This window comes from Pseudomonas syringae pv. tomato str. DC3000 (assembly GCF_000007805.1).
Lineage (GTDB): Bacteria > Pseudomonadota > Gammaproteobacteria > Pseudomonadales > Pseudomonadaceae > Aquipseudomonas > Aquipseudomonas avellanae.
This window is the reverse complement of record NC_004578.1, coordinates 1821986-1936564: the sequence shown is the minus strand read 5'-3', so window position 1 is coordinate 1936564 and position 114579 is coordinate 1821986. Positions and strand designations below refer to the sequence as shown.

Here is a 114579-nt window from a genome sequence, read left to right as displayed (position 1 = left end):
GTAATCAGTGGTGTCCATGAACGTGTAGGTGTCACCGCTGATGAAAGACAGGGTGGCTTCCTTGCGATCCAGGATCACGTCGTCCAGCTTGTCGTCAGCACTGTAAACGATCTCGGTCTTGTAACCGGTCAGCAGGTTTTTCAGCTTGGTCTTCATGATCGCGCTGTTACGACCGGATTTGGTGAATTCAGCTTTCTGAACCAGCCAAGGATCGTTTTCGAGACGGATCACAGTACCGGGTTTCAGCTCTTTACCAGTTTTCATTGCATATATCCGAATTTGGATGGAATTAACCAAAGGCTCTGTACGAGAAACAGCCTGCGCAGGCATTTTTCGTACAGAGCCTTGTATCAAGGCCGCGTATCATAGCGAATTTCCATAAAACTGCACCAGCGCCGTGGCAAGATCAGTCTGTGCGGCTTGTTGCTGGCACCAGCGTTCGGCGTGTTTTTCGATTTGCGCCCAGTGTTCGGTGAGTGCCTGCCAGCTTTCGCTCAGGTCGCTGCCGGCGTTCCAGCTTTGCCAGAACTGATTCACTGCCTGCCCCGCCTCAGGCGCAAGGCGCGCCAGATAGAGCGCCAGAAAGGCATCAAGCTTGGGCAGATGGGCGTCTTCTTCCTGCTGATAGATGTGCCAAAGCATCGGCCGCCCTGCCCACTGGGCACGCACGAACGAGTCCTCGCCGCGCACCACGTTGAAATCGCAGCTCCAGAGCAGTTGATCGTAGCGCTCCTGTCGGATGAACGGTAAGACCTGGACCGTCAACGCGCCGCTTGCCTGCACCGTTCCGGCGTGCAATTGCCCCTCACTACCGAGCCAGCGCTGCACATCCGCCAGAATGCGCCCTTCCGGCACCAGCAGGTGGGTCGGGCGGCTGTCGCTGGCCAGCGCGTCGAGCCAGCTGTCCAGTCGCGGGGTCTCATAGGCAAACACCGAGATCAGGCGTGCGCCGGCCAACGGCTCGACGTTCAGTTCCTGCAGAAACGCTTGCTGTAACGCCTTGTCCTGCTGAAACGCCTGACGTTGCCCGATCAGGTTTCTTTCGCGCAACAGGCCACCGGTGGTGTCCGCAAAACCGGGGAAGAAAAAAAACTTTTTCAAGCCGTTCATTTGCGGCGAAGGCAAACCGTGGCAACCCGAGACCCAGTCTTCGGCGCTGAGGTACTCAAGGTTCAGCCACAGCGGCCTGGGCGAGCGCTGCAGCATTGATTCGGTGTAAGACGTCGGCAGTCGGCAGGCGAAGGCTTCGATAACCACGTCGGGCACGGTGCTGCTGACCCAGTCTGCGGGCCAACGGCAGACGCTGACGCCCTCACGCAATTGCTGCGAGGCGCAAGGATCGGCGTCTGGACACAGGCGAACAAAGGCCGCCAGGTCATCGATCCACAAGCGCACCTGCACGTCATGTTCGGCAACCAGTTGGCGTGCCAGACGCCAGGTCACACCCGCATCACCGTAGTTGTCGACTACGCTGCAAAAAATGTCCCAAGAGGGTTTCATCCTGGCTCCCTGAGTCTGGATGGAGAAAAACCCTGATTGTCGTTCAAAACGTTGCTCAGTCACCAGTTCGGTCAGCCACCCGGCCATCAGCCTGACAACATGATGAGCACATTGGAGAAAACGCGCAGCGCAGTTTTCATGCCCGGCCGTCAGGCATGGCACAATCGTATCTGTTGCCCTGCAAGGAGTTCAGCCATGTCATCGCCCACCCGCCGTCGCGACCTGTACGTGTCGTTGAAGTTGATCGTCTGCATCGCACTCGGCATCTGGCTGGGTGCCCTGGCGGTGTTTCTCACCGGCCTGCTGTATTACAAAAGCCTGCCACCTGCGCAAACTCAGGCGCTGGACAACGCCGCCGCCCAACTCAGTACCCCGCCCGGACAAAAAGCCGGCGACACGGCGGCGGCCGAGCCCGAGACTGAAATGTTTCGCAAGTACCAGCAAAGCCTGCGCGAAAGCGAGGCCCGCCAGGCTCGTGAACAGACCCAGGAGCAACAACAGCGCACCTTCAACCGTGCAAAATGTGATTTCTGGATGCAGCAGGATCGCACCGCACCCAGCGAGAAAAGCCGTGCCAGCATCAATCAGTACTGTGGATAGACCATGAACAAGCGGGACGTATTGCAACTGATCATCGACAAGCTGGAAATCGATCTGGACATTGCACAGCGGGCTGCCCAAACCGCTTACGAGACGGCCACCCACGAAGAGAACATCGCCGAAAACAAGTACGACACGCTTGGGCTGGAAGCTTCTTATCTCGCCGCAGGCCAGGCACGGCGCGTCGAGGAAATACGTCAGTCATTGACGCTGTATCAGAACTGGTCGCTCAAACCATTCGATGAATCATGCGGCATTCAGACCGGTGATCTTGTCGTGGTTCAAGCGCAGGACGGTCAGACCCGGTATCTGTTTCTGGGGCCTGACGCTGCGGGCCTCAAGGTCAGTGCGGGCGATCGGCTGATTACCGTGATCACCGCCCGGGCACCGCTGGGGCAAAGCCTGCTGGGCAGGTTCGAGGACGATGCCGTACAGATTGTCATCAATGGCAGCGGACAATCCTACGAAATCACACAAGCGTTGTGACACAACCATCATCTACAGGGTTGATCGCGCCAAGTTTTTATGGGTAAGGTGAGCCGTCGCCATAACCACCGCAACCGGGGCAACACTCAAGCAAGCAAGGACTAAAACCCAAGGAGATTTTTCATGACGAACGTCATCGCATTCCCTGACGCCCATGAACGTGATCGCCTGAAGTCCAGTCAAGATCCGGCGTTGAGATACCTGAACAAGAAAGAGCGACAGCTGATCGACCAGTTACGGTCGACCAGCCATGCGGGAAGGCAGTACGTTTACGACTATGCAAGCATCATGCATCTGTCCAGGCCGTTGTACCCCGAGCCGGTCGATTGACTGCGCTCGCAGAGCCTCCCTGACTGTGGGCTGCGCCGGTGAAACGGCGCAGCTTTCAAGGCGTGCTGCCTGGGGTCAGCGCGTCAGCGAGAAGATCAGCGCCGAAATAGCCACCAGACCTGCGGCAATGACAAAGTAGTTGGACCATGCACCTGCATATTTGCGCATGGAAGGCACCTTGTAGATCGCATACATCGGCATCAGAAACAGCAACACCGAAATCACTGGCCCGCCCAGGTTCTCGATCATCCCCAGAATACTTGGGTCGAGCGTTGCCACTATCCAGCACACCACCAGCATGAACGCGGCGGTCATACGGTCCAGTACCTTGGGCGCCGGACGACGTCCCGATTTCAGAACCAGCCCTTTCAAGCCCTCGCTGGCGCCGATGTAGTGGCCGAGAAACGATTTGGAAATCGCCACAAACGCAATCAGCGGCGCGACGAATGCAATGGTCGGGTTGTTGAAGTGGTTGGCCAGGTAAGACAGGATCGAGATGTTCTGCGCCTTGGCTTCAGCCAGTTCAGCGGGCGAAAGGGTCAGCACGCAGCTGAACACGAAGAACAGCACCATCACCACCATCAAAACGTGGGCGCGTGCCAGAATCTGCGAACTGCGCACCTCGGCATTCTCGCCGTACTGGCGTTTCTGATCGACCGCAAAAGCCGAGATGATCGGCGCATGGTTGAAAGAAAACACCATCACCGGAATCGCCAGCCAAAGGGTCGACAAAAACGCCGAGGGCTCAGGCAAGGTGGTTGCGGTGCTCAAGATACCGCCGGTCCAGTGTGGAATCAGAAACATGGCCAGAAACAGCAGCGCGACGATAAACGGATAAACCATCACGCTCATGGCCTTGACGATGAACCGCTCGCCACAGCGAACCAGCGCCAGCAGGCCCATGATCAGCAAGAACGCCAGCACGGCACGCGGCGGCGGCGCTATGTGCAATTGGTGTTCAAGAAAGCTGCCCACGGTATTGGTGAGGGCCACGCTGTAAATCAACAGGATCGGGAAGATCGCGAAGAAGTACAGCAAGGTGATCATTGCCCCGGCGCTTTTGCCGAAATGCTGTTCGACCACTTCCGTGATGTCGGCACCCTCACGCCCGGACAGTACGAAGCGGGTCAGGCCACGGTGTGCATAAAACGTCATCGGGAATGCCAGCAGCGCGAGAGCCAGCAGTGGCCAGAAACCGCCGATGCCTGCGTTGATGGGCAAGAACAGCGTACCTGCGCCAATGGCGGTACCGAACAATCCGAGCATCCAGGTGGTGTCATTACGGTTCCAAGAGGCGATGCTCTCGGGAGCTACATCCAGGCGTTCTACGACGCCGTTAGCCTGATCATTCATCCGGTCGACTCTCCGTGGCCGGTTTATCAAAAAGGGCAGCGCGTCGAAAAAGCCGGCAGTTCAGCGCTCCCCTCGAAAACAGCGGGCGAGATTCTCCGGGATTGACGGCAGAAGTCAAAGCTTTGTAGGACAAGAATTGCCAAGCGATGAGCGACCAATGCCACGCACGCCTCGGGGGCGAAGGGCTGGCGGGCAATTGACCATTTGTCCTGCGCGCCGCTTTTTTGCAGACCGCGCGCTCATTGGCAGCCCATGGCGACATCACATTCAGGCACAGTTCTGCGTTTTGATCGAAAGGAAACGGGCGATACCATCGCCCCGCGCGCATCCCGGCGGCGTCCGCCAGGCTTGGCACTGGCGGCATCTGGTGGGCCTGCTTCAGGCAATTTTGCAGAAATCATTCAAGAGCTGAACGTGATGTTGAGTATCAACGCAGGACCGTTTGCCCTCGCACTAACCCATTTGCTGCTGCTGATCGCACTGGTCACGGCCACCTTGATTGAGGCCAGGTTTGTGCGGCGTGTCCACGCAAAAAAGACAGCGGTATTCAGCCTGTTCATCCTCGGCGTCGTGGCAGCACGCATCGCCTTTGTGCTGACCTATTTCACGCAATACAGCGATGCACCCTGGAAGGCCCTGGACATACGTGATGGCGGCTTTCTGGTCTGGCCGGGCATTGCCGCTGCCATTCTGGGCGGCTTGCTGATCGGCTGGCGTCATCCTGAACAACGTCGTGCACTGGCGTTCAGCATGACAGCGGGGTTGGCGATCTGGCTGCTGGGTGGCTGGCTATTGAGCAGCTACCAACAAGGTGCTCCCCTCCCGCAAACCACGCTGCGCACCCTGCATGGCGAACCGGTCAGCGTCGCCGAATACCGAGGCAAGCCGGTGGTCATCAACCTCTGGGCGACCTGGTGCCCTCCCTGTCGTCGGGAAATGCCCGTGCTGCGAGACATGCAACTGGAGCGCGAAGACATCGTATTTGTGTTCGTCAACCAGGCCGAAAGCGCGCAGGCCGTGAGCGATTATCTGTCCAGACAGCAACTGGTGCTGAGCAACAGCTTTCTGGATCCAGAGGGAGAGTTCGCCCGCGAGGTCGGCTCGGCAGCCCTGCCCACCACGCTTTTTTATTCATCGGACGGACGCCTGACAGGCAGTCATATGGGCGAAATGTCCAGAGCCAGTCTCACTCATTATCTGGACAGCCAGACAGGCGCCCGATCAGCTGTTTCCGGTACAAGTTCTCATCGCGACTGAAAGCCTGCTGCATCGATTCATCTATCCATGTATAAATGCGCTGACACATTGGTCATCTCTGGAGGCTCAGCGCATGCGTTACGCGCTCGATCATAAGGCCCAAACCCACCAGCGCATCGTCAAGGAAGCGTCCATGCGCTTTCGTCGCGACGGCATTGGTGCTACGGGCTTGCAACCATTGATGAAAGCACTCGGCTTGACCCATGGCGGTTTCTACGCGCATTTCAAATCCAAGGATGATCTTGTCGAACAGGCATTGAGTCACGCTCTCGACAATGTAAAAGGAATCACAAGCGAAGTTTTCGCCAGACAGGACTCGCTCAGTGAATTCATCGATCTCTATCTCTCGACTACCAGCCGCGATGCGCAGGACGGCGGATGTCCGCTGCCTACCATGTGCCTGGAACTTGGACAGCGCGACCAACCCAGCGAGACGACGGATAAAATCGTCCTTCACTTGCTGGAACTGTTTGAGAACTCCCTCGCGGGGACCGGTCTTGAGCCCAGAAGCGTACCGATCCTGTCGGCACTGGTAGGCGGGCTGGTACTTGCCCGCAGTGCTGCGGACGACAAGTTGTCGGAGCGTATCCTGAATACGACCCGCGACTACCTCAAGCAGGAGATAAAAAAGAGCACTAACTGATGCATCGAAATACCGAAACGTTCTCGGTGCGGTTTTTTACCCACCGCAACGTTCATAAAAAACAGGCCGATCAATGATCGGCCTGTTTTTTTCAGCAATGACAGCAGTCAGTCAACCGCGAGCTTATCGCGATTCTTTTCCAGAATAGCCTTGCCAATCCCTTTTACTTCAATCAGTTCTTCGATAGACGTAAAGTCGCCAGCAGTTTCTCTGTAAGCCACAATCGCGTCGGCTTTATTCTTGCCAATGCCGGACAGTTCCTTCTGAAGCGTTAACGCATCAGCGGTGTTGAGATTGACTCTGTCGTCACGTTGCTCATGAACCGCAGCGGTCGCTACGTTTTCGGTGGGCGGGGGGGCCGCCGGTGTGGCGCTGACGGCAACCGAGGCACTGGTGAGCAAGGCAAAGATCAAAGCACTGAACAGAGGGGTTCTCATAGATAAGGCTCCATAGCAATTCAAGGCAGCATTCCAAATGCTGTGCCTGAAACTTAGACCACTGCTTATCCATAGAAAAGAAGTTGAGCGTTGCGACCTGTTGCCATATCAATCAGCGTGTGTCCGTTATTGATCAGCCTGAACAATAACGGACTAAAATCAAGGCTCGCCGCTGCGTTCCTGATACATCCAGTCAACGATTTCACCCTCTGGTGTATAACCGCTGACTGTTTCTCGCAGCAACTGGCGCACGCTGTTGTAATCGTCTCGCTCCACGGCATCCAGCAGTTTTACCAGCCGGCCTTTCAATACATCCCACGCCAGACAGTCTTCGCTGGCGCTCATGATCATTGGGTGTTCGGTCGCGACCACGTTGTCGCCGATCAGCAGCTCTTCATACAGCTTTTCACCGGGACGCAGCCCGGTGAACTCAATGGAGATATCGCCATGCGGGTTTTTCTCGGAGCGGATGGCCAGGCCGGAAAGGTGGATCATTTTCTCCGCCAGTTCGACAATCTTGACTGGCTCGCCCATGTCCAGAACGAACACATCCCCGCCATGCCCCATCGAGCCCGCCTGAATAACCAGTTGAGCGGCCTCGGGGATGGTCATGAAGTACCGGGTGATCTTGGGATGAGTCACCGTCAGCGGCCCGCCCGACTGAATCTGCTTGTGAAACAGCGGAATCACAGAGCCCGATGAGCCAAGCACGTTGCCGAAACGAACCATCGTGAAACGGGTCTTGTTGACCTGATAGACGTTGGCCTTGTCGCCGAAGATCACCGGCGCGGTCTCGCGGCTCAGTGCCTGCAGGATCAACTCGGCAAGGCGCTTGGTGCTGCCCATGACGTTGGTTGGACGGACCGCCTTGTCGGTGGAAATCAGGACAAAGTTGGAAACCCCCGCCTGCAACGCCGCCTGCGCGGTATTGAGCGTACCGACGACGTTATTGATCACACCTTCGGCAATGTTGTGCTCAACCATCGGTACGTGCTTGTAGGCGGCCGCATGGTAGACCGTGTCGACCTTCCAGGTTTTCATGATCGACAGCAGCTTGGGGTGATTGCGCACCGAACCGAGTATGGGCAGCAACTTGACCGAAAGAGACTCACGGGCAGAACGCTGTTCAAGCTCGGACAGAATGCTGTAAAGATTGAATTCGCTGTGGTCGAGCAACAGCAACTGGACAGGCTGCAGAAGCAGTATCTGCCGGCACAACTCGGAACCGATCGAGCCGCCCGCGCCAGTCACCAGCACCGTCTTGCCCTTGATGCAATGCTCCAGCAGGTTTTCCCGGGCAGGCACTGCGTCTCGTCCCAGAAGGTCGGCGATATCGACTTCCTGAAGGTCGTCAACCTTGACCCGGCCAGCCGCCAGGTCCATGAAACCGGGGACGCTTCGCACGTGCAACGGAAAGCCTTCCAGAAACCCCAGAATCTCCCGGCGACGCCCGCGCGATGACGAAGGGATGGCCAGGAGTATTTCCTGAGCCCCGGTGGAATCGATCATGCGCTGGATATTTCGAGGCTTGTAGACTTGCAGCCCGGAAATCACCCGGTTGGAGATCGACTCGTCATCATCAATGAATGCCACAGGGTGCATCAGACGCCCCATACGCAATGCAGCCACCAACTGGTTGCCGGCCGCGCCTGCGCCGTAGATGGCGACTTTTTGCAGGCCGTTATCGCTTTTGGCAAACGGTACGTGTTGCGCCGCCGCAAACCAGTCACCGAGGAAGTACTGCCGCATGGCCAGGCGCAGACCGCCGATCATTACCAGGCTCAGCCACCAATAGTTGAAGATGACCGAGCGTGGCACCAGTTGCTGGTGATTGCTGTATACGTACACCATACAACCGAGAATCAACGACGACATCGTGACGGCTTTGATGATCGCAATCAGTGCGTCGTTGCCAAAATAGCGCATGACCGCACGGTACATGCCAAAACGGATGAACAACGGAATGGCCGCCAGCGGCGCACTGATGAAAAGCCAAGTGTGCTTTTCCAGCGGATTGATCAGTTCGTCAATGCCCAGCCGCACGACAAACGACATCCACAGCGCAAGCCAGACCAGAAGAACGTCGGCAGCCACCTGGATTATTCGCTTTTTGCGGCGTGGTAGGGCCAGCAAACTAGCTCGCAACCTGCTCATCAATTTATTTAATGCTCCGTTATGCGACCGGTTGACACATCACCTGAAACCGGTGCCTGTGAAACAGCTACGTTCCTGAGACAACCAGAAACCCGCTTCGTTACCTGCTTTCTGCCTCGCCGGCACGGAACCTCAGCGCCAGTAAAATCAACGGCACGTAGGCAATTGCCGTCCATGCCAGCCCGTCGCCGCCCCCCAGAGCCACCCACATCGCAACGGGCAGCAGCCACAGCAGATTGATCAACCCGACCGCCAGCGTGACAGGTCGATGGCTACCGTAGTGGCGTGACGCAAACTGATAAGCATGGCTGCGATGGGCCTCGTAGAGCTTTTCTCCGCGCAACAGACGACGGATAAGCGTTACCGTGGCGTCGACAATGAACACGCCCAGCACAATCAACCAGCACCACAATAACCGAGGCGAGGCCCAGGAACCCTGAATGGAAAGCACGCCGAGGACCATACCGAGAAATCCACTGCCTGCATCGCCCATGAATATCTTCGCCGGAGGGAAGTTCCAGCAAAGAAAACCTGCCACGGCGGCGGCCAGCAGCAGTGGCTGCCACACCAGCTCGGCGTAGCCGCCCAGGGCATAAATACCCGCCATGCCCAGACAGACTGTCACCGCTTCGATGCCGGCGATCCCGTCGATGCCATCCATGAAGTTGTAGAGATTCAACATCCATACCAGATAAAACGCCGCCAGGATCTGAACGACAGGGCCAGGACTCAGTGTCCAGCCCATGACATTGAGCGGAGCGAGTCCGCCCAGCCAGAACAGCGCCCAGGCAGCCGCGGCAAAATGCCCCAAAAGGCGCCATCGTGCAGCGATATGCCCGTGATCGTCCATAAACCCGATAATAGCGACCAGGCCTCCCGATCCTACTAACGCAGCCAGCATCGACAGCGACAACTGATTCGTGCAGGCCAAAAACACGATAGCCATGCCAAAAGCAATGACAATGGATACGCCGCCGCCGCGAGGCGTCGGTACGGAATGCGAGCTGCGGGCATTGGGTATATCAATCAGACTTCTGGCCAGTGCGTACCTGCGCAGCAACGCTGTCAGAATCAGAGATACAAGCATGATGACAATTACTGACAGCCACTCAATCATGCTTGTCGTGTTCCAGATAATACCGGGCGGTGTCTTGCATGGCGTGTTCAATACTCACAGGTGGATGCCAATCGAGCATCGTACAGGTTTTACTGATATCGACCTGCAAAGAGCTGCATAGCCGTTGTGAAAAGGCTTTCTTGCCAAGCAATGCTGCCGCGCCTTTCAACAGTACAGCTGGCACAGGCAACAACCGGGCCGGTTTGCCAAGCGCCCTGCCCATCTCACGCAAAAGCCGGGTGGTGGATAGGTCGTCACCGTCACTGACAAGGAAGGTCTGACCTGCCGCCGCAGGGTGATCGACGCACACCACCACCAGGTCCGCCAGATTGCCCACTGCCACCAGACTGCGGCGATTATCGATAGCCCCCAGCGGCAACGGCAGCCCCTTGTCGAGCCAGCGCATCATGCTCCTGAAGTTGGCCTTGACCCCTGGGCCGTAGACCAGAACGGGACGAATGATCACCACCTGCATGCCGGAGCGGGCAGCCAGCGCTCGCAGCCCCTCTTCAGCCTTTTGCTTGGAAACACCGTAGGGGTCCAGCGGATTGCACGGATCATCAGCCCTGAAAGGGGCACCCGGCGGCGTAGACTCGCCGCTGGCCTTGATGGAGCTGATAAAGATGAAGCGCTTCACCCCCGCCGCAGCGGCCTGTTCGGCGAGGTTCAGGGTCGCAGTCACGTTGGCGCTGAAATACGCGTGATCAGGCTCGGTGGCGGTTTCGTTGAGGACATGAACCCGCGCAGCACAATGAATAACCACCTGCGCGCCAGCTACAAAGCTTTCCCACCGGTTGTCCGGCGCCAGCGATTGCATGGCCACAGCGCTGATGCGTGGTGAAGCGCAAGTGTACGCACCCCGCACTGCAACCCTGACAGCACAGCGGGTACGCTCGATCAACCGGCGAACCACGGCACTGCCCACGAAACCTGTCGCACCTGTTATCGCAACCAATGCAACATCACCGTTCATGCACGAACGCCCTTCCAAATCGGCCAAATATTCCTCATGTGAAGCTTTTTGACAACCAAAATATCTTCACTTCATTTTATAACTTTCATGCTTGTGCAAACCTGTTTCAGATAAGCATGCGTTTTATAGTTGTGAGCGCAGGACTGTTCCGGAAACTCGTCCATATATTCTGTCAGGGAACGATCAACTCGGCCTGAATTTTTTCAAGCGTGTATTTACGCTCCAGAATGTTTCTCAGCGCCTTTTTAGCCGTTGTTTCGCCGTGCACAAGGCGAATCTGCGCCGGCCACTTATTCATACCCGTGACGAATTCGACAAGTTCGGCCTGATCAGCGTGGGCCGAATAGCCTTTGGCGGTGTGAATTGCAGCGCGAATATCGAAACGCTCGCGATCCAGCTCGACGTATCCGCCCGACGGGCCATGCGCCTGAATGGCAGCCCCAGGCGTTCCTTTCCCTTGATAGCCGACAAACACCACGTTATGCCGAGGATCGCCCAGCATGGCTTTCAGGTAATTGACGATCCTGCCGCCGGCACACATGCCGTTACCGGCGATGACAATGGCCGGCCGCGCAGTGCTGGCCAGATAGTTGACTGTGCGCAGGTGCTCTTCGTGGGTGTTGATGGTAATGAGCTGGTCAAAGCCGAGCGGCTTGCGTCCGGCGTCCAGCCTCAGGCGGGCACCTTCGTCCCAGTAGTCTTCAAATGACTGGTAGGCCCGGGTGAAGCGACTTGCCAGCGGCGAGTCGAGGATGATCGGCAGCCGCGACCAGTCCGCAGGCGGCACGTCATCCTCATTCAGGCGCGCACTGCTGTGGGCAGCATCACCGGATGGCATCTTGCGCCGCAGGATGTCCTCCAGTTCGTAGAGCAGCTCCTGAGTGCGACCGATGCTGAACGCCGGAATCAGCACCGTGCCGTTGTCTTCCAGCGCCCGGTCTATGATGCGCTCGAGTTCCTGCTGACGAATGCTGCGATCTTCATGAAGACGATCACCGTAGGTACTTTCCAGCACCAGTATGTCGGCGTGCTCGGGTGGCTTTGGCGCAGGCAGAAACGGTGTGTGGCTCGCGCCAAGATCACCGGAAAAAACCACACGCATCGAACACCCTTCCAGTGGGTAGTGCAGATCGCATTCTATATAAGCCGAACCCAGAATATGCCCCGCGCGTTGCAGGCGAACCCTGCAGTGCAGCGACTCGCGGTCGACCAGACTGAACCAGTTATCGAATGGCAGCGCGATGATCCGTTTGTTGATCAGCGCAAGGTGGCGCTCGGCCTGCTCGGGATCATGTGCAAACTGGATCTTCAGGCTGTCTTCCATCACCAGTGGCAGCAGATGAGCGCTCGGCTCGCTGCACAGTATCGGCCCTTCATAGCCTGACGCCAGTAACTCGGGAATACGCCCGACATGGTCGTTGTGCACATGAGTGATCAGAAGCGCTCTGATGGCCTCGGGGTCAAACCCGAACGGCGAGACCTCGCCTGACGCGCCGCGCTCCTGCACTGAGCCGCAGTCGATCAGCAGGCTGCTCGACGCATCCATACGCAGTTGATGGCACGAACCCGTCACCGTGTCGACAGCACCGTGATGAATGATTTCCGGATAAGACATGCAGTCACCTTTGCTTGCCAGCCTGACTGAATGTTTGCGACATCCGGCATCAGGTCTGAACCATAAGTTTCGGCGCATTCTGCACTTGAACAGCTTATTTTCAAGACTTGACACAAGACTGTTACAGCAGCAGAAATCGGCGCTGAAACCTAATATAACCGGCTCCCCCTATGGAATGGGCACCTCGATTTAAAAAGCGAAGTTTCCTACGCGGCGCAGTAACTATCCTTCATATAATCGAAGAATAAGCCGACAGAATTATAAGTAGGTTTTTTCAGCAAAAAAGAGAGATACAGATAAGATGCACACCAGCCTCGAGACGCTGGATGCAATTTCATGGTACGGAAGGGATAGAAAAGTGCACGACGTCACGTCACCAGACAGGCATCCGACGACGCCCGAGCAGTACTGCTCAGACGGAGCGAGCAGAAGGCGTGCGTTTTTTACGAAGGCTGACTATCAGCGTCAGCATCGGGCCGATGAGCATACCCAAAAGCAGCGCGAGGATAACAGGCAATGCCAAAGGAAGCTGAGGCGCTGACCAACCGAAGAACGTCACGGCGACAGACTGCCGGTTTTCAAGCATGAACACGACTGTTACCGCAGCTACGAGCAGTACAGCGACGATCAGAATGACTCGTTTGAAAATACGCATCTGGTAATCCTGTGGTAAATGGCTTTAAAAGCCCTCTTCTTCATCCTCGTTGACCCGATCCCGCAGCTCCTTGCCCGGCTTGAAATGCGGCACAAACTTGCCATCGAGGCTGACCGATTGCCCGGTCTTCGGGTTACGTCCAACTCGCGGTGCACGGTAATGCAGCGAGAAGCTGCCAAAACCCCGAATTTCGATTCGGTCACCGGTTGCCAGGCACTGGGACATTTGTTCAAGCATGGTCTTGATGGCCAGCTCGACATCTTTGGATGAGAGCAGCCCTTGATGGGTGACAATTCGTTCGATCAACTCCGACTTCGTCATATTTTTCCCTTCTTTTTCAAGCAGCTAGATCAGCGCTTGGAAGGTTTTAGCATGACCGGATGAATTTGAACAGCCCATGTATTGACTTATGTTCAACGCTGTCAACCCTGCATGAACAGATTACAGCCACGCTACACGTGAGAGGCGTTTAAAGAGAGGGAAATAAACGAGGGCCTGGTAAGGCCTGGAGGCTATAGCGGGCGCTTGTGACCGAGGTCAGGCGATCAAAGGGGGTCGGGCTCAGGCCTGCATGACATAAATGCCAGGCATGAAAAAGGGCGACCGAAGTCGCCCTTTTTTATGGTCAAGCAGAACTTAGTTCTGTTTTTCCATTTGCGCGCGCAGCAGGTCACCAATAGTGGTAGGACCAGTGCTTTCAGCGACTTCAGGCTTGCTACGCAGGCTCTGGATCGCTTCTTTCTCGTCTTCAACGTCTTTCGACTTGATGGACAAGCTGATTACGCGGCTCTTGCGGTCAACGCTGATGATCTTGGCTTCGATCTCTTCGCCTTCTTTCAGAACGTTACGCGCGTCTTCAACGCGGTCACGGCTGATTTCGGAGGCTTTGAGGGTCGCTTCGATGTCGTCGGCCAGGGTGATGATGGCGCCTTTGGCGTCAACTTCTTTAACGATACCGCGAACGATAGCGCCCTTGTCATTGACAGTGACGTACTCGGAGAACGGATCGCTTTCCAGCTGCTTGATACCCAGCGAGATGCGCTCGCGCTCAGGATCAACCGACAGGATCACGGTGTCGAGCTCGTCGCCCTTCTTGAAGCGACGTACGGCTTCTTCGCCCACTTCGTTCCAGGAGATGTCGGACAGGTGAACCAGGCCGTCGATGCCGCCGTCCAGACCAATGAAGATACCGAAATCGGTGATCGACTTGATGGTGCCGGAGATTTTATCGCCCTTGTTGAACTGGCCAGAGAAATCTTCCCACGGGTTGGATTTGCACTGTTTGATGCCGAGGGAGATACGACGACGCTCTTCGTCGATGTCCAGAACCATGACTTCCACTTCGTCGCCAACCTGAACGACTTTCGAAGGGTGGATGTTCTTGTTGGTCCAGTCCATTTCGGAAACGTGTACCAGGCCTTCCACGCCTTCTTCCAGCTCTGCGAAGCAGCCGTAGTCGGTCAGATTGGTAACACGCGCGGTAACGCGGGTGCTTTCCGGGTAGCGAGCCTTGATAGCAACCCATGGGTCTTCACCCAGTTGCTTCAGACCCAGGGAAACACGATTGCGCTCGCGATCGTACTTCAGAACCTTCACATCGATCTCGTCGCCAACGTTGACGATTTCCGATGGATGCTTGATACGCTTCCAGGCCATGTCGGTGATGTGCAGCAGGCCATCGACGCCACCCAGATCGACGAATGCGCCGTAATCGGTGAGGTTCTTGACGATACCTTTGACTTGCTGACCTTCCTGCAGGGACTCGAGCAGAGCTTCGCGCTCGGCACTGTTCTCGGCTTCCAGGACACTGCGACGGGAAACGACAACGTTGTTGCGCTTCTGGTCCAGCTTGATGACCTTGAACTCGAGCTCTTTGCCTTCCAGGTGAGTCGTGTCACGCACAGGGCGGACGTCAACCAGAGAACCAGGCAGGAACGCACGGATGCCGTTAACGTCGACAGTGAAGCCGCCTTTAACCTTACCGTTGATAACGCCCTTGACCACTTCTTCAGCTGCGAAAGCCGCTTCCAGAACGATCCAGCACTCGGCACGCTTGGCTTTTTCGCGGGACAGCTTGGTTTCGCCAAAGCCATCTTCGACCGCGTCCAGCGCAACGTGAACTTCATCACCGATCTTGATGGTCAGCTCGCCAGCGTCGTTGTGGAACTGCTCCAGCGGGATGAGGCCTTCAGATTTCAGACCGGCGTGAACCGTAACCCAACCTGCCTGGTAGTCGATATCAACGATGATAGCGGTGATGATCGAACCGGCCTGAAGGTTGAGGGTCTTTAGGCTTTCTTCAAAAAGTTCTGCAAAGCTTTCGCTCATTTTAATTCCTGTTGATCAAGGGCGAAGGATACGCCCATCTGCCACGCTCCAGACAACGTGGGTTTCGTTCAAGTAAAAGAAAGCCTGCAGGACTATGACTGGTCTCCCACACGCTTCTTCGTCACCCGGCGATATCGCGAAGCGCGATTTCACTCAGAATGCGTTCCAGCACCTGTTCGATGGACAATTCAGTGGAATCCAGCTGTATGGCGTCGTGCGCCGGCTTTAGCGGTGCTACCGCTCGCTGGGTGTCACGCTCGTCGCGTGCACATATCTCATCTAGCAGACTCGACAGACTAACATCATCGCCCTTGGCCTTCAACTGCAAGTAACGTCGGCGTGCACGTTCCTCGGCACTCGCGGTAAGGAATACCTTCAGCGGGGCGTCGGGAAACACGACCGTGCCCATGTCGCGACCGTCTGCGACAAGCCCCGGCTCTTCCTGAAAGGCGCGCTGGCGCATCAGCAAGGCATCGCGCACAGCGGGCAAAGACGCCACCTGAGATGCGCCACTGCCGATCTGCTCGTTGCGAATGGCCTGGGTAACGTCCTCACCTTCAAGAATGATGCGCTGCCCCTGCCCCGCCGCTGTCGTTTCGAACTGAACATCCAGATGAGCGGCAAGCAATTTGAGCGCTTCTTCGTTGGTCAGGTCGACGCCATGATTGCGCGCAGCGAAGGCCAGCAGGCGGTATAGCGCGCCGGAATCAAGCAGGCACCAGCCAAGTTTCTTGGCCAGCAGCCCGGCTACAGTGCCTTTTCCTGAACCGCTAGGTCCGTCGATGGTGATAACGGGTGCTTTGATTTTCACTTTATGTCCTCTTGCGCTACACGCATGCCGACTTGAGCGCACAGCGCCAGAAAATGGGGAAACAATGTGGCGGCGTCCGCACAATCATGAATACGGATGGGCGCCGAAGCCCGCAACGATGCAACACGAAACGCCATGACAATACGCTGATCGCCGCGCGCATCAATCTCGCCGCCGCCCGGCGTACCGCCCTCAATGATGATGCCATCCGGCACAGGTTCGGCCTCGATACCGAGCACCGTCAAACCGTCAGCCATAAGCCTGACGCATTCCGACTCGCCTGCCTGCAACGTCTCTGCGCCGCGCAGAATGGTACGCCCTTCTGCGCAGGCTGCGGCGATAAGCAGCGTCGGAAAGGTGCCGATCGCCAGCGTCACCAGCGCCTCCGGGATATCCGCGCCTTTCAGCCGAGCCGAACGCACGTGCAGGTCCGCCAGCCGCTCATCTGCCAGTTCGCGAACATTTTGCAGCACAACATCGCCGCCCATCAGACGCAGAATGTCGATCGCTCCTTCACACATCGAGCCGACACGAACGTCCTCGAGCAGCAGATCACACCCTTCACTGATCGACGTCGCGACCATGAACAGGACAGCGGACGTGACATCGGTCGGCCCTTTGATACGATGGCTGACGCCCTCTGCAGAGCGCACCCGCACGTCATCCGGCGCCTCATGATGATCGGCAGAGGTCATATCGACGCGAGCACGGCTGGCAAGAATTCTGCCGAAGTGCTCTCTGGCCGTGCGCGCGCGAGTGAATACCTCCAGCAACTGCGCGCCATCGCCAGCATCCACAGCATCGCGCAGGGCATCAAGGTCACTGCGAAAACTGTCCAGCGTGCGCAGGACCGACTCACGGTTGGCCATGAAGATGTCGTGCCACATGGTCGGATCGCTGCCCGCAATACGCGTGAAGTCACGAAAGCCGCCAGCGGCATAGCGGAATATTTCCAGGTTTTCGTTACGTTTGGCCAATGAGTCGACCAGACCGAATGCCAGCAAGTGCGGCAGATGACTGGTCGCCGCCAGCACGTCGTCGTGACGCTCGACCTGCATGTGCTCGACATCAGCACCCAGCGCAGACCACAACCGATGCACAACGGCGACGGCGTCGGGGTCGGTTTCAGGCAGCGGGGTCAGAATGACCTTGTGACGCCGGAACAACGCAGCGTTGGAAGCTTCGACGCCGCTCTGCTCGGACCCGGCGATCGGATGCCCAGGCACAAAGCGTGACGGCATATGGCCGAACGCCTGATGGGCCGCCCTGACCACATTGCCTTTGGCGCTGCCAACGTCAGTGAGAATGGCGCCCCCCAGATCCAGCGGTGCGAGCAGCGCAAGGAGCTTTTCCATCGCCAGAATAGGCACCGCCAGCTGAATCACGTCGGCGCCCCGGCAGGCCAGGGCAAGATCGGCCTCGCAACGATCGACAACCCCGAGCTCGACCGCAAGCTTTCGCGACCGCGGATCAAGATCGACGCCGACCACTTCACGGCACAGGCCGCTTTCGCGCACGCCCTTGGCAAACGAGCCGCCAATCAGCCCGAGCCCCACGACCACCAGCCGCCCGATCAACGGCCGGGCCGGTTGCTCTGAAATCACATCAACCACGCGAACATACCTGGCAGCCCGACAAGGCAACAAACAAACGGATCATGCGCAACGCCCTCAAAGAACCGCTTTCGGGTAGGAACCCAGCACCTTCAAGGCAACGGCTTCACTGCTGATTTTTTCCAGTACGGCTTTGACCAGCGGGTCCTGGTGATGGCCGACGAAGTCGATGAAAAACACGTAGGTCCACTTGCCACTGCGCGACGGACGGGTTTCGATACGTGTCAGGTCCAGACCATTCTCATGGAAAGGCACCAGCAATTCGTGCAGCGCACCCGGCTTGTTGCTCATCGAAACAATGATCGAGGTCTTGTCGTCACCGGTTGGCGGGACTTCCTGATTGCCGATGATAAGGAAGCGCGTAGAGTTGTCCGGGCGGTCTTCGATCTTTTCCGCCAGGCGGGTCAGACCATAAAGACCTGCCGCCATATCGCCAGCAATGGCCGCCGAGTTCCATTCGCCCTTGACCCGCTTGGCGGCTTCGGCGTTGCTGGCCACGGCAACACGCTCGACGTTCGGATAATGGGCGTCCAGCCATTTGCGGCACTGGGCCAGCGATTGCGCGTGGGAATAGATACGCGAAATGCTTTGCGTCTTGGTGCTCTCACCGACCAGCAAATGATGGTGAATGCGCAACTCGACTTCGCCACAGATGACCATGTCGTGCTCAAGAAAGCTGTCCAGCGTGTGGTTGACCGCGCCTTCGGTGGAGTTTTCCACCGGGACCACGCCAAAGTTCACCGCACCCGCAACCACTTCACGGAACACTTCATCGATGGCAGCCATCGGCAGACTGATAACCGCATGGCCGAAGTGCTTCATGGCGGCGGCCTGGGTGAACGTACCCTCAGGCCCGAGATAGGCGACCTTGAGCGGCTGCTCGAGGGCCAGGCAAGACGACATGATTTCGCGAAACAGCCGCGCCATCTCTTCATTGCTCAAGGGGCCGCGATTGCGATCCATGACCCGCCGAAGCACCGCCGCTTCGCGTTCCGGGCGATAGAACACAGGCACTTCGCCTTCTGCCAGCGAAGACATCTTCACCCTGGCCACTTCCTGAGCACAGCGAGCGCGCTCACTGATCAGCTCCAGGACCTTCTCGTCGAGGCTGTCGATACGGACGCGAAGCGCCTTGAGTTCTTGCTCGGACATCAGCCGTGCTCCTTCTCGAAATCTTTCATGTAGGCGACCAGCGCGTTGACCGCGTTGATATCGACTGCGTTATAGATGGAAGCGCGCATGCCGCCCACCGAACGGTGGCCTTTCAGATTGAGCAGGCCATTGGCATCGGCACCGGCCAGAAACGGCTTGTCGAGACGGTCGTCAGCCAAACGGAACGGCACATTCATCCACGAGCGATCCGGCGTGTTGATCGGGTTGCTGTACAGCCCGCTGGCATCGATGAAGTCATACAACGTACGCTGCTTGATGTCGTTGAGCTTGCCGATCGCCTCGACGCCGCCCTGCTCCTTGAGCCACTCGAAGACCAGCCCGGACAGATACCAGGCCAGGGTTGGCGGCGTGTTGTACATCGAGCCATTGTCGGCAGCGACTTTGTAGTCGAGCATGGTCGGGCACAGCGTACGCGCGCGACCGAGCAGGTCTTCGCGAATGATCACCACCACCACGCCGCTCGGGCCGATGTTCTTCTGGGCACCGGCGTAGATCATGCCGAAACGCGAAATGTCCACCGGGCGCGAGAGGATGTCAGAAGACATGTCGGCGACCAGTGGCACGTCGCCAGTTTCCGGAATCCAGTTGAATTCCAGACCACCAATGGTTTCGTTAGGCGCGTAATGAACGTAGGCAGCGTCCCTGGACAGCGTCCATTCGTTCTGGCCGGGGATGGCGAAGTAATCGTAGGCCTTGGCGCTGGCGGCGACATTGATCGTGCCGTAGCGCGACGCCTCATCAATAGCCTTCTGCGACCAGATGCCGGTGTCGATGTAATCGGCCTTGCCGTTTTCAGGCAGCAGGTTCAGCGCGATCTGCGCAAACTGCTGGCTGGCGCCGCCTTGCAGGAACAGCACTTTGTAATTGGAGGGAATGGACAACAGGTCGCGAAGATCCTGCTCAGCCTTGTTGGCGATGGAGACGAACTCATCACTGCGGTGGCTCATCTCCATGACCGACAGGCCTTTGCCGTGCCAGTCGAGGAGTTCCGCCTGGGCACGCAGCAGAACAGCTTCAGGAAGCGCAGCAGGACCTGCGCAGAAGTTAAAGGCTCGCTTGCTCATATCCACTCTCGTCAAATACGTTGGGTCTGTACGCGCGTGTTACCGGGTGCTGCATCACGAGCGGGCAGCTCGCGACGGGAAATACTGATCCGGCTGCGGGGCGGCCGAATGTCGCAAGGGCTGGACTTGCCTGGATGCACATGCACCTCCAGACGAGCCAGCCCTTACCTGATTTACGTTGCCGCTCAGTTCTGCGGTTCGTCGTCGTCCGGGGCCGCGTCCGCCTGCAGGTCTTCACCTGCCTCGTCTGCGTCGGCGCCGTCCACATCAACGATCACGCCATCAACAACCTCGTCACCCTCAAGCTCTTCGCCTTCGACTTCCGAGGGCTCCTGAACGCGTTCCAGGCCGACCAGTTTTTCGTCGCTGGCCAGCTTGATCAGGGTCACGCCCTGGGTGTTACGACCCAGGCTGGAGACTTCGCCGACGCGGGTACGAACCAGTGTGCCCTGGTCGGAAATCAGCATGATTTCCTCACCATCCAGCACCTGAACCGCGCCGACCAGACGGCCGTTACGCTCGTTGCTGACCATGGCGATAACGCCCTGACCGCCACGCTTGTACTCAGGGAACTCGGAAATGGCGGTACGCTTGCCGAAACCACGCTCGGAAGCGGTGAGGATCTGGCTGCCTTCTTCCGGGATCAGCATTGAAATCAGCTTCTGCCCTTCTGGCAGACGCATGCCACGCACACCGCGAGCCGTACGGCCCATGGCGCGAACGTCGGATTCCTTGAAGCGGGTGACCTTGCCGCCGTCGGAGAACAGCATGATTTCCTGCTCGCCATCGGTGATGGCTGCGGAAATCAGGATGTCACCTTCGTCGAGTTCCAGCGCGATCAGGCCGACGCTACGCTGACGACTGAAGGCCACCAGCGGAGTCTTCTTGACCGTGCCGTTGGCCGTGGACATGAAGATGAACGGCGCCTTCTTCTTGTCGGCAGCCTTGATGCGCGCCTTGCGCTCTTCTTCGGTCTCGCTGCTGTTTTCCGCGTCGTCCAGCTCGCCTTCGAGGGCTTCGCCTTCTTCGTCGGCACGCTTGCGCATGGCTTCGAGATCGACCGGCAGCATGGTGGTGATGTATTCACCTTCGCTCAGCGGCAGCAGGTTGACCAGCGGACGACCACGGGCAGCGCGGGACGCTTCCGGGATCTCGTAGGTCTTGAGCCAGTACACCTTGCCCTTGCTGGAGAACATCAACAGCGTGGTGTGGCTGTTGGCGACCAGCAGGTGAGCGATGTAGTCCTCATCCTTGATGCCGGTGGCCGACTTGCCCTTGCCGCCGCGACGCTGAGCCTGGTAGACAGCCAATGGCTGGGTCTTGGCATAGCCGCCGTGGGAGATGGTGACCACGCGCTCTTCTTCGGTGATCAGGTCACCGAGGGTGAGGTCCAGGCGTGCATCGAGAATCTCGGTGCGACGCGCATCGCCGTATTCGGCGCGGATCAGTTCGAGCTCTTCGCGGATCACTTCCATCAGGCGCGTGGCGCTGTTGAGGATGCGGATCAGCTCGCCGATCTGAGCCAGGATTTCCTGGTACTCACCCAGCAGTTTTTCGTGTTCCAGACCGGTCAGGCGGTGCAGACGCAGTTCCAGAATGGCCTGAGCCTGTTCTGGCGACAGGAAATACTTGCCTTCACGCAGGCCGTATTGCGGGTCGAGGTTCTCGGGGCGGCACGAATCGGCACCGGCGCGCTCGACCATCTCGACCACTGCGCTCGATTCCCAAGGCGTCTTGATCAGCGCCTCCTTGGCTTCGGCAGGTGTCGGGGACGCCTTGATCAGGGCAATGACCGGATCGATGTTGGACAGCGCAACCGCCTGACCTTCAAGGATGTGGCCACGCTCGCGCGCCTTGCGCAGTTCGAACACGGTACGGCGGGTGACCACTTCGCGGCGGTGACGCACGAAGGCTTCCAGCAGGTCCTTGAGGTTCAGGATGCGCGGACGACCGTCGATCAGGGCAACGATGTTGATACCGAAAACGCTTTGCAGCTGGGTCTGGGCATACAGGTTGTTGAGCACAACCTCAGGCACTTCGCCACGACGCAGCTCGATGACCACGCGCATACCGTCCTTGTCGGACTCGTCGCGCAGTTCGGTGATGCCTTCGAGTTTCTTTTCCTTGACCAGCTCGGCGATCTTTTCGATCAGACGCGCCTTGTTCAACTGGTAAGGCAGCTCGGTGATGACGATCTGCTGGCGACCGCCGACCTTGTCGATGTCTTCGACGATGGAGCGGGCACGCATGTAAATGCGCCCGCGGCCGGTGCGGTAGGCTTCGATGATGCCGGCGCGGCCGTTGATGATCGCCGCCGTCGGGAAGTCCGGGCCGGGGATGTACTGCATCAGTTCGTCGATCGTCAACTCGGGGTTGTCGATCAGCGCCAGGCAACCGTCGATGACTTCACCGAGGTTGTGCGGCGGAATGTTGGTCGCCATGCCCACGGCGATACCGCTCGAGCCGTTGACCAGCAGGTTGGGAATACGGGTCGGCATGACCGCAGGGATCATTTCGGTGCCGTCGTAGTTCGGCACCCAGTCGACGGTCTCTTTGTGCAGGTCGGCCAGCAGCTCGTGAGCCAGCTTGGTCATGCGCACTTCGGTGTATCGCATGGCCGCCGCGTTGTCGCCGTCGACCGAACCGAAGTTGCCCTGGCCGTCTACCAGCAGGTAGCGCAGCGAGAATGGCTGAGCCATACGAACGATGGTGTCGTACACGGCGGTGTCGCCGTGTGGGTGATACTTACCGATCACGTCACCAACCACACGGGCGGATTTCTTGTACGGCTTGTTCCAGTCGTTACCCAGCTCGCTCATTGCGAACAACACGCGCCGGTGCACGGGCTTCAAGCCGTCGCGCGCATCGGGCAGTGCCCGACCGACGATTACGCTCATTGCGTAGTCGAGGTAGGACTGCTTCAGCTCGTCTTCGATATTGACCGGGAGGATTTCTTTGGCCAGTTCGCCCATGAGAAGCCTGATTCCTTTTTCTGGTGAAACCTCGCAAACCCATTCGGGGTATACGAAGCTCGCCGCTGCCAGCATTTGCAGGGCAGCGACTTACGACAAATCAACGAGTTATGCCATGAAACTGCGCAGTGTGGGTGACGCCAGTGAGTGTCCCCGATAACCGCCGGATATTACCACAACCGCCGGGGCGCTCACATCCTTTGCAGGCGCTGAAAACGAGCCACCTGCGCACAACCGCCTGAGAGACGCTTACAGGCCCGCGCAGCCGCTTTGGCCAAGCGGCTGCGCGTGCACAGCGTAGGTCAATGAAGGTGTTTGCGGCTCATCAACTGCGCCATGCGGGCGGTGTCGGGACGCTCGACGATGCCTTTTTCAGTCACGATGGCGTCGATCAGGTCTGCCGGCGTCACATCGAACACCGGATTGAAGGCCTCTACATCGGCGCCCACCCGCTGACCGCCGACTTCAAGCAGTTCGCGGCCGTCGCGTTCTTCAATGATGATGTCGTCGCCGCTGGCCATCTCCATGTCGATGGTCGAACTCGGCGCCACCACCATGAAGCGCACGCCGTGGTGCATGGCGGCAACGGCCAGCTGATAGGTGCCGATCTTGTTCGCCACGTCGCCGTTGGCGGTGATGCGGTCGGCACCGACGATGACCCAGGTGATGCCCTTGGTGCGCATCAGGTGGGCGGCGGCCGAGTCTGCGTTGAGGGTCACCGGGATGCCTTCATTGGCCAGCTCCCAGGCGGTGAGCCGCGAGCCTTGCAGCCAGGGCCGGGTTTCATCGGCATACACCCGCTCGATCATGCCTTCCAGGTGCGCAGCGCGAATCACGCCCAGCGCAGTCCCGAAGCCGCCAGTGGCCAGCGCCCCGGTATTGCAGTGAGTGAGCACGGTTTGCAGGTTGCCCTGATGCTTGCGGATCAGGTCGGCACCCAATTGCGCCATGGTCAGGTTGGCTTCGCGGTCGCTCAAGTGGATCGCCACGGCTTCTGCCTCCAGCGCCGCCAGAGGGTTGTCACCATTTTTCACGCGCATCAGACGGTCGCGTATCCGGTTCAGCGCCCAGAACAGGTTGACTGCAGTGGGGCGCGAATCGGCCAGCAGTTGCATGTCTTCTTCCAGCGCCGGGTACCAGTCGCCACCTTCGGCAATACGGGCGCGAGCGCCCAGCACTGCACCATAGGCGGCACTGATGCCAATGGCTGGCGCGCCACGCACGACCATCGTGCGAATCGCCTCGGCGACCCCCGCCGCCGTGGTGTAGCGGTGCCAGACCTCCTCGAACGGCAGTACCCGCTGATCCAGCAGGTACAGAGCGTCGTCCCGCCAATCGATGGCCTTTACTTTCTCTGCAGCCAACAGTCGATCGCGCATCGCCAACTCCATCTTGAACATCCGAAACCCAGCATCAAAAGCCGCTGATTATAGCGAGCCGCCTGCGAAGACGCTCGGGTATACTTCGCCATCAACGTAATAAGCGATGGAACCTTCTCATGCCGAACGCTACAGCACCGCTCGACCTTTTGCTCCTGCCCGCCTGGCTGGTGCCGGTCGAGCCCGCAGGCGTTGTGCTCAAGGACCACGGTATCGGCATTCGCGACGGCTGTATCGTCTACATCGGCCCGCGCGCCGAGGCGTTGCGGCAAAACGCCTCGCAGGTGCAGGAACTGCCCGGCATGCTGCTCAGCCCCGGCCTGATCAACGCCCACGGCCATGCGGCAATGACGCTGTTTCGTGGTCTGGCCGATGACCTGCCGCTGATGAGCTGGCTGCAGGACCACATCTGGCCCGCCGAAAGCCGATGGGTCGATGAAGACTTCGTGCGCGACGGCACCGATCTGGCCATCGCCGAGCAGCTCAAAGGCGGCATCACCTGTTTCTCGGACATGTATTTCTACCCCAAGGTTGCCGCCGAGCGCGTTCACCTCAGCGGCATGCGCGCGCAAATCACTGTGCCGGTGCTGGATTTTCCGATTCCGGGCGCTCATAACACCGATGAAGCGCTGCACAACGGCATCGAACTGTTCAACGACCTGGCCCATCACCCGCGCATCAAGATCGCCTTTGGCCCCCACGCGCCCTACACCGTAGGCGACGAGAACCTGGAAAAGGTCCGGGTCATCGCCGACGAACTGGACGCCATGATCCAGATGCACGTCCACGAGACCGCCTTTGAAGTCGAACAAGCCGTCGAACAGCATCAGGAACGCCCACTTGCCCGCTTGAATCGTCTGGGCATGCTCGGCCCGCGCTTTCAGGCCGTACACATGACCCAGATCAGCGACGCCGACCTGGCCTTGCTGGTGGAAAGCAACACCAGCATCATTCATTGCCCCGAATCCAATCTCAAGCTGGCCAGCGGCTTCTGCCCGGTTGAACGACTGTGGCAGGCGGGTGTGAACGTTGCAGTGGGCACCGATGGCGCGGCCAGCAACAACGACCTCGACCTGCTCGGCGAAACCCGCACCGCCGCCCTGCTCGCCAAGGCTGTCGCCGGTTCGGCCACGGCGCTGGATGCTCATCGGGCATTGCGCATGGCCACCCTGAACGGCGCTCGTGCACTGGGCATCCAGGCGGAAGCCGGCTCGTTGGAACTCGGCAAGGCCGCAGACATGGTCGCCTTCGACCTGTCCAGGCTGGCCCAGCAACCGATCTACGATCCGGTATCTCAGCTTATATATGCCACTGGCCGCGATTGCGTGAGTCACGTCTGGGTGGCCGGCAAACAGTTGCTCGACAACGGTCGCCTGACCCGAATGGACGAACACGCACTGCGCGATACCGCCATCGCCTGGGGTCAGCGTATTTCCGGTAAAGCCGAATAATTCGGTGCGGACCGAACACATGCCAGTCTGGCTTATCTATAAGCCAGACTGATGAAAACGAATTTTGAGTTCAAGAGGGACACCCATGAGCAACGTTGACCGCGCAGAAATCGCCAAATTCGAGGCCCTGGCCCATCGCTGGTGGGACCGCGAAAGCGAATTCAAGCCGCTGCATGACATCAACCCGCTGCGCGTCAACTGGATTGACGAGCGCGCCAACCTGGCAGGCAAGAAGGTGCTGGACGTCGGCTGTGGCGGCGGCATCCTCAGCGAAGCAATGGCCCTGCGCGGTGCAACCGTCACCGGTATCGACATGGGCGAGGCACCGTTGGCCGTCGCGCAACTGCACCAGTTGGAGTCAGGCGTCAGCGTCGAATACCGGCAGATTACCGCCGAAGACCTGGCCGAAGAAATGCCCGAGCAGTTCGACGTGGTGACGTGCCTGGAAATGCTCGAGCACGTGCCCGACCCCTCTTCGGTGATTCGCGCCTGCCACCGCATGGTCAAGCCCGGCGGCCAGGTATTTTTCTCGACCATCAACCGCAACCCGAAGGCTTATCTGTTTGCCGTGGTGGGGGCGGAATACATTCTCAACCTGCTGCCACGCGGCACCCACGACTTCAAGAAATTCATCCGCCCGTCCGAACTGGGTGCCTGGAGCCGCGATGCAGGCCTGCAGGTCAAGGACATCATCGGCCTGACCTACAACCCGCTGACCAAGCATTACAAGCTGGCCTCCGACGTTGACGTCAACTACATGATCCAGACCCTGCGGGAGGCATAAGCCATGCGCTTGAGAGCGGTTTTATTCGACATGGATGGCACTTTGCTCGACACCGCGCCGGACTTCATCGCCATTGCTCAGGCAATGCTGGCTGACCGCAGCCTGCCTGCCGTCGCCGACAAACTGATCCGCGACGAGATTTCCGGTGGCGCCAGGGCGATGGTCTCCGCGACCTTTGGCCTGTCGCCGGAAGCGCCGCAATTCGAGGCCCTGCGCCTGGAGTTTCTGGAGCGCTATCAACGTGACTGCGCTGCGCACAGCAAGCTGTTCGACGGCATGGGCGAGTTGCTGGCCGACATTGAAAAGGCCGGATTGATCTGGGGCGTGGTGACCAACAAACCGGTACGCTTCGCCCAGCCGATCATGGAGCAACTCGGCCTGGCCGAACGTTCTGCCGTGCTGATCTGCCCGGACCACGTTACGCACAGCAAGCCGCACCCCGAGCCGATGATTCTGGCCTGCAAGATGCTCGACCTGGACCCGGCCAGCGTTCTGTTTGTGGGTGATGACCTGCGTGACATTGAGTCCGGACGGGATGCAGGCACTAAAACCGCCGCCGTGCGCTACGGCTACATCCACCCCGACGACAACCCGGACCACTGGGGTGCAGACGTGGTAGTCGATCACCCGCTCGAGCTGCGCAAGGTGCTGGATAACGCACTGTGCAGTTGCTGAGTCATACCCCTACACGCGAGGCGCTTCATGTTTGATTACTCCGCGCACCCGGAACTGCTCAAGGGCCGGGTCATTCTGGTCACCGGCGCGGCTCGCGGCATCGGTGCTGCCGCCGCCAGAGCCTATGCTGCGCATGGCGCGAGTGTCGTGCTGCTGGGCCGAACCGAGGCCAGCCTTGCCGAGGTCAGTGACCAGATAAAGAGCGCAGGTCAGCCGCAACCGCTGATCATTGCACTAAATCTGGAAAACGCCACGGCGCAGCAGTACCGCGAGCTGGCAGCACGGGTCGAGCATGAGTTCGGCCGTCTTGACGGCTTGCTGCACAACGCATCGATCATCGGTCCGCGCACGCCACTGGAGCAATTGCCTGACGAAGACTTCATGCAAGTCATGCACGTCAACGTCAACGCCACTTTCATGCTCACCCGCGCATTGCTGCCACTGCTCAAGCGCTCGGAAGACGCTTCAATAGCCTTCACTTCCAGCAGCGTCGGCCGCAAGGGACGCGCGAACTGGGGCGCGTATGGCGTCTCCAAATTCGCCACCGAAGGGCTGATGCAGACCCTCGCAGATGAGCTTGAGGGCGTTACGGCCGTGCGCGCCAACAGCATCAACCCAGGCGCGACACGTACCGGCATGCGAGCGCAGGCCTACCCCGATGAAAACCCGCTGAACAACCCTGCCCCCGAAGACATCATGCCGGTCTACCTGTACCTGATGGGCCCCGACAGCACAGGTATCAACGGTCAGGCGCTGAATGCCCAGTAAGTGAAAACAGGCAGAATCGAACACAGGAAGACAAGAAAAACGAAGCGCACTTTCGTGACAGAAAACTGTCATAAAAGCTGTTTTCAAGGCATTTTCAGGTCAATGATTTGCCACAAATGGCTCACTGTCAGAGAGCTGGCGTCAGCTAAACCACTGATTTTAATAAGTCCAGCCAAAAGTGAACCGAATGGCGTGAGGTCCCCTCTAACCGAGCCAAGCCTACATTATGTGCTGAGGAGCGAAGAGATGAATTTTCCTACCCAGACCCATGCAATCGATTTCGATACGGCTGAACTGCAACGCCTCGGTTTTCGAAACCGACCCGATGCTGTGCTCCCGCCCCCGTCACTGCCCGAGCTGGTCTACCAGCTTGGGCGACAACTGCAGACCAGCCTGGAAGCCGAGCGGATATTGACCCTGTTTTTTCAGGGTGTGCAACGCTTCCTGCCATTGAGCGGCCTGGTCTACCGACACATCGAAAGCGACCTGCACCTGCGCCTGGGCGAAATGTCATCCGACAGCGCCAGCTTTCACCTGCGCCACGAGGGCAAGTGCATCGGCGAACTGGAGTTTCAAGGCGCCAAGCCTTTCGATACCCGGCAGCTGAGCGACCTCGAATCCCTGCTGGTCTGCCTGGTCTACCCGCTGCTCAATGCACTGCTGTACCGCATTGCCACGCAGACCGCACTGCGCGACCCGTTGACCAGTACCGGCAACCGCATCGCGATGGATCAGGGCCTGGCTCGTGAAATAGAAATTTCGAGCCGCCACAAGCAACCGCTGTCACTGCTGATGCTGGATATCGATCATTTCAAGAAAGTGAACGATGAATACGGCCATCACACTGGCGATGACGTGCTGAAAACCGTGGCACAAAGCCTGAAAGCGCAGTTGCGCAATATTGATCGGGTGTTCCGTTATGGCGGCGAAGAGTTCGTGGTGATTCTTTCCAACACCGGCGCCACGGCGGCCGAACTGATCGGCGAGCGCCTGCGTCAGGCGGTGCGCAACCTAGAGTTTCGCGAGCTTGACCCGGCACTGACCATGACGGTCAGCCTGGGCTGCTCGACACTGCTGCCGACGGAAACCGCCGACAGCCTGCTGCGCCGGGCAGACAACGCTCTGTACGTCGCCAAGCGCGAAGGCCGCAACCGTCTCGCCATGGCCAGCTAGCACCCCACTCCCCGCCCTCTCGCCCTGCTCCTACATTTCCAGTGCGGCAACCCGCCCACGTGGAGACTTTACCTTGTCCAGCTGAATGCAGCGTTCAAGGAACAGGTACATGTAGTCGTAGCTTTTGGTAACAGCCTGACGCAACTCGGCCTGCAATTGAAGACTCGGCTTGTTACCCACCAGTGTGCAAATGATCTCGAGCGCCTCCCAAGGGTGCGCGTCATCGTACTGTGCATGCATCTTGAGCCACTTCATGGACTTCTTGCGGGTCTCTTCCGCAAATGCCTCAGCGTACACGCCGGTGGAACAGACCACTGCCGACCACTCGCCGGTCGCCCCCTCAATGGCGTAGTTGGTGGCCGCCATCGCAACGGCCAGGGAGTCGGAAGAGCTGGTCTGCCAGCACCAGTGGCTCAGCGCGTGCAGTTCAGGGGCGACCCGCTGATCGTGGAGATCTTCAAGCGTCACGTCATGGGCCGCACACCAGTTCACCCAGTAGTCGGCATGATTGAGTTCGACACGAATATTGCGCATCAGCCAGCGCCGCGCCATGTCTTCGCCAGGGTGACGACCAAAGCGCGTCTTGGTGAGATTCTTGGCCATGTACACCGCAAATTGCTCGACGACTGGCCATCCGCCGATCAGGTACTGACGCATGATCTGCGGGCTCAGCTTCGCGTCACGCATCTGCTGGTACAACTCGTGCTCGACCACCCGCGCCTTTGCGGGACTGCAATCGTTGATCAACTGCTGCGCCCAGGCCGGGTAACTGCTGGCTTCCATGAGCGGACCGGTTCTCTCGAAAGTGTCGATCACTGTGTATCTCCTTATAAGGGGTTCAACTGATTAACGTAGCGTTCCTGGCGCGCCGAACATCAAGGGGTCAGGCCGTACGGGTTGAATGTACAGGCTCTCACACGTGAACAATTCAGGGCGCGCAATCAGATAGCCCTGTGCAAAATCCACGCCCATCTCCTGCAATGCAGACTCTACCTGCGGCGTTTCCACGTACTCTGCGATGGTGCGCTTGCCCATCACATGACCGATATTGTTGATGACTTCGACCATGGCCTTGTTGATCGGGTTGTCGAGCATGTCCTTTACAAAACTGCCATCAATTTTCAAAAAGTCCACGGGCAGATGCTTGAGGTAGGCAAACGAGGACATGCCTGAACAGAAGTCATCCAGGGAAAACTGACAGCCCAGCGCCTTCAATTCATTGATGAAACGGATGGCGCTGTCCAGGTCTGCAATGGCGCTGGTTTCAGTGATCTCGAAGCAGATCATTTCGGGCGCCACGGCAAAGGTCTTGAACTGCTGTTTCAGGTATTCGAGAAAAGTGTCATCTCCAATACTTGAACCGGACAAATTTATAGCACATAGCGCTTGCGGCACCTGATGCCGGTCATCGCTCTGGCATTGAGCGATGACTTTGAAGACATTCTGCACCACCCAACGGTCCAGCGTGGTCATCAGCCCATAGCGCTCGGCGGCCGGAATGAAGTTGTCCGGAACAACCATGCGCCCGGACTCGTCACGCAGGCGCAGGAGGATTTCAATGTGGCGAACCTCGTTGCCCTGATCCTTGATCGAAGCGATTTCCTGCGCATAAAGGCAGAAACGATTTTCATCCATTGCCATGTGCAAGCGCTGTATCCAGGCCATCTCGCCGAAACGCATCGACAGGGTCAGATCGTCGACGCTGTAGACCTGAACCCGGTTGCGGCCCTTCTCCTTGGCCATGTAGCAGGCCATGTCGGCAGCAGACAGCGACCCTTCCAGCGTGGCGGGCGTGTCGCCAAGGTGCACCAGACCAATGCTGACAGTGGTCATGAATGGCCGGCCTTTCCACATGAAATGCAGGCCCTGGACAATCTCGCGCAACGCCTCGGCAATGTCGTGCGCGGTGCTGGTGGTGCAGTCGACCAGCAACACGCCAAACTCGTCACCGCCCAGCCGGGCCAGCGTATCACTGTCGCGCAAGCCCTGCGGCAAGGCCTGACAGAGCTGGCGCAACAGCTCGTCACCTGCGGCATGGCCACCGGTGTCATTGACCAGCTTGAACTGGTCGAGGTCGAGAAACATCAGGCAGTGACTGCCGGTACTGCTGTCATCGAGCACCTGTTGCAAGCGTCGCTCGAACTCACTGCGATTGACCAGCCCGGTCAATGGATCATGAGCGGCCTGCCATGACAGATCAGCGATGTACTGCCGCTCCTGAGTCATGTCATGCAGCACCAGCACCGCGCCGCTGACCACCCCTTCGGTGTAGATAGGCGTACCGACCAGCGCCACCGAGACCGTGCTGCCATCCAGCCGCTGGATCAGCTTGCTGTCGGCGCTGCCGCCTTTGAGCTTGCCGGTGACAATCTGATCAATGAGCGTCGAACTGTCTTTCTGATCGTTTTCATCCAGCAGGTTGAACAATGCCGCCAGAGGCAGGCCGCTGGCCTGAGTGCTTTTCCAGTGCGTGAGGCCTTCGGCAGCGGGGTTCATGTACACGATAGCGCCCGCCACATCGATGGTGATCACCCCGTCGCCGATAGACTCAAGGGTAATCTGGGCGCGCTCTTTCTCCAGTTGCAAGGCGTCGGCAAACAAGCGCCGCTGGACGATCAGGCGGCGCACGCGCAACAGCGCGAGAAGAATCAGCACGACAGCGGTGAACAGATTGACCGCCATCAGCAGATTGAGGATAAACCTCGAACCTTCGCCCAGCGCATCGCTGAATGCCTTGGCCGCGGGCGTTACACCTTCGTTGATGACGTTGATCTGCACGCGCCACTGATCGACTTGCGCGGAGCCCACATCGCCGCGGCTGACCCGCTCGTGAATATGCAGTGCAAGCTCGTTGAGCTGCGTGAGGTAGCTGTCGCCCACTGCCCAATAATGAATGGCTTGTTTCATGAAGCTGAAGTTGTGGAAGTTCAGGTACATCCAGATGATGCCATTCACATCATCCGGGTGATTGCCGCCCTGAATGATCCCGGCACGGGCGTCTGACAGCGATGGAATAGGTTGGTCAAGCGCCTTGCGCAGGGCCTGGCCACCCTGTGGCACAGCGAAGGCGTTCTGGTACTTGAGGTAGTCACGTTCATCGTGGGTATTGGCGTACAGGCTCAGATAGTGGATAGCGTCTTTCTGACCCTTGGACCAGAGACTCTCACCCGCCACGTAGCTGCGCACCGCAGACATGGTGTAGAGGCTGACGCACCCCAACAACGCCTGAAACAGTGCGACGGCAATAAAAGGCCACACGATGCCCAGCAGACGGGGCTTGGAGAAGGTCCATGGTTGCTTCATGGGTTTCACGTCACCACATGCCTGAATAAACGTCTAGCGCAGAGACTAGGCTAAATTCGTCAATGATGGCAGGTGATTCTCCCGCAATTGAGCCAACCTGTGCGCTGATCGAGGCATTACCCATCAGATTTGTTGCAGATGTCCGTACAGCTTGGCGTAAAGACCTCCATCGGCAATCAGTTGCTGATGGTCGCCGTCTTCGACGATTCGCCCGCCGTCGAACACCAGCACCCGGTCCGCCTGCTTAACGGCTGACAGACGATGGGCGATGATCAGCGTTGTGCGGCTGCGCAGAAACCGCGCCAGGGCCTGGTGCAGGTTGAACTCGGTGGCGGCGTCCAGCGCCGAGGTCGCTTCGTCGAGGATGACCACTTTCGGATCGGACAACACCATGCGCGCGATGGCCAGGCGCTGGCGCTGCCCGCCAGACAGGCGCACACCGGAACGCCCCAGCACGCTGCCCAGGCCTTGCGGCAGGTCGCGAATGGCCGATTCCAGTTGCGCAACCTCCAGCGCCCTCCAGCAGGCTTCGTCGCTGCAGTCACGGCCCATGGTCAGGTTGGCGCGCACAGTGTCGTTGAACAGTGCCGGGTGCTGCAGGACCACGGCGACGTTCTCACGCACTGTGTCCAGACCGATATCCTGCTGACTGACGCCACCAAAGCGGATGACTCCGGTACGGGCCGTGTACAGGCCCAGCAGCAACTGCACCAGGGTGCTCTTGCCGCCACCACTGGCACCGACAATGGCGACCTTCTCGCCCGGTGCAATGCTCAGGTTCAGTTGGTCCAGCACCAGATCCTCGCCATAGCCGAAACTCAGACCGCGCACCTCGACACTGACCGTTTCGCGCCCCTTGAAAGGGTCCGCGCCGCCCGCGTAGTGCGGCTCGTCGGCACGCGCGAGCAGTTCGTTGATGCGCGTCAGAGCCCCGCCCGCCGCGTAATAGGCGTATTGCAGGTTCAGCAGTTGCTCAACCGGCGTCATCATGAACCACAGGTAACTGAAGACCGCGAGCATCTGCCCGATGGACAGGTCCGAGAACAGCACGGTGAGCATTGCCGCCGCGCGAAAGATGTCGATGCCGAACTGGAACAGCAGCCCGCTGGCCCGCCCGGAAGCGTCGCTTTTCCACTGTGAATTGATCGCGTAATCGCGAACTTCCTGCGCTTTTGCGCCCAGACGCCCGAGGAAAAAGCCCTGCCGGTTGCCTGCCCTGACCTCCTGAATCGCATCCAGGGTTTCGCTCAGCGCCTGAGTGAACCGCGAGGTACTGTCGTTTTCCAGTTTCTTGAGGTGTTTGACCCGCTTGCCCAGCTTCACCGTGAGCAGAATCACCAACGGGTTGAAGAGCATGATCAGCAGGGCCAGCTTCCAGTGCATCCACATCAGGATGCCCGCCGTGCCGGCCAGGGTCAGCGTAGACACCAGCAGGCGACTGAGGGTCTCGCCGACGAACTTGTCCAGCGTGTCCAGGTCGGTCACCAGATGCGTGGTGACTGTGCCGCTGCCCAGGCTTTCGTATTCGCGCAGGGAAATCCGCTTGAGGCGCTCGATCAGACGCAGCCGGATGCGATAGACAATATCCTTGGCCAGCCCGGCAAACAGCCGCGCCTGCAACACATTGAACACCAGCGCCCCGACCCGCAGCACCAGCGTCAGCAAGAGCATCAGGCCGATGTAACCCACAGCTTTTTGCAAGCTGTCAGGCAGCAGGTGGTTCATGACGTTGAGGGCAGCGTCGCCGCGCCCCAGCAATACTTCGTCGACCAGCAACGGCAACAGCAACGGGATCGGCACGCTGCACAGGGTCGCCAGAACTGCGACGCCATTGGCCAGCCACAGGGCTTTTTTATGGCGCAGCGCAAGACGACGGATCTCGGCCCAGCTCAGCGTATCGCGATGGCCGACTGACGATGGGTGAGCACCTTCGGGCAAATCATCACGCACTGGCGCCACGCTCCAGCCATCGGCCCAGCAGGGGAGCAAGACTGGCAAGTGGTTGATAACCATTGGTCAGCAGCGCCAGTTGCCCATTGCGCTCGGCGAGCAGGGTCGGAAACCCGGCAATGCCCAGATCCTGCGCCCAGGCGAAATCTGCCGCCGTTGCTGCCTGCCGCTCGGGGCTGTCAAATTCATCGGCAAACGCCTGACGTGACAGGCCAGTCTGTTCGGCCAGCTCAGCCAGCAACGACGGGCGCGTCACGTCGCGGCCTTCACTGTAAAAAGCCCGCTGGATCAGCCCAACCAGCGCCCAGGCGCGGTCCGGGTCGAGATGCCGGGCGGCAGTCACCGCCAGACAGGCCGGGGTCGTGTCATAGACAAAGCCTTCCGGCAGCGCGCCTTGAAGACGGAAAGTCTGGCCGGTGGCCTCTTCGACCGCCTGCCAGTGTTCAAGAATGTAACGGCGCTTGGCCGGTTCCAGCGCAGCACTTTCAGCGCGCAGACCGCCCATCACCAGATGCAACGGCACACCCGCCGCCCGAGCCTGTGCGACCAGCGCTTCGGCAACCGGAGCGAAGCCCCAGCACCACGAACACATGGGGTCCATGACATAGATCAGGCGGGAAGACATGGCTCAGGCCTCGGAGGGTAGGCGATAGTTGCGCCCGATAGGGTGGGGCTGATTGCGAGCCTTGGCCAGTTCGATCTGCTTTTGCCGGTCGATGGCGCTGCGGCGGGTTTTCTCGCTCAGCGAGTCCCAGCAATGCGGGCAACTGACGCCTGGCGCGTAATGCTCGCTGGCGCGGTCTTCGGCGCTGATCGGAGTGCGGCAGGCGTGGCACTGATCATAGTCACCTTCGGTCAGGTCATGGCGTACCGTGACCCGGTTGTCAAACACGAAACACTCGCCACGCCACTGACTTTCCTGCTCGGGCACTTCTTCCAGGTATTTGAGAATCCCGCCCTTGAGGTGATAAACCTCCTCGAACCCCTCGCCGAGCATATAGCTCGAGGCTTTTTCGCAGCGAATGCCACCGGTACAGAACATGGCGACCTTCTTGTGCACCGCCGGGTCGAAATGCGCCTTGATGTACTCCGGAAACTCACGGAAAGACGTCGTTTTCGGATCGATGGCGCCCTCGAACGTGCCAATCGACACTTCGTAATCGTTACGGGTATCGATCAGCAGCACTTCAGGGTCGGTGATCAGGTCGTTCCAGTCTTTGGGCTCGACATAAGTGCCCACGCTCTTGTTGGGGTCGACGCCCTCGACACCCAGGGTCACGATCTCTTTCTTGAGCTTGACCTTGGTGCGATAGAACGGCTGCTCGTCGCAGTAGGACTCTTTATGGTCGATGTCGATCAGGCGCGGATCGCTCTTGAGCCAGGCCATCAGGCCGTCGATGCCTTCGCGGCTGCCGGACACTGTGCCGTTGATGCCTTCGTCGGCAATCAACAGCGTGCCCTTGATGCCGTTATCGACCATGGCCTGCAGCAGTGGCTCACGAAAGGCTACGTAATCGCTGAGGGTCACGAATTTGTATAGCGCCGCTACGACGATCGGCTGATTGATCGACTCTTGAGTCATGTATCTCTCCAGTGGCGACCCTCGCAAAGGGCCTACCGGGCAAAAATGGCGGACAAAAAAAACGCACCGGCCAGGCGGCGCGGTGCGGATTCTAGCAAAAACCGGAGTGCAACAGGCAGGTCGGCAAATCAATTGCCCCGGCAAAGGGGCACGATCAGGACAACGCGTGAGTCAGTGACCGCCGGCGCAGGTCGGTGAAGCAGGCGCTGCACCGGTTTTGGCCCACTCGTCAGGCGTGTAGGTGTGCAGCGCCAGTGCATGAAACTCGCCCATCAGCGCACCCAGCGTGGCATAGACCTTCTGGTGGCGCTTGACCGAGTTCAGACCCTGAAACTGATCACTGACCAGCACCGCCTTGTAATGCGTCTGCTGGCCACGGCTGTGCATGTGGCTCTCGTCGAGCACTTGCAGGTGCTGCGGCTGCAGCAGCGCAAGCGCCGACTCGATTCGATTTTGCATGGTCATGGTGGGGCTCGCCTGTCAGGGCTTCTTGGCCGGAGCGGGAGCCGCTGCCTTGGCAGGTTCCAGTTCGGCGGTCATGTCAGCCAGCAGCTTGTTGACGACCGGCACTGCGCTTTCCAGCTTGCTCTGGGTCAGTTGCGCCGATTGCTGAGCCAGCTCAGGCATTTTGGTCATCACTTTCTTGCCCAGCGGGGACTGGTAGAACGCAACCAGATCCTTCAGCTCGCTTTCGGTGAAGTTGGCGGTGTACAGCTTGACCATTTCAGGCTTGAGCTTGTTCCAGCCAATTGCCTGGTCCAGCGCAGTGTTGGCTTTGGCCTGATAGGTTTCGAGCAGCGCTTTTTTCGATGCAGGTGCCTTGGTTTCAGCAAAACGCTGGGCGAACATCTGTTGAACCTGTGCGTAGACCGGAGCGCCCAGGCGGTCGGCGTTGGCAAGCTTCAGGAATGTTTCGGCGCTCGCGTTGTGACTGGCGGTGTCGGCGAAGACCTGGCCGCTGGCACAGACCAGGGCTACCGCGGTACAAATGGCACGAAGACGGGTCATCGAGTTTCCTTATCTAGCAAACGAGGCATTACCCCAGGGCCGACCATTCTGCGCTTATCTGGGCTTTTGGCTCAACCCCCGGTTCACCCAGCGGTTAAAAACCACTGCGCGGGAACCCTGTCGGCATATGGACACCTAACCCTGCAACGTACTTAAAGGAGTAAGACCAGTGAGCCGCACCGAAACCGACAGCATCGGCCCGATCGAAGTCCCTGAAGATGCCTATTGGGGCGCGCAGACCCAACGCTCACTGATCAACTTTGCGATTGGCGACCAGCGTATGCCGTTGGCCGTTCTGCATGCGTTGACCTTGATCAAGAAAGCCGCCGCACGCGTCAACGACCGCAACGGCGACCTGCCGGCCGATATCGCCCGGCTGATCGAACAGGCTGCCGACGAGGTGCTCGACGGTCAGCACGACGCGCAGTTTCCGCTGGTGGTCTGGCAGACCGGCAGTGGCACGCAGAGCAACATGAACGTCAACGAAGTGATCGCCGGCCGCGCCAACGAACTGGCCGGCCAGGGCCGTGGCGGCAAATCGCCGGTCCACCCCAACGATCACGTCAATCGCTCGCAAAGCTCCAACGACTGCTTTCCGACAGCCATGCACATTGCCACTGCGCAAGCGGTCAAGGAACAGCTGCTGCCGGCGATTGCCGAGCTGTCCAGCGGGCTGGCCGAACAGGCCGCGCGTCACATGAAGCTGGTCAAGACCGGGCGCACGCACATGATGGACGCCACGCCGATCACCTTTGGCCAGGAGCTTTCGGGGTTCGTCGCGCAACTGGATTACGCAGAAAAAGCCATTCGCGCCGCCCTGCCCGCCGTCTATGAACTGGCGCAAGGTGGCACCGCAGTCGGCACCGGGCTCAACGCGCCGAAAGGCTTCGCTGAAGCCATCGCGGCAGAACTGGCTGCACTGTCGGGCTTGCCGTTCGTCACCGCGCCGAACAAATTCGCCGCACTGGCGGGCCACGAGCCGCTGGCTGCGCTTTCCGGCGCATTGAAAACGCTGGCCGGCACCCTGATGAAGATCGCCAACGACCTGCGCTTGCTGGGTTCCGGCCCGCGTGCCGGGTTGGCGGAAGTCAGGTTGCCAGCCAACGAGCCCGGCAGCTCGATCATGCCCGGCAAGGTTAACCCGACTCAGTGCGAGGCCCTGTCGATGCTGGCCTGCCAGGTTATGGGCAACGATGTGACCATCGGTTTTGCCGCCAGCCAGGGCCATTTGCAACTGAACGTCTATAAGCCGGTGATCATTCACAACGTATTGCAGTCGATCCGACTGCTGGCCGACGGTTGCAGCAATTTCAATGAACACTGCGTCGCCGGCATGGAGCCAGACGCCGAAAAAATGGCTGAGCACCTTGAACGCGGCCTGATGCTGGTCACCGCGCTCAACCCGCACATCGGCTATGACAAGTCGGCGCACATTGCCAAAAAAGCCTACACCGAAGGCCTGACCCTGCGTGAAGCAGCGCTGGCGCTGGGTTACCTGACCGACGAGGAGTTCGACGCCTGGGTGCGCCCGGACAAGATGCTGGAGGCGGGCAGCAATGGTTGACGCCAAAAGCGGCGCGACACCCCTGGAAGGCAACGGCAAACGCATCCTGATGGTTTACGGTACGCCGAAAGCCATCAGTTTTTGCCACGCACTGGGCGACGCCTACGCGCAGACTGCACGGGGCGAGGGGCACGTGGTGCGGATCATCAGGCTGGGCGAGCTGGACTTCGACCCCATTCTGCACAACGGCTACGATCAGACCCAGACCCTGGAGCCTGACCTGCTCGAGGCGCAGCGCCAGATTCACTGGGCCGAGCATCTCGTGTTCGTCTATCCGGTCTGGTGGGGCGGCTTGCCGGCCCTGCTGACGGGTTTCTTCGACCGGGTGTTGACGCCCGGCTTTGCCTCCAAGGCCCACGGCCGCAAGCAGCACGCCAACGAATTGCTCAGGGGTCGGACGGCAGAACTGCTGGTGGCAATGGACACTCCGCCGCGCTACTTTCGCTGGATCTACGGCGCACCGGCTCACCGACAGATGGTGCGCACTATCTTGAGCTTTTGCGGCATCAAGACCACGCGCCTGACCGAGTTTGCCCCGATACACAGCGCCACCGAGCAACAGCGTCAGGAGTGGATTGTGCAAGCGCAGGCCTTGGGCAAGCGCTGACGGGCGCTTCGCTCAACGCGCCGGTCAGGAAACCTGCGCCAGCCTCGCCTTTCGTGCCCTGAGGCCGGCAACCAGCGAAGGGCCCAGCGCGGTCAGCGCAGACCCTAGCACCACCAGCAATGCGCCGCCGTAACCCAGCACATTTAACTCTTCAGCCTGCACATAGTCGGGCCAGAACCACGCGGCGCTTGCCACCGCAGCCAGCGTGACCAAAGGCGTGAGCGCAAGCGTCGCACTGACCCGCGACGCCTCCCAATGCGCCAGCGCCTCGGCAAAAGCGCCATAGGCCACCAGCGTGTTCAGGCAGCAAGCCAGCAGCAACCAACCTTGTAACGGGCTCAACAGCAACGCCTCGGCAGGATGCGCCCACGGCGTGAGCAACAGCGCACAGAACAGGTAGATCACCATCATGACCTGCAGCGAATTCCACACGGTCAGCAACTGTTTCTGACTCAAGCCATAGAAGGTCCAGATCGTCGAAGCCAGCAGAATGATCAGCACGCCGGTGGTGTAATCACCCAACGAGGTGAACAACTCCACCAGACGCTGATTGAAGAAGAAGCCGAAGCCGATCAGCAGCACCAGCAAACCGACGCCCTGCCCCAGACTGAAACGCTCCTTGAACAGGAAAATACTGCTGACCAGCAGGAAGATCGGGCCCACCTGCACCAGCAATTGCGTGGTGCCAGGGCTCAGCAGGCGCAAGCCGATCAGGTACAGCACGTAGTTGCCGACCAGCCCGAACACCGCCAGCAGCACCAGCACTTTGCCTTTGCGGCCCAGCACTTTGAAGCTGGGCAGGCGCTTGACCGACGCCAGCCAGATGAACAATAGCGCGCCGGAAACAGACAAACGAAACCAGGTCACGGTGACCGGGTCCATGACCTGCAGAACCTGTTTGAGCTTGATGGGCAGAATGCCCCAAAGCAGCGCGGTCAACAGTGACAGGCACAGGCCATAGACCCAGCGACCAGACGAGATGTGCATCGAAAATTCCGAAAAAGGTAAAACACGATCCCCATTCTAGGCGCTGACCTGAAAAGCAACAGCTACAGCTGGGCACGGTTAACGTCGCAAATTGTGTTCTTTACCGTTGATTGCCGTGATTGCGCTGATACGTGTCGTTGCCCATGGCTTGAATCTGGCCGTCGATCAGGGCATCGAAAGGCTTGAGCAGTGCCTCGAAAGCATTCGGCGCTTCCAGCGTCTGCAAGGTATGAACGATGGCTTCCAGCGTCGATAACGCCTCCGGGCCCGGCGCTTTGCGCAGCCGATAACGCGAAGCGGGCACGCTGCCGAGTGTCACCCTCGGCAGCGCGGCCAACAGCGGGTTGAGGTGCAGCAGCTTGCGCGCCTTGCGCCAGGTGCCATCCGGGACGACCAGCAGCATCGGCGTGGCATCAGGCGCGTAAGCCGTCAACGTCTCGGCCGCGTCGCCTGGAAACAGCAGCCGCGCCTGGTAGCCGGGCGGGTTCAGAAGCGTGTGCAGATCATCGAACACTTCACCCACGCACAGCTGCGCATTGACCAGCCCCAACGCTGCCAGTCGCGCAGTGTTCAAGGCATGACTGACTTCATCAGGATGCTGCAGGATCAACACCCGCGTGCGGCTTTCGATCTGCGGGATCAAGGCGCAGAGGCAATACCCAGTCGGGCGCAGGCATCGTTTACAGCGGGCGCGGGGCATCGATTCTCGCTCGGCCTGTCTTTAGGGGGTCAATCAAGCATGCTGCGTTGTGCCATGACCTGTGGTCCGGCATAACCGCCTGTCGAACAGCGGCGTAGTTTAAACAAAACGCCGCCGCTGCGCCGGGGCAAACCGTCGCCGCGACAGCGATTTGAGCTAGCCTTGAGGTTTGGGCTGGTCAATGAAGTACGCCTGCTGAATCTGACAAGATCAACATCAGGGGCTTTCATGAATCGCGAAGCAATCAAACAAAAGGTGTTTGACGCACTGGGCATCATTCTAGTGGACAAGAGCGTCATTGACGAAGGTGCCACGTTCAGCGAACTGTTTCTCGAAGACGACGACGTCGAAAACCTTTTCATCTCGCTGGAAGAAGCGTTCGACCTTACCTTCCCACGGCCCATCAAACAGCAGGCAATCGACAACGCCAGCGAATTCTCTCTGCACATGATCGTCGAACTGGTGGTCATGATGGGGAAGGAAACACAGTCGAGAGAGGAAAAAGACGAGAAACGCAAAAGAAAGCCCGGACTTCAGCATTGAAGAATGCCAGCCCCTTGATTCGGGGCGGTCCATTGCGCCCCGATGAGATTGCAGCGTTCGCTACCCTGCCAGCAGGGTCAGGCGAAAGGTTTACCGGCGTTGACGACGACGATTGTCATCGGCGCGAACCGGAATGGGTTGCAGCTTTGGTCGTTCGATCAGACCCAATGCAACGCCCAGATCATGGAGCCATTCTTGCAGTTTGGTATTCATGGAGCCCCCTTGAGGGAAAAACCCGGCAGTCAATCTGTACTCATCACTCACAAGGATCATAGAAGCAAATGAACCATTAGCCGAGTGTCACGGAAACATTTTTCCGATGCAGCCAATGTGACATTTGTGCAGGCTTGCTTCTAGTCTTTGCGACGGACGGCCTGTTACTGAACGTTGCATGGACACCGAAAAAATCAGTCGGGCTGCCGAATCAAACCCTCGCCATCTGTCATCGCCCGTTCAAGCAGGTCGGCGGGCAGGCTTTTGCTGGCACGCGCACCCAGCAACTTGAGCTGCTCGCTACGGCTGATCAGGTTGCCGCGCCCCTCGGTCAACTTGTTGCGCGCGGCCGAATACGCCTTGTCCAGTTGTTGCAGACGGTTGCCGACTTCATCCAGGTCCTGAATGAACAGCACGAACTTGTCATACAGCCAGCCTGCCCGCTCGGCAATCTCGCGCGCGTTCTGGCTCTGGCGCTCCTGCTTCCACAGGCTGTCGATCACGCGCAATGTGGCGAGCAGCGTCGTGGGGCTGACAATAACGATATTGCGATCGAAGGCTTCCTGAAACAGATTGGGCTCAGCCTGCAAGGCCGCTGAAAACGCCGCCTCGATCGGCACGAACAACAACACGAAATCCAGACTGTGCAAACCTTCGAGACGCTTGTAATCCTTGCCTGAAAGCCCTTTGACGTGATTGCGCAACGACAGTACATGCTGTTTGAGCGCAGCCTGACCGATGACATCGTCATCAGCCGATACGTACTGCTGATAGGCCGTCAGGCTGACCTTGGCGTCGACCACCACCTGTTTGTCGCCCGGCAGCATGATCAGGACGTCGGGCTGAAAGCGTTCACCATCCGGCCCCTTGAGGCTGACCTGGGTCTGATATTCGCGGCCTTTTTCCAACCCGGCATGTTCCAGCACGCGCTCCAGAATCAGCTCACCCCAGTTGCCCTGGGTTTTCTGTCCCTTGAGCGCGCGGGTCAGGTTGGTGGCTTCGTCACTCAGGCGCAGGTTGAGCTGCTGCAAACGCTCCAGCTCTTTGGCCAGCGAAAAACGTTCGCGGGCTTCGTTCTGATAACTTTCTTCGACGCGCTTTTCGAACGACTGGATGCGCTCCTTGAGCGGCGTGAGCAATTGCCCCAACTGCTGCTGACTGGTTTCCGCAAACCGCTGCTCGCGCTCGTCGAAGATCTTGCCAGCCAGTTCGGCGAACTGCGCGCGCAGTTCGTCCCGGGAACCCTGCAAGTCGTTCAGGCGCTGTTGATGGCTGTCCTGCTGTTCACGCAGCTCGGCATTCAGCGCTGCGCAGTGTGCGTCCAGGCGCCGCAACTCGGCTTCTCTGCTGGCCCGCTCATGGCTCCAGCCCTGCGCCGTTTCACGGGCGTTCTCGCTGTCCTGACGCAACAGCTCGACTTCGCGCCGCAGCGCGGCGAGGTCGGCCTGTTTGGCCGCGTTGGCCTGGCCAAGGTCGCTGACCTCGTCACGGCTGGCATCGAGCTGTGCATTGAGACCTTCCTGCGCCATTTGCGCCGTGCTCAGACGTTCGTCCAGCAGCGCGCTCTCGGCCTGACGCAGCGCCAGGCGACGCTGTAACTGCCAGAGCAATGCCAACAATGGCAGCGCTGCTGCAGCAAGACCCAGTAACAGGCTGTTCAGGTCCAGTGCCATAAAGACTCCATGCAGGCTGAATCATCGCCAGCGGCAGTGTGGGTAACGCGGATAATGCAGCACAAACACCGTGTGCAGCGAGGCGAGATCATCAGGCGGGGGCAAATCGGGGGAACGGATTGTACGCATTTTCAGCGCAACGCACAGCCCCTGATTCGGGGACAATTCACTCGGTACAATCCACAGAAGCTGTGGATAACTCAGTGGACAACCCACCTTTAACTTCCGCAAACGCAAGCAGGATGGGGCCTGCGCTCAAACTGACGATTTTTTCACCAGCTAAAAAAAACGATGTTTTTCATTGACTTAATAATTCACCATAATAAATCAAACCCTTAGCAACGCTTGTGACAGTGATGTGGCAGCTTGCAGCGCTAATGTGCACAACTCCTGGCACAGGCCTTTTTCAGCTATTTCATCCCTCATATAATCGTTGCTCAATTGCATCGTATTCTCAGTAAATACGTGGCTTTCACGTGCTTTTACGGCCCGCAAATCATCGCCACCGCAAGCGCTTTCATCCGCGCAATGCTGCCGAAAAACCCGTCTGGCGATAAACTGCGCTTTTTGCGGTCAAAGCACTGCTCAAAAATACCCTGTTGTCAGTCGTCGACGACTCAATGAATGGATCCATCAGGAAGATAATGCGGGAAATACTCAAGTTGTTTGTCTTGCTGATGGCCGTTTGCGTCATCGCCGTCGCGGCCAGCCTGGTGCTGCCGTCACCGGACGGCAGTGTTTTCGCGTGCGCCGTGCTGCTGTCGGCCATTGCCGTGACGCTGATCATCTGCAGCGACCTGAGCAGGGGCCGCATCAACCAGACCGGCGACATCATGCGCGCGATCGAACACCGCCACTCCCTGCGCCTGACCATCGCCGCCTACCTGCTGGGCTGCTCGATGGTGGCCTCTGCGACGGTGCTGATCTATCGGTTGATCGGGCACTGGTAAATTTATTCGATAGCCCCCTTGCACTGCTGGTGCGGCATCGGTAGTATTGCCGCCGTTAGTACCAAGCTGAAAATCAATTCCGGTCGACAAGTCACCCGACAGACACTCCTCCATGCGACGAGAATGTTGGCAACAAGGGATCGACCACCTCGATGGTTTCCAGACATGAACCTTTCGCACTGATGCACCATTTGGGGTGGCAGTGCAGACACGGCTCTCATGGTCTGCTTCAACCAGCCTGCAATTGATCAGGATCTTCACCCGGAGCGTAGAACCTTTGCTCCTGTTGTGTTGCCTGCCCTCCTAAGTACCTACCGGTCAGCCAGAGCGCCATACTATAAAGCGCGCTTCAACTGCCTGTCTTGTTCCAGTCAGGTTCTCCGCCCAGCCAGGCTTTTGTATCAAATGTCGGCCCGCGTTTACTGGAATCTTTATTTATGCACGGTATTGTTCCGTGTTGTTTCAGGAAACACCTTGAATATGAATACTCAAACTCAACATGCAATTCACACGCTTACCCATGCTTTTGCCCCGATGAACTGCCTGATCATGGCCGCTCGCAAAGGCTGCTTCAGCTTCACCATCGTCAACGAACATGGCATCGCTCGTCACAGCGAACGCCTGTACCCCGATCAGTACGCCAGCGCAGAACCGCTGCAGGCTGTGATCGAGCGTACCCGTCAGGCCCTCATTGCCTGACGACAGCCGTCCACCGCAAGCCCGAAAGCCCCGCCCTGCAAAGCGGGGCTTTTTTATGCCTGCAATAATAGCGACCCGAAAAACCAAAAGTGCGTCACTGTAACTTCGTAACAAATTGAAGTTCTTACCACATAATCAGGATTGTCCTACAAGAATAGCTCTAAATCGGGCTCCTCAGGCTATAGCGCGCCATCGAAAATGTTGGTAATTTCCGATCGGTGAACAACAAGGAGTTCTAATAATGAAAATAATGACAAAAGCACTTAACCGGACAACTCTTGGACTCGCCCTGGGTCTGGCTTCTTCTCAACTGCTCGCTGCCGGCTTCGCCCTCAACGAACAAAGCATCAGCGGCATGGGCACCGGCTTTGCAGGTCGCTCCTCCTCCGCCGACGATGCCAGCACCGTGTTCGGCAACCCTGCCGGCATGTCGCGTATCAAACGCGAACAAATCAGCGTAGGCGCCGCAGCCGTGATCGCCAAGACCGACATCGACAATGGTCGTGGCACGTTCGGCGGCAGCAACGACGGTGACATGGTTCCCGTGGTTGGTGTGCCAATGGGCTACTACGTCAAACCTATCGATGATCACTGGGCATTTGGTCTGGGCGTGTACGTTCCGTTCGGCCTGGTCACTGATTACGAGAAAGGCTTTGCCGGCCGTTACTGGGGTGACAAGAGCCACGTACAGATCGTGACCTTTCAGCCGACCGTCAGCTACGCATTCAATGACAAGGTTTCTATCGGTTTTGGCCCGACCATCAACCGTATCGACGGTGAATTGACATCGGCTGTCCCTAACCGAGCGTCCCTCGGCACCAACGATGGCAAGGTGAAGATCAAGGGCGATGACACTGCAATCGGCTTCAATGCCGGTATTCTGGTGCAGGCTACTGACACCACGCGCCTGGGTCTGACTTACCATTCCAAAGTCGATTACAAGCTCGAAGGCAAGACCAAGGTAGAAGGCTCTGGTTTTGGTCCTTTCGGCGGTCAGAAGTATGACGCCTCGCTGGATATCTCCACGCCTGAGTCGGTGGACTTCTCCATCACTCAGCAGCTTGATGAAAACTGGACCGTTTATGCAGGCAGCACCTGGACTCGCTGGAGCCGCCTGAAAGACATCACGGTCGAAAACAGCGGCGTGCCCACAGCATTGGCCTCAAGCATTGGCACCATTACGGAAGAACAGGACTGGCACGACACTTGGGCACACGCCATCGGTGCTTCGTACAAGGTCAATAAGGAGTGGACGCTGCGCACTGGTTTCTCTGTTGATCAGTCGCCGACCAACAACGTTAATCGATCCCCTCGCATCCCGACTGGCGATCGCAAGATCATCAGCTTCGGTGCTGGCTGGAGCCCGACCGACGACCTGACCATTGACGTGGCGTACTCGTACCTGCGTGAAGATGAAACCAAGATCCGCGACAGCAGCGCGACCAAAGGCTCGTACAGCGCCGATTACCGCAATACGGCGCATGGCCTTGGCACTTCAGTTACCTATCGTTTCTGATAAGTAGCGGTCATCAGGCTGAAAAAAACCCGCAACCGGTAACGGTTGCGGGCTTTTTATTGCGTGCTTGGTGCGCTCAATATTATGCACAAGTCCGGAACGGCCAGGCACGCTGTGCTTTGACTATCGTGCCGATGCTCTGCGTCGGTATGCAGTTCTGGACGCTCTGCGTCCTCTATGTGGCCCTGCGCGTCAGTGCCACCGCGCTAGAAAAGCGCTTTATTTCAACTATCGTGCGACGCTCCGCGTCGGCATGCAGTTCTGGACGCTCTGCGTCCTCTGTGGCGCTGCACGTTACACAAGGGGTCTGCGATGTCAGGGGTATTGATGTAAGACTCAAGGCACCTTTTCGCCCCTCGGCGAGTTACTTTGAAGGATCAAAGTAACCAAAATCCCGGCTCCGTTTCCGGCCCGACGTCGTCGGGTTCCTTCGCCCTGTCACTGATCCGGGGGCCGCCGCAACGGGCCATCCTTGGCCCGGTGCGGCTTGCTCGGCGTCCTGCCTCGCATCCCCCGGATCAGCGTCAGGACTCAGCCGTCACTTACGTCGCAATCTACGTCGTCAGTGCCACCGCGATAAAAAAGCGCTTTCGTTTATGGGCAGCGATTACGGGCAGGATATGACACCGTATTCATACACTCAACACCGACTAAGGCTTCGACGCTATCGCCTTCTCAATCGCTGCAATCAATTCAGGATCATCCGGTTTGGTCATGCTGGAGAAGTTGGCGACTACTTTGCCTTGACGGTCGACCACGTATTTGTAGAAGTTCCAGCGTGGCGCGCTGCTTTGTTCGGCCAGTACTTTGAACAGGTGGGTCGCATCGTCACCACGCACGGCTTGTGGCTCGGTCATGGTGAAGGTCACGCCGTAGTTGACGTAGCAGACTTTGGCGGTCTCCTCGCCGTCCTTGGCCTCTTGTTTGAAGTCGTTGGACGGCAGGCCAAGCACTTCGAGCCCCTGCCCTTTGTAGCGCTGGCTCAGTTCTTCAAGCCCTTTGAACTGCGGGGCAAAGCCGCAGAAGCTGGCGGTGTTGACCACCACCAGCGGCTTGCCGGCGAAGCGTTTGCAAAGGTCGATGTTTTCCTTGGCGCGCAGCTTGGGCAGTTCCCCTTGCAACAACGGCGGGCAGTCGGCGGCCATTACCGCGCCGCTCATCGAAAGCAGCAGAAGAGGGATCGAAACAAAGCGAATTTTCATCATGGCGTCCCTGAAGAGTATTGTTGTCTGCCGACACGCTACCCCAAGCAACGCCGTCTGCCTAGCAAGCGCCAAGGCCCAGTTGCAATGCGGCCAGCCCGACCTGTTGCCAGGCCCACCAGACCAGCCCCAGCAGCGCCACGCCGGCCAGCACGGCAGACAGCAATGGCCAGCGCCCGCTCATGCCAGACCGCCCTGCGCTTGCAGCCTGGCCACCGGACGTTCGCGCACTGGCCAGTTCAGCGCAGCCGCCAGCAGGCTCAGCAGCACTGATACCTGCCAGATCAGGTCGTAGCTGCCGGTACGGTCGTAGACCAGGCCACCCAGCCAGCCCCCCAGAAACGCGCCCAACTGATGAAACAGGAAAACGATACCGCCCAGCATCGACAAGTTGCGTACGCCGAATAGCGTCGCCACCGTGCCGTTGGTCAAAGGTACGGTGGACAGCCACAGCAAGCCCATCGCCACGCCGAACAGATAGGCCGTGGTCTGACTGAGCGGGACCGAGATAAACAATACAATAACCACCGCGCGCAGCAGATAGAGCGCTGTCAGCAATCTCGGCTTGGACATGCGCCCGCCCAGCCAGCCCGCGGTGTAAGTGCCGAAGATATTGAACAGCCCGATCAACGCCAGCACCGTGGTGCCGACCTTGGCGGGCAAGTGCTGGTCCACCAGGTAGGCGGGCAGATGCACACCAATGAACACCACCTGAAAGCCGCAGACAAAAAAGCCCAGCGCCAGCAGCCAGAACCCCGAATGCGAGCAGGCTTCACGCAGTGCCTCACCGAGGGTCAGTTCGACGCCTCTAGAAACACTCGGCGTGTCCTTGAGCATGCCCACCAGTGGCAGAATCAACGCAACCATCACGCCCAGCACCAACAAGGCGCCGGACCAGCCCAGCCAACTGATCAGCCCCAGGGTACCAGGCAGCATGGCGAACTGGCCGAACGAGCCCGCCGCGCTGGCGATACCCATGCCCATGCTGCGTTTCTCGGCAGGCAGCGCACGCCCTACTACACCGAGGATGACCGAGAACGAAGTGCCGGACAGGCCGATGCCGATCAATAACCCGGCGCTCAACGAAAGGCTCAGGGGCGAATCAGCCATGCTCATGCACAACAGCCCCACGGCATAAAGGATACCGCCGACAAAGACGACTTTTGCTGCACCAAAGCGGTCAGCCAGCGCGCCGGCAAACGGCTGCGCCAGGCCCCACATCAGGTTTTGCAACGCGATGGCAAACGCAAAGACCTCACGCCCCCAGCCGAAATCCGCGCTCATGGGCGCCAGGAAAAGCCCGAAACCGTGCCGTGTGCCCAGCGATAACGCCAGGATCAACGCACTGCCCAGCAGAATCCAGCCGCTGGTACGCCAGATCGATGTCATGGTGAGCTCCCTGCACGTTGTGTTACATGATTTTACATAGGAGCCGCGAAGCTACGCGCTGCCGGTAAAAGCTGTCAACAACGCATTGGCAAGGCTTTTAAAGCAATGCCAGGGTCAGTACTACTGCCAGCTCCAACAACTCGAGCAACGCCCCGGCCGTGTCGCCCGTACTGCCGCCCAGACGGCGCATCATCATGTGCCGCAACCAGTAGAAACACACCGCGCAGACCAGCAGCGCCGCTATTCCAGACCAACCGGCCAGCACCACACACGCGACCGTACTGACCAGCAACACCTTACGCCCGAGGCTGCGCGGCAGATGATCGGCCAGCGCCTGCCCCAGCCCGCCGGAACGCACGTAGGGCGTGCCGAGGAACAAGGCGAGCATTGCGCTGCGCCCGATCAGCGGTGCCAGCAGTAACCCGATGCTGTTGTGGCTTTCGATCAGCGCCACAATGGCGGCAAATTTGAGCAGCAGCACCACTACCAGCGTGACGACTGCAATAGGCCCGCTGCGTGGGTCTTTCATGATGTTCAGCGTGCGTTCGCGATCACCGAAGCCGCCCAGCCAGGCATCGGCACTGTCGGCCAGACCGTCCAGGTGCAAACCGCCGCTGAGCAGCACCCAGGCACTGAGCAGCAGCGCGGCATGCAGCAGCAGCGGCGCACCGCTGAGCAGTGCGTTAAAACCCAGCAGCAACGTGCCGAACACCACGCCCACCAGCGGATAGAACAACAGCGAGCGGCCCAGCTCTGCGGGGCGCGGCATGCCGGGCAGACGGATGGGCAGGCTGCCGAGAAATTGCAGGGCGATCCAGAACGGCAACATGTGTGTCAGACCTCCGTGAGCAGACCGCCAGCGGCGACCTGAATCGACAGCAGCGCGCCGTGACCGACCACCACCTGCAACAACTGCTCACGCGGCAAGCCGCGCGCCTGAGCCAGCAACAGGCGCATGACGCCACCGTGACTGACCACCAGAACGCGCTCACCGTCATACGCCTGATGCAAGCGCTGCACAGCATTGCGCACCCGCGCTGAAAAATCGATCACCGGCTCGCCATTGGGCGGCGTGAACGTATACGGGTCAGCCCAGAACAACCCCAGACCTTCAGCATCGGTGTCCATCAGTTGCGCAGGGCTGTGGCCTTCCCAGTCACCGAAATGCAGCTCCTGCAAACCCGGCTCCAGTTGCAAGGGCAACGACAGGCGTTGCGCCAGTTCTTCGGAAAACCGTGCGCAGCGCTGCAACGGCGAGCTGACAATCCGGTCCCAGGGGCCGCCGTCAATAACAGCCGAACGCATTTGCTGCCAGCCGAGATCAGTCAGCGCATCATCCAGGCTACCGCGCAGGCCGCCGCCCAGTTCGGTTTCACCGTGGCGCAGCAGGTCCAGACGCACGCTCATGCCGGGCGATCTGCCACGGCAGCCTCGGCAAACGTCGCCATGCCGTTGTGCAGCTCGCAGGCCAGACGCACCAGTGGCACGGCCAGTGCCGCACCGCTGCCCTCGCCCAGGCGCAGACCCAGGTCAAGCAGCGGTTCGGCCTGCAGGGTTTCCAGCAAGTGCCGATGCCCAGGCTCGGCACCGCGATGACCAAACAGCAGCCAGTCGCGGCAGGATGGGTTCAAGCGCACCGCCACCAGTGCGGCCACGCTGCAGATGAAGCCATCGACCATTGCCACGATGCCTTCCTGCGCGCAGGCCAGATAAGCGCCGGTCAATGCAGCGATCTCGAAGCCACCCAGGCAGAACAGGCTCTGCAACGGGTCGCCCGCATGTTCGGCATGCAACGCCAAGGCGCGCTCGATGACCCGGGTCTTGTGCACAATGCCTTCGGCGTTCAGCCCGGTGCCGGGGCCGACCAGCAACGGCGCGGCACATTCCAGCACCGAGCAGGCCACGGCGCTGGCCGCAGCGGTGTTACCAATGCCCATTTCACCGCCGATGAACAGCTCGGTGCCGACCGCCTTGGCGCGCAACACGCTGTCACGCCCGGCCTGCAAGGCAGCAAGGCCCTGCTCGACCGTCATGGCCGGCCCGTCGACAAAGTTGGCCGTGCCCGCGCCGATACGCAAATGGCGTACACCGGGCAAATCCATCGGCGACACCGTGCCCAGATCCACCACGTCCAGTTGCGCCGAAAGCTGCCGCGCCAGCACGCTGATGGCTGCGCCGCCATTGACGAAGTTATGCAGCATTTGCCCGGTGACTTCCTGTGGATATGCCGACACACCTTCCGCGACCACGCCATGGTCACCGGCAAAGATTGCGATCCACAGTTTGTCGGCAGCCGGACGCTCGCGCCCTTGCAGCCCGGAAAGCTGCACTGCCAAGCGCTCCAGTTGTGCCAGCGAACCGGCGGGCTTGGTCAGTTGTTGCTGACGCGCCAGTGCCGCTTCGCGCATCGGTACGTCAATGGCCTGTGCAGGTTTGAGCCACCAGGAATTACTCATAGCGCGGTTCCTTTCAATGTCAGGGGCAGACCAGCAACGGTTAGTACGACTCGCTGGCAACGCTCGGCCAGCGCCTGATGCAACAGGCCGGCTTCGTCGACGTAGCGGCGCGTCAGCTCACCGAGCGGCACAACGCCAAGCCCGGTTTCGTTGCTGACAAAAATGATTTCACCCGGCAGTTCCGCCAGGCAGTCGAGCAGCGCTTCACGCTCCTGAATCAGACGCTCAGGGTTGTCGAGCATCAGCAGGTTGGTCAGCCACAGGGTCAGGCAATCGACCAGCAGACAGCAGCCGGGCGCGGCGTTTTCGCGCAGCACCCGCGCCAGTTCGACAGGTTCTTCGACCAGCCCCCAATGATCGGGGCGACGGGCGCGATGGCTGGCAACACGCTGATTCATCTCGCCATCAAGGGGCTGGCTGGTGGCGATGTAGATCACACTCAGCACCGAGTCGGCCGCTAGTTTCTCCGCCAGGCGACTTTTGCCGGACCGCGCCCCCCCAAGTATCAGTTGCAGCATTCAGGTCGCCTCCAGGCCGCACAGCTCACGGAGCAAGGTGCCGTCCAGATGCTTTTCCACCAGGTCCGCCAGCCGCTCGATGTCGCGCTCGCGCAACGCGTGATAATCCACCGACTGGACGTTTTCCAGCCCCGCCCAGCGCAACAGCGCGCTGCAGGCGGCAGGCGACTCGAACAGGCCGTGCAGGTAAGTGCCGAGAATCTGTCCGTCGGCACTCTGCGCGCCGTCGCAACGGCCATCGTCCAGTTGAACGGCAGCCTGCTCCAGCGCCGCGCCCGTGGTCACGCCGGCATGAATTTCATAGCCGCTGACTTCTGCGTCTTCCAGCGTCAGGCGTCCGCGCACGTTGCGCAATTGCTTTTCGGTTTCCAGCACCGTGCTCATCGCCAGCAGGCCCAGACCGGCACTGGAACCCGCCGCGCCTTCCAGCCCCAGCGGGTCGTGCAGGTGCTCGCCGAGCATTTGCAGACCGCCGCAGATGCCCATCAGCTTGCCGCCGTAACGCAAATGCCGGTCGATGGCCGTTTCCCAGCCGTTGGCGCGCAGGTAATTCAGGTCGCTGCGCACGCTTTTCGAGCCGGGCAGAATGATCAGGTCGGCAGGCGGAATGGGTTGGCCCGGGCCGATGAATTGCAGGTTGACCTGCGGATGCAGGCGCAGCGGGTCAAAATCGGTGTGATTACTGATGCGCGGCAGCACCGGCACGACCACATTCAGGACCTGCTCGACCTTGTCGGTCTGGCGCTGATCAAGGCCGTCTTCGGCCTCCAGGTGCAGGTCCATCACGTAGGGCAGCACGCCGACCACCGGTTTGCCGGTGCGCGCTTCAAGCCAGTCCAGCCCCGGTTGCAGCAAGGCAATGTCGCCGCGAAAACGGTTGATGATGAAGCCTTTGACCCGCGCCTGTTCGCTGGGCGACAGCAGCTCCAGCGTGCCGACCAGATGAGCAAACACGCCGCCACGATTGATGTCGGCAATCAACAGCACCGGGCAGTCCACGGCCTCGGCAAAGCCCATGTTGGCGATGTCATTGGCACGCAGGTTGATTTCAGCAGGCGACCCCGCGCCTTCGACCATGATCACCGGGTAGCTTTCGCTCAACCGACGATGCGACTCCAGCACCGCCTGCATGGCGATCTCTTTATAGCCGTGGTAGGCCACCGCATTCATGGTGGTGACGGCGCGGCCATGAATAATGACCTGCGCGCCGGTGTCGCTGTTGGGCTTGAGCAGCACCGGGTTCATGTCGGTGTGCGGCGCCAGGAAGCACGCCTGCGCCTGTACCGCCTGCGCACGACCGATCTCGCCGCCATCCGCCGTCACCGCACTGTTGAGCGCCATGTTCTGCGGCTTGAAGGGCACGACCTTGACGCCCTGGCGGGTCAGCCAGCGGCACAGTGCCGTCACCAGCGTGCTCTTACCGGCATCGGAAGTGGTGCCTTGCACCATCAGCGTGGTCATGCAAACTCCTTGCGGTATTCAAGCAGAACGTTGTGCAGACGCTGCCAGTCGGCCTCGTCGCGGGGCAAGCCGAAACGCAGGCTGCCAGACTCGGGCGTGTCACCCATGAACAGACGCAACAGGACGCCGCGTTGCGCACAGAACTCGTAAAGCGACTGCGCCTCGGCAGTCACCAACCATTGAAACAGCGCGCAGCCGCCATCTGGCGTCAGACCGTAGTGATCAAGCAATGCCACCAGCCGGTCGCAGGCCCGATCACTGCGCTCGCGTTGCCGGGCCTGCCCAGGCAGATCGCTCAGGCAGGCCTGGCCGATGATCCGGGTCGGGCCGCTGACCGACCACGGGCCGATCTCCTGTGCGAGCATTTTCAGCAAGACCGGCTCAGCCAGCACAAAGCCAAGCCGAACCCCGGCCAGGCCGAAAAACTTGCCGAACGAACGCAGCACAATCAGCCCGATGCGCCAGGTCTCGGCCGCCAGGCTCAGGCCTGGCGTGTTGTCCATGAACGCTTCATCCACCACCAGCCAGCCACCGCGCTCGGCCAGTCGCGCATGCCATTCCAGCAGGCGCTCGGTGCTCAGGTGCAGGCCGGTCGGGTTGTTGGGGTTGACCACCACCAGTACGTCGAGGCTGTCGAGAAAATACTCGACCTCCTGCTCGCCGACCTCACGCACGACATAGCCGCTTTTGCGCCAGGCATGCGCGTGCTCGGCATAACACGGCGACAACACGCCGACCCGCCCGCCGCTGCGCACCCGTGGCAGCGCCTGAATCGCGGCTTGCGAACCAGACACCGGCAACAATTGAGGCACACCGTAATAGGCACAGGCCGCGGCTTCCAGACCGTCTTCGGTCTCGGGCAGCCGCGCCCAGGCACACGCCGGTATATCGGGAATCGGCCACGGCCAAGGCGCGATGCCGGTGGACAGGTCCAGCCAGTCGGCCTGATCGATACCGTAACGCTGCGCCGCTGCGCGCAGCCGCCCGCCGTGCTCAAGCATAAAATTCAGCCGCCACACAAATGACCAGCAGCCACAACCAGACGCCGTGTTGCACCAGTTGCCAGCCGCGATCGATCGAGTCCGCATCGGCAGGAGCGCCCTCGCCCAGTTGCGCACGCTCATGCAGTTCGCCGTGATAAATAGCTGCGCCACCCAGTTCGACGCCCAGCGCGCCTGCGCCAGCGGCCATCACCGGGCCTGCGTTGGGGCTGTCCCAGGTTGGCCCTTGAGTGCGCCAGCAGTGCAGCGCCAGTCGGGTTTTGCCCAACAAGGCGTAGGTCAGCGCCACCAGGCGTGCAGGAATATAGTTGAGCAGGTCGTCTATTCTCGCCGCGGCCCAGCCGAAACGCTCGAAACGCTCGTTGCGATAGCCCCACATGGCGTCCAGCGTGTTGCTCAGCCGGTACAGCACCACGCCGGGCGCACCGGCCACGATAAACCAGAACAAGGCGGCGAACACCGCATCGCTGCCGTTCTCCAGCACCGACTCGGTGGCGGCGCGGGCGACCTCGGTGGCGTCCAGCTCGCTGGTCTGGCGACTGACCAGATAACCGACCCGCTGCCGCGCCTCGTCCAGATCATCGGCGCGCAACGCCTGCGCCACCGGCTGCACGTGCTCACCCAGGCTGCGCATGCCCAGCGCGCAGTACAACGCCAGAATCTCGAACAGCCAGCCGATGTAAGGCAACCAGCTCAACAGCGTGGCCAGCAGCGTCAACGGCACGACTGTAATCACCCAGGCAGTGACGCCATGACTGCGCCAGCCACGCCCGCCGCTGTTGAAGCGTTGCTCGACACGGTTGGCAAAGCCTCCGAACGCCACCAGTGGATGCCAGCGTTTCGGCTCACCGAGCAACGCATCCAGCGCCACACCGGCGACGCTCAACAGCGCCACACTCATTGACTCACTCCCCATTGATTTTCATACAGCAGTTCATGCAGCGGACGCGCCTGCGCCCAGCCCTCCATGACCAGCATCGGTGCAGGATAAAATGCGTTCACCGGCCCCAGGCAGATGATCGCCAGCGGCTTGGCACCTTCAGGCATGTTCAACAGCGCGGCCAGCGCATCAGGGTCGAACAGCGACACCCAGCCCATGCCCAGCCCTTCGGCACGCGAGGCCAGCCAGAGGTTCTGAATGGCGCAGGACAACGAAGCCATGTCCATTTCCGGCAAGGTGCGACGGCCAAAGATATGCTGCTCACGACCTTCCATCAGCGCGGCGACCAGCACTTCCGCGCAGTCATTGATGCCCTCGACCTTGAGCTTCATGAACGCGTCGGTGCGCTCGCCCAGTGCTTCGGCAGTGCGGATGCGCTCTTCTTCAACCTGCGCCTGCATCTTGCTGCGCAATGCCGGGTCACTGATGCGGATGAAACGCCACGGCTGCATCAGGCCAACGCTGGGCGCTTGATGCGCGGCTTCCAGCAAGCGCGCCAGCAGTTCGGGCGCCACCGTGCCGCCGCTGAAATGGCGCATATCACGGCGCTCGGCGATGGCGCGGTACACCGCAGCCCGTTCTTCGGCGCTGAAGGCGTGCTCGGTCATGGCTTGAACAGCGCCGCAATCGCCTGCGGGCAGGACGGGAAATAGAAATGCACGTAGGAGGCGGTCAAGCGCCCGATGCGATAGACCGCCTCGGCCCCCCGCCCGCCATTGGGGCTGACGCCACGGGCAATCGGCTGCAACTCGGTGCTGGTCAGCGAATGGTGATACGTGTGGCCGTGCAGCGTGCCTTCGGGCAGCTCGACCGCTTGCAGGGCCAACGCCGCCAGACGCTTCTGCATGACCGCTTCACCGGCGAGCAGCCCGACCAGTTCGGCGCGCACGCCCTCCACGTCGGTCAAGGCATCAAGCAGGTAAAGCATGCCGCCGCACTCGGCCAGCATCGGTTTGCCGGCATTGTGGTGAGCCCTGATCGCGGCCTGCATTGAGGTGTTGGCCGCCAGCGCAAGGTGATGCAGCTCCGGGTAGCCGCCCGGCAGATACAGACTGTCGGCTTCGGGTAGCTGGCTGTCATGGATTGGCGAGAAGAACGTCAGCTCTGCGCCCATATTGCGCAGCAGGTCCAGGCTCGCGCCATATAGAAAGGCAAAGGCCTCGTCGCGGGCAATAGCAATGCGCACACCCTTGAGCAGCGGCTCGACCTCGACCGGATCAGGCGCGGTAAACGTCACCGCAGGCGGCAACGCCACTTCGCAGGTGCTGGCCAGCGCGGCGGCGGCCATGTCCAGACGCAGGTCGAGGTCGTTGAGCTCACTGGCCTGCACCAGCCCCAGATGGCGGCTCGGCAACTCGAAACCGACTTCACGCGACAAGGCGCCGTACCAGCGCAGGCCTTCGGTCAGGCTGTTTTCCAGCAACTGCGCGTGGCGCACGGTGCCGACGCGGTTGGCCAATACCCCGGCAAACGGCAAATCGGGCTGATAGCGCGCCAGCCCAAGCGCCAGCGCGCCGAAGGTCTGCGCCATCGCGGTGCCGTCGATCACGCCCAGCACCGGCACGCCGAAGTGACGCGCCAGATCGGCACTGGATGGCGTGCCGTCGAACAGCCCCATGACGCCTTCGATGAGGATCAGGTCCGCTTCATCAGCCGCTTCCCACAACAGCCGACGGCTTTCATCCGCACCGACCATCCACATGTCCAGTTGATAGACCGGCGCGCCGCTGGCCCGCTCGAGGATCATCGGGTCAAGAAAGTCCGGCCCGCACTTGAACACCCGGACCTTGCGGCCCTGATTGCGGTGCAAACGTGCGAGTGCAGCGGTCACCGTGGTTTTGCCTTGCCCGGAGGCAGGCGCAGCGATCAATACCGCCGGGCAATGGCGCGGGGCTCTCATTGCAGTGCTCCCATTGACGCAGTTCTCATGACGAATGGCTCACAGCTCGATACCTTTTTGCGCACGGATACCGGACTGAAACGCATGCTTGACCACACCGATCTCGGAAACCGTGTCGGCCAGGTCGATCAATTCGGGTTTGGCGCCACGGCCAGTCACCAGCACGTGCTGCATCGGCGGGCGCGCCTGCAGGTCAGTCAGCACCTGTTCAAGGTCGAGGTAGCCATGCTTGAGGGCGATGTTCAGCTCGTCGAGCACGACCAGGCCAATGCTCGGATCGCGGAGCATTTCCTGCGACACGGCCCAGGCCGCTTCGGCGGCGGCGATGTCGCGCTGGCGGTCCTGGGTCTCCCAAGTGAAACCCTCGCCCATCACGTGATAACGCACTTGTTCAGGAAAGCGCCGGAAGAACATTTCTTCGCCAGTGCTGTTGCGGCCCTTGATGAACTGCACCACACCGCACTGCATGTCGTGGCCCATGGCCCGGGCGAGCATGCCGAAGGCGGAACTGCTCTTGCCTTTGCCATTGCCGGTCAGTACCAGCAGCAGGCCGCATTCATTGGGCGAGCTGGCAATGCGCTCGTCCATCACGGCTTTTTTGCGCTGCATGCGCGCCAGATGGCGTTCGTCGCGTTCGGGGGATTCGTTCATCTTGGCTCTCCGCTCGGGGCAGGCGAAAGCAGACGGAAGGACAGCACTGGACAGCACGGCTACGCCCTGCACAGAGCATCACCCTCCGTGATGCCATTGAGTGGTTCAGGCCGGTCTCCGGGCTCATGAGCGGGTTACCCCGGCTGCGCGCCTTCCCGTGTCGAAACACAGTGGCACGATGCACAGCCTTGACTCATTTACCGTTGCGGGGGCAGCGCCGGGATCGGATCGGTCGATCCACACCGGCTTCCCTGTTTCACCCTGCCAATCGAGGATTGCAGAGCACCTGAAACAAGCCGCGAAGGGTAGAGGGTTGGGCCGAGAGCGTCAATCGACAGCGCAGCCCGGGAACACGATTGAACCTCGACGGTTTGCAGGGCCTCTATCAGTTACTGGACCACGCCTTTGTTTATGGAGATCGATCATGTTCACACTCAGACCCCACTATGCAGTGCTGCTTCTGGTTGCCGGCGGCCTCGCTGCCTGCGGCGAGTCTTCGACCCTGCAAGTCTCGGATGGAACAGGCCCCTCGCCCAAGCTGCCGGAGCCGAACAAGACGCTGATCCCGACCGTCAATATCGCGCCTGCCATCGGCTGGGAAAAAGGCGCCAAACCGGTGGCCGCACCCGGCACTCAGGTGGCTGCCTTCGCTGAAGGGCTGGATCACCCGCGCTGGCTGTATGTGCTGCCCAACGGTGACGTACTGGTCGCGGAAACCAATTCGCCCGCCAAGCCGGATGACTCCAAAGGCGTTCGCGGCTGGGTCATGGAGAAAGTCATGGGCCGCGCTGGCGCTGGCGTACCGAGCGCCAACCGCATCACCTTGCTGCGTGATGTCGATAAAGATGGCGTCGCAGAAACCCGCACCGTTTTCCTGCAGAACCTCAATTCGCCCTTCGGCATGACGCTGGTGGGCAATAAACTCTATGTGGCCGATACCGACCGCCTGATCAGCTTTCCGTATGAAGCGGGCCAGACGTCGATCAGCGCACAGCCAACCAAGGTGGTTGACCTGCCGGGCGGCACGCTCAACCACCATTGGACCAAGAACGTAATTGCCAGCAAGGACGGCAGCAAGCTGTACGTGACGGTCGGCTCCAACAGCAACGTGGGCGAAAACGGCATGGACCAGGAAGAAGGCCGCGCGGCGATCTGGGAAGTGGACGCCGCGACGGGCAAGCACCGCATCTTTGCGTCCGGCCTGCGCAACCCGAACGGGATGGATTGGGAGCCAAAAACCGGCAAGTTGTGGACGGCAGTGAACGAGCGTGACGAAATCGGCAGCGACCTGGTGCCTGACTACGTGACCTCGGTGCAGGACGGCGCTTTTTATGGCTGGCCTTACAGCTACTATGGCCAGCACGTCGACGAACGCGTCAAACCGCAGAACCCGGCACTGGTCGCCAAGGCCATCGCCCCGGATTACGCGGTCGGCCCGCACACCGCGTCACTGGGCCTGGTGTTCGCCGACGGCAAGACCCTGGCTGCGCCGTTCAACGAAGGCCTGTTCATCGGCCAGCATGGCTCATGGAACCGCAAACCGCACAGCGGCTATAAAGTGGTGTTTGTTCCCTTCAGCGGCGGCAAGCCCAACGGCACGCCAGTCGATGTGCTGACTGGCTTTCTCAACAAAGACGAAAAAGCCATGGGCCGCCCGGTCGGTGTGGTCAACGATCAGCGCGGCGGTTTGCTGGTGGCGGATGACGTCGGCAACAAGATCTGGCGCGTGACATCGGCCAAGGCGGCTCAATAACGCCGAGCGTAGAGGTTTGACGCGGAGCGCCGCACGATAGTTGAGATTATCGTTCCCTACGCTCCAGCGTGGGAATGCAGTTCTCTACGCTCCGCGTCGCAAGAGGACGCGGAGCGTCCTGAAGGGCATGCGACGCAGAGCGTCGCACGATAAGTTTTGACCAGACTACGGTCGAATCTGCGCCAGGCTTGCTGGCTGAATCACGCGCTTGGCGTTGAGGTAGGCTTTCTGCCAGTAAGGCTTGTCGAGGCTGTCGAGTTTGACTGTGCCGCCGGTGGCGGGGGCATGCACGAAGCGGCCTTCGCCGACGTAGATGCCCGCGTGGGACACTTGCGAACCGCCCGAGGTGGCGAAAAATACCAGGTCACCCGACTGCAACTGCTCGCGACGAATATTCGGCACACCCATCACGATCATCTCGCGGGTGGAACGTGGCAGGGAAATGCCCGCCGCATCACGATAGACATAGCCTATAAGGCCGCTACAATCGAAACCGGAATCTGGCGTGTTGCCGCCCCAGCGATAGGGCGTGCCGACCAGGCCCAACGCACGAAACAGCACGTCTTCGGCAGCCGGAGAAAGAATCTGAGGGGGAGCGGTGACCACCGGACGCTGAACAATCCGGGGTACTTTGGGCGGTGGCGGCGCGCTGGCACAAGCGCCCAGCAACGCGGCAACACAGATGACCATCAGGCGCAAAACAATCGACATAAACACAACAACCTGATCCGGATGCGGCTTACGCTGCCGAGAAGCTCAAAAACACAGAAAGACCCGAAGGTCTTGTTCTGCGTGTTCTATTTGGTTATTTACGCCGTTTGGGCGCGGACTTGACTGTAGTCGAAGTCATGGCCGTTGTCTGCGTTGCAACAGGCGTGGACTTTACAGCCACCGTGCCCGGTGCCATCGCCAGAGGCCGCTTGGCTTCGATGAACGTCCTGCTCCAGTAGGCGTCATCAAGGCTGTCGATGCGCACGCCGCCGCGGCGGCTGCTGGAATGAATGAACTGCTGATTGCCGGCGTAGATTGCCGCATGGCTCACGACACTTTTCTTGCCGCGGGTGCTGAAGAACAGCAGATCGCCAGGCTTGAGGTTGCCGCGTGAAACCAGAGGGGCGTCTACGTTGATCATTTCGCGAGTGGAACGTGGCAGGCTCATGCCGGCCTCTTCACGAAACAGATAACCAATGAAACCGCTGCAATCGAAGCCCGACGAGGTCGACGTGCCGCCGAACTTGTAGCGCGTGCCGATCAGCGCCTTGCCGCGTTCGAGAATACTGTCGGCCAGAACCGGCAGTTTGTAGGAGGTGTTGTCTGCGAACTGGTTCAGTTCGTCTTCGGTCGCCAGCTCGTCCTGCAGCACTGCTGCATCAGCGCGGCGCGCTGCGGACTGTGCAGTGACGGTGTTCTGATAACGGGGAACCGGCTGAGCCTGCTCGTGCTGTGCAACCGGCATATTGGCCGAGCAACCGAACAGGAAGGTAACGAGTGCGAGAGGCACGAGGGGTGCGAAGCGAACAACGGGCATGGGCACAACCGCGGCTGACTAGTTAAGATGGCGAGACTATGCCTTTTATGAAAGCGATTTGCAAATTCAATCGAACTAGATGTGACTTATGAGTTCCGCCATGACATGTGCTGCCCGGCACTGCAAAAAGACGTCCATCTGCGCGCTGTGGTCGGTTGGCTGCGGATTGATTTCTGCGGTGAAGCCCCCGGAAACTCTGGTGCGAATGACCGGCTCGTGAATGTAGGGGAAGCTTGCCGTGGTGCCGATACTCAGCACTGCGTCATAGCCTGTAGCCAGTTGTTCATACAGTGTTTCCAGTGCCCTTTCCGGAAGCATTTCCTGAAAAAGAACGACGGGCGGTCGCAGAATGCCACCACAGAGTCGGCATAACGGCGGCAATGGACGCTGCAAATGCTCACTCAGTTGAGGGTCTTGTGCGGCACACGACTGGCAAAACAGCGGCGAGAGTTGCCCGTGAATTTCGATCAGACGCTCAGGCGGGCTGCCGGCAGCGCGATGATAGCCATCGACGTTCTGGGTCAGCACCCAGCACTCGGGCTTGATACGTTGTAACTGGGCAATGGCGTAATGCGCAACGTTGGGCTCACCGCCCAGGCAGGCCTTGCCCAGTTCGGCGATGTATTTCCAGCACAGTTCGGGGTCACGGCGCAGCATAGGGCCTGACAGGGCCATTTCGATGGGCAGCCCGTCCTCGGTCTCGCCGTTGTAAAGCCCGCCTACACCGCGATAGGTCGGTAGACCGGAATCCGCCGACAGGCCCGCACCGGTGATGACCAGAATACGCTTCGCATGGCGTAACGCGGATGCGGCTTGTAACACCAGCGCCTGATCTACCACCCAAGCGTCTCTTTAAGGAAAGGGATCGTCAGCTTGCGTTTTTCCTGCAATGACGCCTGATCGAGGCGCTCGAGCAACTCGAAAAGGGCACTCATGCTGCGCGTACCACGGGTCAGGATGAAATGGCCGACATCATCGGTCAGGTGCAGGCCGCGCCGCGAAGCGCGCAGTTGCAGGGCGCGCAGTTTGTCTTCATCAGACAGCCCGCGCATCTGGAACACCAGCGCCATGGTCAGGCGGGATTTGAGATCGGGAAGTTTGACCGGCAGTTCGCGTGGCGACTTGGACGCTGCAATCAGCAGACGACGGCCGCTGTCACGCAAACGGTTGAACAGGTGAAACAGGGCTTCTTCCCATTCCGGCTTGCCGACGATCGCTTGCAGGTCATCAAGGCACACCAGCTCGTACTGCTCCAGATGGTCGAACAGCTCGATGCCTTCATCGATGACTTCGGCGAGCGGCAGATAGACCGCAGGTTCGCCCAGTTGCTCGAAACGAAGGCACGCAGCCTGCAGCAGGTGCGTGCGCCCTACTCCATCCTTGCCCCACAGATAAATAAGGCTTTCCGTCCATCCGGCGTCGGCTTCGCACAGCCGCTCGACATAGCCGAGTGCAGCGGCATTGGCGCCTGGATAGTAATTGACGAAGGTGGCGTCATCACGCAGACGCACACTCAGGGGCAGCTGAATCGGTTTCATGCTGACTAACGGCTCATGCAAACCGTCAAGGGCCTCTGTGTAAAGAGCGCAAAGTTTATACCCGTGAGGCGGGTCGCACAATGCGACAGACCTCAAGCAAAATCAAAGGTTTGCGTCAGGACGGCGAAAGCGGGAACACAGGAAGGAGGTTTTGCGCAGTGAAGCCGGTGTATCAAAAGGCCTCTTCGCAGCGCTGCGAAGAGGCCTGCTTCGATGTCACAGGCGGGGGCTACAGATCAGGATCTTCCGCACCGGCATAGACTTCGGAGCTTTTATAGACGTCATGCATGTGGCGCACCAGCACCATGATGACTGCCGCAACCGGCAACGCCAGCAGGATGCCTGTGAAGCCGAACAGCTCGCCACCCGCCAGGATCGCGAAAATGACCGCAACCGGGTGCAGACCGATACGATCGCCCACGAGCAAGGGCGTGAGCACCATGCCTTCGAGGGCCTGACCGATCATGAACACGGCGACAATGCCCATCATCGGGTACAAATCACCACCAAACTGGAACAGCCCGGCAACCAGCGCCGAGCCGATGCCGATCACAAAGCCCATATAAGGCACGATGGCTGCCAGACCGGCGATGACCCCGATCAACAGGCCCAGCTCAAGGCCGACCAGCATCAGGCCGGCAGCGTAGATCACCCCCAGGCCGACCATGACCAGCAACTGGCCGCGAATGAACGCGCCCAAGACTTCGTGGCACTCGCCCGCCAGTTTGACGATCTGGCTTTCGCGCTGGCGTGGCAGCAGGCCGCGCACCTTGCCCATCATCAGGTCCCAGTCACGCAACAGGTAGAAACACACCACCGGGATCAGCACCAGATTGGTCAGCCAGCCGATCAGCGCCAGGCCGGAAGCCGTGGCCTGGGACAGCACGATGGACACAATATCCCCGGCCTGGCCCATGTGCTCGGAAATGGCTGCTTTTATCTTGTCGAACTTCCAGAAGCCATCGGCCAGACCGAATTTGGCCTGCACCCACGGCATGGCCGAGTGCTGAAGCCAGTCAAGTATCTGCGGGGCCAGCTCGTACAGACGAAACAACTGTTTGGCCAGCATCGGCACCAGTACCAGCAGCAACGTCATTAATACCAGGGTGAACAGACCAAACACCGCCACCACACTTAACGTCCTGGACAGACCGGCACGCTCCAGACGATCCACCAGCGGATCGCCCATGTACGCCAGCAGCAACGCCACCAGAAAAGGGGTGAGGATTGTGTGCAGCAGCACCACGAATGCGATCAGCAAGGCCAGGCCGCCAATCCAGAACCAACGCCGCGTATCAGTCATCAACATCCCTCTACCCAATGGAAAAGCGTTCTTGCCGGGTTACCAGCGGAAATACAGTTGTGGCGCAGACGCCGGGACAATCATCGGTGCAACTGCTGGCGCAGCGGCCGGTACAGAAGCGGCGCCGGCAGCGGGTGCAACCGGAGCAGCGGCATCGACCGGGGCAGCAGCCGCCGCCATTGCTTCACTGGCGGGCACTTCCTGCAGTTTGGCCAGCGACAACTGCGAGCGTAGCTGATCGGCACTGCCGCTGACGTCAAACACCACTTTATCGCCCTCGACAGAGCTCAGACGCACGCCGAACGGATCAAGTAACTGAAGCAGTTGCGCGTAACGCTCAAGCGTCATGCCCTGCACCTGCATCAGCAGGCCGGTCGATGCGCCGGGCCTGGCGACAAAACGCGGCGCCAGACGCTGGCTCACCGACAACAGCACCGCGTCGGCCAACGCTTCGGAGGTAGCGCCTGTAGCGGTGCCCTGCTCGCGCTGGTCGCCCAGCCACAAACGCCATTTGCCTTGCCATTGCCCGGCGTCTTCTTTGGCGTGTACGGCGAGTATCGCGTCGGCGCCGTAACGCTCTGAAGCCTCTTTTAGCGGCGCCGGGTCAGTGCCTTCCAGGGTTTTTGCATCGCCCACGCCCTGCTCGCTCAAGTCTGCCAAGGGCAGGCGCAGCGGCAAGCCACGGTGCTGCGCGGCACGGCGCAACGGTTCGGCCGCCGCCTGCCCGTCGCCGACCAGATTGGCGCCTTCGGCCGAATCATTCAGCCACCAGCCGAGAATCGAAGGGCGATTACTGCCCCAGATCGACAGGCCAGCATCGCGCAAGGCACGGTCGGTGGTTGCCGGGTCGAAATCGACCAACAGGGTTTCCGGCGGGCCGGCCTCGTAGCCGTACTGGCTGATGATCTGCTGCGGGTCCTTGCGTAGCGCGGCCATCGCCGAACCCTGCGCAGCCTTGGCGTCGCCGGTCAGGCGCAGCACCAGCGTGTCAACGGCGGCCTGGGTGGCGCGCGTACGTTCGTCGGGCGACTGACCGCTAACGGGTTCGCGAACCTGATAAAGGTTGGTGAGTGTTTCGGCAAGGCCTGGAAGGCTGACCAAGGAGAGGCAGCCGGCTAGAAGAATTCTGGAAAAACGCATGGACAGTTCCCGAGCGGAAAAAAGTGAAAAACAAGCAGTATCAGGAGGCGTACACGTCTGGGACAGCCGTGAACCGCCATTCATTCAATTTGCGCATAAAGTACACCTTAAACGCCGCATGCCGAACTGATCCGGGTTTTATTTGGCGCAACAGCGCCCTACCGTCGGCGCAAGGATGGCCCCTGGGGAGCAAGCCTGATAAAATCGCGCGCCTTCGCAGACCGGCAATCGCAACGGCCCCACATTACCATCGCATGACAGCGCGGTGCTGAACGGGCCCTAACGCAGCGGTCGATACCTCCGAATCCCCCCTAAAGGCCTGGATTTTCTATGAGCAAGCAACCCTCCCTGAGCTATAAAGACGCCGGTGTAGACATCGACGCCGGTGAAGCATTGGTCGAACGCATCAAGAGCGTCGCCAAGCGCACCAAGCGCCCGGAAGTCATGGGCGGCCTGGGAGGCTTCGGCGCCCTTTGCGAAATCCCGGCTGGCTACAAACAACCGGTTCTGGTTTCCGGTACCGACGGCGTGGGCACCAAGCTGCGTCTGGCGCTGAACCTGAACAAGCACGACACCATCGGCATCGACCTGGTCGCCATGTGCGTCAACGACCTGGTGGTCTGCGGCGCAGAGCCGTTGTTCTTCCTCGACTACTACGCCACCGGCAAACTGAACGTCGACACTGCCGCTCAGGTTGTCACCGGTATCGGCGCTGGCTGCGAACTGGCCGGTTGCTCGCTGGTGGGCGGCGAAACCGCTGAAATGCCGGGCATGTACGAAGGCGAAGACTATGACCTGGCCGGCTTCTGCGTCGGTGTCGTAGAGAAAGCCGAGATCATCGACGGTTCCAAAGTGGCCGCCGGTGACGCGCTGCTTGCCCTGCCATCGTCCGGCCCGCACTCCAACGGTTACTCGCTGATCCGCAAGATCATCGAAGTTGCCGGTGCCGATATCGAAAACATCCAGCTGGACGGTAAACCGCTGACCGAGCTGCTGATGGCGCCGACCCGCATCTACGTCAAACCGCTGCTCAAGCTGATCAAGGAAACCGGCGCGGTCAAGGCCATGGCGCACATCACCGGTGGCGGCCTGCTCGACAACATCCCGCGTGTGCTGCCAGAAGGCGCTCAGGCAGTGGTCGATGTTGCCAGCTGGCAGCGCCCGGCGGTCTTCGACTGGTTGCAGCAGCAGGGCAACGTTGAAGAAAACGAAATGCACCGCGTGCTCAACTGCGGCGTCGGCATGGTCATCTGCGTGGCTCAAGAGCACGTTGACGCCGCCTTGAACGTCCTGCGTGAAGCCGGCGAGCAGCCATGGGTGATCGGCCAGATCGCTACCGCCGCTGAAGGTGCAGCGCAAGTCGAGCTGAAAAACCTCAAGGCGCATTGATGTCTGCCACCTGCGATGTCGTGGTGCTGCTCTCCGGCACCGGCGGCAACCTGCAAGCGATGATCGACAGTTTCAAGGACGGGGCCAGCCCCGTCCGCATTCGCGCGGTCATTTCCAACCGTGAAGATGCGTTCGGTCTGCAGCGCGCCCGAGACGCAGGTATTGAAGCCTGCGTGCTGGATCACACCGCCTACGACGGCCGCGAGGCCTTCGACGCAGCACTGATCGAACTGATCGACACCTTCCAGCCGCACCTGGTAGTGCTGGCCGGATTCATGCGCATTCTCAGCGCAGGGTTCGTGCGCCACTATCAGGGTCGCCTGCTCAATATCCACCCCTCCCTGCTGCCGCGCTACAAAGGTCTGCACACGCACAAGCGCGTGCTGGAGGCCGGCGACGCCGAACATGGTTGCAGCGTGCACTTTGTCACTGAGGAACTCGATGGCGGCCCACTGGTCGTACAGGCAGTTATTTCGGTACAGTTGCACGACACGCCCGCCGCGCTCGCGCAACGGGTCCATGTTCAGGAGCACCGTATTTACCCACTGGCCATTCGCTGGTTTGCCGAAGGCCGATTGAGCCTCGGTGAACACGGTGCCTTACTGGATAGCCAGTTACTCCCGGCCAGCGGCCATCTGATTCGACATTAGGAGATATTATGCGTCGCGCTCTGCTCTTCGCTTTCGCTCTGCTCGCCTTGCCTGCCGTACAGGCCGCAGACCTTCAACCCTTCTCCGCCAGCTACACCGCCGACTGGAAACAGCTGCCCATGAGCGGCACGGCTGAACGCAGCCTGCAAGCCGGGGCCAACGGCATCTGGACCCTGAACTTCAAGGCCTCGATGATGATTGCCAGCCTGACCGAAGTCAGCACGCTGAAAGTCGACAAGGAAACCCTGCTGCCACAGACCTACAGCTTTGAACGCAGCGGCCTGGGCAAATCCAAGAAGGTTGACCTGGCGTTCGACTGGAACACCAAATTCGTTACCGGCACCGACCGTGGCGACGCGATCAAGCTGCCGCTCAACCCTGGCATCCTCGACAAGTCCACTTACCAGTTGGCGTTGCAACATGACGTCGCTGCGGGCAAGAAGAGCATGAGCTATCAGGTGGTCGACGGTGACGAGGTAGACACCTACGACTTCCGCGTACTGGGTTCGGAGAAAGTCACCACCAAGACCGGCCAGGTCGATGCAATCAAGGTCGAGCGCGTGCGTGACCCGACGCAAAGCAAGCGCACCACCGTGCTGTGGTTCGCCAAGGACTGGGATTACCTGCTGGTGCGTCTGCAACAGGTCGAAACCGACGGCAAGGAATACAACATCGTGCTGCTCGACGGCACCGTCAACGGCAAGGCCGTCAAAGGCAGCTGATTGCCCTGACACCCCGCACCACAGAGCCCCGCTTTTCAGCGGGGTTTTTTATTAGCTGAAGGCATGCGACGCAGAGCGCCGCACGATAGTCGGGATGATCGTTCCCCACGCTCCAGCGTGGGAATGCAGTTCGCGACGCTCTGGGTCGTCAAAGAGGACGCAGAGCGTCCAGAACGGCATGCGACGCAGAGCGCCGCACGATAGTGGTCGTTAAGATGATCGTTCCCTACGCTCCAGCGTGGGAAAGCCGTTCTTGACGCTCCGCGTCATCTTTCTACACCGCTCAAGGCACATGAAAAATCCTTCACTTTGCCACCACTGCGCCACAAGCCTCGGCATACAAGGGCTGTAGGCGAACGATCTTTTTTTGATCAGCCGGGAACCTGAACAGGCTATTTACTTAGGCAGCTAACAAATTCTATAAAAGAGTCCTGCGACACATCGCCGCAGTATCCAGAGGCCTAATCATCAAGGCCATCAAAGTCAGGAGCTTACTACTATGACTGTCAGAGTGACTGAACGCGACGACGCCCACCTCTCTCACGAAGCTGTAGCCGACGGCATCCAGATCTGGGACGTGCATCAACAGGACCAACTCGTAGGCATGTTCCATATCGAGTCGGATGCCCTTCGATACAAAGAAGAGCTGGAAGCACTGGAAAGCCAGGGCAACCACTGAGTACCGTCCCTGAACCGAAGCAGAAATCCCAGAACAAGAAACGACAAAACCCGCTGAATGCGGGTTTTGTGTTTTTGAACGTAGCAACAGTTCAGCGAATTACCACATCAGATCGTCTGGCACCTGATACGCGGCATACGGATCATCAGCATCCGGGGCTTCGGTTGGCGTGTTGAGCAGCACCACACGGCGCGGGTCACGTTCCTGAATCTTGAGTGCTGCTTCACGCGGGATGATCTCGTAACCGCCGCCATGATGAACGATGGCCAGCGAGCCGCTGCTGAGCTTGTTGCGCACCAGCGCATTGACCGAGATGCGCTTGACCTTCTTGTCGTCAACGAAGTTGTAGTAGTCCTCGGTGATCAACTTGGGCAGGCGCGACACCTCGATCAGTTGCTTGACCTGCGCGGTACGGGCCTTCTGCTCGACCTTTTCCTGCTGTTGCCGGTTCAGCTCCTGATCGCGTTTGATCTTCTCGGCCTGCGCTTCCTGGGCCGCACGCTTTTGCGAGTCGTCGGCCTGAGCCTGCCCCTTGTGCACCAGACGCTGCTCTTTCTGCTTTTCTTTGCCGACCTGTTTGGCCTGCTTTTGGTTGACCAGACCTGCCTTGAGCAACTGGTCGCGAAGGGAAAGGCTCATTGTCTACTCACTTATGCCGTTACCGCACCCTCAGCCGCAGCCGGGCGTGCTCTTTTCCTGACGTTTGGCTTCGCCCCACAACGCGTCCATCTCTTCGAGCGTGCACTCTTCAATGGGACGCTGGAGGTGGCGCAAGGCCTGTTCAATGAATCGAAAGCGTCTGTCGAATTTGCTATTGGCCGAGCGTAACGCAGTTTCCGGGTCAACTTTAAGGTGTCGGGCCAGATTCACCACGCTGAACAGCAGATCACCGACTTCCTCGGCAATGCCCTCGGCGTCATTGTCGGCCATGGCCTCAAGAATTTCATCGAGTTCTTCGCGCACCTTGTCGATAACCGGCAACGCCGCGGGCCAGTCAAAGCCCACCTGTGAGGCACGCTTCTGCAGTTTGCTTGCCCGACTCAGCGCCGGCAAGGCAGCCGGCACGTCGTCAAGCAGCGACAATTGCTCGGGCACGCCAGACTTTTCAGCGCGCTCCTCAGCCTTGATCTCGTCCCAGCGAAGATTGACCTGCTCGTCGGTCAGACGCGGAGTTTCCGGCGTCGCGTACAGCTCGCCGGTCGGGAACACATGCGGATGACGACGCAGCAGCTTGCGGGTAATGCCGTCCACCACGCCATCGAACTCGAAGCGCCCTTCTTCCTTGGCCAACTGCGCGTAGAAGACCACCTGAAACAACAGGTCACCCAGCTCACCCTTTAGATGATCAAGGTCGCCCTGCTCGATGGCATCCGCCACTTCGTAGGCTTCTTCCAGCGTATGCGGCACGATACTGGCGTACGTCTGCTTCAAATCCCACGGGCATCCGAACTGCGGATCACGCAGCCGGGTCATGAGATGCAGCAGGTCCTGAACTGTGTACATGGGGCTCCCGTATAAAAACAGCAGTTTAGCTTCAAGCTAAAAGCTGCAAGTTAAAGCAGATTGCGTTGGCTTCTCGCTTGCAGCTTGCAGCTAAAAACTTGCAGCTGCCTCTCTCAAGGCGTCCTGTTTCGGCGTGTTTCAATAATGTTCGGCAACTGGGATATCCGCCCCAGCAACCGGCCCAGCGCGTCCAGCCCCGGAATCTCGATGGTCAGCGACATCAGCGCGGTGTTGTCTTCCTTGTTCGAGCGGGTGTTGACCGCCAGTACGTTGATGCGCTCGTTGAGCAGCACCTGGGTGACGTCACGCAGCAGGCCGGAACGGTCGTAGGCACGGATGATGATGTCCACCGGGTAGGTGAGCACCGGCACCGGGCCCCAACTGACCTGGATGATCCGCTCGGGTTCGCGACCGCCCAGTTGCAGCACCGAGGCGCAATCCTGACGGTGAATGCTGACGCCACGCCCCTGCGTGATGTACCCGACAATCGCGTCGCCCGGTAATGGCTGGCAGCAGCCGGCCATTTGCGTCATCAGGTTGCCGACGCCCTGAATCTGGATATCGCCGCGCTTGCCAGGCTTGTAGCCGGTGGCCTTGCGCGGGATCAGTTCCAGTTGTTCATTAACCCGATCCGGCTCGACCTGCTGTTGCGCCAGGTTGACCAGTTGCGCCAGGCGCAGATCCCCCGCGCCCAGTGCGGCAAACATATCGTCGGCGGTCTTGTGATTGGCTTTGTCTGCCAGCTTGTCGAAATCGACCTGCGGCAACGCCAGACGCGCCAGCTCACGTTCGATCAGGGTTTTACCGGCCGCGACGTTCTGGTCACGGGCCTGCAATTTGAACCAGTGAACAATCTTCGCCCGCGCCCGGGACGTGGTGATGTAGCCCAGGTTGGAGTTCAGCCAGTCGCGGCTCGGCGTGCCGTGCTTGCTGGTGATGATCTCGACCTGCTCGCCGGTTTGCAGGCTGTAGTTGAGCGGTACGATGCGGCCGTTGATCTTCGCACCACGGCAGTTATGGCCGATCTCGGTGTGCACCCGATAGGCGAAGTCCAGCGGCGTCGCGTTCTTGGGCAGGTCGATGGCGTGGCCGTCGGGGGTGAAGACGTAGACACGGTCCGGCTCGATATCGACCCGCAACTGCTCGGCCAGACCACCGATGTCACCCAGTTCTTCATGCCATTCAAGGACCTGACGCAGCCAGGAAATCTTTTCTTCGTAATGATTGGAGCTGGATTTGACGTCGGTGCCTTTATAGCGCCAGTGCGCGCAAACGCCGAGCTCGGCCTCTTCGTGCATGGCGTGGGTGCGGATCTGCACTTCCAGCACCTTGCCTTCCGGCCCGATGACGGCGGTGTGCAGCGAGCGATAGCCGTTTTCCTTGGGGTTGGCGATGTAGTCGTCGAACTCCTTGGGAATATGCCGCCACAGCGTGTGCACGATACCCAGCGCGGTGTAGCAATCACGCATTTCCGGGACCAGCACGCGCAATGCACGCACGTCGTAGATCTGGCTGAACGCCAAGCCCTTGCGCTGCATTTTGCGCCAGATGGAATAGATGTGCTTGGCACGGCCACTGATGTCCGCCGTCACGCCGGTGGCTTGCAGCTCATTGTCGAGCTGGGACATGACGTCGCTGATGAAGCGCTCGCGATCGAGCCTGCGCTCGTGCAGCAGCTTGGCGATCTGCTTGTATTGGTCGGGCTCCAGGTAGCGGAAAGAAAGGTCTTCCAGCTCCCATTTGATATGGCCGATGCCCAGACGGTGGGCCAGCGGCGCATAGATGTCGAACACCTCGCGGGCCACGCGGTTGCGCTTTTCGTCGTCGGCGTTCTTCACCGCACGGATCGCACAGGTGCGCTCGGCCAGCTTGATGAGTGCAACGCGCACGTCATCGACCATCGCCACAAGCATCTTGCGCAGGTTTTCGACCTGCGCCTGGCTGCCCAGCACCAGCGATTGTCGCGGGCTGAGGCTGGCGCTGATCGCCGCCATGCGCAGCACGCCGTCGATCAGCTTGGCGACCGTGGCACCAAAGCGCTGCTCGACGTCCGGCAACGGAATCACGCCTTCGCGCACGCCACGGTACATGACCGCCGCGACCAGCGAATCCTGATCCAGCTTGAGGTCAGCGAGGATCTCCGCGATTTCCAGACCGGTCTGGAAACTGGAGGTGCCTTCTGCCCAATGATTCTTGTGAGCCTTGTCATTCTGCTCGGCTTGCCGGGCAAATTCACAGGCCTGCTTCATGACTTCCCGGTCCAGGACCAGGTCGACGCTGACAATATGATCGAGCCATGCGTCGAGATTGATACTGCCGTCTGTGTTTATCGGCTGGTTCGCTCTCACCTGTACCATGCTGCTTACCTTCCCTACGGCGCGATGAATAGCGCCATCAGTCGCCAGCCTTCTGAGCGAATGCCACTTGCCGGGCAAGCAAGGACCGGCATTCGCGGGCCAGTCGGATTAAATGAGGTCCCTGTCAGCAGCTAAACTCTATCCAATGAAGGCTGCTCACTTACTCACTTCAAATAAAGCCATCGCCTCGACATGCGCCGTTTGTGGAAACATATCAAGAATTCCGGCACGTTTTAATCGGTAGCCCTGTTTAACCAGTTCGACCGTGTCACGAGCCAAGGTTGCCGGGTTGCATGAGACATAAAGCAACCGTTGAGCGCCTGTTTTTCTGATCTGGCGCACCACTTCAAAGGCTCCGTCACGCGGTGGGTCCAAGAGTACCGCAGAAAACCCCTCTGCCGCCCAGTCGGCGTGTGTCAGCGGCTGGGAAAGATCCGCCTGAAAAAACCGCACATTGTGCAGATCATTACTCATTGCGTTGACCGCTGCACGTTCGACCATGGTCGCAACGCCTTCGACCGCCACCACGTCTTTTGCCAGACTCGCCAGCGGCAGGGCGAAGTTGCCCAAGCCGCAAAACAGGTCCATAACTCGTTCATCAGCCGCAGGTGCCAGCCAGTGCAGCGCCTGCTCGATCATCGCGGTATTGACCGCCGCGTTGACCTGAATGAAATCTCCCGGTCGCCATGCCAGTTGCAGGTTCCACGGTTCAAGCCGGTAACCCAGCGTATCGCCTGGGCTGGCCGGCTGTGGCTCACCTTCACCGTGCAGCCAGAGCTGCGCGCCATGCGTCTTGCAAAACGCTTGCAGCGTTGCCAGATCAGCCTCCGCCAAAGGCGCGGTGTGACGCAGCAACACCGCAGTGGAAGAGCCGCTGAACAGCTCGACGTGACCCAACACTTGCGGTTTGCTGAAACTTTTGAGCATGGCCGGCAACTGACTCATGATCGGTTGCAAGGCCTGTACCAGCACCGGACACTCTTCGATACTGACGATGTCCTGGCTGGCCGCCGCACGAAAGCCCACGTCGAGCCGTTTGGCCTTGGCATCCCAGCGCACCGCGACCCGCGCGCGCCTGCGGTAGGCCAGTTCGGCGCCGCTCAACGGCGCGGCCCATTCATCCGGCACCACGTTCGCCACGCGCAACAACTGCTCGGCGAGCATGCGCTGTTTCAGGGCAAGCTGTTCTTCGTGGGGCACATGCTGAACGCTGCATCCGCCACAACGGCCAAAATAATCACAGGCCGGGGCGCGTCGCAGGTCGCTGGCGACAAACACCCGCTCGGTGCGCGCTTCGACCACCTTGCCGCGCGCATTGAGCACCCGCGCCTCGACCTCTTCACCGGCCAGACTGCCCGCGACGAACCAGGTCTTGCCCTCAAGAAACGCAATGCCACGACCGTCATCGGACAGCCGTTCGATGCTCAGACGCTGCTTTTTACCGGCAGGAATCTGCACGCTCTTGACGCCGCCCGTGGGCTGGAAGCGCAGGCCTCGTTCATGCTTGGCCATCAGTTGGGCATGTCGTAGATACCGGTCGACAGGTAGCGGTCGCCTCGGTCACAGATGATTGCCACAATGGTGGCGTTTTCGACTTCGCGGGCAATACGCAGCGCACCGGCCACCGAACCGCCGGACGAAACGCCACAGAAAATGCCCTCTTCACGAGCCAGCCTGCGCATGGTTTCTTCGGCCTCGGTCTGCCCCATGTCGATGATGCGATCGACGCGATCCGACTGATAGATTTTCGGCAGGTACTCATAAGGCCAGCGGCGAATACCAGGGATTGACGCGCCTTCCATCGGTTGCAGACCGACGATCTGCACGTCGGGGTTCTGCTCCTTGAGGTAGCGCGAAGTGCCCATGATGGTGCCGGTGGTGCCCATCGAACTGACGAAGTGGGTAACGGTGCCCGCCGTTTGTTGCCAGATTTCCGGACCGGTGGACGTGTAATGCGCCTCGGGATTGTCGCCGTTGGCGAACTGATCGAGCACTTTGCCGCGACCCTCTGCCTGCATGCGATCAGCCAGATCACGCGCGCCTTCCATGCCTTCGTCCTTGCTGACCAGAATCAGCTCGGCGCCATAGGCGGTCATTGCCGCCTTGCGTTCGGCACTGGAGTTGTCCGGCATGATCAGAATCATGCGGTAACCCTTGATCGCCGCCGCCATGGCCAGCGCAATGCCGGTGTTGCCGGAGGTGGCTTCGATCAGCGTGTCGCCGGGGACGATCTGGCCGCGCAGCTCGGCACGGGTGATCATCGACAACGCCGGGCGGTCTTTTACCGAACCAGCAGGGTTGTTACCTTCCAGTTTCAACAGGATGGTATTGCTGGTAGTGCCCATCATGCGTTGCAGACGCACAAGCGGGGTGTTGCCGACGCAATCGGCGATGGTTTGATACTGCAGGGTCATGGCGTATTCGCGGTCCAGTCTGCGGGGGCGCCTATCATAACGGCAAACGCTCAAAGCCCATATCACGCAAAGTGCGGTCGTTATTCCCAAAAAGCATAACGCCGGATGGGCGAGCGCGTTCGTCGGCCATTTTCCAGCGCCGGCTTGCCACGGTGCGCAGAGTAATGTGCCCACACTGACGTTAAATGGCTAAACTCGTGCCCTTGTGCCGATACAGCCAGGCAGCCCTTGCCTGATATCGACGGATTGATACCTGTTGCTGGAGAAAAAGCGTGCTGACCAAGCTGGGTATAAAAGGCCGTGAGCTGCTACTGACGATTCTGCCTGCCAGCCTGATGGCCGCGATGCTGGGTGGCTATTTCACCTGGATGCAGTTGAGCGAACTGCAAAGCCAGTTGCTGCTACGGGGTGAAATGATCGCTCAGGATCTGGCACCGCTGTCGGCCAGTGCACTGGGGCGCAAGGACAAGGTGCTGTTGAGCCGCATCGCGACACAGACACTGGAGCAGCCCGACGTGCGCGCCGTGTCGTTTCTGGATGTCGATCGCTCGCCACTGGCGCATGCCGGCCCGACGATGATCAGCCCCACGCCCATCGGCAACAGCTCGCAGTTGCTCAACTCGACAGGCACTGACGCCACGCGCTATCTGCTGCCGGTGTTCGGCAATCAACGCCACCTGACCAGCCCGATCATCCCCGCCGAAGCCGACACCCTGATGGGCTGGGTGGACGTGGAAATTTCCCACAACGGCACCTTGCTGCGCGGCTATCGAAGCCTGTTTGCCAGCCTGCTGCTGATTTTCACCGGGCTGGCCATTACCGCCGTCGTTGCCGTGCGCCTGAGCCGGACCATCAACGGTCCGATGAGCCAGATCAAGCAGGCTGTCTCGCAACTCAAGGACGGCAACCTCGAAACCCGCCTGCCGCCACTGGGCAGTCGCGAGCTCGACGAGCTGGCCTCGGGCATCAATCGCATGGCGGCCACCCTGCAGAATGCGCAGGAAGAACTGCAAATGAGCATCGACCAGGCCACCGAAGACGTTCGGCAGAACCTGGAAACCATCGAGATTCAGAACATCGAACTGGACCTGGCGCGCAAGGAAGCGCTGGAAGCCAGCCGGATCAAGTCCGAATTTCTGGCCAACATGAGCCACGAGATCCGCACGCCGCTCAATGGCATTCTGGGCTTCACCCATTTGCTGCAGAAAAGCGAGCTGACGCCGCGCCAGTTCGACTATCTGGCGACCATCGAGAAATCTGCCGACAACCTGTTGAGCATCATCAACGAGATTCTCGACTTTTCGAAGATCGAGGCCGGCAAGCTGGTGCTCGACAACATTCCGTTCAACCTGCGCGATCTGTTGCAGGACACGCTGACCATTCTCGCGCCGGCGGCCCATGCCAAACATCTGGAGCTGGTCAGCCTGGTGTACCGCGACACGCCGCTGGCGCTGTCTGGCGACCCGCTGCGGTTGCGGCAGATTCTGACCAATCTGGTCAGCAACGCGATCAAGTTCACCCGCGAAGGCACCATCGTTGCCCGCGCCATGCTTGAAGATGAAACCGAAGAACACGCGCAATTGCGCATCAGTGTGCAGGACACCGGGATCGGCCTGTCCAGTCAGGATGTGCGGGCGTTGTTTCAGGCCTTCAGCCAGGCTGACAATTCACTCTCGCGCCAGCCAGGCGGCACCGGTCTGGGGCTGGTGATTTCCAAACGGCTGATCGAGCAGATGGGCGGCGAAATCGGGGTCGACAGCACCCCCGGCGAAGGCTCGGAGTTCTGGATCAGCCTGAAACTGCCCAAGGCCCGCGAAGACAAGGAAGAATCGCTCAATCTACCGCTGGAAGGGTTGCGCGCTGCCGTGCTTGAGCACCATGACCTCGCACGCCAGGCGCTGGAGCATCAACTGGAAGACTGCGGCCTGCACACCGTGGTGTTCACTAACCTGGAAAACCTGCTCAACGGCGTGACCGCCGCCCATGAAACTCCGGCGGCGATTGACCTGGCGGTGCTCGGCGTCACGACGCTGGAAATCTCCCCGGAACGCCTGCGTCAGCACATCTGGGATCTGGAAAACCTCAACTGCAAGGTGATGGTACTGTGCCCGACCACTGAATACGCGCTGTTTCAGTTGGCGGTCCACGACGTCTACACCCAGTTGCAGGCCAAGCCCGCCTGCACCCGCAAACTGCAAAAAGCCCTGTCCGAACTGATCGCTCCACGCGCGATACGTGCCGACATCGCCCCGCCGCTGTCGAGCCGCGCACCCCGCGTGCTGTGCGTGGATGACAACCCGGCCAATCTGCTGCTGGTGCAGACTCTGCTTGAAGACATGGGGGCCGAGGTGATGGCCGTTGAAGGCGGCTATGCGGCGGTCAATGCAGTGCAGCAGGAAGCGTTCGATCTGGTATTGATGGACGTGCAGATGCCGGGCATGGACGGGCGTCAGGCCACCGAAGCGATCCGCGCCTGGGAAGCCGAGCGCGGCCAGAGTTCTCTGCCGATCGTGGCCCTTACGGCCCACGCGATGGCCAATGAAAAACGCTCGCTGCTGCAAAGCGGCATGGACGACTACCTGACCAAGCCGATCAGCGAGCGGCAACTGGCGCAGGTGGTGCTCAAGTGGTCGGGGCTGGCACTGCGCAACCCCGCGCCGGAACGCCAGAATGAATCACTCGAAGCCCACGTCGGGCCGCTGGTGCTCGACCCTGAAGAAGGGCTGCGCCTGGCTGCTGGCAAGGCGGACCTCGCCGCCGACATGCTGGCCATGCTGCTCGCCTCACTGGACGCCGACCGCGAAGCCATCCGCGTGGCGCGTGCCAGCCAGGACGTACAGGCCCTGATCGAACGCATCCACCGCCTGCACGGGGCCACACGTTACTGCGGCGTCCCGCAACTGCGCACCGCCTGCCAACGTGCCGAAACCCTGCTCAAACAGGACGCGCCGCACACTGGCGATGCCCTCGACGACCTGGACAAAGCCATCGTGCGTCTGGAAACAGAGGCGCGGGTGACAGCGTGATACAGCCTCTCGTTAGTCATACCCACGCCCCAGGAAACGATCGAGGCTGAGCATGATAGGATGCGCGCAATTTTGGAGGACCCATGGCCGAACACGATTTTCGCTACAGCATGCTCAACCCGCAACACACCCTGACCGAATGCCGGACACTGGCACCTGGCCGCTATCAGGTCACGGGCAACGGCGGCTCGATCTATGACAACGACCAGTTGCTGGTCACCATCAAGGGCAGCAAAAGCCTGCACATGCGCCTGACGGTCGAGAAGGTCCGGCACCTGATCAACCCGCCCGGCCAGTGGATTGCAGTGGCCAAGGGCCCGGTATTCGACGAGCTGGCGATTCACCAGTGGCAAGTGCATTGCGACAGCTGCAACGCCGAACTGAATTTCGAGTTCATGGTAGAAAGCAAGCTGGGCGTCAAGGCGCAGAAACCTGCCGCCAATGCGCGTATTGCGGAGCTGGGCTGGAAAACCGATGGCGAGAAGCACCTCTGCAAAAAGTGCCAGGAGAAAGCGGCATGAAACAGTGTGCACTCCTGAGCCTGATCGGCGCCGCGCTGCTGGTCGGTTGCACTGCTGACCCGCTGCCAATCCGCCAGGATCATGGCTACGTGATGGAATGGATCGGCGAACGTCCGCTGATCGACAACAGCCGCCTGACCATGACCCTGGGCGCCGATGGCCGCGCGTATGGCAACGCTGGCTGCAACCACTGGTTCGCGCCCTACACGCTGAACGACCACACCATCAGCTTCGGCGCCGTGGGCAAGACCCGCAAAATGTGCGCCCCGGCACTGATGGAACAGGAACAGCGCTTTATCAAAGCCATCAGCAGCGTGCAACGCTGGGACATCTCGCCCATCGAGCAACTGCGCCTGTGGCCAGCCCAGGGCAAGCCACTGCGCTTCTGGCTGGAAGATAGCTGACGGTACCCAGGGCTGCTGCCTGTGACTATCGTGCGACGCTGCGCGTCGCATGCCGTTCTGGACGCTCCGCGTCCTCTTGCGACGCAGGGCGTCGCGACCCGCATTCCCATGCTGGAGCGTAGGGAACGATAATCTCAACTACCGATCAGCCCTCCCCGCGCAAGGCCTTGAGCTTCTGGATCACAGTCGCCGCCGATTGCTCGCCGAGCAATTGCTCACGCATCTTGCCTTTGTCATCGATGATGTAGGTCACCGGCAGCGCTTCCGACGGCGGCAGGCTGTACTGCTCGGCCGGGTCCTGAGCCAGCACGGTGAACTTGATGCCCAGCGCATTGGCGGCATTTTTCAGCTCGTCGCCCTGCAGGTTGTCGAAGTTGACACCCAACACCGTGACCTTTTTGTCCTTGAGCTGCTCGGACAACGCATTGAATTCCGGCACCTCGGTACGGCAAGGGCCGCACCACTCAGCCCAGTAGTTCACCACCAGCCAATGGCCTTTGATTCGCTCGCTGGCAACCTTCTGGCCATTCTGGTCAGTGCCCAGATCTACGCCACATCCGCTCAAAAGCAAGCTGCCGAAAAGTATCACTGCTGCTGTCAATCGCCTTGCCATGTGTTTCCTTCCTCGCCCCGTTCAACCTGCAATTACTTATACCCAAGCCACTGCTATTGACCATCCGATATGTCGGACAGTGCCATCGCTGGTTAGAATACGCCACCCCACACAAGATGCGACCTGCAAATGACCGATCTGACGCTGTATCACAACCCGCGCTGCACCAAATCCCGCGGCGCGCTGGAACTGCTTCAGGCCCGCGGCCTGACGCCCGACATCATTCTGTATCTGGAAACCCCGCCGGATGCCGGCACATTGCACGACCTGCTCGGCAAATTGGGTATCAGCGCCCGGCAACTGCTGCGCACTGGTGAAGACGATTACAAGCAGCTCAACCTGGCCGACCCGAGCCTGAGCGACGAGCAACTGGTCGCCGCCATGGCCGCTCACCCGAAACTGATCGAACGGCCGATTCTGGTCGCCGGCAACAAGGCTGTGATTGGCCGACCACCCGAGAACATTCTGGAGCTGCTGCCGTGAGCACACCTTATATTCTGGTTCTGTATTACAGCCGTAATGGCTCAACCAGCGAAATGGCCCGGCAGATCGCCCGCGGTATCGAGCTGGGCGGCATGGAAGCGCGACTGCGCACCGTGCCCGCCGTTTCTGCCGACCACGAAGCGAGCGCCCCGGAGATCCCGGAAAACGGCGCGCTGTACGCAAGCCTGGATGACCTGAAAAACTGTTCCGGCCTGGCACTCGGCAGCCCGACCCGTTTTGGCAACATGGCCGCGCCGCTGAAATACTTTCTGGACGGCACCAGCAACCTGTGGCTGACCGGCGCACTGGTCGGCAAACCGGCTGGCGTCTTCACCTCCACCGCCAGCCTGCACGGTGGCCAGGAAACCACACTGATGTCGATGCTGCTGCCGCTGCTGCACCACGGCATGCTGATCATGGGCCTGCCGTACAGCGAATCGGCATTGCTGGAAACCGCTGGCGGCGGCACCCCCTATGGCGCCAGCCATCACGCCGGGGCCGACGGCAAACGCGCGCTGGACCGGCACGAAACCGACCTGTGCCGCGCGCTGGGCCAGCGCCTGGCGAAAACCGCGCTGCGCCTGGACGCACCGCGTAGCTGAACGACCCGCCCCCGAGCGTTCGGTTAAATCGCAAACTTGCAGCGCAAGGATCGGTCTGAATCCTTGCCCTGCCTGTTTAATTCTCTGGAGAACCGATGCACGACTACAAATGGCTGAACGAGTATTGCCTGAATCGATTCGGCTCCGCCAAAGCTCTGGAAGCCCACCTGCCCTCGCCCAAGACTGCGAAACAACTGCAAGCCATCAGCGCCGACCGTTACCTGTCGACCATGGCCCTGCGCGTGTTTCGTGCAGGCCTGAAACACAGCCTGGTGGACTCCAAATGGCCAGCGTTCGAAGAAATGTTCTATCGCTTCGACCCGGAAAAAGTCGTGCTGATGGGCGCCGACCATCTGGAACGTCTGATGCAGGACGCACGCATCATTCGTCACCTGGGCAAGCTCAAGAGCGTGCCGCGCAATGCGCAGCTGATTCTGGACATCGAGCAGGAACACGGCAGTTTCGGCACATTCATCGCACAGTGGCCGGTCGTTAACATCACCGGGCTGTGGCAGTACCTCGCCAAGCACGGCAACCAGATGGGCGGGTTGTCATCGCCGCGGTTCCTGCGCATGATCGGCAAGGACACGTTCATTCCCACCTGGGACGTGGTCGCCGCATTGAACGCGCAGGATATCGTCGACAAAGTGCCGACCAGCAAACGCGATCAGGCCATTGTGCAGGACGTGTTCAACCAGTGGCATGCCCAGAGCGGTCGGCCGATGTGCCAGCTGTCAGCCATGCTGGCCTTCACCGTCAACCACTGATCGCAATCAGATATTGACCACATTGACGAACCGCGAGGCTGCGGTTTCGTCGATGCGCAACTGGCTGAAATCGAACAGCTTGCGGTCAGCCAACTGTGAAGGCTGCACGTTCTGCAGGGCGCGGAAGATGCTTTCAGTGCGGCCCGGCGTCTTGCGCTCCCAGTCCAGCAGCATGTCCTTGACCACCTGACGCTGCAGGTTTTCCTGCGAGCCGCACAGGTTGCACGGGATGATCGGAAACTGCTTGAGGTCCGAGTAAGCCTGGATGTCCTTCTCGTGGCAGTAGGCCAACGGGCGAATCACCACGTTGCGGCCATCATCGGCACGCAGCTTGGGCGGCATGGCCTTGAGCGCGCCGTTGAAAAACATGTTGAGGAAAAACGTCTCGATAATGTCGTCGCGATGATGCCCCAGCGCCATCTTGGTAGCGCCGATCTGGTCGGCGAAGGTGTACAGCGTGCCGCGCCGCAGCCTTGAACACAGCGAACAGGTAGTCTTGCCTTCGGGGATCAACTCCTTGACCACCGAATGGGTGTCCTTTTCAACGATGTGGTACTCCACACCCAGCTCTTTCAGATACGCCGGCAGCACGTGTTCGGGAAAACCCGGCTGCTTCTGGTCCATGTTGACGGCCACGATGTCGAACCTGATCGGCGCAACCTTCTGAAAATGCATCAGTACATCAAGCAAGGTGTAGCTGTCCTTGCCGCCGGACAGGCAGACCATGACCTTGTCGCCCTCCTCGATCATATTGAAGTCGGCAACCGCCTCGCCGGCCAGCCGACGCAGACGTTTCTGCAGTTTGTTCTGATTGACTGAGAGGGTGCCCATGTACTGAAGGTATCCGCCGATGACGTTAGAAAAGGCCGCTATTTTACGCACAACCGACAAAGGGTTAAACAGGCTGCCTACGGGCCGGCGCTGCCATCGATAGCGCCCATCAATGGCTAGAGTCTGAAACGACCACCGGGCAGCCGGTATTGTCAGAGCATAGCGACATTGCGGCATACTTGGCGCACTGGAGACCCATAAAGCATGCACGAACAACTCAATTCCCGCGTTGAAACCTGTTACCTACAAGCCGAAACCTTCTTCAAACGCACCTTCAAACGCCCGGTGGTCAGCTTCCAGCTGCGTGGTCAAAAGGCCGGTGTCGCGCACTTGCACGAGAACCTGCTGCGCTTCAACCCGCAGCTGTACCAGGAAAACGCCGAAGATTTCCTGCGCCAGACAGTCCCCCACGAAGTCGCGCACCTGGTCGCCCACCAGCTGTTTGGCGGCGGCATTCAGCCGCACGGCGAGGAGTGGCAACTGATCATGCGCGGCGTCTATGAACTGCCGCCCAACCGCTGCCACACCTACGCCGTTCAGCGGCGCAGCGTGATCCGTTACATCTACCGCTGCCCTTGCCCGGACAGCGACTTCCCGTTCACGTCTCAACGCCACAGCATGGTACGCAAGGGCCGGCGCTACCTGTGCCGCCGCTGCCGCGAGCCGCTGATGTTCAGCGGCGAGACGCGCACGGAATAATCCCCGACAAAACTCAGGCCTAAAAAAACCCATCCGAAGATGGGTTTTTTCATGGCCTGAAGCTATCAGACGGTCTTGGTGGTGTTCACCGCGTTGGCCGGAGTCGGGCCTTCGGCAACGCCGAGGTCGTCTTCAGGACGGGTTTCCAGGATGGCACTGCCACCGGAAGCCAGCTCGGACTGCAGCTTGTCGGTGTCCAGCTCGCCAACCCACTTGGCAACCACGACAGTCGCAACAGCGTTACCGACCAGGTTGGTCAGGGCGCGGGCTTCGGACATGAAGCGGTCGATACCCAGAATCAGCGCCAGACCGGCGACCGGCAGGTGGCCAACAGCCGACAGGGTGGCAGCCAGTACGATGAAGCCGCTACCGGTTACGCCGGCAGCACCTTTGGACGACAGCAGCAACACCAGCAACAGGGTGATCTGGTGAGTGATGTCCATGTGCGTGTTGGTCGCCTGAGCGATGAACACGGCAGCCATGGTCAGGTAGATCGAGGTACCGTCCAGGTTGAACGAGTAACCGGTCGGGATAACCAGACCTACGACAGACTTCTGCGCACCCAGACGCTCCATCTTGATCAGCATGCGTGGCAGGGCCGATTCCGAAGAGGAAGTACCCAGTACGATCAACAGTTCTTCACGGATGTAACGAACCAGCTTGAAGATGCTGAAACCGTGAGCGCGGCAGATGGAGCCCAGCACCAGCACCACGAACAGCACGCAGGTAATGTAGAAGCAGATCATCAACTGACCCAACTGCACCAGCGAACTTACGCCGTAGGCACCGATGGTGAAGGCCATGGCACCGAACGCACCGATAGGCGCCAGCTTCATGATCATGTTGATGATGTTGAACATCACGTGGGCGAAGCGATCGATGAAGTCCAGAACCGGCTTGCCATACGAACCCAGACGATGCAGGGCGAAACCGAAGATCACCGAGAACATCAGGACTTGCAGGATATCGCCGTTGGCGAACGCGCCGACGATGGTGTTCGGAATCACGTTGAGGATAAAGCCGACGATGCTCTGGTCTTTACCGGCAGTCACATAAGCCGCGATCTTGGAGGCATCAAGCGTGCTGACGTCGATGTTCATGCCGGCACCCGGCTGAACCACGTTGACCACGATCAGACCGATCAGCAGGGCGATGGTCGAAACGATCTCGAAGTACAGCAGCGCATAACCACCGGTCTTGCCGACCGACTTCATGTTCTGCATGCCGGCGATACCGCTGACAACCGTACAGAAGATGATCGGAGCGATAACCATCTTGATCAGTTTGATGAACCCGTCACCCAGTGGCTTTAAAGCCTTGCCGGTTTCCGGGTAGAAGTGACCGATCAGGATACCGATGACAATCGCTACGATTACCTGAAAATAGAGGGATTTGTAGATGGGCTGACGAGTCGTCATTGCAGTTTTCCTCAAGGGCGTCGTCGGCATCTTCACCTGATGCACGCGAGCCTATAAAGCGCTAACCCTCCTGCACTGGAGGGATTTGTTTTGTCGAGCTGCACAAAGCAGACATCTACCCTCTGGATAGCAATAGCTGTGCCATGCAGTCAAAATGATATCAAAACCCCGCTCAGCAAGGCTTACACGGGTAACAGTAGCCGGGAATGGGAAGATGAGGTGGCGGTTTTCCGCCGCATGAAGGAAAAGTCGGGGTATCAGTGGCGGATATCCGCCTTTTGCGTGGTGGTGATAACCCCAGCTATCGTGCGACGCTGGAGCGCCATGAACGATAACCTGGACCGTCGTGCCGACCATCACTGCGCCAGAAAATGAATCCTGAACGCCGCGCCTCCCAGCGGTGAGTCCCCCAGCGTCAGTTGTGCGCCATAGCTTTCGATGATGTCCTTGACCACCGCCAGGCCAATGCCCTGCCCGGGGTTCTGGCGGTCCAGTCGTTCGCCACGCTCAAGGATACGCGCGCGCTGGCTGTGCGGGACGCCGGGGCCGTCGTCTTCGATGCACAGCTCATCGCCGTCCGCTGAGCGGGTGAAGCTGACGCGTACTTCGCTCAGGCACAGCCGATAGGCGTTTTCCAGCAGGTTGCCGAGCATTTCCAGCAGCGCGCCCTCTTCCATGTGCACCTGACAAAGCTCCGGCAGGTCGAGCGTGGCCTTGACCTGCTTGTCGCGGTAGACCTTGTCCAGCGTGTTGCACAGGCTTTCGACCACTGGCCGCAGCATCACGTGGTGGCGCACCAGACCGCTCTTGCGCAGGCTGGCGCGTTGCAGTTGATAGCCGATCTGCTGGCTCATGCGCTCGATCTGCGATTGCAGCACCCAGGCCTGCTCAACGTCCTCGGGGCGTTTGGCGATGTTTTCACTGACGCCCTGCAACACCGCCAGTGGTGTTTTCAGGCTGTGAGCCAGGTCGTCGAGTGAATCGCGGTAACGAATCCGTTGCTCACGCTCGCTGCGCAGCAGGCGGTTGAGCGAGTCGGTCAGGCGCAGGAGTTCGCTGGGATGCTCTTCACTCAAGCTGTCGCGCACGCCCGATTCCACCTGATCGAGCTCCTGACTCAGGCCGCGCAGTGCACGCAACCCCCAGGTCAGGCCCATCCACAGCAGCCCGAGCAGCACCGCCAACGCAGCGCCAAAGCCTAGGTAGAGTTTGCGGCGCAAACCGTCGATGGTTTCCTGGTAGCCGCGCAATGGCTGCACGGCGACGATACTGTAGGCGGCGTTGCGACCGCCGAGCAGGCGAATCTCGACGTCATAGACGAAGAACTCGTCGCCGTTGATTTCCTTGATCTTGGTGAATTCGCTGCCCTGCCCGTCATAGTGCGGGTGGTAGTCGATGTTCTCGGACTCGGTAGACAGCGAACGCCAGACCATCTGCCCCTGACGGTTATAGATGTAGCCCAGCAGGCGACTGCCGGGCAGGTTGAACTGTTCGCCCGGCAGCACCGACGGCATCAACAGATGGTCGTCTTCGACGCGCGCCGCCGAAATCATGGTGGTCACATCGGAAGCCAGCCTTTGTTCGATCGCCCCGCGCAGCGCCAGGCTGAATGCGCCCTGCAGCGCAGGCAGCATCAGTAACATGAAGATCACCGCCAACGTGGCGGCGCCCAACATCAGACGCAGGCGAAGCGAACGAATCACGTACAGCGCTCATTGAACAGATAGCCCATGCCGCGCACGGTTTCGATGGGTTTGAACGCCACGCTGCTGTCCAGTTTACGACGCAGCCGGCCAACCAGCACTTCGATCACGTTCGGATCGCGCTCGTCGTCATCGGGGTACAACTGCTCCATCAAGCGCTCTTTGGGCACCACTTGCTGATGATGAAGCATCAGGTATTCGAGAATGCGGTATTCGTAGGCCGTCAGCGCCAGCGGCTGCTCGCCCAGCGCGGCGTGCTTGCGGTTGAGGTCCAGCAACAGCGGGCCAGCGGTGATGGTTGACTGAATAAAGCCGCTGGAGCGGCGTAACAAGGCGTTGAGCCGCGCTTCCAGCTCTTCGAACTGGAACGGTTTGACCACGTAATCGTCAGCCCCGGCGGCCAGCCCCTCGACCTTGTCCTGCCAGTTACCGCGCGCGGTCAGGATCAGGATCGGAAAAGCCTTGCCCAGCGCGCGCAACTGACGAATCAGGTCCAGCCCGCCGATGCCCGGCAAGCCGAGGTCGATCACGGCCAGATCGTGATTGAATTGGGCAACCTGATACAGCGCTTCTTCGGCGTTGGCCACCGCTTCCACCACGTGCCCCGCTTCGGTCAGACGGGTACGCAGGTGATGGCGCAGCAGCGCTTCATCCTCGACTACCAACAACTTCATGCAGCTCTCCCAGGCACAATCACAGCCTCAAGACAAAGATTGAAACGACATCGTCGCCTCAGTACTCAACAGGCGGGCGCTGACGGGCACAGGCTGTGTCACATCATAGCTGCCCAGCAGGATTTCGCGGCTGACAGGCACGCCATTGTGAGTCCCCGTCAGACTGCCGTAAACCGGCGGAGAATAAAGCGTCCCCACCGACACATTGGATCGCGCCTGCTCATTAAGCGCATGCCCCCAGCTGTTGGCGTCGTCGAACCTTTCACTGGTCTTGCCGAACTCGATGCGGGCCACGTCAAGCCTGCCATCGCCCGCCTGCGCCGCCGCACTGCCACCCAGAAAAGCCAAGGCCAGGAAAAACTTGTTGAGATTCAACATTTCGACTCCTTTTGCGCTCGGGGACGCTGTCAAGGTACGGCTCAACAGTAATCGCGCCGGGCTGAACCCCGACTGAACACGCGATGAACCGGCGCTGAACAGTCGTGCGCGCCGCAGGCGGCAGAATCGGCTATCTTTTGACATTCGTGCTGCACCCCCCCCCCAAGAAGGAGCTGAACATGCGCTTGTGGATTGCAATGATCATGATGGGCCTGACTGGCCTCGGCCAGGCAGCGATCAAGACCGAGCAGATCGATTACAAAAGTGCCGACGGTACAAAACTGGTGGGTTACTACGCTTACGACGACGCCGTAAAAGGCCCGCGCCCCGGTGTGCTGGTGGTTCACGAGTGGTGGGGCCTGAACGACTACGCCAAGCGCCGCGCCCGTGATCTGGCGGCACTGGGTTACAGCGCCATGGCCATCGACATGTACGGCGAAGGCAAGAACACCGAGCACCCGAAAGACGCGATGGCCTTCATGCAGGCCGCGCTCAAGGACAGCGATGCGGCCGACAAGCGCTTTGATGCCGGGCTTGAGCAATTGAAGAAACAACCGCAGACCGACCCGAAAAAGATTGCAGCGGTGGGTTACTGCTTCGGCGGCAAGATCGTGCTGGACGCGGCCCGTCGCGGCGAACCGTTGCTGGGCGTGGTCAGCTTCCACGGCGCACTGTTCACCAATAGCCCGGCCAAACCGGGCATCAAAGTGCCAATGCTGGTCGAGCATGGTGCCAAGGACAGCATGGTCACACCGGAGAACGTCGCCGCCTTCAAGAAGGAAATGGACGACGCCAAGGCAGACTATAAATTCGTCAGCATCGACGGCGCCAAACACGGCTTCACCAACCCCGACGCCGACCGCCTGAGCCACGGCGAACACGGCGGCCCGGACATCGGCTACGACAAGGCCGCGGACCAGAGCTCGTGGTCAGACATGCAGGTGTTTTTCAAGAAGATCTTTGGTTGAGCGATAACTGAGATTCTGCGTCCACCCGAAACTGGGAGGACGCAGAGCGTCCGGAACGGCATGACGACGCAGAGCGCCGCACGATAGTTGCGATGATCGTTCCCGCGTTCCAGCGTGGGAATGCAGGTCTCGACGCTCTGCGTCGCCAAGAGGACGCGGAGCGTCCGGAACGGCATGACAACGCAGAGCGTCGCACGATAGTTGCGATGATCGTTCCGCACGCTCTGCGTCGCAACACTTCGTTAACACCAGCGTTGAATATCGATCAAACCGCGCTGCCCTTCATAATCTCGGGCGCTGGAATATCTCCAGTGCTCGCCGACGTCCACATAGCCCCTCTTTACCGGGTTATGGTGAATGTAATCGAGCTTCTGCCGCATAACCTTTTCGCTCCACACCAGTTCGGCATGGGCTCCTTCCTGCCAGACCTGATAAACCCTGTCACTCTTGTGCAGGCGCTTGACAAACCGCAGACGCTCCAACGTGCTCTCGGCGTTGGCGTTCTCAAGTGCTTCGATTATCTGTCGAGCCGTAAACGACTTGAAACTGCTCACACATTTGTCCAGAGCGGGCGCTTGGGCCACAAAGTGCAAATGGTTTTCCAGTACAACATACCCGAAGAGCTGCAGTCCTTGATTAGCCTGTTGATAGCGCCAGGCATTCAACAGAATGTCTACCAGAACAGGCCGGGTAAAAAGCGGTAACCACTCCACCACTGTGCAGGTCAGGAAGTGAGGTTTTTCAGGTTCGGTGATGGTTTATCGACTCCGGCCCATGTGTTCATCCTTGAATCATCAGAGCTCCGAACGGTACATCCCGACTGAGTGGGTGGAAATGATGAAAGTGTGACCAGTTTTTTGCTCTACTTGGCTTAGAGGACGCGGAGCGTCCAGAACGGCATGCGACGCGGAGCTTCGCACGATATGACACCCAGCGCCCTTCCCTACAATCCAATCCCCCGGCAAAATGCCGCCCATGACTCAATTAACCAACCTCCCGCCCTGCTGCCCCGAACTCGTCCAGCACTGGCCGCTGCCGCATGCGCTGCCGGGGGCGGTGCTGGTCAGTGGGCGTTTTGATCCGCACAAGCTGGGTGCCGATGACTTTCAGCGCTGTGCCGTCCAGACGCCTGCGAGCATTCAGCGCTCGGTCGCCAAGCGTCAGGCCGAGTTTCTCGCCGGTCGCCTGTGCGCCCGCGAGGCGCTAAGCCAGCTTGATGGCCGGCTGCATACCCCCACGCTGGGCGAAGACCGTGCGCCAATCTGGCCAAGTGATGTCTGTGGTTCGATCACTCACAGCACCGGCTGGGCCGCTGCGGTGGTGGCGCACAAGCAGCAATGGCGCGGGCTGGGGCTGGACACAGAAAACCTGCTGAGCCACGACCGCGCTTCACGCCTGGCCGGGGAAATCCTCACCGCCGCCGAGCTGGCCGACATGGCCGCCGGCCCGCAGGATCAACTAGCGTTGCGCGTCACCCTGACCTTTTCGATCAAGGAAGCGCTGTTCAAGGCCCTTTACCCCATCGTGCAAAAGCGCTTCTATTTCGAAGATGCACAATTGCTGGAGTGGTCCGCCGACGGCAACGCCCGCCTGCGACTGCTGATCGACCTGTCCAGCGAATGGCATGCAGGCAAGGAGCTGGACGGCCAGTTCAATGTGCTGGGCGATCATCTGTTGAGCCTGGTCGCGGTCGAAGGTTGATCACGCAGGCAGGGGGCAATGCTCGCAGCGCCCGACCCACTCAACCCGATGACTCAGACAACACACCCGCCGCTGCCGACGCGGCTCAGCCCCCTGCGCCTGCACCACATAACGCACCGCCTGAAACAACGGATTGCTCCGACCATCCGGCCGGCGTTTCTCAGTCAACAACGCCATGCCCGCCGCCAGCGGAGCATCGCTGCACTCAGCCAGTCGAGTAAGGCAGCCTTCCAGATAATCCCCGGCGCTGCTCCACAACACTGCGCCGGGCAGTTCGCCGTACGCACTCAACGCGGTAATAAACGGTTGCAGGTTATCGTCCAGTAAACCGGTAAAGCGCTGAAACGGATCAACCGGAACATCCCGCCAGACCTCGCCCTGCCCCAGCGACCTGACACCACAGGGCACGCCACGCTCGTCCAGCGCCACACCCACCTGATCAAGCGTCAACGGCCAATGCCAGCCCTGCACCAGGCTGGCAACCAGCACCGGGGGAATGATCTGCATGAAGTAAAACTTGGCCCACTGCGAGACCAGCACCGGCAACTGACTGGCCATCAGTTGCGGCCCGTAAACACTCAGCAACAGTTGATCAAGCCGCGCGGGTTGCAGCAGTTCAGGCAACACCACCACCGGGCGCGGGTCATCTGCCGCCAGCAACGTGCACCCAAACGGCGCCAACGCTCCAGCCAACAACAGCGAACTCAACGCGGCACCTGCGTGCGCGGCCAGGAAAGGCTGAAACACGCCCCGCCCAGACCGACACTGCGCCCGACCAGCGCACGGCCTTCATGCCAGTGGATGATCCGCCGCACAATCGACAGGCCCAGCCCGTGCCCACCCGACGTGCGGGTACGACTGTCGTCGATGCGCATGAAGGGCGTGAAAATCTGCTCCCACGCCTCTTCGGGAACGCCCGGACCGTCGTCGTCCACGTTGATGCGGCACTGCTGCGCGCCCAGCTGATAACTGATGCGCACCTCGGTCTCGGCATGGCGCATCGCGTTGCTGACCAGGTTTTGCAGCGCCCTGTGCAGATAACGCGGCTCGGCCTCGACCCAGGCCGCCTCGCCCTCTTCAGACGTGAAACACTCGCCGCGCGTGATCCTGACATCCGCGCGCAGCGGGGCCAGTTCGGCGATAACCTGATCGATCAGCGCACCCAGATCGATGCGCTGAAAATTCAGGGTCGGCGCGCCCTGCTCCAGGCGCGCGTAAGTGAGCATTTCATCGACCAGCTTGTCGAGGTCCTGAATGTCGCTGTCCATGCCGCGCATGTACTTGAGCCGCGCCTCGGGCGTGGTGGCGTCGCTGACCATCTCCAGACCAAAACGCAGCCGCGCCACCGGCGTGCGCAGCTCGTGAGACACGGCGCGCACCAGTTCGCGCTGGATCATCAGCGAGCGTTGCAGGTTCTCGGCCATGCTGTTGAACGCCGCCGCCACACGCCCGACCGAATCAGAACCCTCGGTGGGCACGCGGGTTTGCAGGCTGCCTTGCGCGATCAACGTGGCCGCGGCTTCCAGTTCCAGCACGCGTCGCTCCAGGCGCCGCACCAGCAAATAAACCACCAGACCGATGAAACACAGCCCCAGCAGGGCAATCAGCAGCAGCCAGTGCAGCGGATAGGGGTTCATCTGGTACAGCGGGCCGATCTCCAACACCCAGTTGGTGTCGACAATCCCGGCCAGCACGCGAATCGAATCGCCGCCCTTGCCCAGCGCCATCACCGTGTCGCCTTCATAGATGCGGCGGCGCTGATCGTCATCCAGGTCAGCCTGATCCAGCGCCAGCAGGTGCATGTCGAAGCCAAAACCCTTGTCGATGCGCAGCGCTTGCAGACGCGCCGGTTGCTCATCGACCGGAAAACGCACCAGCTCGTCGATCAACAGGTAGATAGTCGCCCGCGCCAGTTGCTCGGTGATCTGCTGAACTTCGCCGGTTAACAGCAGCGGCTCCGTGTCACTCAACTGGCGATAGACCCTGGCGGCGTGCGGCCCCATTTGCTCGACCACCACCTGGCCTCGCGCCAGCCGACCGCGCGCGCCGCTGTCCAGATGAGCCTGCTCGACGCTTTGCAGGCTCAAGGGTATCCCCATCAGCCGCTCCCAGACCGCAAGCGCACGGCGCCGCTCGATGGCGTCGAGCGAAAGCAGATTGTCGGCCAGGACCGTAAATGTGCCGTGGGCCAGCCGCTCGCGGTACTGCTCGCCGCGCTCCTGATTGAGCACGTGCAAGGCCAGTACGCCGAGCAGCGCGACCAGCACCAGAACGCCGAGCATACCGCCGTAGATGCGCAGAAAGATCGAGTTCATCAGGTCAGCCGCTGAACACGTGGCCGCTCATGTCCTGCGCTGCTTCAGGCACAAACAGGTAGCCCTTGCTGCGCACGGTCTTGATCAGGCGCGGATGAATGGGGTCGTCGCCGATCTTGGGACGAATGCGCGAGATACGCACGTCAATCGAGCGATCCTGGCCGTCGTAACCCACACCGCGCAACGCAGTGAAGATTTCTTCGCGGGACAGCGTGCGCCCGGCATTGGCCACCAGCAGCCACAACAGGTCGAATTCGGCACCGGTCAGCTCGATGCTCTGTTCGCGCAGCCAGGCCTCGCGCAACGCGTTGTCCACCACCAGTGGCCCGAACACCAGACGGCGCAGCTCGGCGGCCGGCACTTGCGGCGCTTCACTGCGGCGCAACAAGGCATGAATGCGCGCCAACAACACACGGGGGTGGACCGGCTTGCAGACAAAATCATCAGCCCCGGTGTCCAGCCCCTGAATATGATCGGTGTCGTCGGTGCGCGCGGTGAGCATCAGAATCGGCCCGTCGTAGCGGTCGCGCACGGTGCGGCAGATGCTGAAGCCGTCTTCGCCGGGCAGCATCAGGTCGAGAATCACCAGATCCGGCTGTTCATCGATGATCCGCGCCGCCGCCAGCGCGCCATTGCCTTCTATCGACACGCTCAGGCCGTTATTCTGCAGATAATCGCTGGTCAGCTCGGCCAGGCGCAGGTCGTCTTCGACGATGAGCACGTGCCAGGTGTGCGGCTCCAAAGGCATCTCCCTACTGTTGTTATTGTGTGTTGCAACGCGGGGTTGCGGCCCCTTGTCGCAGGCGAGCGTAGCAACCGCAGCCGCTGCCGAACGAGAAGAAAGCAACGAGGCAAACGACATGCCAGATTGCCCTTGCAGCGTCGTTTTTTTGTGATAGGGTTCGCGCCCTCAAAAATCAGTCACGTGGCGACGGTGCCTACAAAAATCGGTGACAAACGGTCCGGTCCAGTAGTTATGCGGCCTACACGCATGGTGTGCGTTTCATACACAAACTACACACACTTTATCCACAGGCCGTGCGTTGCAATTCATGTCCAAAACGCATTATCTTGTAGCCCGACGGCGAGGGACACCCTACATGTAGGGTTTCCTGCAAAAAACCCAGCACAACTCAATCGAGAAACTCAAGCACTTTTCTTGCGTTTGCGGGGTTGAAATTAAAGTCGTTTTCGTTACGCGTTCGTTCGCGCGGGGAGCAAAGCCGCGCAGTACACGGCTTGCAACATCGAACACGCATTCTTCATCAGATTTTCAAAGGATCGGGCTTGGCCCGGTCCTTTTTGGCTTCAAAACCTGGCAGCGGAAAAACACCCCCGCTGCCGCCTTCGTTTTGGAGCCTTGGGTCGCCTTTTGCGACTCACTGCTCGAAACGAAACGGTGGGCAGCAATGCCCAAACAAACTTAAAGGAACGTGGAGTCACACATGCAAACAGACACAACTCGCGAGAACTCGCCGACCGGCGCGCCGCAGGCAAGCCAGGCCCAACAGGATCTGTCTGCCACGGCCCCCGGTCAACTGCGCGTGATCAAGCGTAACGGTACTGTCGTCCCTTACACGGATGACAAGATCACCGTCGCCATCACCAAGGCGTTTCTTGCAGTTGAGGGCGGCAATGCTGCTGCCTCGTCGCGCATCCACGACACCGTTGCCCGCCTGACCGAACAGGTCAGCGCCACGTTCAAGCGTCGCATGCCTTCGGGCGGCACCATCCACATCGAAGAAATCCAGGATCAGGTCGAACTGGCCCTGATGCGTGCCGGCGAACAGAAAGTCGCTCGCGACTACGTGATTTACCGTGATTCGCGTGCCAAGGAGCGTGCCGGTCGCGCCCCCGAAGATCAGGTTCAGGCTCACCCGTCGATCCGCATCACCCTCGCCGACGGCAGCTTTGCGCCGCTGGACATGGGTCGCCTGAACACCATCGTCACCGAAGCGTGTGAAGGCCTGGCTGAAGTCGACGCCGACCTGATCCAGACCGAAACCCTGAAAAACCTGTACGACGGCGTGGCGCTGAAAGACGTCAACACCGCACTGGTCATGACCGCGCGTACCCTGGTCGAGCGCGAGCCGAACTACTCGTTCGTCACCGCCCGCCTGCTGATGGACACCCTGCGCGCCGAAGGCCTGGGCTTCCTCGGTGTCGCCGACAGCGCCACCCACCACGAAATGGCCGACCTGTACGCCAAGGCGCTGCCTGCCTACGTCGCCACCGGTATCAAGTTCGAACTGCTCAACCCTGTGCTGGCTGAATTCGACCTCGAAAAACTCGGCAAGGCCATCAACCACGAGCGCGATCAGCAGTTCACCTACCTGGGCCTGCAAACCCTGTACGACCGTTACTTCATCCACAAGGATGGCGTGCGTTTCGAACTGCCGCAGATCTTCTTCATGCGCGTGGCCATGGGCCTGGCAATCGAAGAGAAAGCCCGTGAAGACCGCGCCATCGAGTTCTACAATCTGCTGTCGTCGTTCGACTACATGTCGTCGACCCCGACACTGTTCAACGCCGGCACCCTGCGTCCACAGCTGTCCAGCTGCTACCTGACCACCGTGCCGGATGACCTGTCGGGCATCTACCACGCGATCCACGACAACGCCATGCTGTCCAAATTCGCAGGCGGCCTGGGCAACGACTGGACACCGGTTCGTGCGCTGGGCTCGTACATCAAGGGCACCAACGGCAAGTCGCAAGGCGTCGTGCCGTTCCTCAAAGTGGTCAACGACACCGCCGTTGCGGTCAACCAGGGCGGCAAGCGCAAGGGCGCTGTCTGTGCCTACCTGGAAACCTGGCACATGGACATCGAAGAGTTCATCGAGCTGCGCAAGAACACCGGTGATGATCGTCGTCGTACCCACGACATGAACACCGCCAACTGGATCCCTGACCTGTTCATGAAGCGCGTCTTCGACGACGGCCCGTGGACCCTGTTCTCGCCTTCCGAAGTGCCGGACCTGCACGACCTGACCGGCAAGGCCTTCCAGGAGCGTTACGAGTACTACGAAGCGCTGACCGAATACCCGGGCAAGGTGAAACTGTTCAAGACCATCCAGGCCAAGGATCTGTGGCGCAAGATGCTCTCGATGCTGTTCGAAACCGGCCACCCCTGGCTGACCTTCAAGGACCCGTGCAACCTGCGCAGCCCGCAGCAGCACGTGGGCGTGGTTCACAGCTCGAACCTGTGCACCGAGATCACCCTGAACACCAACAAGGACGAGATCGCGGTCTGCAACCTGGGCTCGATCAACCTGCCGAACCACATCGTCAACGGCAAGCTGGACACCGACAAGCTCAAGCGCACCATCGATGTAGCCGTTCGCATGCTCGATAACGTCATCGACATCAACTACTACTCCGTGCCGCAGGCCCGCAACTCCAACCTGCGCCACCGTCCGGTCGGCCTGGGCATCATGGGCTTCCAGGACGCGCTGTACCTGCAGCACATTCCTTATGGTTCCGATGCTGCCGTGCAGTTTGCCGACAGCTCGATGGAAGCGGTCAGCTACTACGCCATTCAGGCGTCCTGCGACCTGGCTGACGAGCGCGGCGCCTACGAGACGTTCCAGGGTTCGTTGTGGTCCCAGGGCATTCTGCCGCTGGACTCGCAACAGATCCTCATCGAGCAGCGTGGCCAGAAGTACATCGATGTCGACCTGAAAGAATCCCTGGACTGGGCGCCGGTTCGTGCCCGTGTGCAGAAAGGCATTCGTAACTCGAACATCATGGCCATCGCACCGACCGCCACCATTGCCAACATCACGGGTGTGTCGCAGTCGATCGAGCCGACCTACCAGAACCTGTACGTGAAATCGAACCTGTCCGGCGAATTCACCGTGATCAACCCGTACCTGGTTCGCGACCTCAAGGCCCGCGACCTGTGGGACTCGGTCATGATCAACGACCTCAAGTACTACGACGGTTCGGTGCAACAGATCGAGCGCATCCCGCAGGAGCTCAAAGAGCTCTACGCGACCGCCTTCGAAGTGGACACCAAGTGGATCGTCGACGCGGCAAGCCGTCGTCAGAAGTGGATCGACCAGGCTCAGTCGCTGAACCTGTACATCGCTGGCGCTTCGGGCAAGAAGCTGGACGTGACCTACCGCATGGCCTGGTACCGTGGTCTGAAAACCACTTACTACCTCCGTGCCCTGGCCGCGACCAGCACCGAGAAGTCCACCGTCAACACCGGCAAGCTCAACGCCGTATCGAGCGGCGGCCACGGCCCGGACGACTCGGCGATCACCGCCCCTCGCCCGACCGAAGCCGCACCTGCCGGCCCGGCCCCGGTGCCAAAGGCTTGCGCGATTGACGAGCCGGATTGTGAGGCTTGCCAGTAACCGTCAAAGCCTGACTTGCCCCCACGTTGGCAACACCAACGTGGGGGCAAACTGCTCTGCCCCTCACCCGCCTGAAAACGGCTCGCGCAACAACCCCATTCGCTAACGCCCCCCCTCACGCATCGGTAAATGTCTGCCCTCGGCTGTGCCCCTTGGCCAATGGCGGCGGTGTCTGAGATTCGCTGAAATCGGCCGTCCAGCTCCAGTTGCGGATCTCCGGCATGTCTTCAAAATGTTCGCGTATCCAGGTGTGATGCTTGCGTAACTGACTTTCGAAAAAATGCACTGCATCCAGACTCTGCGCGCGTAACCGGGGTACATGGCTCAATGCGTCGATGGCCAGTTGATAACGGCTCAGGCGGTTGAGCACCACCATGTCGAATGGCGTCGTCGTGGTGCCACGATCACTGAAACCACGAACGTGAAAGCGTGCCTCATTGGCGCGGCCATGCACCATGGAATGGATCACCCAGGTCGAACCGTGAAACGCGAACATCACCGGCGCGTCTCGGGTAAACAATGCCTCGAACGACACATGGTCCATGCCATGCGGCCGATCTTCTGGCGCGCTTAAAATGCCGAGGTCGACAACATTGACCAGCCTTACCCGAATACCCGGCACGTGTTTTTGCAGCAACCAGGCTGCGGCTACTGCCTCGGTGGTCGGTACATCGCCGGCACAGCCCAGCACAACATCTGGCTGCTCACCGTCGTCACTGCCTGCGAAGTCCCAGATCGACGCACCCTGGGAGCAATGCTTGAGCGCTGCGTCGAAATCCAGCCATTGAAAGTCCGGCTGCTTGCCGCAGGTCACGACGTTTACGTAGTTGCGGCTGCGCAGACAGTGGTCGAAGACGTTGACCAGGCAATTGGAATCCGGCGGGTAATACACCCTCACCACATCGGCCCGGCGTTGCAACACGTTATCGACGAACCCGGTGGACTGATGGCTGAAACCGTTGTGGTCGTTACGCCAGGCGTGGCTGCTGATCAGAATGTTGAGCGAAGCCAACGGACGCCGCCAGGCAAACTCGCGGCTTTGCTGCAGCCACTTGGCATGCTGGGTGACCATGGAGTCGACCACCTGGGCGAACGCTTCGTAGGTCGACCACATGCCGTGCCGGCCAGTCAGCAGGTAACCCTCCAGCCATCCTTCGCACAAGTGCTCACTGAGCACTTCCATCACCCGGCCCTCCGTGGCCAGGTGTTCGTCAATCTCCAGGCAGGGCCCTGCCGCGGTACGGTTGCTGGCCTCGAACACAGCGTTGAGTCGATTGGAGTTGGTCTCGTCAGGCCCGAAAACTCGGAAGTTATGCGGGTTGTTACGCATCACATCGCGCAGGTACTCGCCCAGGCGGCGCGGTGCTTCGGCGATGACCTGGCCGGGGCCTGGCACCTCCAGGCCATAGTCGGCAAAGTTCGGTAGCTCCAGCGCTACCAGCACGCGGCCACCATTCACACTTGGTACGGCGCCCATGCGCAACGCCGATGGCGGGGTCAGCGCCTGAAGCTCGGGCAACAACCGGCCCTTCTGATCGAACAACGTCTCGGGCGAGTAACTGCGCATCCAGCTCTCCAGTTGCTGGAGGTGTTGCGGGTTACCGATGACATTGGCCAGCGGCACCTGATGAGCGCGAAACGTGCCTTCCACCGGCACACCATCAACCACTTTCGGCCCGGTCCAGCCCTTGGGGCTGCGCAGGATAATCATCGGCCAGCGTGCACGCGCAGCGCCACCGTCCTTTCTGGAGCGCGCCTGTTGTTCGCGGATCGCGTCGTGACAGGTATTGAGTGCGGCGGCAAACCGTTGATGCATGCCTGGCAAGTCATCACCCGCGACGATAATCGGCTGATAACCCCGCCCCCGGTACAGCTCGAGCAACTGCTCGTCCGGCAAGCGCGCTTCGACCGTCGGCCCGGAAATCTTGTAGCCGTTGAGGTGCAGGATCGGCAGCACGGCACCGTCCCGGCGAGGGTCAAGAAAGTGAACACTTTTCCAGCTGCCTTCCAGCGGGCAGGTTTCAGCTTCCCCGTCACCAATCACGCAGGCGACCAGCAGGTGGGGATTGTCAAAGGCCGCGCCATAGGCGTGCATCAGCGAATAGCCCAGCTCTCCGCCTTCATGCAGTGAGTTGGGCGTATGCGGGCCGCAATGACTGGGGATGCCACCGGGTGTGGAGAAGCTGCGAAAGAAACCCAGCATGCCCTCTTCATCCGAAGAGATCTCGGGGTGCACCTCGCTGTAAGTGCCTTCAAGCCAGGCGCAGGCATTCATGGTCGGGCCGCCATGACCTGGACCGGAGATGAAAATCGTCTCGATCCGCCGCTCGCAGATCAAGCGGTTGAGGTGCACATAGATAAAATTCTGCCCAACCGAGGTGCCCCAGTGCCCCAGCAACCGAGGCTTGATGTGCTCGGCCAGTAACGGCTCGCGCAGCAGCGCATTGGCCTTGAGGTAGATCTGCCCGACGCACAGGTAATTGGCGGCATTCCAGTAACGATGCAGCCGTGACAGCAGATCGGCGTCCAGCGGTCCGACTTCGCTGCCTGGCCGTTCAGGGGGTATAACCGATTCGGCGTCCGATTGTTCGGCGCTGGAAAGCGTTGAGTTGAAGAGATACATGGCGACTCCATAGGGTGCGATGCACAAACCTTGCGACTCGCAGGTTTCGATGTGTGGAAGGCGTGAAAAGGTTCAGGTGCGCTCGTGCAGCAGCCCGAGCGCATGGCGGGCGATGATGGCGTTCTCGTCGGTGGCGATCGTCCAGGCCGAAACAGCGCTGTCGGGGTGCGACAGTCGGGCGCCAGGCTGAGTCGCTACCGCCCTGTCGCGCTTGAGGCCCAGCCAGGCGCAACCGTCAAGAATCGCGTCGCGCACGTCGGCAGCGTGCTCACCGATGCCGCCGGTAAAGACCAGCGCATCAACACCGCCCAGAATCGCGGCCAGGCTGCCAATCTCGCGCACCACACTGCGCACGAACAACGCAATGGCGTCTCGCGCCTCTGGGGCCTGGCTGGCAGACAGCTCGCGCATGTCACTGGAAATGCCACCGGAAACGCCCAACAGCCCGCATTCGTGATACAGCAAATGCTCCAGCGCCTGCACACTCATGCGGCGCTCGCGCAGCAGGTACAGCAGCACGCCGGGGTCCAGGCGCCCCGGGCGCGTTCCCATCAGCACACCGTCCAGGGTACTGAAGCCCATGGTTGTGCCGCGACTGACCCGGTTGTGCATCGCGCACAAACTTGCGCCATTGCCCAGATGAGCAACGATTGTCCGCCCTTGTGCCGCACGCTGATCGTAGTGCGGGAGCACGCTGGCGATGTATTCGTAAGACAAGCCGTGAAAGCCATAGCGCCGAAGGCCCTGCGCGGTGAGCGCCGCAGGCAGGCCGAAACGGGTTTCGAGCGCGTCCAGAGTGTGGTGAAACGCGGTATCGAAACAGGCAAACTGCACCAGCCCGCCGTGCTCACGGCTCAAATAGGTCATGGGTGCCAGGCACAACGGCTGATGCAAGGGCGCCAGCGGAACAAGCGCCTGCATGTCAGCCATGAGCACAGCATCGACCCGCGCCGCCACTTGCGTGCGGCTACCCCCATGAACGACACGGTGCGCCGCGGCGCAAATCTGCCCGTCTGCGTGGCGCTCGATCCAGCCCATCAGGTTGGCCAGCGTGCCGCTATTTACCGAGGCCTTGTTTAACGAGGCACCGTTGCGTGACCACTCCTCGCGCGTTTGCGCACAACCGTCAGCGCCCTGAAAGATCAACCTTTCAGTGTCCTTGCGCACCTCGAAACTGCCATTGCCCAGGCACTGCGGCCCGGACGCTGCCAGCGCCGCCGCGCTGTACAGAGAGAACTTGATGCTGGAAGAACCTGTGTTGAGCACCAGCAGCAAGGGTTGTGATTGATCCGTCATGGAGCACTCCGCAGATGGCTCTGGATTCGCCTCAGCGAGACCTTGGTCAATGCAAACAACCGGAGGTCAGTCTGGGCGTCGCAGACACAGCGGTATTGATCTGGATCAGAAAGCCACGACAGACAGGGCGTAGATGTAGGGACGACGAGCTGTTTTCACTCGCGTATCGACCTTCTCAGCAATTCACCCATGCGCCACCTGGCCAGGGCGTTGGGTTTCACGTCCAGCGGTGACCCGCTGGACGCCACTCAAGTGGTGTACCGGTTGAAGCTCAACTGATACCGGGAACCACACTACTCCCATGCCGAAACAAAAATCAAAGCGCAGACAGGCGCGGGTTCAGCGCCAGCAGGCTGCCTGACAGATGATGAGCGACCTGCTCGGTGGTGCTGCCCAGCAACGTATCGACACGATTACGGTGCAACGTGCCCATGACAATCACATCGATGCCCTCGGCCAGAACAAACGCGCTGATCACCTTCGCCGGGCTGCCCGTGACCACGTGCCTGCATTCATCGGGCACTCCAAACCGGTCTGCCAACTGATCAAAGGCTTCTTGCTCGGTCTCATACAAAGTGTGTTCCAGGCTCGTTGAAAGACCCAGATCACCCGCCGAAGCAAAGATGTAGGCCATGTCATGGGCGTAAAGCAGATGCAATTGCGCATTGCACTGCGCTGCCAGCTTCTCGGCACTCTTGATGATGACTTCATTGACGTCACCGAACTGCTCCTCGGTCCGATACGGATCGACGGCCGCCAGTATTTTGCGCGGCAGCGCGTGGTCCACGTTAGCTACCAGGTGCAACGGCACCGGACAGTCATGCAGCAGCCGGATGTCCAGCGAAGTGAACATGGCGCGCGTCAGCCAGGATTCGTGTCCGATGTCCTTGATTACCATCGAGGGCTTGATCTCATGCACATGCGCCATGATTTCATCCAGTGGACGCATGACCCAGACCACTTCCGTGGTCACTTCCACACCTGATTGTCGTATCAACTGTGCCTGCTGCTCCAGCCATTGTCGGTGGCTGGCCAGATAACCATCGCGCATCTCGTTCAATGCCCTTTCGTTGAGCAGTCCGGCTGCGGCCAGGCCCTCGACGTAATCGAAAGCGACAATATGCAACGCCGCACTTTTAGCCCGAGCAAGCGCCGCGGCACGTTCAAAAGCCGGGGTCCTGCTCATCAATGGCGACGCAATCAACATTAAACGCTCTGACTCGAACACGGTGCACCTCACTGACACGGGTGACGATCACACGGCTGAAAAGCGATCGGGGGGGATTACTGCCTGTTCATTCTCGATGGCCCGGCACACTGCGGCTTGATCTAAATCAACACCGGCAAGGAGCTCACGCACACAACAACCACGCCACAGCCCCGCTCATCCACATTTGAAATGCCTGCTATCACTGCACGCTCGACGCGCCTATGCTGATTTGAACAAGGAGCACCCTATGACCGCCCATCTGGCAGCCATCAACGGTTTGCGTCTCAAGGCAGAGTGCTCCAATTGCGGTGTTCGAGAGCTGTGCCTTTCAGTCGGCATGAGCCTCACAGACACTGATCGCTTGTCCGCAATCATTCCTCAGCCAATCAAGGTGAAGAAAGGCGCAGCGCTTTACCACGCTGGCGATCCATTGCAATCGCTGTATGCGGTGCGGTTCGGTTTTTTCAAAACGACGATCTCTTCGCAGGACGGGCGCGACCAGCTGACCGGGTTTCAGATGTCGGGGGAATTGCTGGGCTGTGACGCCATCAGCAACGACTGCCACGTGTGCGATGCCATTGCGCTGGAAGACAGCGAAGTGTGCCCCATTCGTTTCACCCATCTGGAACGACTGTCGCGAGAAATGCCGTCACTGCAACACAACCTCAATCGCGCATTGAGCAAAGAGATCGTTCGCGACCATGAGATGTTGCTGCTGCTGGGCAACCTCAATGCAGAAGAACGCATGGCCGCCTTCCTGCTCAACCTGTCTGGCCGGATGTTCAACCGGGGCTATTCAGCCACAGCGTTTGTGTTGCGCATGACCCGTGAAGACATCGGCTCCTACCTTGGGCTACGGCTTGAAACCATCTGCCGCGCCATCGCCAACCTGCGCAATTTGCGCATCGTCAGCATTTCCGGACGCCAAGTGGAGATCCTCGACCTCAACCGCCTGCAGGCATTGATCCACGGGTGCAGCTACCGCGCAAAAAGCCTGTGAACCACCGCCGCCGGTTCTGGCTGGAAATCCTTCAATGATCGCGGTCACACTGATCAATATTCTGATCATCACCACGGTGGTCATTGTTCACCACGAATGCCTGCTGCGCCTGAACGGGCTGATGCCCAGGCTCAATCTCTGGCACCGGTTCAGGATGGTGTTCGGTGTATTGGGCGCGCTGGTCGCTCACGCCATCGAAGTCTGGATATTCGCGCTGGGCTATTACCTGATGAACCGCTCGGATTCACTGGGTCGCCTGACGGGCAACTTCGACGGCAGCTTCATGGATTCGGTGTACTTCTCGTTCACCACGTTCACCACCATCGGTTTCGGCGACATCACGCCCACTGGTCCGCTCAAATACCTGACAGGGCTTGAAGCCCTGACGGGGCTGGTGCTCATCACCTGGACGGCGTCCTTCCTGTTTATCGAGATGCAGAAGTACTGGGGCACCCACACCGACCGCTCAGCACGGCGCAGATAAGCGGGTGTAACGCAAAGGGCTTTAACTGACAAAACTCAATGTTTGACCTGCCGGAGGGTATTCAATGATGTGACTGCGGCACGGAATAAGCAGCCGCAGTCCATCATTTAGAGGGCTCAGCATGAGCGACCTGACGTTACGTAGAACGATTCTGGACGAGCTTGAGTTTTTGCCCCACATCGACGCTGCCGCAATTGGCGTCACGATAGAAAACGGCGTGGTGGTGCTCAGCGGGCATGTGAAAACCTTCGCCGAAAAAATCGCCGCCGAACGCGCAGTCAAGAGCGTCAAAGGCGTCAAAGCCGTGGCCGTGGAACTTGAAGTACGGGTGCCGAGCAGCCTCTACATCGACGACAGCGTGATCGCCTCGCGCTGCCTGGACCTGATTGGCTGGAACACGATATCGCCCGACCAGGCCATACAGGTCAAGGTGCAGCACGGACGGGTAACGCTTGAAGGCGATGTGCAATGGCAATACCAGAAAGAAGCCGCACAAAAAGCCATCAACACCCTCGCAGGCGTTGCGGGCCTAGACAACCGGCTGATCGTCAGGCCTGAAACTGCGTGCCTGGACATCAAGACACTGATCGAACAAGCCCTGGCCCGAAGCTCGGAACTGGACGCCAGCAAAATTCGCGTCACCGCCGAGGGCAATCAAGTAAGGCTTGAAGGCTACGTTCACCGCTGGCGTGAACGCCAAGCGGTCGAACATGCGGCCTGGGCAGTGCCAGGTGTAAAGAACGTGGACAACCATCTGCTCATCAACTGACCGACTGTCTGCCGACCCGGTCAGCGAGCCGATAACAGCGGTGACGCACCTTGACCGGACTAGGCTGCAAAAGGACATTTCCCTCGTTCATCCGGAGCTACTCGCATGCCCTACACAGCAGACATCCTCAAACGCTTCAACGAAGACACTGACAATCTGGCCGGCGGGTTCTGGATCGAGAAGCTGCGCGATGGCACCCCGGTTCTGATTCGCCAGTTGGCCAATAAAGACCGTGCCCGGGAGTTCTCCTTTTTAAAAGACCTCGGCAAGGACATCGCGCATTTTCGCTTTCTGGGATCGTTCAGCACACATGCGAAAGTGCATGATCAGCTCATGGACATCGACCTGCATAATCGCATGGCCTACATCGCACTGGCCTACGACAACGATGAACTGACGGAGATTGGCGTTGCTCGTTACGGTGCCTATGAAGGCGACGCGCATTGCGAATTCGCCATTGCCGTTTCTGAAAAATGGCAACGTCGAGGCGTGGCCACAGCGCTGCTGAAGCGACTCATGGAAACCGCGACGAAGGAGGGTTTCAGCAAAATATCATCAATGGACGCCTCTAAAAATCTGGCCATGGACGGGCTGGCAACCAGCATGGGTTTCACCTGCCGCGTGGACGAAAAACACGGGCCCAGAATTTTTCATGAGTATGTTCTGGTGCAGTGAGCGAGCACCTCAGGCATGCGCAACACGTGGGGTATGAGCGATGCATGATTGCACCGCCCATAACCATTCGTCGCCTGTCATTGCGAGCAATCCCTTGCGTGCAATCCGCCCTTCTCCGTTACAGCCCGCGTTCTGCATGTAGCGGGCAAGCACTGACCCCCATCACATCCCGAACACTGATCAGAAATCCGGGCGCGCAGCCGATTGCAGCAATTCACGCATCACTATATGCTGCGCCCCTGATTCGAAAAAAACACTACATAAGGGATTTACGCCCGGACACCGCGCCTTCATGAGCCTGCTCACTGAATCCCGGAGTCATTCACAACAGGCGTAATGTCCACATCAAAATCAGTCACACATGCGCAGGGGTCGGACAAAATCTGTATAATCTCGCGCTCGCTCAAGGGTACTCAAATGACCATTTGCAAAACCTGCAAACCTGGCTTGTCTGAAAGCAACCTCGAGCTTTCGATCTGCTCGCCTGTAAGGCACAGCCTCGGCAGCACATTCAAAGAGCGACCGGCACACTCATAAGCCGGCCGATCGCGACAGACCCCGAGTAAAAATTCCATTGCCAGCGCACGTTCAGCGCGACGCTGGCAGCCCATACTTTGAAAATCCAACAGGGGTGCCACAGGCAACCCCTCAGGCAGGAGACGTACACCATGCTGAGCTGGGACGAATTCGATAAGGAAGACGGCGAAGTAGTCGCCAAAGCGACCAACGCCGGTCACGCCAACGAAGCCAACATGGACCGCCTCGACAGCGCTGGCGGCCTCGCAGCCCAAGAAGCCCGCGCCGTGACCGCCGCCGACTCCGCTGCCCTGATCCGCGCCAAGAAAGCGCTGGACGCACTGGACGTCGCCGAAGGCCTGGCCGAACTCGAAGGCGCCAGCGCCCGCGTCGCCGTTGACGAAAAAATGATGATCAACTGCCGCGCCGACCTCAACCAGCTTGTGCCGTTCAAGTACGACTGGGCCTGGCAGAAATACCTGGACGGTTGCGCAAACCACTGGATGCCGCAAGAAGTCAACATGACCGCCGACATCGCCCTCTGGAAAGACCCGGAAGGCCTGACCGACGACGAGCGCCGCATCGTCATGCGTAACCTGGGCTTCTTCTCCACCGCTGACTCACTGGTTGCCAACAACCTGGTACTGGCCGTGTACCGCCTGATCACCAACCCGGAGTGCCGCCAGTACATCCTGCGCCAGGCCTTCGAAGAAGCGATCCACACCCACGCCTACCAGTACTGCATCGAATCGCTGGCCATGGATGAAGGCGAGATCTTCAACATGTACCACGAGATCCCGTCGGTCGCTAAAAAAGCAGCCTGGGGCCTGAAATACACCCGTTCGATCTCCGATCCGAAGTTCGAAACCGGCACCGTCGACACCGACAAAGAGTTGCTGCGCAACCTCATCGCCTACTACTGCGTACTGGAAGGCATCTTCTTCTATTGCGGCTTCACCCAGATCCTCTCCATGGGCCGCCGCAACAAAATGACCGGCGTCGCCGAGCAGTTCCAGTACATCCTGCGCGACGAGTCCATGCACCTGAACTTCGGCATCGACGTGATCAACCAGATCAAAATCGAAAACCCGCACCTGTGGGATGCCGAAATGAAAGAAGAAGCCACGCAGATGATCCTGCAAGGCACCCAGCTGGAAATCGAATACGCCCGCGACACCATGCCTCGCGGCGTGTTGGGGATGAACGCGGCGATGATGGAGGACTACCTGAAATTCATCGCTAACCGTCGTCTGAGCCAGATTGGCTTGAAGGAAGAGTACCCAGGGACGACGAACCCGTTTCCTTGGATGAGCGAGATTATGGACTTGAAGAAAGAGAAGAATTTCTTTGAGACTAGGGTTATTGAGTATCAGACTGGTGGGGCGTTGAGCTGGGATTGATAGACTAGCTCATGGAGTCGCATCAAAATCTGAACCCGTCTCATAGAAAATGAAACGGGTTCTGAAAAAAAGAGTCAGATGGCAGCTTTTTTGATTTTGCTTTCGCCGAAACGTGAGCCCTCACACTCAAAACCACCAAACCTTTTCACTAAACATGAACCGGATTTTGCAACAAAAGAGGGCTGCCAATCGCAGCCCTTGTTCATCGCAAAACTCACGGCATTATTGAGCGCTTAGGCCTGAAGTGTGCGAATTCAGTTCTGCTGTGTCCAGCCTGCGGCAGCCCAGTCCAAATTCTCGGGTATCAGGTAGCGATTACTGGCATTTGCTAGTCGCTGGTTAGCCGTCTCTTCTGCGACTTTGAATAGCATTTTTGAGGTTTCGCCATCAGTACCCAGGGCGCTGTGCTCAGCAGGTGTCAGCAACCACTGGCTGGCTATTGCAGGGTTGAGTGTGGCTTTGCCATCTTTAATATGAATGGCCACAAACTCCTGTCGCATGCGTTTGCCCTGCGGCCCTTGCCAGCGCAGCATGGCACCGAGCAGTGCACCCTCGCAGAGTTCAGGTGCTTTGAGCATTGCAGCTAGCCCACCGAACTCATAATCGCACGCTTTACCCAGCAGGTACTGCATAAGCTTGGAGTTGAGGTCGAGCATGTGGGTGTCAGGGCGGTTCGCGGCCAGCATACGATCCAAAGTTACGTCCATACGCGGAGAGGCTTTGGGAGCAAGCCCCATGTCGTGCATAACCTGCTCGGACAATCTAATACGCAAAAGCCGCTCTTTATGACTCCGCTCCGCGACCTCGATGCCCAGTTGATCGAACATTCCCAGGACGAAACTGTCGAGGTGCTCAAAGGTGATTTCCAGCTCGTCGCGTAGCTCTTTTGGATCGCTGGTGGCGGCGTGTACAAACAGTTCTCGTTGTTTGGCAGCAGCAGTGCGTGCCTGCTTTAACGCTTCATCAATACGCTCTCGGGTTCGGTCGATGCCAAGTTTTGTAGCTTGTTGCAGGATATCTTCCACATCGATCAACTCGGCCAGTTGACCGAGGATTTCGTCTTTCAGGCCATCATTGAATTCATGATGCTGAACCTCGGCCAGATCAGTCACCACGCTGTCGATCCGCTCATACATCAGGTCGACGATATTCTGATCAAGGCTGTCGGTCTGCTGGATATTGAACACGACAACCTTCTTCTTCTGCCCATAGCGATACAGGCGACCAATGCGCTGTACGAGACGCATGGGGTTCCAGGGGAGGTCATAGTTGACCATGACGTGGCACTGGTTCTGGAGGTTGATGCCTTCCCCGCCAGCTTCAGTTGAGATCAGAAAGCGCGCTTGCTGCTCAAAACGCTTGATGGCCTCTCGTCGCTCAGCATGCCGCATGGAGCCATTGATTAGCTCGACCTGGTCGCCGCCATAGTGATTAGCTAAGGCATCCCGCATGTAGCGTTGGGTGGTGCGATATTCAGTAAAAATCAGCACTTTCTCATCAGGGTTGGCTACGTGAATTTTGCCGATGATTTCTTCGATAAACAGCTTCAGTTTAAGGTCATTGGCTTTCAACGCCGCGGCCTCAGCAATCAAACCTTTTAGCAACTGCACCTCGCCAGCAAAGAACTCGCGTGCATCACTGGTGAATTGTTCTTCCCACTCACCCAGGTAGCGTTCGTCGCTAGGCTCGTCTGCGAACGTACCATTTTCTTGATCGTCGATCAGGCGCTTAAGGCGATTACAAAGCGCCCGGTGAATAGCTGCTGCGCTGGAGGCAGCCAGTTTGCGATAAACAGTCATGACGAAACCAATAGCGTTGCCTTTAAGGCCTAGCGACTCACCTGCGGCATAGCCTTTGCGCAGATAGTCCTGAAGCGTTTTATCGAACTCGACGGACCCCAGGCTGCTGGGCACCTGCAAAACACTGGTGATTTTGCCTTGGAAGATGAAGTTCCCTTCTGCGTCTGTTACGTCAGCTTTGTGGTTGCGGAATACCATGTCGTGCAGAATTTCTGGTTTCAGGTTGAGCGCCATCAATTCCGTACGGCGCTCAGGGCGAAGCAGCTCTAGCAGTGCCACGAACTTGTCCTGCATGCCCTGGTGAGGGGTCGCACTCAGCAGCAGCATGTGCTTGGTTCGACTGCGTAAGTTTTTCGCCAGGTCATAGCGCTCAGAGCTGTCCAGTTTTTGCCCGTACTGGCGGCGGCTGAGTCGATGGCCTTCGTCAAAAATTACCAGATCCCAAGGCTCAGCCTGAAGCAGGCTTTCCAAGTGATCCTCCTGCTTGAGTCGATCCATAGAGCCGATGACACAGTCGTGCATCTTCCATTGGCGGGGTTCATTAATGAAAAAGTCCTCGCCATAGATCTCGAAATCTTCGAGCTTGAACTTGTAATATAGCTCTTCCTGCCACTGTTTGGTCAGGCCCGCGGGCGTGATCAGAAGGATGCGTTTGACTAGGTCTCGTTGCCGCAGTGCATGCAGCAACATACCGGTCTCGATGGTCTTTCCCAAACCCACATCGTCCGCAATCAGCCAGTTGAAGTTGCCGGATGCGAGGATGTGGTGAACCAGGTGAATCTGATGAGGCAGTGGTTCAATCTCTAGGTGGGAAAGGGCACCGGTGTTTTCATTCCACACTTTTATGGCGTAGGCCAGCATGCGCAGGCGCATACGCTCGGCATCATGTGCATCGCCTTTGCTGGCGGTGACAAAGCGATGCTTAACGCCCTTGACTTGACGCAGATATTGGTAGGGCAGCCAATGACGCTCACCACGCTCAGGAAAATCGACCAATACTTGCTCGCTACCTGCCAAGGTACGCTGCTGCATGATGATGCCCTGCCCTAGTGAGCGAACACCGCTACCAGGAGTTTCGTCGACCACGTCCATGCCATTTTGAAAGCCCGAGCGCACGGCAGATGCATCGATATAGGCCAGCTTCTTCTCTGGACTGAACCAGTGAACCTGAAGCTGATCTTCGGCCTCTCTAGCAATGGCCATTTTGACGATGCCTCGGCGTTCATTCTGGCCGCTGGGTAATGTTTGGCTAACCCAGCAACCAGGAACGTGGGTAAGTCTGAGGGTTTTCATGCGCTAATCCTTTATCCTTACGGCTCAATACTTGGCGAGGGTTGGTCGGTACTTTGCGTGTGCAAGGCTGATGCGTGCGGCGCTGCTGACCATTGAGGCGGTGCTTCATCAGTATCATCATCAATGCTCTCTTCCTCGGCCTCAATGTCACAAGGCGTCTCTGCGTTCTCAGCCTGTTTCTTCGGGCGATTTTCGGCATTGAGCGATGGCGTTTCTTCTAATGGCGGCTTGTCACTGAAATAGCAACCGGGCTCCTGGGGATGTTTGGTTTGAAATACTCCATAGACTCTAAGAATCTCGGTTTTTTCATACTCCAATGCATCGCACAGACCCAGATCGCTGTATTCCTCAGCAGGCAGTTCGTGAGGATCGCAGAAGTCAAAGGGCTGATTGGCAGGTAAGCAACCTTCCAAATTGGCAAACCGAAACCACAGATACCGGGCAAAAGCTTTAAACGCACGGCGTAAGACAGCGTTCTCGTACCAAGAAGAAAAGAGACTTTCGAGCAAGACCTCGATTTCTTCTACCTGTGGTAGAGATTCAAAAGAACGGACGATCAGCAAAGCTGTCGGCCAAGACAGTACGTAGTTGTCACCGCCACTGTAAAAATGACCCCCTAACGCCAACCTAGAATTGACCCCCCTGGGTAAAACTGGCGGCTTTGAGCTGCCAATATGTTGACCCAGGAGCAGTCTGTGGAAATTAAAGTGTTGGCCCGTCAGGGCCATGGCATCAAATTCATCGCCCGTGAGCTGGGTATTTCGCGTAACACCGTGCGCAAGTACCTGCGAAAGGCCCGGTCGCTACCCAGTGACAAGGTGAGACCCGCACGTCCGTGCAAAATCGACCCCTTCAAGGACTACCTGCACGAGCGTATTGAGGCGGCGCGCCCACACTGGATTCCGGCGACCGTCCTGCTGCGTGAGATCACGGCATTGGGGTACAGCGGCGGCGTCAGTCGTCTGAAGGCTTATATTCGCCCCTTCAAACGTAAGGCAGAAGAGCCGGTGGTACGTTTCGAGACACTGCCCGGCAAGCAGATACAGGTGGACTTCACCACCATTCGACGAGGCCGTCAGCCGCTTAAGGCGTTCGTGGCGACACTTGGTTTTAGTCGAGCAAGCTTTGTCCGTTTCTCCGAGCGAGAGGACAGCGAAGCCTGGCTGACAGGGCTTCGGGAGGCGTTCGCTTACTTTGGCGGCGTGCCCGAGCAGGCATTGTTTGATAACGCCGGAACCATCATCACCGAGCGAGATGCTTTTGGGGAGGGCCAGCACCGTTGGCATCCCCGATTGGCTGCGCTGGCCGATGAGTTTGGTTTTATTCCCAAGGTCTGCCGCCCTTACCGTGCCCAGACCAAGGGCAAGGTTGAGCGCTTCAACGGGTATCTGAAGGGCAGTTTCATTACCCCGTTGGCCGCTACGCTCAAGAGTGCGGGTCTGACGCTGGATGTGGTGACGGCCAACGCACATATCGGCCAATGGCTCGACGAAGTCGCTCATCAGCGGATTCACGGCACGACGGGTGTTCAACCGGCGGTACGTCTGGCCCAAGAGCAGCAGGTACTATTACCACTGCCAACACAGAGCCTGCGCCCACAACCCGCCCAAGGCCTACGCCTGGGACGGGTCCTGCCGTACGAGAGCTTGCAGCATCCGCTGTCGGTTTATGAGCAACTGCTGGAGGTGAGAGCATGAACCTTCAACATGCTCGCCTGACAGAACTATGCAAGGGGCTAAAGCTTGAGCGCGTCGGGGTGGACTGGCCGCACCTGGCCCAACAAGCAGCAAGCGGCGAAGACAGCTTTGCCGACTTCCTCGAAAAGCTGCTGGCTGCCGAGACCGATGCCCGAAGTGAACGCTCTCGACAGGCCCTGCTGAAAACTGCCGCGCTGCCCGCTGTGAAAACGCTGGAGCAATACGACTTCGCGTTTGCCACCGGCGTCCCCCGGGCACAGCTCCAGGAGCTGGCAGCACTGAGTTTTGTTGGACGTGCCGAGAACATCGTGTTCCTGGGGCCTAGTGGTGTAGGCAAGAGCCACCTGGCTATCGCCCTGGCCTACCGGGCAGTGATGGCCGGTATCAAAACCCGCTTCGTCACGGCGGCTGACTTGATGCTGCAACTGACCGCTGCGCACCGCCAGGAACGGCTCAAGGAATACTTCAGTCGTGTGGTGATGGCCCCTGGGTTGTTGGTCATCGATGAAATCGGCTACCTGCCGTTTGGTCGTGATGAAGCCAACCTGTTCTTCAATGTTGTCGCCAAGCGCTACGAGCAAGGCAGCCTGATCCTCACGAGTAACTTGCCGTTTACCCAGTGGGCCGGAACCTTTGCGGATGATCAAACACTGACAGCGGCCATGCTGGACAGGCTGTTACATCATGCCCATATCGTGCAGATGACAGGTGAAAGCTATCGACTCAAGGACAAGCGCAAAGCAGGAACCAAATCTTCTCGGGCCGAACCGGCTCGAAAATATGAACCCGAGGGGGGTCAAAACTAAGTTGGCGATTTAGCACGGAAGGGGGTCACTTTTTAGTTGGCGTTGACACGTAGTGGGACAGACGACTGCTGCCGGTTTTATCAAAAGCGATCCAGTAGATGTCGTTCTCTGCCCAGATAACCTTGATATGAGCTGCCAGAACCAACTCGGCGGGGGTCATCCCTTTTTCGATTTCTCTTTCAAGCGCAAGGCGTGTCTGCCCGCCGCCGCTCATGAAAAAAATCTGTTGAACCAGAGGCAGCGTACTGAGCGGCCAATTGGTCTTTCCGATCAACTCAGCGGCTTTCTGGAGCGCACGATCTCCGTGGGAGAGTTTGTCAACATCCCCATCATCGGGCTCGGTAACCAGAGCCTCCCCGCCATCAAAGACTTCATCCGGGTCAAAGGCGTAAGCCGCATAGTCATCTTCAAGATCACGGAAGTCAGCCACAACACTAAGGATGTCTTCTTCCTGCTCAGCCTCAAGCTCGAAGATTGACAGATCCTGCAAGTCATGATCAAGGTCGATTTGATCTTCCAGATCTTCAATTCCAAAATTCAGCTGGGGCAAAGTCGGGGTGTTTAGTTCTAGATCGGTTAGCGCCAGGTACTCGTCATCCTCATCGTTTTCCTCAGATACTTCATCGTGAGTTTGAGACGTTAAAGCAGGAACCTCCGGGGCTGGCAATGTCGTTGGCTGTAATGGAGATTCATGAGAATCCGATGGTTCCGGAGCTCCTAAACCTTTCGGTTGGACAGAGATTAGTGAGCGCCCTGATTTGTTGAAGATCTTGACCTTGGCTAACCCCTCTCCAGCTTCCGTCTCCTTCCGTGGATGGGCAAGTTTGAGAACGGTGTTTGTGGCGGAGGGCGAGGTGTCCTCATCCTCTGTCACATGCTCACCGGAGAAGTCGTCTGTAGTAGCTGGAGCCGTATCAGGCTCATTACGCGCTTCAAGCTCGTCGAGGCATGTTGAGGCTTCAGATGGCGTTGATTCAAATTGCCCCTCCCACCAAACGTCCGTTTTCAAAGAGGGGTATTGAGAAGCCGTGTGCTGAATGAATGTTAATGAATCATCGACTGTCTCGGTCAACGCCTTGTTGGTCGGAGCTGCTGGGTTTTCTAGGGTCGTCAGATGCTCAGATGAGTAACTGATGAATGCCAGATCACTGTCCGTTGGCAGGTCGTCTGTAGACTCTTCAGGCTCAATCTCAATAAAGGCTTGCTGTTGGCGTTTCAGGAGAAGAGCACGCTGCATGGCCTTTGCCCCATCCATGGGGCGTCGTTGCAGCATGTACACGCGGCTGAGCAAATTAAGGCAATCAGGCTCCTCAAACGCATCAATGGCTTCCAGGAGGAGCGACTCGGCAGCCTGCAACCTGCCAGACACGACCAGGTCATTGACGTCTTTGATGAGCAGCTCTTTGCTGCGTTGCTTGCTCTTGATCGAGAGCATTGGCGATGCGCGATATTTTTTAAAGTGCAAAATCAGTTCAAGCCTGCGCTGGATATCCTCCGCTGAATGATGGCTTCTCAGGAATTCAGCAAGGAGTGCCTTGGCTGTAACGTACTGACTTTGAGAGATCAGAAGCGAAATGGCTTGGAGTAGGCCTTCCGAGGAGTGGCCTTTCAGGCACGAACGGATATTCGTCTCCAGCTCTTTGGGATCCGATGAGGCAAAGCTCCACAATTTGTCTAACAGTGCTTCCCAATCCATTTCCACACCGACTCCATGACAACACAGCCCCCTGCGCAAAATTGAGGCTCAGGAGAGGTTAGCACTGCTTCGTAAGTTTGTAGCCTGAATCGTCCGTTACCTTACCCAGACCGGCCTTGTGGAAGGCAAACAGCCATTATTGCGCTATTTTCTTGTCCGCCCTTGCTAGAGGTTACCTGACCATAACGTCAAATTACGCGCAGTGCGCACTCCGCAAAAATGCCCAGCAGATAGATCACCAGCACTTCCGGCCATGCATACATACCGAGTGACACCACGGGAACCTAGCGCCAGAATGCAGCGACGACTAAAAGGGGCAATCATGAAATCCGAAACGCTCACCGTGCGCCAAATATTCCAGGACAGGCGCCAATATTGTGTTCCCTTCTACCAACGAGCGTATGTATGGACACAGCGGAACCAATGGACCGGCCTGTGGCAGGACATTCAAGAGAAAGCCAATGCTCGTGTGTCGGGCATGAACATCACCCCACACTTTTTAGGTGCGGTTGTGCTGGAGCCTCAAGTCAAGCATGGACTGATGGGTGTCGACACGTTGCACATCATCGATGGCCAGCAGCGCCTAACGACGCTCCAATACATCCTGGCTTCACTGCTGCTCGCCCTGCGCGAAACCGGCATGCAAGTGTTTGAGCCCAGCGTGATCGCCTGCATGCAAAACACCAATGAAGAAACCATGCGCAATCCGCAGATGGAGCGCTTCAAGCTGTGGCCGACGTTTCGGGATCGCCCG

At 59.4% G+C, this 114579-nt stretch carries 107 protein-coding genes, 1 pseudogene and 1 riboswitch (2 of these 109 only partly in view); of the genes and pseudogenes, 40 read left to right on the top strand and 68 right to left on the bottom strand.

The features are described from left to right. Together PSPTO_RS09200 and earP are read right to left on the bottom strand one after the other, a co-directional pair. Positions 1-264, bottom strand: partial view of an elongation factor P gene (locus PSPTO_RS09200; protein ID WP_003373297.1) — the 5' portion only. The gene continues 306 nt to the left of window position 1, outside the view; only the first 264 of its 570 coding nucleotides appear in the window; its start codon is at positions 262-264; its stop codon lies off the left edge, out of view. A 99-nt stretch (positions 265-363) separates the two neighbouring features. Further along, positions 364-1500, bottom strand: coding sequence for an elongation factor P maturation arginine rhamnosyltransferase EarP (earP, locus tag PSPTO_RS09195; RefSeq protein ID WP_005766776.1), 1137 nt, complete (start codon positions 1498-1500; stop codon positions 364-366). 195 nt (positions 1501-1695) lie between these two features. On the opposite strand from earP, the gene PSPTO_RS09190 reads away from it, so the two are divergent. From PSPTO_RS09190 to PSPTO_RS09180, 3 genes are all read left to right on the top strand, one after another. Beyond that, complete coding sequence (locus PSPTO_RS09190; protein ID WP_005766774.1) at positions 1696-2100, top strand: hypothetical protein; 405 nt, start codon at positions 1696-1698, stop codon at positions 2098-2100. A gap of 3 nt (positions 2101-2103) precedes the next feature. Continuing rightward, positions 2104-2586, top strand: coding sequence for a GreA/GreB family elongation factor (locus tag PSPTO_RS09185; RefSeq protein WP_005766772.1), 483 nt, complete (start codon positions 2104-2106; stop codon positions 2584-2586). Between the two features lie 123 nt (positions 2587-2709). Beyond that, a complete protein-coding gene (locus PSPTO_RS09180; protein ID WP_002554553.1) occupies positions 2710-2916 on the top strand; it encodes a hypothetical protein in 207 nt (68 codons plus the stop codon). 75 nt (positions 2917-2991) lie between these two features. On the opposite strand, the gene PSPTO_RS09175 is transcribed toward PSPTO_RS09180, so the two are convergent. Beyond that, a complete protein-coding gene (locus PSPTO_RS09175) occupies positions 2992-4269 on the bottom strand; it encodes an aromatic amino acid transport family protein (RefSeq protein ID WP_011103699.1) in 1278 nt (425 codons plus the stop codon). A gap of 348 nt (positions 4270-4617) precedes the next feature. Here PSPTO_RS09175 and PSPTO_RS09170 point away from each other — a divergent pair, with 348 nt between their 5' ends. Continuing rightward, positions 4618-5526 (top strand): TlpA disulfide reductase family protein, encoded by a 909-nt coding sequence (locus tag PSPTO_RS09170; protein ID WP_161797809.1) that lies wholly within the window; start codon positions 4618-4620, stop codon positions 5524-5526. Between the two features lie 73 nt (positions 5527-5599). Next, complete coding sequence (locus PSPTO_RS09165; RefSeq protein WP_005766763.1) at positions 5600-6169, top strand: TetR/AcrR family transcriptional regulator; 570 nt, start codon at positions 5600-5602, stop codon at positions 6167-6169. Positions 6170-6276: 107 nt separating this feature from the next. On the opposite strand, the gene PSPTO_RS09160 is transcribed toward PSPTO_RS09165, so the two are convergent. The 14 genes from PSPTO_RS09160 to mtnA all read right to left on the bottom strand — a co-directional run bounded on the left by PSPTO_RS09160 (position 6277) and on the right by mtnA (position 24460). Further along, positions 6277-6606, bottom strand: coding sequence for a ComEA family DNA-binding protein (locus PSPTO_RS09160; protein WP_005766760.1), 330 nt, complete (start codon positions 6604-6606; stop codon positions 6277-6279). 159 nt (positions 6607-6765) lie between these two features. Next, positions 6766-8760 carry a polysaccharide biosynthesis protein gene (locus PSPTO_RS09155; protein ID WP_011103697.1) on the bottom strand — a complete coding sequence of 665 codons (1995 nt, stop codon included), beginning with the start codon at positions 8758-8760 and terminating at the stop codon, positions 6766-6768. A 100-nt stretch (positions 8761-8860) separates the two neighbouring features. After that, a complete protein-coding gene (locus PSPTO_RS09150; protein WP_011103696.1) occupies positions 8861-9877 on the bottom strand; it encodes an MraY family glycosyltransferase in 1017 nt (338 codons plus the stop codon). Beyond that, positions 9870-10850, bottom strand: coding sequence for a UDP-glucose 4-epimerase family protein (locus PSPTO_RS09145; protein ID WP_011103695.1), 981 nt, complete (start codon positions 10848-10850; stop codon positions 9870-9872). Before PSPTO_RS09145 ends, PSPTO_RS09150 begins: the two co-directional genes overlap by 8 nt. 172 nt (positions 10851-11022) lie before the next feature. Then, positions 11023-12465 carry an MBL fold metallo-hydrolase RNA specificity domain-containing protein gene (locus PSPTO_RS09140; RefSeq protein WP_005766752.1) on the bottom strand — a complete coding sequence of 481 codons (1443 nt, stop codon included), beginning with the start codon at positions 12463-12465 and terminating at the stop codon, positions 11023-11025. A gap of 412 nt (positions 12466-12877) precedes the next feature. After that, positions 12878-13120 carry a lipopolysaccharide assembly protein LapA domain-containing protein gene (locus tag PSPTO_RS09135; protein ID WP_005766750.1) on the bottom strand — a complete coding sequence of 81 codons (243 nt, stop codon included), beginning with the start codon at positions 13118-13120 and terminating at the stop codon, positions 12878-12880. A 24-nt stretch (positions 13121-13144) separates the two neighbouring features. Further along, on the bottom strand, positions 13145-13441 hold the full coding sequence (ihfB, locus tag PSPTO_RS09130; RefSeq protein WP_002554561.1) for an integration host factor subunit beta: 297 nt from the start codon (positions 13439-13441) through the stop codon (positions 13145-13147). Positions 13442-13756: 315 nt separating this feature from the next. After that, positions 13757-15448 carry a 30S ribosomal protein S1 gene (gene rpsA, locus PSPTO_RS09125; RefSeq protein WP_002554562.1) on the bottom strand — a complete coding sequence of 564 codons (1692 nt, stop codon included), beginning with the start codon at positions 15446-15448 and terminating at the stop codon, positions 13757-13759. A gap of 121 nt (positions 15449-15569) precedes the next feature. Then, positions 15570-16259: a (d)CMP kinase gene (gene cmk / locus PSPTO_RS09120; RefSeq protein WP_005616463.1), complete on the bottom strand. Its 690-nt coding sequence runs from the start codon at positions 16257-16259 to the stop codon at positions 15570-15572. Next, on the bottom strand, positions 16256-17872 hold the full coding sequence (locus PSPTO_RS09115) for a prephenate dehydrogenase/arogenate dehydrogenase family protein (protein WP_005766747.1): 1617 nt from the start codon (positions 17870-17872) through the stop codon (positions 16256-16258). Before PSPTO_RS09115 ends, cmk begins: the two co-directional genes overlap by 4 nt. A gap of 57 nt (positions 17873-17929) precedes the next feature. Next, the gene (pheA, locus tag PSPTO_RS09110) at positions 17930-19024 is read right to left on the bottom strand and encodes a prephenate dehydratase (protein ID WP_005616461.1); all 1095 of its coding nucleotides are present in this window, start codon (positions 19022-19024) and stop codon (positions 17930-17932) included. Then, positions 19024-20109 carry a 3-phosphoserine/phosphohydroxythreonine transaminase gene (serC, locus tag PSPTO_RS09105; protein WP_005766746.1) on the bottom strand — a complete coding sequence of 362 codons (1086 nt, stop codon included), beginning with the start codon at positions 20107-20109 and terminating at the stop codon, positions 19024-19026. Before serC ends, pheA begins: the two co-directional genes overlap by 1 nt. Before the next feature lie 185 nt (positions 20110-20294). Beyond that, the gene (gyrA, locus tag PSPTO_RS09100) at positions 20295-23081 is read right to left on the bottom strand and encodes a DNA gyrase subunit A (RefSeq protein WP_005766744.1); all 2787 of its coding nucleotides are present in this window, start codon (positions 23079-23081) and stop codon (positions 20295-20297) included. A 302-nt stretch (positions 23082-23383) separates the two neighbouring features. Next, positions 23384-24460, bottom strand: a complete 1077-nt coding sequence (gene mtnA / locus PSPTO_RS09095) for an S-methyl-5-thioribose-1-phosphate isomerase (protein WP_005766742.1) — start codon at positions 24458-24460, stop codon at positions 23384-23386. Between the two features lie 119 nt (positions 24461-24579). Between mtnA and PSPTO_RS09090 the strand changes: the two genes are divergently transcribed. The 5 genes from PSPTO_RS09090 to PSPTO_RS09070 all read left to right on the top strand — a co-directional run bounded on the left by PSPTO_RS09090 (position 24580) and on the right by PSPTO_RS09070 (position 29311). Further along, on the top strand, positions 24580-25911 hold the full coding sequence (locus PSPTO_RS09090) for a TRZ/ATZ family hydrolase (protein WP_005766740.1): 1332 nt from the start codon (positions 24580-24582) through the stop codon (positions 25909-25911). An 85-nt stretch (positions 25912-25996) separates the two neighbouring features. Beyond that, entirely contained in the window at positions 25997-26695 is a 699-nt protein-coding gene (ubiG, locus tag PSPTO_RS09085; RefSeq protein WP_005766737.1) for a bifunctional 2-polyprenyl-6-hydroxyphenol methylase/3-demethylubiquinol 3-O-methyltransferase UbiG, read from the top strand. Positions 26696-26698: 3 nt separating this feature from the next. Next, positions 26699-27370, top strand: a complete 672-nt coding sequence (mupP, locus tag PSPTO_RS09080) for an N-acetylmuramic acid 6-phosphate phosphatase MupP (RefSeq protein ID WP_011103692.1) — start codon at positions 26699-26701, stop codon at positions 27368-27370. Between the two features lie 27 nt (positions 27371-27397). Continuing rightward, positions 27398-28138: a YciK family oxidoreductase gene (locus PSPTO_RS09075; protein ID WP_007245137.1), complete on the top strand. Its 741-nt coding sequence runs from the start codon at positions 27398-27400 to the stop codon at positions 28136-28138. Positions 28139-28384: 246 nt separating this feature from the next. Further along, positions 28385-29311: a GGDEF domain-containing protein gene (locus PSPTO_RS09070; RefSeq protein ID WP_005766730.1), complete on the top strand. Its 927-nt coding sequence runs from the start codon at positions 28385-28387 to the stop codon at positions 29309-29311. 30 nt (positions 29312-29341) lie between these two features. On the opposite strand, the gene PSPTO_RS09065 is transcribed toward PSPTO_RS09070, so the two are convergent. The 7 genes from PSPTO_RS09065 to PSPTO_RS09035 all read right to left on the bottom strand — a co-directional run bounded on the left by PSPTO_RS09065 (position 29342) and on the right by PSPTO_RS09035 (position 37154). Then, the gene (locus PSPTO_RS09065) at positions 29342-30127 is read right to left on the bottom strand and encodes a TenA family transcriptional regulator (protein WP_005766727.1); all 786 of its coding nucleotides are present in this window, start codon (positions 30125-30127) and stop codon (positions 29342-29344) included. Between the two features lie 30 nt (positions 30128-30157). Continuing rightward, positions 30158-32614: an EAL domain-containing protein gene (locus PSPTO_RS09060; protein ID WP_011103691.1), complete on the bottom strand. Its 2457-nt coding sequence runs from the start codon at positions 32612-32614 to the stop codon at positions 30158-30160. A gap of 123 nt (positions 32615-32737) precedes the next feature. Beyond that, a complete protein-coding gene (locus tag PSPTO_RS09055) occupies positions 32738-34507 on the bottom strand; it encodes an ABC transporter ATP-binding protein (protein WP_161797811.1) in 1770 nt (589 codons plus the stop codon). Between the two features lie 49 nt (positions 34508-34556). Beyond that, positions 34557-35189 carry a DsbA family protein gene (locus PSPTO_RS09050; protein WP_011103690.1) on the bottom strand — a complete coding sequence of 211 codons (633 nt, stop codon included), beginning with the start codon at positions 35187-35189 and terminating at the stop codon, positions 34557-34559. A 3-nt stretch (positions 35190-35192) separates the two neighbouring features. Continuing rightward, a complete protein-coding gene (locus PSPTO_RS09045) occupies positions 35193-36146 on the bottom strand; it encodes a rhodanese-related sulfurtransferase (RefSeq protein ID WP_005766720.1) in 954 nt (317 codons plus the stop codon). 171 nt (positions 36147-36317) lie between these two features. Next, positions 36318-36611, bottom strand: coding sequence for a BolA family protein (locus PSPTO_RS09040; protein ID WP_003378929.1), 294 nt, complete (start codon positions 36609-36611; stop codon positions 36318-36320). A gap of 15 nt (positions 36612-36626) precedes the next feature. Then, complete coding sequence (locus PSPTO_RS09035) at positions 36627-37154, bottom strand: DUF2059 domain-containing protein (RefSeq protein ID WP_003314637.1); 528 nt, start codon at positions 37152-37154, stop codon at positions 36627-36629. 169 nt (positions 37155-37323) lie between these two features. Between PSPTO_RS09035 and PSPTO_RS09030 the strand changes: the two genes are divergently transcribed. Together PSPTO_RS09030 and PSPTO_RS09025 are read left to right on the top strand one after the other, a co-directional pair. Beyond that, positions 37324-38718 (top strand): class II fumarate hydratase, encoded by a 1395-nt coding sequence (locus PSPTO_RS09030; RefSeq protein ID WP_005766716.1) that lies wholly within the window; start codon positions 37324-37326, stop codon positions 38716-38718. Beyond that, a complete protein-coding gene (locus PSPTO_RS09025) occupies positions 38711-39325 on the top strand; it encodes an NAD(P)H-dependent oxidoreductase (protein WP_011103689.1) in 615 nt (204 codons plus the stop codon). Before PSPTO_RS09030 ends, PSPTO_RS09025 begins: the two co-directional genes overlap by 8 nt. A 24-nt stretch (positions 39326-39349) precedes the next feature. Here PSPTO_RS09025 and PSPTO_RS09020 read toward each other — a convergent pair whose 3' ends face one another. Beyond that, positions 39350-40312, bottom strand: a complete 963-nt coding sequence (locus tag PSPTO_RS09020) for a DMT family transporter (RefSeq protein ID WP_005766711.1) — start codon at positions 40310-40312, stop codon at positions 39350-39352. 100 nt (positions 40313-40412) lie between these two features. Continuing rightward, positions 40413-41012 carry a tRNA-uridine aminocarboxypropyltransferase gene (locus tag PSPTO_RS09015; RefSeq protein ID WP_005766709.1) on the bottom strand — a complete coding sequence of 200 codons (600 nt, stop codon included), beginning with the start codon at positions 41010-41012 and terminating at the stop codon, positions 40413-40415. Between the two features lie 228 nt (positions 41013-41240). Between PSPTO_RS09015 and PSPTO_RS09010 the strand changes: the two genes are divergently transcribed. Continuing rightward, positions 41241-41555: a hypothetical protein gene (locus PSPTO_RS09010; protein WP_005766707.1), complete on the top strand. Its 315-nt coding sequence runs from the start codon at positions 41241-41243 to the stop codon at positions 41553-41555. Between the two features lie 90 nt (positions 41556-41645). Here the strand turns inward: PSPTO_RS09010 and PSPTO_RS30490 are convergent, their stop codons facing one another. Next, a complete protein-coding gene (locus PSPTO_RS30490) occupies positions 41646-41768 on the bottom strand; it encodes a PA1414 family protein (RefSeq protein ID WP_003378919.1) in 123 nt (40 codons plus the stop codon). 194 nt (positions 41769-41962) lie between these two features. Then, positions 41963-43327 carry a DNA recombination protein RmuC gene (gene rmuC / locus PSPTO_RS09005; RefSeq protein WP_163004347.1) on the bottom strand — a complete coding sequence of 455 codons (1365 nt, stop codon included), beginning with the start codon at positions 43325-43327 and terminating at the stop codon, positions 41963-41965. 758 nt (positions 43328-44085) lie between these two features. On the opposite strand from rmuC, the gene PSPTO_RS09000 reads away from it, so the two are divergent. The 3 genes from PSPTO_RS09000 (at position 44086) to PSPTO_RS08990 (ending at position 46606) form a co-directional block, all read left to right on the top strand. Continuing rightward, positions 44086-44391 carry a hypothetical protein gene (locus tag PSPTO_RS09000; RefSeq protein ID WP_005766701.1) on the top strand — a complete coding sequence of 102 codons (306 nt, stop codon included), beginning with the start codon at positions 44086-44088 and terminating at the stop codon, positions 44389-44391. Positions 44392-44871: 480 nt separating this feature from the next. Beyond that, a complete protein-coding gene (locus PSPTO_RS08995; RefSeq protein ID WP_003378914.1) occupies positions 44872-45090 on the top strand; it encodes a hypothetical protein in 219 nt (72 codons plus the stop codon). A gap of 250 nt (positions 45091-45340) precedes the next feature. Then, the gene (locus PSPTO_RS08990; RefSeq protein ID WP_046463934.1) at positions 45341-46606 is read left to right on the top strand and encodes an OmpP1/FadL family transporter; all 1266 of its coding nucleotides are present in this window, start codon (positions 45341-45343) and stop codon (positions 46604-46606) included. 650 nt (positions 46607-47256) lie between these two features. Here PSPTO_RS08990 and PSPTO_RS08985 read toward each other — a convergent pair. Beyond that, positions 47257-47808, bottom strand: a complete 552-nt coding sequence (locus PSPTO_RS08985; protein WP_011103684.1) for a glutathione peroxidase — start codon at positions 47806-47808, stop codon at positions 47257-47259. Between the two features lie 14 nt (positions 47809-47822). Here PSPTO_RS08985 and PSPTO_RS30650 point away from each other — a divergent pair. Beyond that, positions 47823-47873: pseudogene (locus PSPTO_RS30650) on the top strand (LEPR-XLL domain-containing protein); the annotation flags it as partial. Here the strand turns inward: PSPTO_RS30650 and PSPTO_RS30485 are convergent. From PSPTO_RS30485 to cobO, 12 genes are all read right to left on the bottom strand, one after another. Further along, on the bottom strand, positions 47870-47992 hold the full coding sequence (locus PSPTO_RS30485; RefSeq protein WP_003381613.1) for a hypothetical protein: 123 nt from the start codon (positions 47990-47992) through the stop codon (positions 47870-47872). The pseudogene PSPTO_RS30650 and the gene PSPTO_RS30485 overlap by 4 nt on opposite strands. Next, positions 47989-49188: an MFS transporter gene (locus tag PSPTO_RS08980; protein ID WP_161797812.1), complete on the bottom strand. Its 1200-nt coding sequence runs from the start codon at positions 49186-49188 to the stop codon at positions 47989-47991. The genes PSPTO_RS30485 and PSPTO_RS08980 overlap by 4 nt, the downstream gene beginning before the upstream one ends. 106 nt (positions 49189-49294) lie before the next feature. Continuing rightward, positions 49295-50026 (bottom strand): adenosylcobinamide-GDP ribazoletransferase, encoded by a 732-nt coding sequence (locus PSPTO_RS08975; RefSeq protein WP_011103682.1) that lies wholly within the window; start codon positions 50024-50026, stop codon positions 49295-49297. Between the two features lie 5 nt (positions 50027-50031). After that, entirely contained in the window at positions 50032-50604 is a 573-nt protein-coding gene (gene cobC / locus PSPTO_RS08970; protein WP_005766688.1) for an alpha-ribazole phosphatase family protein, read from the bottom strand. Beyond that, on the bottom strand, positions 50601-51653 hold the full coding sequence (gene cobT, locus PSPTO_RS08965) for a nicotinate-nucleotide--dimethylbenzimidazole phosphoribosyltransferase (RefSeq protein ID WP_005766686.1): 1053 nt from the start codon (positions 51651-51653) through the stop codon (positions 50601-50603). The genes cobC and cobT overlap by 4 nt, the downstream gene beginning before the upstream one ends. Further along, positions 51650-52171 (bottom strand): bifunctional adenosylcobinamide kinase/adenosylcobinamide-phosphate guanylyltransferase, encoded by a 522-nt coding sequence (gene cobU, locus PSPTO_RS08960; RefSeq protein ID WP_005766684.1) that lies wholly within the window; start codon positions 52169-52171, stop codon positions 51650-51652. The genes cobT and cobU overlap by 4 nt, the downstream gene beginning before the upstream one ends. Further along, complete coding sequence (locus tag PSPTO_RS08955; protein WP_005766682.1) at positions 52172-53632, bottom strand: cobyric acid synthase; 1461 nt, start codon at positions 53630-53632, stop codon at positions 52172-52174. Next, complete coding sequence (gene cobD / locus PSPTO_RS08950) at positions 53629-54633, bottom strand: threonine-phosphate decarboxylase CobD (protein WP_011103681.1); 1005 nt, start codon at positions 54631-54633, stop codon at positions 53629-53631. The genes PSPTO_RS08955 and cobD overlap by 4 nt, the downstream gene beginning before the upstream one ends. After that, positions 54626-55534, bottom strand: a complete 909-nt coding sequence (gene cbiB, locus PSPTO_RS08945; RefSeq protein ID WP_011103680.1) for an adenosylcobinamide-phosphate synthase CbiB — start codon at positions 55532-55534, stop codon at positions 54626-54628. The genes cobD and cbiB overlap by 8 nt, the downstream gene beginning before the upstream one ends. Then, on the bottom strand, positions 55531-56181 hold the full coding sequence (gene bluB / locus PSPTO_RS08940; protein ID WP_005766675.1) for a 5,6-dimethylbenzimidazole synthase: 651 nt from the start codon (positions 56179-56181) through the stop codon (positions 55531-55533). Before bluB ends, cbiB begins: the two co-directional genes overlap by 4 nt. Next, complete coding sequence (locus PSPTO_RS08935; protein WP_005766673.1) at positions 56178-57473, bottom strand: cobyrinate a,c-diamide synthase; 1296 nt, start codon at positions 57471-57473, stop codon at positions 56178-56180. The genes bluB and PSPTO_RS08935 overlap by 4 nt, the downstream gene beginning before the upstream one ends. A gap of 39 nt (positions 57474-57512) precedes the next feature. Further along, entirely contained in the window at positions 57513-58124 is a 612-nt protein-coding gene (cobO, locus tag PSPTO_RS08930; protein WP_005766671.1) for a cob(I)yrinic acid a,c-diamide adenosyltransferase, read from the bottom strand. Between the two features lie 90 nt (positions 58125-58214). Further along, positions 58215-58429, bottom strand: a riboswitch (cobalamin riboswitch). 119 nt (positions 58430-58548) lie between these two features. Here cobO and PSPTO_RS08925 point away from each other — a divergent pair. After that, entirely contained in the window at positions 58549-59877 is a 1329-nt protein-coding gene (locus PSPTO_RS08925; RefSeq protein WP_005766669.1) for a PQQ-dependent sugar dehydrogenase, read from the top strand. Between the two features lie 165 nt (positions 59878-60042). On the opposite strand, the gene PSPTO_RS08915 is transcribed toward PSPTO_RS08925, so the two are convergent. From PSPTO_RS08915 to PSPTO_RS08890, 6 genes are all read right to left on the bottom strand, one after another. Beyond that, on the bottom strand, positions 60043-60588 hold the full coding sequence (locus PSPTO_RS08915; RefSeq protein WP_005766666.1) for a C40 family peptidase: 546 nt from the start codon (positions 60586-60588) through the stop codon (positions 60043-60045). Between the two features lie 94 nt (positions 60589-60682). Then, positions 60683-61405 carry a C40 family peptidase gene (locus PSPTO_RS08910; protein ID WP_044393666.1) on the bottom strand — a complete coding sequence of 241 codons (723 nt, stop codon included), beginning with the start codon at positions 61403-61405 and terminating at the stop codon, positions 60683-60685. Positions 61406-61480: 75 nt separating this feature from the next. After that, positions 61481-62245: an NAD-dependent deacylase gene (locus PSPTO_RS08905; RefSeq protein WP_005766661.1), complete on the bottom strand. Its 765-nt coding sequence runs from the start codon at positions 62243-62245 to the stop codon at positions 61481-61483. Continuing rightward, positions 62239-62943: a DnaA regulatory inactivator Hda gene (hda, locus tag PSPTO_RS08900; RefSeq protein ID WP_003381589.1), complete on the bottom strand. Its 705-nt coding sequence runs from the start codon at positions 62941-62943 to the stop codon at positions 62239-62241. Before hda ends, PSPTO_RS08905 begins: the two co-directional genes overlap by 7 nt. A 229-nt stretch (positions 62944-63172) precedes the next feature. Beyond that, on the bottom strand, positions 63173-64246 hold the full coding sequence (locus tag PSPTO_RS08895; protein WP_005616381.1) for an AI-2E family transporter: 1074 nt from the start codon (positions 64244-64246) through the stop codon (positions 63173-63175). A 39-nt stretch (positions 64247-64285) separates the two neighbouring features. After that, entirely contained in the window at positions 64286-65386 is a 1101-nt protein-coding gene (locus PSPTO_RS08890; RefSeq protein ID WP_011103677.1) for a DUF2066 domain-containing protein, read from the bottom strand. Positions 65387-65716: 330 nt separating this feature from the next. On the opposite strand from PSPTO_RS08890, the gene purM reads away from it, so the two are divergent. The 4 genes from purM to PSPTO_RS08860 all read left to right on the top strand — a co-directional run bounded on the left by purM (position 65717) and on the right by PSPTO_RS08860 (position 68826). Continuing rightward, the gene (purM, locus tag PSPTO_RS08885; RefSeq protein WP_003381585.1) at positions 65717-66775 is read left to right on the top strand and encodes a phosphoribosylformylglycinamidine cyclo-ligase; all 1059 of its coding nucleotides are present in this window, start codon (positions 65717-65719) and stop codon (positions 66773-66775) included. Next, on the top strand, positions 66775-67425 hold the full coding sequence (purN, locus tag PSPTO_RS08880; RefSeq protein ID WP_005766657.1) for a phosphoribosylglycinamide formyltransferase: 651 nt from the start codon (positions 66775-66777) through the stop codon (positions 67423-67425). The genes purM and purN overlap by 1 nt, the downstream gene beginning before the upstream one ends. A gap of 8 nt (positions 67426-67433) precedes the next feature. Then, the gene (locus PSPTO_RS08875) at positions 67434-68147 is read left to right on the top strand and encodes a DUF3108 domain-containing protein (RefSeq protein ID WP_003381583.1); all 714 of its coding nucleotides are present in this window, start codon (positions 67434-67436) and stop codon (positions 68145-68147) included. 499 nt (positions 68148-68646) lie between these two features. Next, a complete protein-coding gene (locus PSPTO_RS08860; protein WP_003381582.1) occupies positions 68647-68826 on the top strand; it encodes a hypothetical protein in 180 nt (59 codons plus the stop codon). Positions 68827-68925: 99 nt separating this feature from the next. Here the strand turns inward: PSPTO_RS08860 and PSPTO_RS08855 are convergent, their stop codons facing one another. The 5 genes from PSPTO_RS08855 to cysM form a co-directional block, all read right to left on the bottom strand. Continuing rightward, entirely contained in the window at positions 68926-69465 is a 540-nt protein-coding gene (locus PSPTO_RS08855) for a DUF2058 domain-containing protein (RefSeq protein ID WP_005616372.1), read from the bottom strand. Between the two features lie 30 nt (positions 69466-69495). Next, complete coding sequence (mazG, locus tag PSPTO_RS08850) at positions 69496-70329, bottom strand: nucleoside triphosphate pyrophosphohydrolase (protein WP_011103676.1); 834 nt, start codon at positions 70327-70329, stop codon at positions 69496-69498. A gap of 113 nt (positions 70330-70442) precedes the next feature. Continuing rightward, entirely contained in the window at positions 70443-72686 is a 2244-nt protein-coding gene (gene relA, locus PSPTO_RS08845) for a GTP diphosphokinase (protein WP_007247360.1), read from the bottom strand. A gap of 156 nt (positions 72687-72842) precedes the next feature. Continuing rightward, positions 72843-74198: a 23S rRNA (uracil(1939)-C(5))-methyltransferase RlmD gene (gene rlmD / locus PSPTO_RS08840; RefSeq protein ID WP_011103674.1), complete on the bottom strand. Its 1356-nt coding sequence runs from the start codon at positions 74196-74198 to the stop codon at positions 72843-72845. Beyond that, positions 74198-75100: a cysteine synthase CysM gene (gene cysM / locus PSPTO_RS08835; protein WP_005616363.1), complete on the bottom strand. Its 903-nt coding sequence runs from the start codon at positions 75098-75100 to the stop codon at positions 74198-74200. The genes rlmD and cysM overlap by 1 nt, the downstream gene beginning before the upstream one ends. Positions 75101-75372: 272 nt before the next feature. Here cysM and PSPTO_RS08830 point away from each other — a divergent pair, with 272 nt between their 5' ends. The 3 genes from PSPTO_RS08830 to PSPTO_RS08820 all read left to right on the top strand — a co-directional run bounded on the left by PSPTO_RS08830 (position 75373) and on the right by PSPTO_RS08820 (position 79051). Beyond that, positions 75373-78126 carry a response regulator gene (locus tag PSPTO_RS08830; RefSeq protein WP_011103673.1) on the top strand — a complete coding sequence of 918 codons (2754 nt, stop codon included), beginning with the start codon at positions 75373-75375 and terminating at the stop codon, positions 78124-78126. Positions 78127-78209: 83 nt separating this feature from the next. Continuing rightward, positions 78210-78647: a hypothetical protein gene (locus tag PSPTO_RS08825; RefSeq protein WP_005766645.1), complete on the top strand. Its 438-nt coding sequence runs from the start codon at positions 78210-78212 to the stop codon at positions 78645-78647. Then, the gene (locus PSPTO_RS08820) at positions 78644-79051 is read left to right on the top strand and encodes an META domain-containing protein (RefSeq protein ID WP_011103672.1); all 408 of its coding nucleotides are present in this window, start codon (positions 78644-78646) and stop codon (positions 79049-79051) included. The genes PSPTO_RS08825 and PSPTO_RS08820 overlap by 4 nt, the downstream gene beginning before the upstream one ends. A gap of 145 nt (positions 79052-79196) precedes the next feature. On the opposite strand, the gene PSPTO_RS08815 is transcribed toward PSPTO_RS08820, so the two are convergent. Continuing rightward, entirely contained in the window at positions 79197-79664 is a 468-nt protein-coding gene (locus PSPTO_RS08815) for a TlpA disulfide reductase family protein (RefSeq protein ID WP_005739010.1), read from the bottom strand. A gap of 129 nt (positions 79665-79793) precedes the next feature. On the opposite strand from PSPTO_RS08815, the gene arsC reads away from it, so the two are divergent. From arsC to PSPTO_RS08800, 3 genes are all read left to right on the top strand, one after another. Then, entirely contained in the window at positions 79794-80147 is a 354-nt protein-coding gene (arsC, locus tag PSPTO_RS08810) for an arsenate reductase (glutaredoxin) (protein ID WP_011103671.1), read from the top strand. After that, positions 80144-80749 carry an NAD(P)H:quinone oxidoreductase gene (gene wrbA, locus PSPTO_RS08805; protein ID WP_003381567.1) on the top strand — a complete coding sequence of 202 codons (606 nt, stop codon included), beginning with the start codon at positions 80144-80146 and terminating at the stop codon, positions 80747-80749. The genes arsC and wrbA overlap by 4 nt, the downstream gene beginning before the upstream one ends. A gap of 95 nt (positions 80750-80844) precedes the next feature. Further along, the gene (locus PSPTO_RS08800; protein WP_011103670.1) at positions 80845-81516 is read left to right on the top strand and encodes a DNA-3-methyladenine glycosylase I; all 672 of its coding nucleotides are present in this window, start codon (positions 80845-80847) and stop codon (positions 81514-81516) included. Positions 81517-81522: 6 nt separating this feature from the next. Here the strand turns inward: PSPTO_RS08800 and ttcA are convergent, their stop codons facing one another. Then, on the bottom strand, positions 81523-82347 hold the full coding sequence (ttcA, locus tag PSPTO_RS08795) for a tRNA 2-thiocytidine(32) synthetase TtcA (RefSeq protein WP_011103669.1): 825 nt from the start codon (positions 82345-82347) through the stop codon (positions 81523-81525). 204 nt (positions 82348-82551) lie between these two features. Between ttcA and PSPTO_RS08790 the strand changes: the two genes are divergently transcribed. Continuing rightward, positions 82552-83046: a SprT family zinc-dependent metalloprotease gene (locus tag PSPTO_RS08790; RefSeq protein ID WP_005766637.1), complete on the top strand. Its 495-nt coding sequence runs from the start codon at positions 82552-82554 to the stop codon at positions 83044-83046. A gap of 65 nt (positions 83047-83111) precedes the next feature. Here PSPTO_RS08790 and PSPTO_RS08785 read toward each other — a convergent pair whose 3' ends face one another. The 4 genes from PSPTO_RS08785 to PSPTO_RS08770 form a co-directional block, all read right to left on the bottom strand. Next, complete coding sequence (locus PSPTO_RS08785) at positions 83112-84464, bottom strand: dicarboxylate/amino acid:cation symporter (protein WP_005766635.1); 1353 nt, start codon at positions 84462-84464, stop codon at positions 83112-83114. Positions 84465-84820: 356 nt separating this feature from the next. Beyond that, entirely contained in the window at positions 84821-86167 is a 1347-nt protein-coding gene (locus PSPTO_RS08780; protein ID WP_005739017.1) for an ATP-binding protein, read from the bottom strand. Further along, positions 86164-86841 (bottom strand): response regulator, encoded by a 678-nt coding sequence (locus PSPTO_RS08775; protein ID WP_003381559.1) that lies wholly within the window; start codon positions 86839-86841, stop codon positions 86164-86166. Before PSPTO_RS08775 ends, PSPTO_RS08780 begins: the two co-directional genes overlap by 4 nt. A 27-nt stretch (positions 86842-86868) precedes the next feature. Beyond that, complete coding sequence (locus PSPTO_RS08770) at positions 86869-87219, bottom strand: hypothetical protein (protein ID WP_005766633.1); 351 nt, start codon at positions 87217-87219, stop codon at positions 86869-86871. Between the two features lie 179 nt (positions 87220-87398). Between PSPTO_RS08770 and PSPTO_RS08765 the strand changes: the two genes are divergently transcribed. After that, positions 87399-88187, top strand: a complete 789-nt coding sequence (locus PSPTO_RS08765; RefSeq protein WP_005766631.1) for a dienelactone hydrolase family protein — start codon at positions 87399-87401, stop codon at positions 88185-88187. Between the two features lie 242 nt (positions 88188-88429). Here PSPTO_RS08765 and PSPTO_RS08760 read toward each other — a convergent pair whose 3' ends face one another. Further along, positions 88430-88942, bottom strand: coding sequence for an REP-associated tyrosine transposase (locus PSPTO_RS08760; RefSeq protein WP_226992699.1), 513 nt, complete (start codon positions 88940-88942; stop codon positions 88430-88432). Positions 88943-89162: 220 nt separating this feature from the next. Between PSPTO_RS08760 and PSPTO_RS08755 the strand changes: the two genes are divergently transcribed. Continuing rightward, positions 89163-89888, top strand: a complete 726-nt coding sequence (locus PSPTO_RS08755) for a 4'-phosphopantetheinyl transferase family protein (protein WP_200836485.1) — start codon at positions 89163-89165, stop codon at positions 89886-89888. On the opposite strand, the gene fhuF is transcribed toward PSPTO_RS08755, so the two are convergent. Genes fhuF through PSPTO_RS08740 form a run of 3 tightly spaced genes read right to left on the bottom strand, consistent with a single transcriptional unit; the run spans position 89889 to position 92945 of the window. Beyond that, entirely contained in the window at positions 89889-90635 is a 747-nt protein-coding gene (gene fhuF / locus PSPTO_RS08750) for a siderophore-iron reductase FhuF (protein WP_011103665.1), read from the bottom strand. Further along, on the bottom strand, positions 90593-92203 hold the full coding sequence (locus PSPTO_RS08745) for an ATP-binding protein (protein WP_046463925.1): 1611 nt from the start codon (positions 92201-92203) through the stop codon (positions 90593-90595). Before PSPTO_RS08745 ends, fhuF begins: the two co-directional genes overlap by 43 nt. Positions 92204-92207: 4 nt before the next feature. Then, a complete protein-coding gene (locus PSPTO_RS08740) occupies positions 92208-92945 on the bottom strand; it encodes a response regulator transcription factor (RefSeq protein ID WP_005766623.1) in 738 nt (245 codons plus the stop codon). A 703-nt stretch (positions 92946-93648) separates the two neighbouring features. On the opposite strand from PSPTO_RS08740, the gene PSPTO_RS08735 reads away from it, so the two are divergent. After that, complete coding sequence (locus PSPTO_RS08735) at positions 93649-96561, top strand: ribonucleoside-diphosphate reductase subunit alpha (RefSeq protein ID WP_005766620.1); 2913 nt, start codon at positions 93649-93651, stop codon at positions 96559-96561. A gap of 115 nt (positions 96562-96676) precedes the next feature. On the opposite strand, the gene PSPTO_RS08730 is transcribed toward PSPTO_RS08735, so the two are convergent. The 3 genes from PSPTO_RS08730 to PSPTO_RS08720 form a co-directional block, all read right to left on the bottom strand. Next, complete coding sequence (locus PSPTO_RS08730) at positions 96677-99184, bottom strand: phosphoketolase family protein (protein ID WP_011103663.1); 2508 nt, start codon at positions 99182-99184, stop codon at positions 96677-96679. A 72-nt stretch (positions 99185-99256) separates the two neighbouring features. Next, the gene (locus tag PSPTO_RS08725; protein WP_011103662.1) at positions 99257-100480 is read right to left on the bottom strand and encodes an acetate/propionate family kinase; all 1224 of its coding nucleotides are present in this window, start codon (positions 100478-100480) and stop codon (positions 99257-99259) included. 316 nt (positions 100481-100796) lie between these two features. Then, entirely contained in the window at positions 100797-101687 is an 891-nt protein-coding gene (locus PSPTO_RS08720; RefSeq protein ID WP_011103660.1) for a universal stress protein, read from the bottom strand. A 250-nt stretch (positions 101688-101937) separates the two neighbouring features. Here PSPTO_RS08720 and PSPTO_RS08715 point away from each other — a divergent pair, with 250 nt between their 5' ends. The 5 genes from PSPTO_RS08715 to PSPTO_RS08695 all read left to right on the top strand — a co-directional run bounded on the left by PSPTO_RS08715 (position 101938) and on the right by PSPTO_RS08695 (position 106534). Beyond that, a complete protein-coding gene (locus PSPTO_RS08715) occupies positions 101938-102690 on the top strand; it encodes a helix-turn-helix domain-containing protein (protein WP_011103659.1) in 753 nt (250 codons plus the stop codon). A 34-nt stretch (positions 102691-102724) separates the two neighbouring features. Beyond that, the gene (locus PSPTO_RS08710) at positions 102725-103174 is read left to right on the top strand and encodes a potassium channel family protein (RefSeq protein ID WP_011103658.1); all 450 of its coding nucleotides are present in this window, start codon (positions 102725-102727) and stop codon (positions 103172-103174) included. A 121-nt stretch (positions 103175-103295) separates the two neighbouring features. Further along, on the top strand, positions 103296-103943 hold the full coding sequence (locus tag PSPTO_RS08705; RefSeq protein WP_005766614.1) for a BON domain-containing protein: 648 nt from the start codon (positions 103296-103298) through the stop codon (positions 103941-103943). A 105-nt stretch (positions 103944-104048) separates the two neighbouring features. Further along, positions 104049-104618 carry a GNAT family N-acetyltransferase gene (locus tag PSPTO_RS08700; protein WP_005766613.1) on the top strand — a complete coding sequence of 190 codons (570 nt, stop codon included), beginning with the start codon at positions 104049-104051 and terminating at the stop codon, positions 104616-104618. A 668-nt stretch (positions 104619-105286) separates the two neighbouring features. After that, a complete protein-coding gene (locus tag PSPTO_RS08695; protein WP_005766612.1) occupies positions 105287-106534 on the top strand; it encodes a ribonucleotide-diphosphate reductase subunit beta in 1248 nt (415 codons plus the stop codon). Between the two features lie 254 nt (positions 106535-106788). Here the strand turns inward: PSPTO_RS08695 and PSPTO_RS08690 are convergent, their stop codons facing one another. Both PSPTO_RS08690 and PSPTO_RS08685 read right to left on the bottom strand, forming a co-directional pair. Then, the gene (locus PSPTO_RS08690; protein WP_161797813.1) at positions 106789-109194 is read right to left on the bottom strand and encodes a DEAD/DEAH box helicase; all 2406 of its coding nucleotides are present in this window, start codon (positions 109192-109194) and stop codon (positions 106789-106791) included. Positions 109195-109643: 449 nt separating this feature from the next. After that, entirely contained in the window at positions 109644-110354 is a 711-nt protein-coding gene (locus PSPTO_RS08685) for a hypothetical protein (RefSeq protein WP_226992714.1), read from the bottom strand. On the opposite strand from PSPTO_RS08685, the gene istA reads away from it, so the two are divergent. Both istA and istB read left to right on the top strand, forming a co-directional pair. Then, positions 110301-111323, top strand: coding sequence for an IS21-like element ISPsy4 family transposase (gene istA, locus PSPTO_RS08680; protein WP_002551322.1), 1023 nt, complete (start codon positions 110301-110303; stop codon positions 111321-111323). The genes PSPTO_RS08685 and istA overlap by 54 nt on opposite strands. Then, positions 111320-112129, top strand: coding sequence for an IS21-like element ISPsy4 family helper ATPase IstB (istB, locus tag PSPTO_RS08675; protein WP_005741073.1), 810 nt, complete (start codon positions 111320-111322; stop codon positions 112127-112129). The genes istA and istB overlap by 4 nt, the downstream gene beginning before the upstream one ends. A gap of 25 nt (positions 112130-112154) precedes the next feature. Here the strand turns inward: istB and PSPTO_RS30215 are convergent, their stop codons facing one another. Further along, positions 112155-113831: a hypothetical protein gene (locus tag PSPTO_RS30215; protein ID WP_226992688.1), complete on the bottom strand. Its 1677-nt coding sequence runs from the start codon at positions 113829-113831 to the stop codon at positions 112155-112157. 316 nt (positions 113832-114147) lie between these two features. On the opposite strand from PSPTO_RS30215, the gene PSPTO_RS08660 reads away from it, so the two are divergent. After that, a protein-coding gene (locus PSPTO_RS08660; RefSeq protein WP_011103655.1) for a DUF262 domain-containing protein crosses the window boundary here: on the top strand, positions 114148-114579 show its start. It continues 1458 nt past the right edge of the window; the window shows 432 of its 1890 coding nt (coding positions 1-432); its start codon is at positions 114148-114150; its stop codon lies off the right edge, out of view.

Bases quoted from the DNA above. Each gene is read 5' to 3' on its own strand.
- earP (WP_005766776.1), bottom strand. From the start codon at position 1,500: ATGAAACCCTCTTGGGACATTTTTTGCAGCGTAGTCGACAACTACGGT.
- PSPTO_RS09190 (WP_005766774.1), top strand. From the start codon at position 1,696: ATGTCATCGCCCACCCGCCGTCGCGACCTGTACGTGTCGTTGAAGTTG.
- PSPTO_RS09185 (WP_005766772.1), top strand. From the start codon at position 2,104: ATGAACAAGCGGGACGTATTGCAACTGATCATCGACAAGCTGGAAATC.
- PSPTO_RS09180 (WP_002554553.1), top strand. From the start codon at position 2,710: ATGACGAACGTCATCGCATTCCCTGACGCCCATGAACGTGATCGCCTG.
- PSPTO_RS09175 (WP_011103699.1), bottom strand. From the start codon at position 4,269: ATGAATGATCAGGCTAACGGCGTCGTAGAACGCCTGGATGTAGCTCCC.
- PSPTO_RS09165 (WP_005766763.1), top strand. From the start codon at position 5,600: ATGCGTTACGCGCTCGATCATAAGGCCCAAACCCACCAGCGCATCGTC.
- PSPTO_RS09160 (WP_005766760.1), bottom strand. From the start codon at position 6,606: ATGAGAACCCCTCTGTTCAGTGCTTTGATCTTTGCCTTGCTCACCAGT.
- PSPTO_RS09155 (WP_011103697.1), bottom strand. From the start codon at position 8,760: ATGAGCAGGTTGCGAGCTAGTTTGCTGGCCCTACCACGCCGCAAAAAG.
- PSPTO_RS09150 (WP_011103696.1), bottom strand. From the start codon at position 9,877: ATGATTGAGTGGCTGTCAGTAATTGTCATCATGCTTGTATCTCTGATT.
- PSPTO_RS09145 (WP_011103695.1), bottom strand. From the start codon at position 10,850: ATGAACGGTGATGTTGCATTGGTTGCGATAACAGGTGCGACAGGTTTC.
- PSPTO_RS09140 (WP_005766752.1), bottom strand. From the start codon at position 12,465: ATGTCTTATCCGGAAATCATTCATCACGGTGCTGTCGACACGGTGACG.
- PSPTO_RS09135 (WP_005766750.1), bottom strand. From the start codon at position 13,120: ATGCGTATTTTCAAACGAGTCATTCTGATCGTCGCTGTACTGCTCGTA.
- ihfB (WP_002554561.1), bottom strand. From the start codon at position 13,441: ATGACGAAGTCGGAGTTGATCGAACGAATTGTCACCCATCAAGGGCTG.
- rpsA (WP_002554562.1), bottom strand. From the start codon at position 15,448: ATGAGCGAAAGCTTTGCAGAACTTTTTGAAGAAAGCCTAAAGACCCTC.
- pheA (WP_005616461.1), bottom strand. From the start codon at position 19,024: ATGTCCGAGCAAGAACTCAAGGCGCTTCGCGTCCGTATCGACAGCCTC.
- serC (WP_005766746.1), bottom strand. From the start codon at position 20,109: ATGAGCAAGCGAGCCTTTAACTTCTGCGCAGGTCCTGCTGCGCTTCCT.
- gyrA (WP_005766744.1), bottom strand. From the start codon at position 23,081: ATGGGCGAACTGGCCAAAGAAATCCTCCCGGTCAATATCGAAGACGAG.
- mtnA (WP_005766742.1), bottom strand. From the start codon at position 24,460: ATGCGCGATCGACTGTTGGCTGCAGAGAAAGTAAAGGCCATCGATTGG.
- PSPTO_RS09090 (WP_005766740.1), top strand. From the start codon at position 24,580: ATGCCGAACGCTACAGCACCGCTCGACCTTTTGCTCCTGCCCGCCTGG.
- ubiG (WP_005766737.1), top strand. From the start codon at position 25,997: ATGAGCAACGTTGACCGCGCAGAAATCGCCAAATTCGAGGCCCTGGCC.
- mupP (WP_011103692.1), top strand. From the start codon at position 26,699: ATGCGCTTGAGAGCGGTTTTATTCGACATGGATGGCACTTTGCTCGAC.
- PSPTO_RS09075 (WP_007245137.1), top strand. From the start codon at position 27,398: ATGTTTGATTACTCCGCGCACCCGGAACTGCTCAAGGGCCGGGTCATT.
- PSPTO_RS09070 (WP_005766730.1), top strand. From the start codon at position 28,385: ATGAATTTTCCTACCCAGACCCATGCAATCGATTTCGATACGGCTGAA.
- PSPTO_RS09060 (WP_011103691.1), bottom strand. From the start codon at position 32,614: ATGAAGCAACCATGGACCTTCTCCAAGCCCCGTCTGCTGGGCATCGTG.
- PSPTO_RS09050 (WP_011103690.1), bottom strand. From the start codon at position 35,189: ATGTCTTCCCGCCTGATCTATGTCATGGACCCCATGTGTTCGTGGTGC.
- PSPTO_RS09045 (WP_005766720.1), bottom strand. From the start codon at position 36,146: ATGACTCAAGAGTCGATCAATCAGCCGATCGTCGTAGCGGCGCTATAC.
- PSPTO_RS09040 (WP_003378929.1), bottom strand. From the start codon at position 36,611: ATGACCATGCAAAATCGAATCGAGTCGGCGCTTGCGCTGCTGCAGCCG.
- PSPTO_RS09035 (WP_003314637.1), bottom strand. From the start codon at position 37,154: ATGACCCGTCTTCGTGCCATTTGTACCGCGGTAGCCCTGGTCTGTGCC.
- PSPTO_RS09025 (WP_011103689.1), top strand. From the start codon at position 38,711: ATGGTTGACGCCAAAAGCGGCGCGACACCCCTGGAAGGCAACGGCAAA.
- PSPTO_RS09020 (WP_005766711.1), bottom strand. From the start codon at position 40,312: ATGCACATCTCGTCTGGTCGCTGGGTCTATGGCCTGTGCCTGTCACTG.
- PSPTO_RS09015 (WP_005766709.1), bottom strand. From the start codon at position 41,012: ATGCCCCGCGCCCGCTGTAAACGATGCCTGCGCCCGACTGGGTATTGC.
- PSPTO_RS09010 (WP_005766707.1), top strand. From the start codon at position 41,241: ATGAATCGCGAAGCAATCAAACAAAAGGTGTTTGACGCACTGGGCATC.
- PSPTO_RS30490 (WP_003378919.1), bottom strand. From the start codon at position 41,768: ATGAATACCAAACTGCAAGAATGGCTCCATGATCTGGGCGTTGCATTG.
- PSPTO_RS09000 (WP_005766701.1), top strand. From the start codon at position 44,086: ATGCGGGAAATACTCAAGTTGTTTGTCTTGCTGATGGCCGTTTGCGTC.
- PSPTO_RS08995 (WP_003378914.1), top strand. From the start codon at position 44,872: ATGAATACTCAAACTCAACATGCAATTCACACGCTTACCCATGCTTTT.
- PSPTO_RS08990 (WP_046463934.1), top strand. From the start codon at position 45,341: ATGACAAAAGCACTTAACCGGACAACTCTTGGACTCGCCCTGGGTCTG.
- PSPTO_RS08985 (WP_011103684.1), bottom strand. From the start codon at position 47,808: ATGAAAATTCGCTTTGTTTCGATCCCTCTTCTGCTGCTTTCGATGAGC.
- PSPTO_RS30485 (WP_003381613.1), bottom strand. From the start codon at position 47,992: ATGAGCGGGCGCTGGCCATTGCTGTCTGCCGTGCTGGCCGGCGTGGCG.
- PSPTO_RS08975 (WP_011103682.1), bottom strand. From the start codon at position 50,026: ATGTTGCCGTTCTGGATCGCCCTGCAATTTCTCGGCAGCCTGCCCATC.
- cobC (WP_005766688.1), bottom strand. From the start codon at position 50,604: ATGAGCGTGCGTCTGGACCTGCTGCGCCACGGTGAAACCGAACTGGGC.
- cobT (WP_005766686.1), bottom strand. From the start codon at position 51,653: ATGAGTAATTCCTGGTGGCTCAAACCTGCACAGGCCATTGACGTACCG.
- cobU (WP_005766684.1), bottom strand. From the start codon at position 52,171: ATGCTGCAACTGATACTTGGGGGGGCGCGGTCCGGCAAAAGTCGCCTG.
- PSPTO_RS08955 (WP_005766682.1), bottom strand. From the start codon at position 53,632: ATGACCACGCTGATGGTGCAAGGCACCACTTCCGATGCCGGTAAGAGC.
- cobD (WP_011103681.1), bottom strand. From the start codon at position 54,633: ATGCTTGAGCACGGCGGGCGGCTGCGCGCAGCGGCGCAGCGTTACGGT.
- cbiB (WP_011103680.1), bottom strand. From the start codon at position 55,534: ATGAGTGTGGCGCTGTTGAGCGTCGCCGGTGTGGCGCTGGATGCGTTG.
- bluB (WP_005766675.1), bottom strand. From the start codon at position 56,181: ATGACCGAGCACGCCTTCAGCGCCGAAGAACGGGCTGCGGTGTACCGC.
- PSPTO_RS08935 (WP_005766673.1), bottom strand. From the start codon at position 57,473: ATGAGAGCCCCGCGCCATTGCCCGGCGGTATTGATCGCTGCGCCTGCC.
- cobO (WP_005766671.1), bottom strand. From the start codon at position 58,124: ATGAACGAATCCCCCGAACGCGACGAACGCCATCTGGCGCGCATGCAG.
- PSPTO_RS08925 (WP_005766669.1), top strand. From the start codon at position 58,549: ATGTTCACACTCAGACCCCACTATGCAGTGCTGCTTCTGGTTGCCGGC.
- PSPTO_RS08915 (WP_005766666.1), bottom strand. From the start codon at position 60,588: ATGTCGATTGTTTTGCGCCTGATGGTCATCTGTGTTGCCGCGTTGCTG.
- PSPTO_RS08910 (WP_044393666.1), bottom strand. From the start codon at position 61,405: ATGCCCGTTGTTCGCTTCGCACCCCTCGTGCCTCTCGCACTCGTTACC.
- hda (WP_003381589.1), bottom strand. From the start codon at position 62,943: ATGAAACCGATTCAGCTGCCCCTGAGTGTGCGTCTGCGTGATGACGCC.
- PSPTO_RS08895 (WP_005616381.1), bottom strand. From the start codon at position 64,246: ATGACTGATACGCGGCGTTGGTTCTGGATTGGCGGCCTGGCCTTGCTG.
- PSPTO_RS08890 (WP_011103677.1), bottom strand. From the start codon at position 65,386: ATGCGTTTTTCCAGAATTCTTCTAGCCGGCTGCCTCTCCTTGGTCAGC.
- purM (WP_003381585.1), top strand. From the start codon at position 65,717: ATGAGCAAGCAACCCTCCCTGAGCTATAAAGACGCCGGTGTAGACATC.
- purN (WP_005766657.1), top strand. From the start codon at position 66,775: ATGTCTGCCACCTGCGATGTCGTGGTGCTGCTCTCCGGCACCGGCGGC.
- PSPTO_RS08875 (WP_003381583.1), top strand. From the start codon at position 67,434: ATGCGTCGCGCTCTGCTCTTCGCTTTCGCTCTGCTCGCCTTGCCTGCC.
- PSPTO_RS08860 (WP_003381582.1), top strand. From the start codon at position 68,647: ATGACTGTCAGAGTGACTGAACGCGACGACGCCCACCTCTCTCACGAA.
- PSPTO_RS08855 (WP_005616372.1), bottom strand. From the start codon at position 69,465: ATGAGCCTTTCCCTTCGCGACCAGTTGCTCAAGGCAGGTCTGGTCAAC.
- mazG (WP_011103676.1), bottom strand. From the start codon at position 70,329: ATGTACACAGTTCAGGACCTGCTGCATCTCATGACCCGGCTGCGTGAT.
- relA (WP_007247360.1), bottom strand. From the start codon at position 72,686: ATGGTACAGGTGAGAGCGAACCAGCCGATAAACACAGACGGCAGTATC.
- rlmD (WP_011103674.1), bottom strand. From the start codon at position 74,198: ATGGCCAAGCATGAACGAGGCCTGCGCTTCCAGCCCACGGGCGGCGTC.
- cysM (WP_005616363.1), bottom strand. From the start codon at position 75,100: ATGACCCTGCAGTATCAAACCATCGCCGATTGCGTCGGCAACACCCCG.
- PSPTO_RS08825 (WP_005766645.1), top strand. From the start codon at position 78,210: ATGGCCGAACACGATTTTCGCTACAGCATGCTCAACCCGCAACACACC.
- PSPTO_RS08820 (WP_011103672.1), top strand. From the start codon at position 78,644: ATGAAACAGTGTGCACTCCTGAGCCTGATCGGCGCCGCGCTGCTGGTC.
- PSPTO_RS08815 (WP_005739010.1), bottom strand. From the start codon at position 79,664: ATGGCAAGGCGATTGACAGCAGCAGTGATACTTTTCGGCAGCTTGCTT.
- arsC (WP_011103671.1), top strand. From the start codon at position 79,794: ATGACCGATCTGACGCTGTATCACAACCCGCGCTGCACCAAATCCCGC.
- PSPTO_RS08800 (WP_011103670.1), top strand. From the start codon at position 80,845: ATGCACGACTACAAATGGCTGAACGAGTATTGCCTGAATCGATTCGGC.
- ttcA (WP_011103669.1), bottom strand. From the start codon at position 82,347: ATGGGCACCCTCTCAGTCAATCAGAACAAACTGCAGAAACGTCTGCGT.
- PSPTO_RS08790 (WP_005766637.1), top strand. From the start codon at position 82,552: ATGCACGAACAACTCAATTCCCGCGTTGAAACCTGTTACCTACAAGCC.
- PSPTO_RS08785 (WP_005766635.1), bottom strand. From the start codon at position 84,464: ATGACGACTCGTCAGCCCATCTACAAATCCCTCTATTTTCAGGTAATC.
- PSPTO_RS08775 (WP_003381559.1), bottom strand. From the start codon at position 86,841: ATGAAGTTGTTGGTAGTCGAGGATGAAGCGCTGCTGCGCCATCACCTG.
- PSPTO_RS08770 (WP_005766633.1), bottom strand. From the start codon at position 87,219: ATGTTGAATCTCAACAAGTTTTTCCTGGCCTTGGCTTTTCTGGGTGGC.
- PSPTO_RS08765 (WP_005766631.1), top strand. From the start codon at position 87,399: ATGCGCTTGTGGATTGCAATGATCATGATGGGCCTGACTGGCCTCGGC.
- PSPTO_RS08755 (WP_200836485.1), top strand. From the start codon at position 89,163: ATGACTCAATTAACCAACCTCCCGCCCTGCTGCCCCGAACTCGTCCAG.
- PSPTO_RS08745 (WP_046463925.1), bottom strand. From the start codon at position 92,203: ATGAACTCGATCTTTCTGCGCATCTACGGCGGTATGCTCGGCGTTCTG.
- PSPTO_RS08735 (WP_005766620.1), top strand. From the start codon at position 93,649: ATGCAAACAGACACAACTCGCGAGAACTCGCCGACCGGCGCGCCGCAG.
- PSPTO_RS08730 (WP_011103663.1), bottom strand. From the start codon at position 99,184: ATGTATCTCTTCAACTCAACGCTTTCCAGCGCCGAACAATCGGACGCC.
- PSPTO_RS08725 (WP_011103662.1), bottom strand. From the start codon at position 100,480: ATGACGGATCAATCACAACCCTTGCTGCTGGTGCTCAACACAGGTTCT.
- PSPTO_RS08720 (WP_011103660.1), bottom strand. From the start codon at position 101,687: ATGTTGATTGCGTCGCCATTGATGAGCAGGACCCCGGCTTTTGAACGT.
- PSPTO_RS08715 (WP_011103659.1), top strand. From the start codon at position 101,938: ATGACCGCCCATCTGGCAGCCATCAACGGTTTGCGTCTCAAGGCAGAG.
- PSPTO_RS08710 (WP_011103658.1), top strand. From the start codon at position 102,725: ATGATCGCGGTCACACTGATCAATATTCTGATCATCACCACGGTGGTC.
- PSPTO_RS08705 (WP_005766614.1), top strand. From the start codon at position 103,296: ATGAGCGACCTGACGTTACGTAGAACGATTCTGGACGAGCTTGAGTTT.
- PSPTO_RS08700 (WP_005766613.1), top strand. From the start codon at position 104,049: ATGCCCTACACAGCAGACATCCTCAAACGCTTCAACGAAGACACTGAC.
- PSPTO_RS08695 (WP_005766612.1), top strand. From the start codon at position 105,287: ATGCTGAGCTGGGACGAATTCGATAAGGAAGACGGCGAAGTAGTCGCC.
- PSPTO_RS08690 (WP_161797813.1), bottom strand. From the start codon at position 109,194: ATGCTGGCCTACGCCATAAAAGTGTGGAATGAAAACACCGGTGCCCTT.
- istA (WP_002551322.1), top strand. From the start codon at position 110,301: ATGTTGACCCAGGAGCAGTCTGTGGAAATTAAAGTGTTGGCCCGTCAG.
- PSPTO_RS08685 (WP_226992714.1), bottom strand. From the start codon at position 110,354: ATGGCCCTGACGGGCCAACACTTTAATTTCCACAGACTGCTCCTGGGT.
- istB (WP_005741073.1), top strand. From the start codon at position 111,320: ATGAACCTTCAACATGCTCGCCTGACAGAACTATGCAAGGGGCTAAAG.